The sequence below is a fragment of the Pseudonocardia sp. N23 genome (assembly GCF_002583555.1).
Taxonomy (GTDB): domain Bacteria; phylum Actinomycetota; class Actinomycetes; order Mycobacteriales; family Pseudonocardiaceae; genus Pseudonocardia.
On record NZ_BEGX01000077.1, the window covers coordinates 178,217 to 260,334 of the forward strand.

Here is an 82,118-nt window from a genome sequence, read left to right on the forward strand (position 1 = left end):
GTGCTGATCACCAGAGTTTCCCGGTCGCGATCTCGGCGCCCCGGACCAGCGAGCGCATCTTCTCCCAGGCGAGCTCGACGACGACCCCGCCCCAGCCCGCGAACGTGCCGAACCCGCAGTCCGTGCCGGCCATCACGCGCTCGCGCCCGACGATGTCGGTGTAGCGGAGGATGCGCTCGGCGACGAGCCCCGGGTGCTCGACGAAGTTCGTGGTCGTGTCGATGACCCCGGGACAGAACACCTTGTCGTCAGGGATCTTCGCCGCCGCCCAGCCGGCCCAGTCGTGGCCGTGGCGGGGGTTGGCGGCCTCGCACAGCAGCGTGCCCGGCTTCGCGCTCAGCACGACGTCGGCGATCTTCTCGACCTCGATGTCGAACGTGTGCGGGCCCTCGTAGTTGCCCCAGCACAGGTGCATCCGCACCTTCTCGGCGGGGACGTCGCGCAGGGCGTGGTTGAGCACCTCGACCTGCACCTCGGCGCGCTTGAGGAAGTCGGCGTCGGACAGGTCCTTGAACTTGTTGTGCCGCCCCATGCCGAGGTCGGGGGCGTCGATCTGCAGGTCGAACCCGGCGGCGACGATCGCGTCGTACTCGGTCTTCATCGTCTCGGCGATCGCGTTCAGGTACGAGTCCTCGTCGGGGTAGAACTCGTTGGGCTGGAACAGCGCGACGATCCCCGGCGAGGGTGCGTTCATGAACCCGCCGACGACCCCGGCACCGTCCACGGCGGCGGTGAGGTTCGCCAGGTCGGTGTCGAGCGGCCCGCGGTCGGCGTAGGAGAGCTCGGCGCGGCAGATCGGGCGCAGGTAGGCGACGGTGTCGCCGGAGGCGTGCAGGCGGTCGCGGTAGCCGGGGTACTTGTCCAGATCGGCGGGGGTGGCCCGCGGTGCGTCGCCGATCTCGAAACCGGAGATGCGGTGCCGCAGGTAGGTGGCGTAACCGATCTTGCTCATCTCGCCGTCGGACACGACGTCGATCCCGACCTCGGCCTGCTGCACGACCTGGTCACGAACGGCGTCGCGCACCGCGTCGGCGAGCTGGGTCTGGTCGACGTCCTCGCCGCGGTCGTCGGCGTTGAGCAGGTCGAGCAGATGCTCGGGCCGCGGCAGGCTGCCGACGTGCGTGGTCAGGATCCGATCGGTCTGGGGCATCCTTGCTCCTGTCCTCGATCTGGTTGTGCGGTGGGTCGGACGTGGCGCGCGGGGACCGTGACGACCCCGCCCGCGGTCACCACTGGTGCAGGTTGGCGTCCAGCTGCTGGAGGGCGTCGACGACGCTCATCAGGTGCGCGCGCATGGTCTTCTCCGCGAGGTCGGCGTCGCCGGAGCAGACGCTCTCGATGACCTCGATGTGCTCCCGCATCCCGACCGAGGGCCGGCCGGGCAGCAGCGCGACGGTGTAGTGGTAGCGCACGCTCTGGGTGCGCAGCCGGTCGAGCATGTGGGCCGCGGTCTCGTGCCGGGAGATGTCGCGGATGGCGCGGTGCACCTCCTGGTTCGCGCGCGTGTAGGCCATGACGTCGCCGGCCTCGACGGCCGTGCGCAGCTCGTCGCTCAGCGCGCGCAGGCTCTTCTTCTCCTCGGTGGTGATGCGCTGTGCGGCTTTCGCGGCACACAGCCCCTCGACGACCGCGCGGGCCTCGGTGATCTCGACCGCCTCGTCGAGGGAGATGGGGCGGACGCGGGCGCCGCGGTTGCGTTCGCGCAGCACGATGCCCTCGTTCTCCAGCTGGGCCAGCGCGGTGCGCACGGCGCCGCGGGAGGCCTGGTAGAGCGAGACCAGGTCGGCCTCGGGCAGCCGTTGTCCGGGTGCGTAGCGCCCCTGCATGATGCCGTCGCGGACGGCGGTGACGACCCCGTCGACCGTCGCGGTCGACGGCTCGTCGGACGCCGTCCCATTGCTCACGGCCATGCGGTGCCTCCTGGTCGGACCCGGGGTCGGGCTTCGTTCCGGGCACACGCTACTCGTAACCAAGATTGTTAACAATCTAGTTGCCACTATCGCGAACACGGGGCTATGGTCCGAGCCACACCGAGACGACGCCGAGCCCGTCCGCGACGGGCCCGCACCGGCCGACCACGTGGTCGCGCCGCCCGGTGGAGGGCCGGGCGGCCCACTCGTGGCTGCCCGCCGGAACGGTACGACGGCAGCACAACTGCACGCCGGGGAGAGGACGTCGATGAGGACTTCCGTCGAGAACGGCGGACCGCGGGTCGTGGTCGTGAGCGCCCACGCAGCGGACTTCGTGTGGCGCGCGGGCGGGGCCATCGCCCGATGCGTGGAAGACGGCGGCTCGGCCACCGTCCTGTGCCTGAGCTACGGGGAGCGCGGCGAGTCCGCAGCCCTGTGGCGCGAGCCCGGGGCGACGCTGGAGACCGTCAAGGCCGCCCGGCACCAGGAGGCGACGAGCGCGGCCGAGACACTCGGCGCCGACATCGAGTTCCTCGACGCCGGCGACTACCCGCTGACGGTCACCGACGCGGTGCTCGACGCCGTCGTCGCCCTGTTCCGCAGGGTGCAGCCCGACGTCATCCTGACGCACGCGGCGCGCGACCCCTACAACCTCGACCACGCGCTCACCCACGAGCTCGTGCTGCGGGCACGGATGGTCGCCCAGGCCCACGGCCTGCCCGACCGGGACACCCAGCCGCTCGGCGCGTCGCAGGTGCTGGCCTTCGAGCCCCACCAGCCCGAACAGTGCGACTTCAAGCCCGACCACCTGCTCGACATCACCTCGGTGTTCGAGCGCAAGCACGCGGCGATGAAATGCATGGACGGCGCGCAGGGCCACCTCGTCGACTACTACGTCGACCTCGCCACCCGCCGGGGCGTCCAGGCGGTGCGCAACGGCGCACCCAGGTCGGTCGTCCAGGCCGAGGCCTACATGCGGACCTTCCCGACCGTGGGAAGCAGCATCTGGTGAGCCGCCACGTCGTCGTCCGGTCCTCCGCCGCGCCCGACGCGGCGGCGGTCAAGGAGCTGCGCACCCAGGGCGTCGCCACCGTGCACGAGGCCCAGGGCCGCCGGGGGCTGCTCGACCCGCGCGTCGCACCCCGCCAGCAGGGCGCCGCGATCGCGGGCCGCGCCGTCACGGTGCTCTCGCACCCCGGTGACAACCTCATGATCCACGCCGCCGTCGAGCAGTGCGAACCCGGCGACGTCCTCGTCGTCACCACCACCTCCGACTCCACCGACGGCATGTTCGGCGAGCTGCTCGCGGTCTCGCTGGCCGCCCGGGGCGTCGTCGGACTCGTCACCGGCGCCGGCGTCCGCGACACCGCGGAGCTGCGCGCGATGGGCTTCCCCGTGTGGTCGCGCGCCGTGAGCGCGCAGGGCACCGTCAAGAACAGCCCCGGGTCGGTGAACGTGCCGATCGTCGTCGCCGGCGCCCGCGTCGAGCCCGGCGACGTGATCGTGGCCGACGACGACGGCGTCGTCGTCGTGGCCCGCGAGGAGGCCTCCGAGGTCGCCGCCGCAGGCAACGCCCGGCTGCGCTCGGAGGAGGAGAAGCGGGCCCGGTTCGCCGCGGGCGAGCTCGGCCTGGACATGTACGGGCTGCGTGCCGACCTCGAACGACTCGGCGTGACCTACACCGACGCCCCACCCGGTTCCTGACGTTCGGCCGGCCGGCCGCGACCCGCGGACGACCGGCCCCACCACCGGCCGACCACCGATCCGGAAAGAAGGACGACGATGCTGTCAGCGGAGGACAACGACCTCATGTGCCGGGTCGGCCCCGGCACGCCGATGGGTGACCTTCTGCGCCGCTACTGGACCCCCGCGCTCCTCGCCAGCGAGGCGCCCACCCCCGACGGCGACCCCGTCCGGGTCCGTCTGCTCGGCGAGGACCTGGTCGCGTTCCGCGACACCGACGGGAAGATCGGCCTGATCCAGGAGAACTGCCCGCACCGCGGCGCCTCGCTCTGGTTCGGGCGCAACGAGGAGTGCGGGCTGCGCTGCCCGTACCACGGCTGGAAGTTCGACCGCGACGGCAACTGCGTCGACATGCCCAGCGAGCCGCCGCAGAGCGTCTTCAAGGACAAGGTCAAGATCACCAGCTACCCGACTCACGAGTCCGGTGGCGTCGTGTGGACCTACATGGGCCCGCGCGAGCAGATGACGCCGTTCCGCGACTTCGGCACCGAGACGCTGGCGCCCGAGCACGTCTCGGCCACCAAGCTGCACACCACCTGCAACTGGGTGCAGGCCATGGAGGGCAACCTCGACACCTCGCACATCTCGTGGCTGCACCAGTTCCACTCCGTCCCGGACATCCCCGACGACGGCAGCGACAAGCCCGGCTACCCCTCGAACCCGCAGTCGTGGAAGTTCTGGCTGCACGACCGCGCGCCGCGCCTCGAGATCGAGGACACCTGGTACGGGTTCAAGTACGTCGGCGTCCGGACCACGCCCAACGGGCACAAGCACGTCCGGATGAGTGCGTTCTGCTTCCCGTACATCACGGCGATCGCCACGGTCCCCTGGGGCTGCCGGCTCGGCATCTTCGTCCCCATCGACGACGAGAACTGCTGGCGCTACAGCATCACCACGCGTGAGGTCATCAACCCGCGCGACATCGGTGGCCCGAACCTGTTCTCGGTGAGCCCCTTCAAGTTCGGCCGCGCGGAGGTCAACGGGAACGGGATCATCCCGCGCGAGTACACCGCCGAGAACGACTACGGCATCGACCGCGAGCACCAGCGGGAATTCAGCTTCTCTGGTGTGGCGGAGTTCGTCAGCCAGGACCTCATGGTCACCGAGTCCATGGGCCCGATCTACGACCGCAGCCAGGAACGCCTCGGCACGTCCGACAAGGCGATCATCCGGATGCGCCGCCAGCTGATCGCGGCCGCGAAGAAGGTCCGCGAGGGTGGCGAGGCACCCGCCGTCGCCGGCGACCTCGACTACCGCAGCATCCGGTCGGCCGAGAAGATCCTCGAGACCGACGAGGACTGGCGCATCCTCGGCACCAACGAGGACCCGACAGTGGTCGAGATGGACGTCGACGGGATCCGCGACCGCAACCCGCTGCCCTCGGCAGGCACCTGACCCCCGCGGACGGGGGACCGCCTCGCGCAGCGCGCAGGCGTCCCCCGTTCCGGCACCCGGACCGGACGGCCCCTCGCGGGCCGGGGCTGCCCGGTCGTACCCGCCTCATGCACCACCCGACCCCGCGCGCGGTGCGCGCGACGAACTCGATGGAGAGTCACATGCGGATCCGTCCCGTGCGGACCCGGTCGGCCGGGAGAGTCGTCACGATCCTCGTGGCGCTGCTCGGCCTGCTCGTTGTCGCGGCCTGCGGCGCGGCGCCCGGCGGCAAGCCCAACGACGGTGGCCCGATCGCCGCGGTCGACCCCTACGGCTCCGACCTCGCCGCCGACGGCACGCCGAAGAACGGCGGCACGCTCGTCCTGGGCATGGACCGCGAGATCGTCAGCTACGACCCGACGACGCAGAACTCGAACATGGCCGCGATGGCCGTCTACGACTCGCTGATGAAGCTGACCCCGGACGGCAAGGCCGTGCCGTTCATGGCGAAGTCGATGGACTCGCCCGACAACGGCACGACGTGGAACCTCGCGCTGCGTCCCGAGGTGAGGTTCTCCGACGGCACCCCGCTCGACGCCCAGGCCGTCATCACCAACGTGCAACGCCACATCGACAAGGTCTCGTCGCCCGCGCACGCCTACGCGGCGCAGATCGCGTCGATGACCGCGACCGACCCGTACACCGTGACGTTCACGCTCAAGGCGCCGCTGGGCGTGTTCCCGACCGTGTTCGCCCAGCCGATCACCTACGGCAGCCTCGGGCTCATCGTCTCGCCGGCTGCGCTGCAGCAGTACGGCAACGACATCGGCCGCCACCCCGTCGGCGCGGGGCCGTTCACCTTCGTGGAGTGGGTGCCGGACTCGCACGCGACGTTCCAGAAGAACCCGACCTACTGGCAGCAGGGCCTGCCGCACCTCGACAAGCTCGAGTTCCGGCCCATCCCCGACACCGACTCGCGGCTCGCCTCCATCCAGAACGGTGACGTCGACGTCGCGTTCGGCGGCTACAGCCAGGAGCTCGTCCCGGCGCTGGCCAACCCGAACCTGAAGGTCTACTACGGCCCCGGCAACGCGGGGGAGTACCTGTACTTCAACTTCGCCAAGGCGCCCTTCGACGACCGCCGCATGCGTGAGGCCGTCATCCGCGGCCTCGACCTGAACGCGATGGGCGCGAGCATGTACAACAACCGCCTCGTCAAGGCCAACAGCCTGTTCGAGTCGGCGAGCCCTTACCACACCGACGCCGCCTCCCAGGAGTGGCCGACCTACGACCCGGCCAAGGCGAAGGCGCTCATCGACGAGTACAAGGCCTCCGGCGGCAACCCGGTCTTCACGTTCAAGACGACGACCGCGCGCCGCGCGATGGGCGAGTTCATCCAGGCGCAGATGGCCGCGATCGGCGTCACCATCGACGTCCAGTACTTCGACCTGGCGCAGTTCTCGTCGAAGGTCGTGCAGAGCAACGACTTCCAGCTCACGACGTGGGTCGGCGGCTTCGACTCCGCCTACCCCGGCACCTCCCGGCTGCTGCGCACCGGCGGCAACACCAACTACGGCAAGTACTCGAACCCGCAGGTCGACCAGCTGCTCGACCAGGCGGCCTCGACCAGCGACGACGCGGCCCGCACCCAGGCCTACCAGCAGGTCGAGATGATCGCCGGCAAGGACCTGCCGGTGGCGTTCTTCAGCCGCAGCTACCTGTCCACGATCACCAAGCCGCAGGTCAAGGGCATCGACCGGTACACCTCGCGGGACATGTTCTACGCGAACACCTGGCTCGACCGATGACCGCGGCCCGCACCACCCGACAGCACCGGAGAGGAGTGGCGCCATGACCTACCTCATCGCCGAGCCGTGCGTCGACCTGATGGACCGCAGCTGCGTCGACGTCTGCCCGGTCGACTGCATCTACCAGGGCGGACGCAAGCTCTACATCAACCCGGCCGAGTGCATCGAGTGCGGCGCGTGCGAACCGGAGTGCCCGGTCGACGCCATCGTGCTCGAACAGGAGCTCACCGACGACGAACGCGTGCACCTGACCGACAACGCCACGTTCTTCTACGACACCCTGCCCGGCCGCGACGCCCCCCTGGGCGACCCCGGCGGGGCGAGCACGGTAGGACCCGTCGACATCGACACCCCGCTGGTCGCAGCGTTGCCGCCGCGGGAGAGCTGAGGCCGTCATGGCAGAGATGACCATCGCGACACCACCGACCACGACCGCGCCACCCGGCGAGACGCCGGGCAAGGCGCCACGCGGGGGCAGGCGCAAGGCGGCCGTGCGGCGGATCCGGCGCCGGCTGGTCCACCTGCTCATCGTGCTGATCGCGGTGACGTTCCTGTCGTTCGTCGTGATCGACCTGCTCCCCGGCGACGCCGCGGTCGTCGTCGCCGGTGACAACGCCACCCCCGCGCAGGTCGCGCAGGTGCGCATCGACCTCGGCCTCGACCGGCCGATGATCGTGCGCTACGTCGACTGGCTCGGCGGCGTCGTCACCGGCGACCTCGGCCGCTCGTTCCGGACCGGGCAGCCCGTCACCGAGGCACTCGCGCAGCGCATCCCGGTGACGTTCGAGCTGACGATCATCGCCCAGGTCCTGGCGCTGCTGATCGCGGTGCCGCTGGCCATCTACTCGGCCTACCGGCCGGGCCGCTTCGTCGACCGCACCTCGATGACCATCGGGTTCGGCGCCGCCGCGATGCCGCAGTTCGTGTTCGGCATGGTCCTGATCGTCGTGTTCGCCGGCGGCCTCACCAGCATCCTGCCCGCCACCGGGTACACCAGCTTCTTCACCGACCCGCTGGACAACCTGAGAACGATCATCCTGCCGTGCCTGACGTTGATGATCGCGGAGGCCGCGGTCTACCGACAACTGCTGAGGTCGGACATGATCTCGACGCTGCAGGAGGACTACATCCTGATGGCGCGGTCCAAGGGCCTGGGACCGCGGACGATCCTGCTGCGTCACGCACTGCGGCCCTCGTCGTTCTCGCTGATCACCCTGTCCGGGGTGAACATCGGGCGGCTCCTGGGCGGGACCGTGATCGTGGAGACGCTCTTCGCGATCCCGGGGCTCGGCCAGATGATCGTGCAGGCGGTGTTCAACCGCGACTACATGCTGCTCCAGGGCGGACTGCTGTTCGTCGCGGTGGCCTACGTCGTGATCAACATGATCATCGACCTGCTCTACCTCGTCCTCGACCCACGGGTGCGTCGCGATGCCTGACCTCCGGAAGACGACCACACCGAGCCTCGAGAAGGCGGCCGTCGCCGACCTCGACGCGACCGACTCGGAGATCACCTCCGCCGACCTCGACCTCGTCGAGCCCCTCACCGGGGCGACGCCCACGGAGCCGGCCAAGGGCCGCCGCAGGCGCACGCCGTTCGGCTGGTACCTCGCCTGGTTCTGGATCGCGGCCATCGTGATCTCGGCGATCTTCGCCCCGCTGCTGCCGCTGTGGGACCCCGCCGTCCCCGACTACAACAACGTGTTCGGCGGCATCACCCCGCAGCACTGGCTGGGCGGGGACACCCTCGGCCGCGACAACCTGTCGCGCATCATCTACGGCGCCCGGGCCTCCCTGCTCGTCGGCCTGTGCGCCGTGCTGCTCGGCGCGGTCGCCGGCGGCATCCTCGGCATGGTCGCGGGCTACTTCAGGGGCCGCACCGAGCGCGTCCTCGCCCTCGTCACCGACGTCGTCCTCGCGTTCCCGGGCCTCGTGCTGATCATCGCGATCGTCGCGATCCTCGGCGCGAGCCTGACGAACCTGATCGTCGGACTGGCGATCCTGTCGGTGCCGACGTTCATCCGGCTCGCCCGGGCGACGACGCTCGTCGTCACCCAGCGCGAGTTCGTGCAGGCCGCCCGCGCCTACGGGTGCCGGCCGATGCGGATCATCCTGCGCGAGATCGCGCCCAACGTCGTGATGCCGGTCGCCGCGTACGGCTTCATCATGGTCGGCGTGTTCATCGTCGTGGAGGGCTCGCTGAGCTTCCTCGGCCTGGGCATCCCGCCGCCCACCCCCTCGTGGGGCGGGATGATCGCCGGCGGCCGCACCCAGCTGATCGAGTACCCGCACATCTCGCTGATCCCCGCCGCGGTCATGTTCCTGACCGTGCTGGCCATCAACTACGTCGGCGAGCGGAGCCGCAAGCTGTTCGAGGTCAGGGAGAGCAACCTGTGATGCGCCCGACGACGCCCACGGCCGAGAAGGCCCCCACCACCACGGACACCACCACCGGTCGGCATGCCCGTCGCGAAGGTTTCGAGGACGGCGCACTGCTCACCGTCGACGACGTCCACGTCCGGTTCCACACCCGCAACGGCGTCGTGCACGCCGTCGAGGGCGTCTCGATGGCGCTCAGCGAGGGCGAGGTCCTCGCCGTCGTCGGAGAGTCCGGATCGGGCAAGACCGTCTTCACCCGACGGGTCATGGGCCTGATCTCCGGGAGCCGCGACACCGACGTCGAGGGCACCGTGACCTTCGACGGGATCAGGCTCTCCGAGCTCGACGCCAAGGGCCTGTCCAAGGTGTGGGGCAAGGAGATCGCGCTGGTCCTGCAGGACCCGATGACCTCGCTCAACCCGGTCAAGCGGATCGGCACCCAGATCACCGAGACGCTGCGGCTGCACCAGAACCTCACCAAGCAGGACGCGAACGCCCGCGCCGTCGAGCTGCTCCGCTCGGTCGGGCTGAGCGAGCCCGAACGCCGGGTGCGCCAGTACCCGCACGAGCTCTCCGGCGGCATGCGCCAGCGCGTCACCATCGCGATCGCGCTCTCGTGCAGCCCGCGGCTGCTGCTCGCCGACGAGCCCACCACCGCACTCGACGTCACCGTGCAGGCCCAGATCCTGGACCTGCTCGGCGACCTGCAGTCGCGACTGGGCATGGCGATGCTGCTGGTCACCCACGACCTGCGCGTCGTGCGCAGCCGCAGCGACCGCATCGCCGTCATGTACGCGGGGCGGATCGTGGAGACCGCGGCGACGAAGGACCTGTTCGACGCGCCCCGGATGCCCTACACCGAGGCACTGATGAACGCGGTCCCGCCGATCACCGGGCCCAACCACGTCCGGCTCGCCGTCATCCCGGGCCGCCCGCCGGACCTGCTGGCCCCACCGAAGGGGTGCCGGTTCAGCCCGCGCTGCCCGTACGCGCAGGACCGCTGCCTGACCGAGGAGCCGCCGCTGCGCGACGCCGCCGAGCTCCCCGGTGGGGCGACAGGCGACCACTCGTTCCGCTGCTGGTACCCGGTGGGGACGGCGGAGAACGTCGAGGCCCGCAGGGTCAACGTCGAACGCGGCGAGACCGCGGCCGGGACGCCGGTGACGGGGGAGATGGTGCCCGCATGAGCAGCACGGAGATCACCCGCGAGACGAGCGCGGTCATGGACGAGCCACGCGAACAGCCGGCCACCGACGACGTCGTCCTGCGACTGGAGGACCTCGTCGTCGAGTTCCCCGCGGGCGCGGGCCAGATCGTCCACGCGGTCTCGGGGATCAACCTCGAGGTCCGCCGCGGCGAGACCCTCGGCCTGGTCGGCGAGTCCGGCTGCGGCAAGTCGACGACCGGGCGCGCGATCATGCAGCTGCCCCGGCCGACGAGCGGCTCGGTCCACTTCGACGGCCGCGACCTCGCGTCGCTGTCGGCCGAGGAGGTCCGCAAGCTGCGGCCCAAGCTGCAGATGATCTTCCAGGACCCGATCTCGTCGCTGAACCCGCGACGGCGGATCCCCGACATCGTCGGCGACCCGCTCGTCGTGTGGGGACGTGGCTCGGAGAAGGCGAAGGTCGTCCCCGAGGTGCTGCGCGCCGTCGGGCTCGACCCCGACCAGGTCGCCGACCGGCGCCCGCACCAGTTCTCCGGCGGCCAGTGCCAGCGCGTCTCCATCGCCCGCGCCCTGGTCCTCGAGCCGGAGGTGCTGATCTGCGACGAGCCCGTGTCGGCGCTCGACGTGTCCGTGCAGGCCCAGATCCTCAACCTGCTCGAGGACATGAAGGCCCGCTACGGCCTCACGCTGGTGTTCATCGCCCACGACCTGGGCGTCGTGCGCAACATCAGCGACCGCGTCGCCGTCATGTACCTCGGGCGGATCTGCGAGCTCGGGCCCACCGAGGCGCTGTTCGACGCGCCCGTGCACCCGTACTCACGGCTGCTGGTGTCGTCGATCCCATCGATGGAGGGCGCCCAGCGCGGGGAGGTCGGTACGGGCGAGATGCCGTCGCCGGTCTCGCCGCCCAGCGGCTGCCGGTTCCGCACCCGCTGCCCGCTGGCCACCGAACGGTGCGCCTCCGAGGTGCCCGAGATGCGGGAGGTGGCCCCCGACCGGTTCACCGCCTGCCATCACCCGATCCTCGACACGCCCGTCGAGGCGTCGTTGCCGGTCGCCGGGGCGGCCCCGGCGGGCGCGGGTGACCCGTCGACCAACGGGTCCGCGCCGGCCCCCGCGGACAGCTGAGCACCGCCGGGCGTACCCGGTCCCCCCGGTCGTCGCCGGGAGGACCGGGCCGCGTCGGTGGGCGTGGCAGCGGCTGGGGCGTCGTCGTCGCCGGAGCGGTGCTGCTCACCGTCCAGACCGGGTGCGTGATCAGCGCGTTCGGTGCCTATCTCGTCGCGATCACCGCGGACACCGGATGGACACCCGGGCTCGTCGCCGTCGCGTTCGCGATCATCCAGCTCGGCAACGGCACGATCTCCCCGGTCACCGGCTGGGCCTGCGACCGGTTCGGCACCCGCGCCGTCGCCGCGCTGGGCACCCTGCTCACCGCGGCCGGCTGCGCGATGGTCGCGCAGGCGGGCACCACCGGCGGGTTCATCGGCGCCGTCGTCGTCGTGTCCCTGGGCTGCTCGGCGGCCGGCATCACCCCGCTCACCGTCGCCGTCGTGCAGTCGCTGACCGACCGGCGCACCCTCGCCCTCGGGCTGCTGCCCAGCGGGATCGCGCTCGGCGGGCTGCTGGTCCCGGCCGTCGTCTGGCTGCTGGACGCGGTCGGCTGGCGCACCACGTTCCTCGTCGTCGCGGCGGTGACGCTCGTCGTCGGGCTGGTGGCGACGCTGTGGCTCCCGGGCCCGGTCGCGCGGCCCGCCCGGTCCGGCCAGGGCATGCGCTGGGGACGTCGCCGCGTCGCCGTGGCCGCACCCGAGGCACCCGTCGTCGGACCCGACCCCGGCACCGGGCCCGACATGGACCTGCGCGCCGCGATCCGCACCTCCGCGTTCTGGCTGCTGATCGTCGGGCACGGCTGCGCCCTCGTCGCCGTCGGCGCGATGAACCTGCACCTCGTCCCGCTCATGACCCACGGCCGCGGCTTCGACCTCGCGATCGCGGGGCTCGCCGTCGCAGGCATGTCGGTCACCCAGCTCGTCGGCCAGATCGTCACCGGGGTCGTCGGCGACCGGTTCGACAAACGCCGGCTCGCCGTCGGCTGCATGGTGGTCCAGACCGCGGTGCTCGTCGTCCTCGCGACGGCGTCGAGCCTCGTGCTGGTCGTCGCCGCCGCGCTGGTCCACGGCCTGGCCTGGGGGCTGCGCGGGCCTGCGATGAACGCCATCCGCGCCGACTACTTCGGCACCCGCGCGTTCGGCACCATCACCGGCTGGTCGATGGGGTTCGTGTCGCTGGGCATGGTGGGTGGGCCGCTGCTCGTGTCGGTGTTCGCCGAGGGCTCCGGCGGCTACCCGGCCGGGTTCCTCGCCGCGACGGTGGCGACCGTCGCGGGTCTCGTCGCGTTCCTCGTCGTGCGTCCGCCGCGGCCGCGCGAGCCCGCCGGGACGCGGGCCGCCGCCGGGACGGACCTGGCCGCGACGCAGCGCGACGGCGGCTGCGGCTGCGCGGCCGCGCCCGGGTCGGCGGCGTGACCACCGGGCGTGGGTTCAACGACGGTGCGCACCACGCCGGGGCGCCGCGCGCCGGGCGCCGGGCTTCCTCGTGGGGGCGGGCGTCGCGGGACCCTCGCTGCGGCGGGGGGTGCGCGAGCTGTTGACGGTGCGCCCGCGGACGACCCCGATGAACTCCTCCATCAGCTCCGTGTTCGGCGCGTCCGGCCAGGCGAGCGCGACGTCCGAGCCCGGCGCGTCGGTCAGCGGCCGGTAGGTGAGGTCCTTGCGGTGGTGCAGGCGCGCCAGCGACTGGGGGACGACCAGCAGGCCGACACCGGCGGCGACGTACTCGACCGCCTCGGCCGTCGTCGCGGGGTCGAAGGCCGCCGCCCGCCCCGGCGGGTCGGCGGGCCAGTCGAGCTCGTCGTCCTGTGGGCGCAGGACGACCTCGTCGGCCAGGTCCGCGACCGTGGCCTCCTCGGCCGCGGTGACGACGTGCTCCTTCGGGACGACGGCCACCGTGGTCTCGGTGTAGAGCGGGATGGTGTGGAGGCCGACCCGGTCGATCGGCAGCCGGAGGACGGCGGCGTCGACCGCGCCCGTCCGGATCAGCTCCACGGCCACGTCCGTGGTCGCCGCGACCAGCTCGAGTGGGACGTGCGGACGGCGCTCGGCCCAGATCCGCACCCACTTGCCCGGCGTGACGCCCGGGACGTAACCGAGCCGGAACACTGCGGTCTCGCCCGGTCCTGTCACCCACCCACGATATCGGCTGGTCCGGCCCCGATATCCTCGGCACATGACGCGGCAGAGGTCCACCCAGACGATGAAGCCCGCGACCGCGGCCAAGAAGCTCGGCGTGTACCTCGACGCGACACCCGAGGAGTTCCGGGAGGGGGTGGTCTCGCGCGACGAGCTCGACGCCCTGCAGGCCGATCCGCCCGAGTGGCTGCGCGAGCTGCGACGCAACGGCCCGCATCCGCGCCAGGTCGTCGCCGACCGGCTGGGGGTGTCGATCTCCGGGCTGGCCCGGGCCGAGATCACCGAGCCGCTCACCACCGCCCAGATCACGACGTTGAAGGAGGAGCCGCCGGAGTGGCTGGTCCGTGAGCGGGCCACCCGGGCCGAGGCCCAGCGCGAGGAGGCGCGGGTGCGGGCCCAGCGGACCGAGCAGGCCACACAGCCCGCGCGGACGCCGCAGCCCGAGCGGACCAGGCAGCCCGCGCGGGCCGCGAAGCGTCGAGGTCCTCGGGTCGGGAGCTGACGGGGAGTCCGCTCAGCGTGTTTCGGCGGTCCGGTCGAACCCGTCGGCGAGGTCCTCCATCGCCGGCAGCGCCGCGAGCAGCGCGGCCGTCATCGTCGCCGGCATGTCCGCCAGGACCGCGGTGACCGTCGCCGACCGCTTCTCCCGGATCCGCTGCGTCGCCGCGCGGCCGGCGTCGGTGGCCTCCAGCAGCGCCGCGCGCTGGTCGGTCGGGTGCGGGGTGCGGCGGATCAGTCCCGCCGAGTCGAGCTTCGTGACGATGCGCGACAGCATCGTCGGGTTGATGCCCTCGAAGCGTGCGACCTCGGTGGGCCCGATCGGCCCGCGGAACCCGATGATCGCCAGCACCGACGCCTGGCTCGGCGTCAGGTCCTCGCTGATCGCCGACGCGTTGAGCACACGGGCCAGCCGGACGATCGCCCGCCGCAGGCGCGCGACGGACTCCGGATCGAACGTCACGGGGTCGCTCACGCGGCGCTCCTCTGGGGCTGCATCCGTCATGACTATCAGGGCCGCTCGGCGGGCGTGTCTCCCGGGGCGATCGACCTGCTCATCCGGGCGAGGGGGACCACCACACCGGTCGAGGTGTCGTCGAGCTCCTCGTCGACGGTGTAGCCCGCCGCCGCGTAGAGCGGCCGGCCCGCGACGGTGGCCATCAGCTCGACGCGGGTGAAGCCCTCCGCGGCGGCGGCCGCCTCACACAGCCGCAGCACCAGCGACCCCACACCACGTCGGACGTGGTCGGGATGGGTGTACATCGCCCGGATGCGGGCGGGCTGCGTCGCGGGGTCGAGGAGGGCGTCGTCGCGGCCGGCGGTGTGGTCGCCCCCGTAGAGCGTGGCCCGTCTGCTCCAGCCGCCGCACCCGGCGAGGACGGTCCCGCCCGTGAAGACCACGAAGTAGGTGCCGTCGTCGACCAGCCGGGTGTCGACGCCCATGATCGCCCGGCTCGCCTCGACCTGCGTGGCGTCGAGCCACGGCGAGAGCAGCCTGCCGATCGCGGCGTCGACGAGTGGCGCGAGCGCGGGCAGGTCGGCAGGGGTCGCGAGCCGGCTCGTCAGCGCCATGCCGAGATCATGCCACCGGCCCTCTCGTGCCCACCTCGCGCCGGACCGGCCTGTCCGGCTCGTCACGCGGACGTGCTGCCCGGGCCGGCCGGTGCGCCCGCACGGTCAGGTCGGGACCCGCAGCGCGAACCACAGCTCGGCGCGGACGCCGGGGGAGTCGAGGTCGCGGTCGCCCTGGCCTGGCTGTGAGGTGGTCCGACCGGTCCCCGGGGCCGACGGTGCCGGGGCGGCGGGGTGCGGGAGGATCACCGTCGTGACCACGTCCACGCAGCCGACGGTCCTCGTGCTCAACGGCCCCAACCTGAACCTGCTCGGCACCCGCAACCCGCAGGTCTACGGGTCGGCGACGCTCGACGACGTCGCCGCGCTGTGTCGTGACGAGGCGGCGGCGCACGGCTGGGCCGTGGACCTCCGGCAGACCAACCACGAGGGAGCACTGGTCGACTGGCTCCACGAGGCCGGCGCCACCCGGGGCTGCCCGGGTGTGGTGCTCAATGCGGGCGCCTACACCCACACCTCGGTCGCGCTGCACGACGCGATCGAGGCGATCGACGTCCCTGTCGTCGAGGTGCACATCTCCAACGTGCACCGTCGCGAGACCTTCCGGCACCACTCCTACGTCTCGCCGGTGGCGGCGGGGATCGTCGTCGGCTTCGGCGTCGCCGGGTACGCGCTGGCCGTGCGGGGCCTCGCCACCCGCTGACCGCCCGACACCCCGCCGAGTTCGACCCCTGCCGAGTTCGACCCCTGCCGAGTTCGACCCCTGCCGAGTTCGACGTTCGACTGGTTCCACCCATGATCGAACCAGGTCCCACGTCGACGTCGGCGGAGCGTGGCGTGAGCCCGCGGGACCCACAGGCCGGTGCGACGGTCAGTGCGGCGGGTCGAAACGGCGGGAGAGGCGGGCGAAGGTTGCGGGGACCGCGCCGTGCACCCGGGAGCCCAACGTCAGCCAGCGCGGCACGAACACCTCGGACCTGTTGCGCCCCACGGCGTCGACGACTGCGGCCGCCACCCGGTCGGCGCTCACCGGCCGCGGGAACGAGCGGTGGTAGGCCGTGCCGCGGCGCGCGAAGTAGGGGGTGTCGACGGCGCCGGGGAGGATCGTCGTGACCCGCACCCCGGACTCCAGGCGCACCGCGTCGGCGAACCCGCGCAGCCCGGCCTTCGTCGCCGAGTAGACCGCCTCGCCGCCGACGCCGACCGCAGCGACGGAGGCGATGAACACGACGTGCCCGTCGCGGGTGCGCAGGGTGGGCAGCAGGGCCGTGGTGAGCCGGATCGGGGCGGCGAGGTTCACCGCGAGCATGGCGTCGGCGGTGGGGGCCGGGGTGTCCTGCACCGGACCGGCCCAGCCCAGGCCGGCGCCGTGCACCAGCAGCCGGACCCGGCCGTCGGCGGCGGCGCGGACCGTCCCGACCCCCTCGGCGGAGGCGAGGTCGGCGACGACGGCGCTGCCCCCGCAGGCGGCGGCGACGGCGTCGAGCCGGACCCGGTCACGCCCGCTGACGACGACGTCCCAGCCGGCGTCGGCGAGCCGCAGTGCGACCGCCGCACCGATGCCGGACGAGCCACCCGTGACCAGCGCGGTGCCGCTGCTCACGCGCTCACCCCGGCGCGGGGCCAGCGGGCCGGGCGCCGACGGCCTCCATGGCCTCGAAGCGGTGCAGCAGGTGGGTGCCGCGCGCGGTGATCAGTGCGATCCCGGCGACGACCACCAGCGCGGCGATGCACTCCCCGACGAGCTTGCCGGGGGAGGTGTCGAGCTGCTCGCCCAGCCAGCCGACCCCGATCAGGACGGCGACGACCGGGTCGACGCTGGTGATCACCGCGACCGCGGGCGAGATCAGCCTGCCCTGCTGGAACGTGTTCTGGCTGAGCAGGAACCCGAGCGGCCCGATCACACACACCACGTAGAGCGCCATGTGCCCGAACGGCTCGGTCCAGCCGATGCGCAGCTGCCCGGTGACGACCTTCATCAGCCCCGCGGTGACGCCGTAGAGCACCCCGGTGGCCAGGGCGAGTGCCAGCACCCGCGACGGGTGCGCGACCACCGCCGCGTAGACCAGGCAGCCCACGACGAGCGCGGCGAGCGCGATCCCCAGCGGCAGCCCGTCGGACAGGTCGAGGCTCTCGTGCGTCCCGCCGGGGATCGGCCGGGCCAGCAGCAGGAACGCCGAGAGGCCCGCGGCGCAGCACAGCGCGCCGAGCAGGATCACGACGTCGGGGCGGCGCCGGGCCATCAGCGCGGAGAACCCGGCGGCGAACGCGACGCCGGTGACCAGCAGCGGCTGCACGACGGCGATCGGCCCGAACGCGAGCGCGACGAGCTGCAGCAGCAACGCCGCGATCGTCGCGACGAGACCGAGCAGCCACATCGGCCGGCCGAACAGCTCGACCAGCAGCCGCGGGCTCAACGTCGGGGTGACCTCCACCTCCTTGGTGGCCCGCTGCTGGGCGGCCGTGGCCAGGCCGAACCCCGCGGCCCCCAGGACGGCAGCGGGGACCGCGATGAACATGCCCATCGAGGCGTCCAACGCCACCCCCAGCCACTGCTCCCCGGTGTGCGGTCACCCCCGGCCGCACACGTCACTCATATCGCGCAACGACGCGTGGAGACAATCAGGTATTCCCCCGATCCCGCGGACGATACCGGCGTCCACCGACACTCCCAGCGTCGTCCACCGCCCCCAGTTGAGGGCCCCGACGGCGAGCCCGACGCCCTCGGCCAGCGGCAGGACGGGGTAGACCTCGCTGATCAGGGCGCCGCGCATGTGCAGCGGCCGGCGCGCGCCGGGCATGACCGAGGCGAGCAGATGGAAGAACCGCCGCCCGTACACGCCGCCGACCAGTGGCCCCTGCGCGCGGCCGGGCAGCACACCGAGCAGCCGCAGCACGGCGGCGGCGCCCTCGGGCTGCCCGCTCGTCGTGCCGCGGTCGAGGAGCTCGGCCACCCGGGCGACCCGCGCGGCGGGCGTCATCACCCCCGTCGGGAGGTCGAGCGACACCGCGGCGGTGCGGTTGCCGGCCGACCGGCTGCCGACACCACGGGCGGTGCGTGTGGTGAGCGGCACCATCGCGCGGACGCGGTCCGGGGCCCCGCCGGGGGCGTTCGCGTCGAGATGGCGGTGCAGGAACTCGGCGATGACGGCGAGCACCAGCGCGGTGGTGCCGACGCCGTGGCCACGCGCGGTCTCGCGGACCTGCTTGCCGTCGAGCCGCACCCCGACGCGGTGGTGGCCGGGACCGCCGACCCGTCCGGTGAGCGGGGACCGGCCCGCGGTGCCCGCCGTCGCGAGGCCCGCGACGCCGCGGACGATCCGCGCCGCCGCGCGCACCCGGTCGCGGACGGTCGGCGGGCCGCCCGCGTCACCGGGGCCACGGCCGGAGGGACGACCGGGCAGCGCGGCCTCCTCGTCGGTGAGCAGCCGGATGAGGGCGTCGGTGACCGCGAGCCCGTCACCGAGCGCGTGGTGGACCTTGGCCAGCACCCCGATGCCCTCGCCACCGGTGTGCCGGGCGATCAGGATCTGCCAGCCGGTCCGCTCGGGGTCGACGGGGTCGGTGAAGAACGCGGTCAGCGCGTCGTCCCAGGTCGCGTGGTCGCCGCCGGGGCCGACGGAGACCGTGTCGGGGCGGACGTGGCGGGCGGGGTCGGGTGCGGGGTCGACGACCCAGCGCCGCGCCCGGCCGGGTTCGACCGGCGCGAGGCGGCGGGTGAGCAGCTCGATGCGTCCCGCCCGCTCGGTGACCAGCTGCGCGACGTGGGCTTGCCACGCCGCGGCGACCCCGGGACCGGCGCCGGGCCCGGTGACGTCCTCGACCAGCAACCGGGCCCCGACCTGCTGCGGGACGTCGGCGGTCGCGGCGTGCAGGAACAGGGCGTCCTGGGCCCGGACCCGCTCGCCGGGAACGGTGTCGGGCCGGGCCGGGACGAGCGCGGCGACGTCGGCGGCGAGGTCGGCACCGGCGAGCCGGGCCCGCAGCGTCGCCGCGGTGTCGGCGCGGACGCCGGGGTCGACGAGCGCGGCGACGGCGTCGCGCAGCTCATCCGGACCGGGGCACACGGTCGCCAGGCCCTCGCGGGCGAGCAGCTCGGCGTTGGCGCGGCCGTGCCCGGGGATGGGGGCGAACAGCAGCAGCGGCCGCGCGCACGCCAGCGCCTCCAGCGCGGTGGCCCCGCCGGCGTTGGTGACGACGGCGTCGCAGTCGCGGGTGGTGGCAGCCGGGTCGGACACCCAGTCGACGACGCGCATCCGCACGCCGCGTGGGTGGTGCCCGGCGAGGCGTTCGAGCCGGGTCCGGACCGACGGCACCCGGCCCGCGCTGACCAGCACGTCGCCGCCGCCGTCGAGCACCGCGGCACAGGCCCCGGCGACGTCGCCGAACGCGAGCGACCCGCACGAGACGTACACCAGCGGCCGGGCCCGGACGGGCGCGTCGTCGGCGGGCGGTGCGAACGCGCCCGTCACGGGTAGCGCCGCGACCCGGACGGCGGCGCCGGGCACGGCGCGGCGCAACAGCCGCGCACCGCCGGGAGTGCTCACGAGGTGCAGGTCGAGGGCCTTGTCCCCCCACAGCGGGTGGGGTGCGGGGTCGGCGACGAGCGCGGCGGCCGGCACGGTCAGCCTGCCCGTGCGGCGCAGCCGGCCCAGGCCCAGCACCGCCTCGGGAAAGGTGGCGACGACGAGGTCGGGCTCGTGCGCGGCCAGCGCCGTCGCGATGCCGCGGGCGCTCCAGCGGGACACGACCGCGCGGGTCCCGGCCCGGAACGGCGGCACGTGCCACAGCGCCCGGAAGTACAGCTCGTAGAGCCAGGGCAGGCGGCGCACGCACCCGGCGTAGATCGCGGGGAACAGCGACCCGGCGGCGGGCCCCATGGCGTCGAGTGTCTCGGTCCAGACGACCTCGACGCCGGGCCACAGTGCGCGGGCCTGCTCCTCGACGGCGCGGGCGGCGGCGTGATGGCCCTCGCCGAGGCTGCCGGTGACGAGCAGGACCCGCCGGGGCGCGCCGGGCGGCGGCGCCGGGGGAGCGGGAGGGGACGCGACCGCAGGGCGGGTCCCGGTGCCGGTTCCGACGGACGTGCTCGTGCCGGTGCTCATCCCGCCACCCGTTCCGTGCTCGTGCCTGCGCGGGCGGCACTGCGCGCCGGGCGGGACGTCCCGCCGGACGCCGCGCCGGTGACCGCGCTAGCGTTCGTGTCGTGGAGATGATCGGCCCGCACGACGGGCCGGGCAGGGTCCTGGTGCTCTCCGCACCGGTCGGGGAGGGCCACGTCGCCGCGGCCCGGGCACTGGCGGCGCGGATGCGGGCGTTGTGGCCGCGCACGGTGGTGCGCGAGGTGGAGAGCACCGGCAGCGCGCACCGCGACGCCACCCTGGCCCGCAGCTACGCGGCGACGATGCGCTGGGCGCCAGGCCTCTACGGCGTCGCCTACGACGCGCTGCTGCACGCCCCGCGGGCCGCCGGGCCGTTCAAGGCGGTGACCGCGGCCCGCATCGGCCACGACCTCGCCGGACTCGTCGACGCCGAGCACCCCGACCTCGTCGTGTCGACCTACCCGATGACCAGCGGCGGGCTGGCGTGGCTGCGCCGCCACGGCAGGCTGCCGGGGCGCAGCGTCGCCGTCGTCACCGACATGGCCGTGCACCCGTACTGGGCGTGGCGCGACGTCGACGAGACGTGGACGCTGCTGGAGTCCTCCCGCGACCAGGCACTGGCCGCGGCCCCCGGCGCCGACGTGCGGGTCGCGCCCGCAGCCGTCGACGTCCGGTTCGCCCCGTGCGACCGGGTCGAGGCCCGCGCCGGCCTCGGCTGGCCGGGAGACGGGTTCACCGTGCTCGTGTCCGGGGGGTCCCTCGGCTTCGGGGACGTGACGGAGGTCGTCGACGCGGTGCTCGCCGCGCGGCCCCCCGTGCGGGTCGTCGTGCTCTGCGGGCGCAACGAGCGGCTGCGCACGGAGCTGGCGGCCCGCGGTCTGCCGGAGGCGACGTTGCGCGTCGTCGGCTGGACCGACCGGGTGCCCGACCTCGTCGCGGCGAGCGACGTCGTCCTCACCACCGCGGGCGGAGTCATCGCGACCGAGGCGCTCGCGGTGGGGCGTCCGGTCGTGTTCGCCGCGCCCGTCGCCGGGCACGGCCGCGCCGGGGCGCGGCTGGCCGAGGAGGCGGGCCTCGCACTGGTGTGCCCGCGCCCTGCCGACGTCACCACCACCATCGCCCGGCTGGCTGCCGACCCCGGGGTCACGGCGCCGCTGCGGGCGCGGGCCGCCGAGTTCGGGGCCCGTGACCTCGACGCCGCACTGCGGGACCTGGCCGTGCGGGTCCGTACCCCCGCTGCGCGGGCCTGAGGCGAACCCGCAGGTCAGCCCACGCGGACGGGACCGGCGACGGGCAACCCGACGCGCAGCCGGATGCCCTGCCCGCGCATCGAGCGGCGGAACCACCACAGCGATGTCACGATCCCCAGACCGACCAGCGAGTACGAGCCCGCCGTGGACACCATCAGATAGTTGCCGACGGTCTGGGTCGCGAGCACCGTGAGCGTCGTCGCCCCGTTGATCAGGAACACGATCGCCCACAGCAGTGACACCCGCTTGAAGAACCGCTTCATGTGCGGGTGCGCGGTGAGGCTGTCGGGGAAGGCGCAGAAGTCGTCGGCCAGCTTGGCCAGCAAGGGACGGTCGAAGCCGAGGGTGGCCAGCAGCAGCAGGGCGAAGACGAAGTTCTGCACCGTCGGCTGCAGGAAGTACAGGAACGCGCTTCCCGTCCACAGCCCGATGACGGTGCGCGCCACCAGCAGCACCGTGCTGATGACGAGGATCGCTGGGACGCGGCGTCGCAGGACCAGCCGGCGCCCGATCGCCACCGCCGACCAGGACAGGGCCGCGAGCAGTCCGGCGTCGAAGCCCGCGTGGGTGAACAGCACCCAGAACAGGGCAAGCGGGATGAGCGTCGACTCGAGAAGTGGACGCCCGGCCTGCCGCAGGAGCGACCCGATCGGAGGGAGGTGGATCAGGGTCGTCACGCGGGGGTGGTCCGGCATTCGCGCGGTCCGCCTCTCCTGTCGGGGTCGCCGAAGCATAACGACCCCGGTAACGAGGAGATAACGGGGCCGACGCCCGAATTGTGGCGCCCCGGGTCGCGCGGAACGTGGCGACCCCTCAGCTTCCGGTCGCCGCGCGGAGTGACTCGCGCAGCGACCCCATCGTCGCGAAGACTGCTGACGGCTCGTATCCGCAGTGCGCCATGCAGTTGGCGCACCGTTCGTCCTTGCCCCGGCCGAACGCGTCCCAGTCCGTCTCGTCGATGAGTTCCCTGTACGTGGAGACATACCCGTCGTCGAGCAGATAACACGGCTTCTGCCAACCGAGCAGAGAATATGACGGAATGGCCCAGGCCGTGCAGTTCAGATCGACCTTGCCCTCGAGGAAGTCGAGGAAGACCGGCGAGTGGTTGAGCCGCCACTTCTTCCGCCGCCCGCCGTCGAACGCCTTGCGGAACAGCTCCCGGGTCTGCTCGACGCCGAGCCAGTGCTCCTGGTCGGGCGCCTTCTCGTAGGCGTACCCGGGGGAGATCTGCATGTTGTCGACGCCGAGGTCGTCGTTGAGGAAGTCCAGCACGTCGATGACGTCCTGGGGGGTGTCGGTGTCGAAGAACGTCGTGTTGGTGTTGACGCGGAAACCGAGCTTCTTGGCCTGCTCGATCGCGGCCACCGCCTGGTCGAACACGCCGTCCTTGCTCACCGACGCGTCGTGGCGCTCACGGAGACCGTCGATGTGCACCATCCACGCGAAGTTCTTGTGCGGCGAGAACTTGTGGATGTGCTTGGGCAGCAGCACCGCGTTCGTGCACAGGAACACGATCTTGTTGCGGTCGAGCAGCTCCTGGACGATCTGCTCGATCTGTGGGTGCATCAGCGGCTCGCCACCTGCGATGGAGACCATCGGGGCGCCGGACTCCATGATCGCGCCCACCGCCTGTTCGACGGGCATCCGCTGCTTGAGCAGTGCGGCGGGCTGCTGGATCTTTCCGCAGCCGTTGCACTTCAGGTTGCACGCGAACAGCGGTTCGAGCTCGACGAGCAGCGGGAACTTGTCGACACGCTTGATCTTCTGCTTCATCAGGTACGCGCCCAGCCGCACGGACTGTCGCATCGGCATCGCCATTACCGGCTCACCTCCTTGGGAAGGGTGAATCTGATGTTCTCCGAACCGGTCGAGGTGGCCGTGACGGTCACCGGGCCCAGCCCGGACACACAGGAGACGACCTCGTCGACGAGGTCGTCGGGGGCGGACGCGCCCGCCGACAGCCCGATCCGCCGCACCCCGGCGAACCAGGCCAGGTCGAGCTCGCCGACGTCCTCGACGAGATGGGCGGGCACGCCGTCGCGCGCGGCGACCTCGGCGAGGCGCCGCGAGTTGGACGAGTTCGGCGACCCGACGACCACGACGAGGTCGACGTCGGCCGCGACCGCGCGGACGGCCCGCTGGCGGTTGGTCGTCGCGTAGCAGATGTCGTCCTGGCGGGGGGCGCGGATCGCGGGGAACCGCTCGCGCAGGATCGTCGCGATCCGCATCGCCTCGTCGACCGCGAGGGTCGTCTGCATCGCGTAGGCGACCCGGCTCGCGTCGGGGACCTCGACGGTGCGGGCGTGCTGCTCGTCCTCGACGACCGTGACCTGCGACGGTGCCTCACCGACGGTGCCCTCGACCTCCTCGTGGTCGGAGTGCCCGATGAGCAGGACCGTCTGGCCGCGGCCGGCGTGCCGTCTCACCTCGGTGTGCACCTTGGCCACGAGCGGGCAGGTGGCGTCCACGACGGCGAGGCCGCGGGCGTCGGCGTCGGCGCGGACGGCGGGGGAGACCCCGTGCGCGGCGAGGACGACGTGGGCGCCGCGGGGGACCTCGTCGACCTCCTGGACGAACACCGCGCCGCGCTCGGTGAGCCGCCGCACGACGTGGGCGTTGTGCACGATCTGGCGGCGCACGTAGACGGGTGCGCCGAACTGGTCGAGCGCCCGGTCGACGATCTCGATCGCCCGCTCCACCCCCGCGCAGAACGACCGTGGCTCGGCGAGCGTGACGGTGCGCGGACCGGTGGCGTCGAGCCAGGCGCGCAGCGCGGGTGCCGTCCTGCGCAGTGTCCGCAGTGCGGTGAGGCCGCGGGCGGGGGTGCCGGGCCGCAGCAGCGGCGCACCCGGGGTGTCGACGACGACGCGCACCACCGCGAACGGTCCGCCCGCCGCGGCGGCGGCGAGGACGGCGGACTCCATGTCGACGGCCAGCGCGCCCGTCGTGGCCAGCGCGATCCGGCGGTCGCCGTCGACGACCTGCGCGGTGGTGACGACCGGCCCGACGTGCACCCGCAGCCCCTGCGCGCGCAGCGCGGCGGCGAGCGGGCGGGCCGTCGGGACGGTGACGGGGCCGCGGGCGCCGGTGGCGTCGCGGACCTCGTCGGCGACGACGACGTCACCGGGCCGGACCTGCGGCGCCAGCGCCCCCGCCACGCCCGCGACGAGGACGGGTCGTGGCCCGTCGGCGGCCAGCGCCGCGACGGCACCGCCGGCACGGCGGCCCATCCCGGTCCGCACGACCCGCACCCCGCGCAGCGCGCCGACGTCGAGGGCGCGGCGCTCGACCCCGAGCGGCGCACAGACCACCGGGGGGCCGAGGGTCGCCGGGAGCGGCGTGGTCACGAGGAGTGCCCGTTCACGTAGCGGCCGAGCGCCGAGATCGGGAAGACCATCCGGTACAGGTGGTAGCGGATGTAGAACGCGCCGGGGAAACCGGTCCCGGTGTAGAGCGTCTCCTCCCACGACCCGTCGGGCAGCTGGGTGTCGACGAGGTACCGCACGCCGCGTTCCACGGCGTCGGAGCTCTCCCCGGCCGCCAGCAGCGCGAGCAGTGCCCACGCCGTCTGCGACGGGGTCGAGGCGCCCCGCCCGATCCAGGACGGGTCCTCGTAGGAGCGCAGGTCCTCGCCCCAGCCGCCGTCGTCGTTCTGGTGACGTTCGAGCCAGCCGACGGCCCGGCGGACCGGCGGGGCATCGGCATCGATGCCCGCGGCGACGAGCGCGGGGACGACACCGCCGGTGCCGTAGACGTGGTTGGCGCCCCAGCGGCCGAACCAGGAGCCGTCGCGCTCCTGAGCGGCGAGCAGCCAGTCGACGCCGCGGCGGCACTCCTCGGTGGCGGCCAGCCCCTCGGCGGCCATCATCTCCACGACGTGCGCGGTGACGTCGGCGGACGGCGGGTCGATGACGGCGCCGAAGTCGCAGAACGGCAGCTTGGTGACGAGCACACGGGTGTTGTCGGCGTCGAAGGCGCCCCAGCCACCGTCGCGCGACTGCATGCCGATCGTCCAGGCGACGCCGCGGTCGACCGCCGCCCGGAGCCGCTGCGGGTCGGGGTGGGTGACGCGGCGCAGCGCGAGGACGACCTCGGCGGTGTCGTCGGTGTCGGGGTAGCCGTCGTTGTCGAACTCGAACGCCCAGCCGCCGGGGGCGAGGTCGGGGCGGCGCACGGACCAGTCGCCGCGGACGTCCGGGATCTCCTCGGCGAGCATCCAGTCGGTGGCGGCCAGGACGTCGGGGTCGTCGGCGGGGACACCGGCGTCGAGCAGCGCGGTCACGGCCAGGCACGTGTCCCACACCGGCGACTGGCACGCCTCGAGCCGCCGCACGGTGCCCTCGGGGGTCTCCTCGCGCACCAGGAACCGGTCGAGGCCCCGGATGCCCGCGGCGACGGCGGGGTGGTCGAGCGGGTAGCCCAGCAGGTGCAGGGCCAGCAGCGAGTACACCCACGGCGGCTGGATGCCGCCCCACGAGCCGTCGGCCTCCTGGCGGGCCAGCACCCACTCCGCGGCCCGGCGCATCGCGAGCCTGCGGACGCCCCGCAGAGGGCGCCGCGAGTAGGCGTGCAACACCCGGTCGAGCCGCTGGAACGCCCCCGTCCAGGTCCACGGCTTGGCGAGCGGTTCCGCGGCCGCGCCGGTGCGCAGCTCGTCGACACCGAAGGGCAGCGGGCGGCAGGGCCGCAGCGTTGCGACGACCGTGAGCGGGACGACGGTCTGGCGGGCCCAGCACGCCCAGTCGTAGACGTTGAGCGGGAACCACGTCGGCAGGAAGATCAGCTCGGGGGGCATGTCGGGGAGCTCGTCCCACGACCACGCGCCGAACAGCGCCATCCAGATCCGGGTGAAGACGCGGCTGCGTTCGAGCCCGCCCTCGGCCCGCACGAACGTCTGCGCCGACCGCATGTGCGGGTCCGCGGGGTCGTCGCCGGCAAGCCGCAGCGCCACCCACGCCTCGATGGTCGTCGACAGGTCGGCGGGACCGTCCTGGAAGGTCGCCCAGCTGCCGTCGGCGCGCTGCCGGGACCGGATCCAGCGGGCCGCCTCCAGGGTCTCGGTGTCGGTGCGGATGCCGAGGAACTCGCGCAGGAGGAGGTCCTCGGCGTCCATGGTCACGTTGGTCTCGAGCTCGCCCTGCCACCAGCCGTCGGGGTGGCGGCCGGCGCGCAGGAACGCGACGGCCGCGTCCAGCGAGGCCTGCGGCGTGCGGGTCGCGAGGTGCTCCGGCGCCGTGAGGGTCATCAGAACTCCCTGTCGACGAGGTGGTGGGCCAACGCGACGAGCTCTCCCGTGGGTACGGGTGCGAGCCCGGCGCCGGTCACGGCGCCGAGGGCCAGGTCGCGGCGGCGGCGTGCCTCGGCGGCCGCCCATTCCCGGCCCCCGCCCGCCGCGACCAGCCGCGCCGCGGCGTGCAGCTCGTCCTCCGCGGGTTCGCCCTCCGTCGCCAACCAGCGCGCGAGCTCCCGGCCGGCCTCGCCGCCGTTGCGGATCGCGAACGTCACCGGCAGCGACTTCTTGCGCGACCGGAGATCGGACAGCACAGGCTTGCCGGTGACCGCCGGGTCGCCCCAGATGCCCAGCAGGTCGTCGACCAGCTGGAACGCCGTCCCGACCTCGTGGCCGTAGGTGTGCAGTGCCTCGGTCTGCGCGGCCGGGGCACCGGCCAGCACCGCACCGATCGACGCGCTCGCCGCGAGCAGCGACCCGGTCTTGCCCGACGCCATCGACAGGCACTCGGCCACACCGACGTCGTCGCGGGTCTCGAACGCCAGGTCCTCGGCCTGGCCCCGGATCAGCTCCCGGGTGGTGACGGCCAGCAGTGCCGCGGCGGCCGCGGCATGCGCCGACGGCGCCTCCAGCAGCACCTCCTGCGCGAGCGCGAGCATCGCGTCGCCGCACAGGATCGCCGACGACGCGCCCCACTGCACCCACACCGTGGTGCGGTGCCGCCGCTCGGCGTCGCCGTCCATCAGGTCGTCGTGCAACAGCGAGAAGTTGTGCACCAGCTCGACCGCGACCGCACCCGGGACACCCGTGTCGACGTCGGCGCCCGCCGCGGTGGCCGAGAGCAGCGCCAGCGCAGGCCGCACGGCCTTGCCCCCACCGGCGCCGGGCGAGCCGTCGAGCTCGGTCCAGCCCAGGTGGTAGCGGGCCTGGGTGCGGCTGGCGTCGTCGAGCCGGTCGACGGCGGCCTGCAGGGCCGGGGTGACGACGTCGCGGCCACGGCGCAGCACCTCGGTGGCGACATCGCGGTGGTCGCTCGACCGGCCCAGGGTCGCGGTCATGCCGCCACCCCCGCGGCGACGACGGGCCGGGCGAGTGCGGCCGCGGCGGCCGCATCCCCGCTGCGGACCGCGCCCTCCATCGTCGCGGGCCAGCCGGTGGCGGTCCACGCCCCGGCGACGCTCAGGCCGGGCAGGTTCGTGACCGGCCCGGGTCGCAGCGCGGCCTGCCCGGGCCCGGCGCGGAAGGTGGCGTGCGGCTCACGCGTCACGAAGAAGTCCAGCACCCGTGCGTGTGCCGCGGCCGGGAGGACGGCGGTCAGCGCGGGCAGCATCAGCTCCCGCAGCGCCGCCAGCGGGAGGCCGACGAGATCGTCGGCCGCCGACAGCGACACCGCCACGTACTGGGCGCCCGGCGGGTGCGCGGCGCGTGCCCCCGACGACGCGGTGCGGTCGAACATCCACTGCACCGGGCTGTCGACGGCGGCGGCGAAAGGGTGGTGCAGCACCCGGCGGTCGTAGACGACGTGCACGTCGACGATCGGGGAGCTGCCCAGGCGATCCGCCCACTCCGCGGGGAGACCGAGCGCGCCCTCCGGCAGCAGCCGGGCGGCGACGCTGGGCGGGACGGCGGACACGATCCGGTCGACCACGAGCTCCTCCTCTCCGCCGGGCCCGGGATCGCCGGGTCCGGCCTGCGCGTGTGCGGCCTGCGCGTGGGTGAGGGCGATCCGCCACCCGTCGTGGCCCCTCGTGAGCGTCCGGACCTTCGCCGAGGTCCGGACGTCGACGCCTGCGGTGACCAGGGCCCGGCGGGCGGCGTCGTCGTGGAGCCGGCCCAGCGGGACCCGTGCCCAGCCGACGTCGCCCGCGGCTGCGTCGGTGAGCAGGCCCAGCTGGAACACCGTCGCGGCCAGGGCGAGCGAGGCGTCGGCGGCGCGGGCGTTGAGCGTCGCGACGCCGACGAGGTCCCACAGCGTCTGCACGGCCCGCGGCCGCTGCCCGTGCGCGGCGAGCCAGTCACCGAAGCTGCGGGCGTCGACGGCCGGGTCGTCCGGGTCGACGCGGCCCAGCGCGAGCGCGCCGCGCAGCACCCGCAGCCGGTCGGCGAGCGGCATCGGGCCGTAGCGCGCCAGCGCGGCGCCCAGGTGCAGCGGCGCGGGCAGCCCGGACCGGCGCAGCCGCGCGGGCCGGGCACCCGGGGCGAGGACCGGGATGTCGAGGCGGTCCTGCAGCTCCACGTCGTCGCGGACCCCGAGGCGGTCCAGGAAGGCCAGGTAGGAGGTGCAACAGCGCAGGACGACGTGCTGGCCGGTGTCGACGTCGAGCTCACCGCGACGGAACGACCCGGCGACGCCGCCGAGCCGCGCCCGCGACTCCCACAACGTCACCGCTGCGCCGGCGTCCGCGCAGCGCAGCGCAGCGGCGACCCCGGCTAGCCCGCCTCCGACCACCCCCACGTGCACGGTCACGCCCGCACACCCCCCGGCGCCCGCCCGGCCAGCGCACGCACCGCGACGCCGATCTTCTGCCGGCCCGACAGGGACCGGCGCTGGTGGTAGACCGACGGCGGGTCGGCGGCGATGTCCTCGAGGAGCTGCCGGTAGATCCCGGCCATCGCGGTCGCGCAGGCGGCGCTGCGCCGGTCGAGCAGGGGGACCAGCCGCAGCCCGTCTGCGTACCAGCCGCGGGCCCGTTCGGCGGCGAACCGGACGAGCTCCGCGAGCGCGCCGTCCGGGTCGGTCAGGTTGCCGTGCTCGTCGAGGCGCAGGTCGACGCCGAACCGGGCGAGCTCGCCGGTCGGCAGGTAGATGCGGCCGTTCTGCAGGTCCTCGCGGATGTCGCGCAGGATGTTCGTCTGCTGCAGCGCGATGCCCAGCGCGTCGGCGAACGCGGGTGCCTGCGGGTCCGGCCGGGAGCCGAAGATGCCCAGGCACAGCCGCCCCACCGAGCCCGCCACCTGCCGGCAGTAGCCGGCCATGTCGTCGAAGGTGGCGTAGGGCGCGCTCGCGCCGGGTTCGTCGTCCATCCGCACGTCGGCCTCGACACCGTCGACCAGCTCGTCGAACGCTCCGAGCGGGATCGGGTAGTGCCGGGCCGCGTCGGTGACGGCGACCAGCACCGGGTCGTGCGGGTCGGGGTCGGCCTCACGGGCGTGGCGCACCGAGTCGCGCACCTGCTCCAGGGCAGCGAGCTTCCCCGCGGTCGACGGGTCTCCACCGGCGTCCCCGTCGCCGATGTCGTCGATGCGTCTGGCCAGCGCGTAGACCGCCGAGAGCGCCGCACGCTTACCGGGGGGCAGCAGCCGGATGCCGTAGTAGAAGTTCCGCGCCTGGTCCCGGGTGATCGCCTCGCTCGCCGCGTAGGCGTGGTCGAGGGGGCTGGACGGGCTGCGGCTCATACGGCGCTCCGGTCTCGTCGTGTGTTCCGGTCTCGTCCTGTGCTCCGTGCTACGGCACGTCGTACGGCAGCCGGGGTCACCGTGCCGGCGAGGTCGCGCGCCAGGTGCCGGACGACGTCGCGGCGCTGCGTCTGCGGGCTGCCGGCCAGGACGTCGAAGTCGTTGCGCCGCAATGCATCGGCGGCGGCACGGCCGCCCGCCGCATAGCCTGCGACGGCGACCCGGGCCCAGCCCCGCAGTCCGGCGATCAGCGGCGCGCCGTCGTCGAGCAACGCGCACGCGCGGCCGGTGACCTCGGCCAGCAGGGCCCGCAGCCCCGGGGAGGTGTGCGGGTCGTCCAGATCGGACTCGGCCACGCCGAACGCCTCCAGGTCGGCGACGGGCAGGTAGACCCGGCCCCGGGCACGGTCCTCCGCGACGTCCTGGCAGTGCTCCAGGATCTGCAGGGCCGTGCAGATGCAGTCGGACCAGCGCTGCAGGTCGGACCCGGGAGGCGCGTCCACACCGAACACCGCCAGCACCATGCGCCCGATCGGGTCCGCCGAGAGCACGCAGTACCCGAGCAGGTCGTCCCACGTGCGGTACCGCGTGACGTACTGGTCGGCGAGGTTCGCCGCGACGAGCCGTTCGAACGGTTCCCGCGTCAGCCCGCACGCCCGCGCCGTCGGCACCAGGCGGCGCAGGACCGGCTCCCCGGGGCCCGCACCGTCGTCCCAGACCCGGCGCAGGTCGGTGCAGAACCCGTGCAGCCGGGCCGTCCGGTCGGCGGCCTCCTCCGGCGTGACCGGGCGCGGACCCCCTTGGGCGGAAGGGGATTCGTCGGGTCTGTCGTCGCCGTCGCCGATGTCGTCGATGACCCGGACGACGTCGTAGACCGCTCGCAGATGCGCACGGGTGGCTCCCGGCAGCACCCGCAGTGCCACCGGGAAGTTCTCGGACCGCTCCGCGTGCCGCAGCCGGGCCTCCGACGGCCCGGTCGCGGTCACCGGCGCCGCCCCCGTCCGCCGATCTCCCACGGGTCGAATCCTGCTCCCGTGATCAGTCGATCTCTGCGCACCTGCGGTTAATTCTGGACGTCCGGTCTTGTCACATCCTGATAAATCACGTGAGTGAAGTAGCCCGACAGGCGTACAAAAGATGCGTGGACGTTCAGGACCCGTCCCTGACCGAGTTGCTGCCGGTGCTGGCGGACCGCCTTCCCGTGCTGCTCGCCGAGGTGCGCTCCGCACTCGGCGAGGAGTGGCCCGACTACGCCGATTTCCTCGACGAGCACGAGGTCGAGGTCGCCGTCGCCGCGGACGCCGCGCTGCGCCGCCTCGTCACCATGGCCGAGTCCCCGCCCACCGACGACGGCATCGGTCCCGAGTTGTTCGAGGAGATCGGCCGCATCCAGTGGCGTGAGGGCCGCGACCTGTCCACGCTGCTCGGGGCCTACCAGGTCGGGGCCCGGGTCTGCTGGCACCACGTCTCCGCCGCCGCCGTCGAGATCGGCGTCGAGCCCCGCACGTTGGCCTCGCTGGCCGAGGCCGTGTTCTTCTTCGTCGACAGGCTGTCCTCGTCGTCGGCGCGCGGCTACGTCCTCGAACAGTCCGAGGAGTCCGCCACCCGCGAACGCCAGCGCGACGAGCTGGTCGGGCTGCTGCTGTCCGACCGCGCGGACCAGGCGGCCGTCCGCGCCGCCGCCGCCCGCGCGGGCTGGACGGTGCCGACCGAGGTCGGGGTCGTCCTCATCCAGCGCGACAGCCCGATCGGGCACCGGGTCCTCGCCCGCATGGACGCCTCCTGTCTCGTGTTCAGCCGGCCGCCGCTGCTCGGCGCGATCGTCCCCGACCCGTCGCGACCCGGCCTGCGCCGCCGGCTCGGGCTGCTGCTGCGCGGCGCGGACGCCGTCATCGGCGTGGCCGTGCCGCCCCACCAGCTGCCCGCGAGCCTGCACGTCGCCGAGATCGCCGCCCGGCTGCAGCGCACCGGGCTCCTCACCGACGACCCCGTCTTCACCGACGAGCACCTCGACGCGATCATCGTCCACCGCGAACCCCGGCTCCTCGAGGCGCTGCGCAGGCAGGTGCTGAGCCCGCTGGAGGAGTCGACGCCGTCGTCGCGGGAACGGCTCGTCGAGACCCTCGAGGCGTGGCTGCGGCACATGGGCGACCGCCAGGCCATCGCCGCCGAGCTGCACGTCCACCCGCAGACCGTGCGCTACCGCCTCGCGAAGCTGCACGAGCTGTTCGGCGCCGACCTCGACGACCCAGAGGTGCGCGCCCGGCTGATGCTGGCCCTGTCGTGGGGGGAGCCGCGGTCGGTGCCGTCGCCGGAGCCGGTCACCCCGGCGTGACCTCGCCCGGACGCTGCCCGTAGCCGCGGAGCAGGGCGGCGACCCGGTCGATCTCCTCGGGAGGCAGCAGTCGTGGCGTTCCCGCCAGGCTGGCCTGGTGCCACAGCCGGCACAGCCACTCCAGGTACAGGCTCCGCGTGTACGCCGTCGGCAGGTCGGGGCCGTACGTCGTCGCGCCGTGGTTGCGCAGGATCACCGCGGTGCGCCCGGCCATCGCCACGACGCTCGCCTCCGCCAGCTCGGACGTCCCGTACGTCGCGTACGGCGCCACGCGCACCGGGCCGCCCAGCGCCGCGACCATGTAGTGCACCGCGGGCAGCTCGTCGAGCAGCAGCGACACCGTCGTCGCGTACAGGGGATGGGTGTGGACCACCGCGCCGGCGTCGGTGCCCCGGTAGACCGCGAGGTGCATCGGCAGCTCGCTCGACGCCACCACCCCGGCCGTCGCGGCGTCGGCCGGGTGCCCGTCCATGTCGACGACACACACCCCCGCCGCCGTCAGCGACTCGTAGGCCACACCGCTCGGTGTGACCGCCACCAGGTCGCCCACCCGCACGCTGATGTTCCCCGACGTCGCGACGGTCAGGTCGTCGTCGCGCATCCGCAGGCAGTGCTCGACGACGGCCTCGCGCGCTTCCCGCAGCAGCATGGTCGATATCGTCGCCGCCGTGACGGTGGACGGGGACGGCGGGCCCGTGTGGGTGGGGATCGACCTCGGCACCCAGGGCGTGCGCGCGGTCGCCGTCGACGCGGCGGGGGCCGTCGCCGGGGCGGGCCAGGCGCCGCTGCACCGCGACGTCCGCGACGGCCCGCGCCACGAGCAGGACCCTGCCGAGTGGTGGACGGCCACGTGCGCCGCGGTGCGCGGGGCCGTCGCCGGCCTGCGGGGGCGCGCGGTCGCCGCGGTCGCCGTCGACTCCACGTCCGGCACCCTCGTCGTCCAGGACCGCCGCGGGCTCCCCGCCGGCCCCGCCCTGATGTACGACGACATCCGCGCCGCCGCCCGCGTCCCCGCCGTGCAGGAGGCGGGTGAGGCAGTCTGGACCGCGCTCGGCTACCGGATGCAGGCGGCATGGGCGCTGCCCAAGCTCGTCGAGCTCTGCGCGACCGGCGCCGTCCCCGCCGGGCACACCGTCGTGCACCAGGCCGACCACGTCGTCGCCCGGCTCGCCGGCAGGCCCGTCGCCACCGACACCAGCCACGCCCTCAAGACCGGCTACGACCTGCTCGCCGACCGCTGGCCCACCGACGTCCTCGACCGCCTCGGCGTCGCCTCCGCCGTGCTGCCCGCTGTCGTCATCCCCGGGACCCGCATCGCCACCGTCTCCGCCGCCGCGGCGGGCGAGTGCGCGATCCCCGCCGGGACGCCCGTCGTCGCCGGGATGACCGACGGCTGCGCCGCCCAGGTCGCGACGGGTGCCCTCGCCCCCGGCCGGTGGTGCTCCGCGCTCGGGACGACGCTCGTCCTCAAGGGGGCCACACCCGCGCTCGTGCGCGACCCCGGCGGCGGCGTCTACTGCCACCGCCATCCCGACGGCGGCTGGCTGCCCGGCGGCGCCTCCAACGTCGGCGCCGCGATCCTGTCCCGCGACCTGCCCGGCGCCGACCTGGCCGCGCTCACCCCCGCCGCCGCGGCTCTCGGGGTGCCGCCCGGGGCGACGTACCCGCTGGTCGGGCCGGGGGAGCGGTTCCCGTTCACCGATCCTGCCGCGACCGGGTTCGACGTCGGCGGGCCCGATGCGCCCACCCCCGCCGAGACGTTCGCGCGGGTCGCGCACGGGGTCGCCTACGTCGAGAAGCTGGCGTTCGAGACGCTGGCCGGGCTGGGGGCCGACGTCTCGGGTCCCGTCGTCGCGACGGGTGGGACGAGCCGCAACGACTGGTGGTGCAGACTGCGCGCCGACGTCCTCGGGCGGCCGGTCTCGGTGCCGGAGCAGGCGGGGTCGGCGTTCGGTGCGGCGGTGCTGGCCGCGGCGCCACCCGGTTCTCTGGCCCGCACGGCCGCGGACATGGTCCGGCTGCGCGCGACGTTCGACCCCCGGCCCGGCCGCGCCGCCGAGCTCGCCGACGGATACGCCCGCCTCCGCGCCGAACTGGCCACCCGCGGCCGGCTGCCCGTGTGAGCGACCGGCGCGGGCCGACCCTGCGCCGAGTTCGAGTTGCTCCTGTGTCACGCAGCGGCGGGCTCGGTGATCGTGGTGGCTCGGTCGTGGCGGAGTCGGGTGAACCGCCGCCGGCTGCGCTCCCAGCCATGCGGTGAGCTCGTCGATCACCCGGGCCCGGCCCAGGGTGCGGGCGAGGATGTCGAGCTCGGGGTCGAGCTCGTGCAGGTGCCGGCGGACCCGGTTCTGCGCCCGGGTGCGCTCGGCGACGAGGTCCTCACGGTGATCGACCAGCAGTTTCCGATCCCGCGAGGTCTGGTCGTGGGTCGCGGTGGGCAGGTCGGGCCCACGCTGGGGGGCGCGGGCGATCGCGAGGGCGTCGATCGGATCGGGCTTGCCCCGGGTGCGGGCTGAGGCGCGGATGGCGGCCATCAGTTTCGAGGGGGACCCGCACCACCTGCTCGCCGGCGGTGAGCAGGGCTCGTTGTCGATCCCGAGGGTCACCGTGACCAGGTCTCCTCTTGTCTGGGAGGGACGGCTGGGTCGGCCGGCGGACACATCTCAGTGGGGGCGCAGCCACGCTCCTGTCAACTCACGCCGGTCGGCCTGACCAGCAGCGATCGGCACAACTCGAACAGCCAACCCCGCCAACACGACGGGGCGGCAACAGGACTGCGAGCCAGATCGCCACAGGTCGGGAACCTGACCACCGCGACAGCGGCGACACCACCCTGACACTGACACAGGACTGGTTCCGACGGTGCTCGGACCAGCGTGGTGTCGGGCTCGGCGGCGGTCTGTGCGCCTGACGGCAGGGTCCGGTGTGCGCGGCGGGCGCGGCGGCTGCGGCAGGTCAGGCGCCGGTCCAGCAACCGATGATCGTGCGGGCCACGAGCAGCGCGACCTGCGACGGGGTCAAGGGCGGGGTGCCCAGCCCCGGGGGCAGGGCGGTGTCGTCGACGACGAGGACCTTGAAGTCCTTGCGCACCACGACCGACCCGCCGGTGGTGACGAACGCGCCCTCACCGAGCCCGTCGAGGGTGTGGACCGACCCGAGCCGGCGCGCGGTCTCGTCGAAGAACGCCGTGGTCTCCAGGACCGACGACAGCTCCTTGACCGACAGCGTGAAGGCGCCGTCGGCGAAGCGGTACCGGCACGAGTAGACGTGGTCGGACCAGGTCGGGGTGTCGATGCCCTGCGGCGGCAGCGCGAGGGCCTCGGTGATGTCCTCCTCCGCCTCGTCGGAGCAGACGAGGACCGCGCTGGCCGACGGTGTGTCCCCAGCAGGTTCGGCCGTCGCGGGGGCGAGCGCGGAGGGAAGGGGCTGCGCCGGGGCAGCCGGTGCCGAGCAGCCGGCGAGCACCGTCGCACCGAGGACGGCCGTGAGCACGGCGCGGGGGAGTCGGCCCATGCGGGGAGGCTAGAGGTGGCCGGCGGAGCGAGGCCGCGGGGCCGCCGTGCAGGGCCGCGTCGTCGGCCGCGGATCGTGACGTGCATCGCCTACTCTCGGTTTCGGTAACGATTCAGAAGATCGAGTCGTCGTACAGGGTGAGCGCGACGACGCGCCCCGGCCGAGCCCCGTGACCCGGCCGGAATCCGGAACGCCGACCAGACATCGGAGGAACACCATGGCAGTGATCGACCGCCGCACCGTGTGGGCCGCGATGGTCCGCACCGCACGCCGCTTCGACGAGTGGACCCTCGTGACGTTCAACCCCCGCATCCCCGTGGGGTCGCGCGAAGAGCGCTGACGCGAGACACCCCCCGGCGCACGACCCCGGGGGAGCACGACGAACGGGCCGGTACCGCAGCAGCGGTACCGGCCCGTCCGGTGTTTCCGGGAGTGCCCGTCAGTGCCCGTCAGTGCCCGAGCGGCCGGTCGCCCTCGGCGGCCTCGGCGAGCTGCTCGGGCGTCGGCGGCTTGAGCGGGCGCATCAGCACCCACGCCCCGAACAGCACCGCGACGACGAGCATCCCGATGCCCATGTCGAGGTTGATGTTCGAGCCGCCGGTCTTCATGCGGTCGGCGTCGTCGGTCGACACCAGTCCCATGATCAGCAGCACGATGCCGTAGACCAGGAACAGCACGGCGATGATGGTGCGCAGGTCGAACAGGTTGGCCGCGGCCGACGGCGGTGCGTCGGTCCCGGCCCGTGGCGCGTCGGCAGGGCCCGTCCCGGCATCGTTGCTGCCTTCGGGGGAGTCGGTCATCCGTCTTCCTCCTTCGGTCTCGGGCTCAGAAGAACAGGATGTAGAGGATCACGACGAGGATCAGCACCAGCACGCCCAGGAGCTTCGGCGAGCGGTACCAGCCGGCGTCGTCACCCTCGACGGAGTGCGTCCGGCTCGCGCGCGGTGTCAGGCTCCATACGAGGCCCGTGAGCTCGGCCTCCGGCTTCGGCTGACCCGAGAGCGACACCAGCGCGGCCACACCGACACCGACGATGAACGCCGCGCTCGCACCGACGAAGCTGCCCGCCTGGTTCGACAGCTGCAGCACGTCGAAGCGGACCAGGACGTCGATGGTGACCGCCGCGACCGTGCCCGACAGCAGGCCGATCCACGCCGCCGAGCCCGTCATCCGCTTCCAGAACAGGCCGAGGATGAAGATCGCGAACAGCGGGGCGTTGAAGAAGCTGAACAGGGCCTGGATGTAGTCCATCAGGTTCTGCGAGCCGGACGCGATGAACGCCGTACCGATGGCCAGGATGCAGCCGATGACCGTGACCCAGCGGCCGACCTGCAGGTAGTAGCGGTCGGGCTTGCCGGGCTTGATCCAGTCCTGCCACAGGTCATAGGTGAAGACCGTGTTGAAGGAGCTGATGTTGGCCGCCATGCCCGCCATGAATGCGGCGAGCAGGCCGGCGATCGCGACGCCGAGTATGCCGTTGGGCAGTAGTTCCTTCATCAGCAGCGTCAGCGAGTCGTTGTAGGTGATCCCGTCGACGGAGCCGCCCGCGGCCTTGACCGCCTGGATCTGCGGGAGCAGGACGGCGGCGATCATGCCGGGGATGACGACGACGAGCGGGATGAGCGCCTTGGGGAACGCGCCGATGATCGGCGTGCGCCGGGCGGCGGACATGCTCTTGGCCGACAGCGCGCGCTGCACCTCCGCGAAGTTCGTCGTCCAGTAGCCGAAGGACAGCACGAAGCCGAGGCCGAAGACGATGCCGATGACCGACAGCACCGGGTTGGCGATCTCGGTGAGCTCGGTTCCCGGCCAGGACGACAGCTGCTCCGCTCCGCCGGGGCCCGCGCTGACCTTCTCCTTCAGTCCCTCCCAGCCGCCGATGCGGTTGAGGCCGACCAGCGTGAGCGGGATCAGCAGGGCGAGGATGACGAAGAACTGCAGGACCTCGTTGTAGATCGCGGCCGAGAGGCCGCCGAGGGTGGTGTAGGCGAGCACGACGAGTGCGGCGACCGGGATCGCGACGACCAGCGGCCACCCGAGCAGGGCCTCGATGATCAGGCCGAGGGCGAAGAGGTTGACGCCGGCGATCAGGATCGAGGCGACCGCGAAGATCACGCCCTGGATGCGCTGCGTCGTGCGGTTGAAGCGTTTGGCCAGGAACTCCGGAACGCTCCTGGCCTTGGAACCGTAGTAGAACGGCATCATCACCAGGCCGAGGAACACCATGGCCGGGATGGCGCCGATCCAGTAGTAGTGCACCGTCGCGATGCCGTACTGGGCGCCGTTGGCCATCATGCCGATGAGCTCGAGCGCGCCGAGGTTCGCGGAGATGAACGCGAGGCCGGTGACCCAGGCGGGCATCGAGCGGCCCGACAGCAGGAAGTCGAGGCTGGAGGAGACGGACCGGCGGGCCATGTAGCCGATGCCGAGGACCAGCAGGAAGTAGAAGGCGACGAGCAGGTAGTCGACGAGGTGGGCGTCGAGCCGTACGTCGGCGTTGGCCTGGGCGAGGATGCTGGTCATGCCACCCTCCCCGCGGAATGGCGTGGTCCGTGCCGTCCGCTTCGCATCATCGCGACTCCCACAGTTCGTCGACGTCGGGGCAGAGTTGTTCGCCGTACATCGTTGTGGGGTGCAAGGTACCGGGTTCGGACACAATCCAACAATTGTCGACGTAACGATCCGGCACTGATGCGGCCCCTGTGGCAGGATCGGTGACCGCTACCACATAGAAGCCGTCCGTGCGCGTTGACGGTTGGGTGATCACGTTGCATTCTGTGCGAAGTCGTGCGGAGGAGGTGTCGTGGGCCTGCTCGCGCAGCAACGGCGGGAGCTGATCCTCGAGCAGGTCCGTGCCCGTGGCGCAGTGCGCGTCAGCGACCTGGCCGGGCACTTCGGCGTGTCCGACATGACCGTCCGGCGCGACCTGGATGTCCTTGCGCGCCAACGGCTCGTCGACAAGGTGCACGGTGGGGCCACTGCCGTCGGCGCGCCCAGCACCGAGGAGCCGGGCTTCCTCGTGAAGTCGCAGCGCCAGCTCGTGGAGAAGGAGGCCGTCGCGCGCGCCGCGGCCCGGCTCGTCGAACCGGGCTCCGCGATCGGGCTGTCGGCAGGCACCACCACGTGGGCGCTCGCCCGGCTGCTCGTCGACGTCCCGGGGCTCACGATCGTCACCAACTCGATGGCGGTCGCCGACGTCTTCCGTGCCGCCCCGCGCCCCGACCTCACCGTCATCCTGACCGGCGGGATCCGCACCCCGTCCGAGGCGCTCGTAGGGCCGGTGGCGGTGGCGTCGCTGCGCAGCCTCAACCTCGACGCGGTGTTCCTCGGTGTGCACGGGATGTCGGCCGCCGCCGGGTTCACCACACCCAACCTGACCGAGGCCGAGACCGACCGCGCGCTCGTCGAGGCCGGTCAGCGCCTCGTCGTCGTCGCCGACCACACGAAATGGGGGACAGTGGGCATCTCGACGATCGCGGCGCTCTCCGACGCCGACGTACTCGTCACCGACGACGGGCTGGCCGACGACGCCCGGGCGGTGCTGGCGGGGGAGGTCGACGAGCTGGTCATCGCCCCCGTGGCGGGCACAGCGGGCGAGGCCGGCGCGTGAGACGCACCGACGGGACGCTCGCCGACGGCCGCCACATCATGTGGTTCGACGAGGACGGCACGCCCGCCCGCGACCCCGCGACCCTGGTCGACCACCGCGACCTGCCCCGCACCACCTCGGCGTCCCAGCTTCGCTACGACACCCTCGCCGGGGAGTGGGTGGCCGTCGCCTCGCACCGCCAGGACCGCACCTACCAGCCGCCCGCCGACCAGTGCCCGCTCGACCCGACCCACGGCGAGCACCACACCGAGATCCCGTCACCGGACTACCAGGTCGTCGTGTTCGAGAACCGGTTCCCGTCGTTCGGCGGCAACGCGCCGCTGTCGGGCGGGCCCGGGCCGGACCCGGCGGCCGGGCGCTGCGAGGTCGTCTGCTTCACCAGTGACCACTCGTCGTCGTTCGGCGAGCTGACCCCCGCCCGGGTACGGCTCGTCGTCGACGTGTGGGCCGACCGCACGGCCGAGCTCGGCGCACTCCCCGGTGTGGCGCAGGTGTTCCCCTTCGAGAACCGCGGCGCCGAGATCGGCGTGACGCTGGCCCACCCGCACGGCCAGATCTACGCCTACCCCTACGTGCCGCCGATCCCTGCGCGGATGCTCGACCGCGCCCGCAGCCACCTCGCCGCCACCGGCCGCAACCTGTTCGACGACGTGCTGCGCGCCGAACGGGCGGGCGAACGCGTCGTCGTCGCGGGGGAGCACTGGACGGCCTTCGTACCGGAGGCGGCGCGATACCCGGTGGAGGTGCACCTCTACCCGCACCGGCGGGTCCCCGACATCCCGGCGCTCACCCCCGCCGAACGCGACGAGTTCGCCGGGATCTACCTCGACGTCCTCGGCCGCCTCGACGCGCTCTACGGCGATCCGCTGCCCTACGTCGCCGGCTGGCAGCAGGCGCCCGTGCGGCCCGAGCACGAGGGCGACCGCGAGCTCGCCCACCTGCACCTGCGGGTCTCCTCGATCCGCCGCGCACCGGGCAAGCTCAAGTACCTCGCGGGGTCCGAGACCGGGGCGGGGGCGTTCGTGTCCGACGTGCTCGCCGAGTCCGTGGCCCAGCGGCTCCGGGACGCCCGATGACCTTCCCCGGGGCCTTCGGCGGGGAGCCCGACGTCGTGTGGCGCGCACCGGGCCGGGTCAACCTGATCGGCGAGCACACCGACTACAACGACGGCTTCGTGCTGCCGTGGGCGCTTCCGCTGGGGGTCACCGTGGCGTTGCGGCGCAACGACTCCGGGCTGCTGCGGATGGTGTCGCGCCAGCACGGCGCGGACGTCGTCGAGGCCCGGGTGGCCGACCTGGAACCCGGGTCCGTCGACGGCTGGGCGGGCTACCCGGCGGGCGTCGTGTGGCGGCTGCGGGAGGCCGGTCTGCTCCTGGCCGCGACGGGGTTCGACCTCGTCGTCGACGGTGACGTGCCCGCGGGGGCCGGGCTGTCGTCGTCGGCGGCGCTGGAGTGCGCCGTCGTACGCGCGGTCGACGACGTGCTCGGTCTCGGCCTCTCGGGTCCCGAGGCCGCCGCGCACGCGCGCGGCGCCGAGAACGGCTTCGTCGGCGTGCCCAGCGGTGTGATGGACCAGATGGCCTCGCTGATGTGCGCCGAGGGCAGCGCCCTGTTCCTCGACACCCGCAGCATGGCCACCCGGCAGGTGCCCCTCGACGTCGCCGGGGCCGGGCTCGCGCTGCTGCTCGTCGACACCAACGCGCCGCACACGCTCGTCGACGGCGAGTACGCCGACCGGCAGCGGGCCTGCGCCGCCGGGGCCCGGGCCCTCGGCGTCGCGGCCCTGCGCGACGTCCCCCTCGCCGGCCTCGACGACACGCTCGCCCGGATCGACGGCCTCGACGACGCCGACGTCGTCCGCCGCCGGGTGCGCCACGTCGTCACCGAGAACGCCCGCGTCCTCGACGTCGTCGGCCTGCTCGACGACGGCCGCCCCGACGAGATCGGCCCGCTGCTCACCGCCTCGCACGCCTCGTTGCGCGACGACTTCGACGTGACCGTCCCCGAGCTGGACGTGTGCGTGGACGCCGCACTGGCCGCGGGTGCGCTCGGCGCGCGGATGACCGGCGGTGGGTTCGGCGGCTCCGTCGTCGTGCTGGCCCGGGCGGTCGACTCCGACGCGATCACCGACGCGGTCGCTGCGGCGTTCGCCACGCGCGGGTTCGCCACGCCGCGGCCGGTGCCCGCCACCCCCTCGGCGGGCGCCCGTCGGATCGGCGGGTCCCACGGCTGACCCGAGTGCAACTCCACGGTCGTCGTTGCGGCCCGGGCGAGCAGTCCGGCCCCGATGAGGACCGGGAGGTTGCGCCCGGGTGTGGCGGCTCCTGCGCGGCCGGCGGGCGCACCGGGTCAGCGGCGGCTGAGCGCCCCCGGGCGGGCGTCGAGCAGCCCCGTGTAGATCGACGCCAGCTCGCGTGCCCACCGCCCGGCCTCGAACCGGTCGAGGAACCGGCGCCGCGCGGCCGCACCCAGACGCTCGCGCCGGTCCGGGTCCGCGGCCAGCTCCGCGACGGCCGCGGCGATCCGCGTCGCCTCCAGCGGCACCAGGACCCCGGTGTCGCGGGTGACGATCTCGGGGATGCCGCCCGTCGTGCTCGCGACCGCGGGCACCCCCGCCCCCAGGCCCTCGACCAGCGCGCGCGGCATCGCGTCGTTGCGGGTGGTGTGCACCAGGAGGTCGGCGGCCTTCAGCAGCGCGAGCGGGTCGTCGACGAGATGGAAGACGATACGCGCGGCGAGCTCGTCGTCACGGTCGACGCGGGACTCCAGCCACGGCCGCAGCGGACCGTCACCGCCGAGGACGACGATGACCGGCGCACTGTCGGGCAGCGCGGCCACGGCGTCGAGCAGCAGGTCCTGACCCTTTCCGCGGCGCATCGGCGCGACGGAGGCGACCAGCACCTTCCCGGGGCCGACGCCGAGGCGCCCGCGCAGCCGCTCCCGTTCGCCCGTATCGGCGGGGCCGGGGTCGGTGACCCCGTTGGGCAGCACCACGAGGTCGGCCCCCGCCCCGGCGTACCAGTCACGCTGCAGCTGCGAGATCGCGATCGTGCGGGTGACGAACCGGCGCCGGGCCAGGATCTTCGCGGCCCGCTTCGCCCGGTCGGTGACGTCGGCGGGCTGGTCCTCGATCCGGTGCAACGTCGACACCACCGGAAGCCGCAGCCGGGCACCCGCCGCGCCCCCGACGACGTCGGCGTTCCCGACGTGGGTGTGCACGACCTCGCTGCGGTGCCGGCGCAGCACCTCGATCGCCCGGGTCACCGCCCGTGGGTCCCACGGGGCGCTCCCCAGGTCCTCCACCGGCACCCCGAGGCGGTGCAGCTCGGCCGCGACCGGCGAGCGCGTCGCCGTCGAGATCGCGACGACGACCATCTCCATCCCCGCCGCGGGCGCCGCCCGGGCGAGGTCGACGAGACCGTTCTCGGGTTCGTCGGGATGGAGCGACGCGACGACATGGGCAACGCGCACGGGGCTGACCTCCTGCTCCGGCCGGTCGGCACCCGGGCCGGGGGAGCGTCGCCGCCGGGGGCGGCGTCGCTGTCACCCCGTCGGGTGATGTCCGTGGCGGACCCTACCGAGGTCGCCCCGGTGGGGCAGGGGCAGGCGGGGGCCGGCGCCGGCGCGGGTCCGGCTCAGGCGGAGCGTCGCCGCCGACGGGTCCGTCCGCGCGCGGAGCCGGCCACGACGGTGCACGCGTCGCACGGCTTCCCGTCGGGCGCCACGAGCGACGCCGGCGACACCACATGGCCGCAGATCGCCTGGTAGCGGCCGGTGTCGGCCGCGGTGGACCGGGTGAGCTCGGTGTCGGGGACGGCATGGGAGCGATCGTCGAGCCGGCACGTCACCGCGACCGTCACCACGGGGGACGGGTCGTCGACCGTCATCCCGACGACAGGGTCGGCGCCCTGAGCTCGTCCTGCACGTCCCACTGCCACGTCCTGTCCGTCCCGGCAATCGACCGGACCCGGGTCCGGACGCCGCGCACGCTATCGTTCCCGTCTCGACAGGTGTCTGCAAGGTCGTCTGCACGTGCATCTGCAAGCACGAGTCGCCTGTCCGGCGGATCGGGGGACGAGCATGACGACATCGGACACGGATGTGGACGAGGGCCCGGAGGGGAACGCGGCCTGGCTGCCCGCCGCCGCTCTCGCGGCCGTCACGTGGCGCAAGGCGACCGCCAGCAACCCCAGCGGCGACTGCGTCGAGGTGGCCGTCCTCCCGGACGGGGACGTTGCGGTCCGTAACTCCCGCGCCCCCCACGGCCCGGCGCTCGTCTACACCCGCGCGGAGATCGCCGCCTTCGTCGCCGGTGTCCGCGGCGGCGAGTTCGACGACCTGACCTGCTGATCGCCCGACCTGCCGACAGCCGGAACCGGCGACGCCGTTCGGCGACGACCGCCGCTGCCGCCGCTCCGGAGCGCGCACACGTCGCTATGCTGCGTGACGACCGTGCGTTCCCGGCGTCTGGAGCCCGTCCCGTGACCACACCCGGACCACCGCCCCGGCTGCCCGATCCCGGCCACAGCGGCCCCACGGTCCTGCGCATCGTGCTCGGCACCCAGCTGCGGCGGATGCGGGAGGCCAACGGCGTCACCCGCGAACAGGCCGGAGACCACATCCGGGCCTCGCACGCCAAGATCAGCCGGCTCGAGCTCGGCCGCGTCGGGTTCAAGGAACGCGACATCGTCGACCTCCTCACCCTCTACGGCGTCACCGACGACCGCGAACGGGCCGAGTTCATGGAGCTCGTCACCCAGGCCAACGCTCCCGGCTGGTGGCAGCATTACGGCGACATGCTGCCCAGCTGGTTCGAGATGTACCTGCGGCTCGAACAGGCCGCGTCGGTGATCCGCACCTTCCAGGTCCAGTTCGTCCCCGGCCTGCTGCAGACCGAGGACTACGCCCGCTCGGTCATCGTCGCCGGGCACCAGGGCGAGTCCGTCGAGGACATCGACCGCCGCGTCCAGCTGCGCATGACCCGGCAGAAGCTGCTGACCGAGCCGGGATCCCCGCGGCTGTGGGCGGTCGTCGACGAGGCCGCGCTGCGCAGGCCCTTCGGCCCGCCGCGTGTCATGCGCAGCCAGCTCGACCACCTGCTGCACATGGTCGAGATGCCCAACGTGTCGGTGCAGGTCCTGCCGTTCCGGTTCGGCGGGCACGCCGCCGCGGGCGGACCGTTCACGATCCTTCGCTTCGCCGAGCCGGACCTGCCCGACATCGTCTACCTCGAGCAGCTCACGAGCGCGGTCTACCTGGAGAAGCGCTCCGAGGTGGAGAGCTACCTCGCCGTCATGGAGCGGGTGTGCGTCCAGGCCGAGACCCCGGCCCGCAGCGCCGAGATGGTGATGCGGATCCGCCAGGACCTCTGACGCCTGCCGGGCTCGTCAGCCCGCCCGGCGGCCGATGCCGCCCGCGTAGAGCGTGTGCACCGGGCTGTCGGTCGGCGTGGCCGCGTCGGGACGCCAGTCGTTCGCGTAGACCAGGCCCGGCTCGACCATGTCGAGGCCGTCGAAGAACCGGCGGATCTCGTCCCACGTGCGGAACCGGCCCGTGCCCAGCCCGCCCTGCAGGAAGCCGTTCTCCAGCTTCGCGGCGCGCGGCTCGTCGTCGTCGAGGAAGTGCGACAGCAGCATGTAGCTGCCGACCGGCAGCCGGTCGCGCAGCGTCGCGACGATCCCGTACGGGTCCTCGTCGTCGGCGAGGTGCTGCACGATGCCCGACAGCAGCAGCGCGAACGGCTGCGACAGATCGATCAGGCCGGTCACCGTCGGGTCGGCGAGGATCGCCGCCGGGTTGCGCAGGTCGGCGGTGATGACCTCCGTCGTCGCGTCCTTCGCGAGGAGCGCCCGCCCGTGGGCCAGCACCCCCGGGTCGTTGTCGACGTAGACCACCCTCGTCGCCGGGGCGATCGCGTGCGCCAGCTCGTGGACGTTGCCCTCGGTGGGCAGGCCCGACCCGATGTCGAGGATCTGGCGGACGCCCGCCTCCTCGACCAGGTAGCGGACGCCGCGACGCAGCAGGTTCCGGTTGTCCTTCGCGATGACCGGCGCGTCCGGGAGCGCGTCGATGAAGCCCTGCGCGGCGCGCCGGTCGATCTCGAAGTGCTGCTTACCGCCGAGGACGTAGTCGTACACGCGGGCGATCGACGGCCTGGAGAGGTCGGGCTCGGCGGGGTCGTCCTGCGACGTCCCCGGGCGGCCGGCCGGTCGATCGTTCACCGCGTGTACTCCTCGTGCTGGGTGTCGGCGCCCGGGGCCGAAAAGGCCGGTCCCGGGAGGTGCTGACCCTAGCGAGATCGTCACCGCCGCCTCACCGGCGGGCGGGGCGTGTCGGCGCGCTCAGCCTGTCGGGCCACCCTCGCCGCGCTCGCCGTCGGGATGCTGCGGCAGCCCGAACAGCGGGAACAGGCTGGTGTCGAGGAAGTGGCTGAAGCCGATGATCCGGCCGCCCTCGATGTGCAGCACCTGGATCGAGAACGGCTGATGCAGCCCGCCCGGCCCGCTCGGCCGGTACGACGCGAACGCCGGCTGCCCGTTGGCCTCGAACGGCAGCAGCCGCGACCCGCGGCACTCGGCACCGGGCCGCCCGTCGGCCATCCACGTGATGATGTCGTCGCGGCCACGCATCCACAGCGCGAACGGCGGCATGACCTGCACCGCGTCCTCCGCGATGAGCCCGACGAGCGCTTCCATGTCGAACGCCTCGAAGGCCCTCACGTAGCGGTCGAGCAGGGCCCGCTGCCCGTCGTCCATCGGGTCGGGCCGGTCGTCGGTGGTGTCGCGGGAGCCCATCGTGGCCCGGGCGCGCTGCAGGGCGCTGTTGACCGAAGCGACCGACGTGTCGAGCAGCTCCGCCGTCTCCGCCGCCGACCACGCCAGCACCTCGCGCAGGATCAGCACCGCACGCTGGCGCGGCGGCAGGTACTGCAGGGCCGCGACGAAGGCCAGCCGGATCGACTCCCGCGCCACCGCCGTCTCCGCCGGGTCCGCCGCCGACGGCAGCACCCGCGTGTCGGCCATCGGCTCCACCCACGCCGTCGCGTCGAGCGGCTCGCCCAGCGCCTCGGCGACCGGCCGGCCCGCGGCCGTCAGGTCCATCGGCAGGGCGCGGCGCTTGCGGCCCTTCAGCATGTCGAGGCAGACGTTGGTGGTGATCCGGTACATCCACGAGCGCAGCGACGACCGCCCGTCGAACTTCGCCAGGCCCCGCCATGCCCGGATCATGGCCTCCTGGACCGCGTCCTCGGCCTCGAACGCCGAGCCCAGCATCCGGTAGCTGTAGGCCGTCAGCTCCCGGCGGTGTTCCTCCAGGCGTGGGTCGAAGCCGCCCAGAGCTGCGGCGTCGGCGGCCGCCGGCTGCGTCGCCAGGTCGGTCATGGCTCGAACCCCCAGGGTCGGTCGGACACGGTCGACCCCGGCCGTGAGACGACCCGGGCCCTCGAGGAGCCAGCATAGGGACGGACACCGACGAAAACGCCCGCCCCGATCACCCCGGGCGGCACCCGGGGTCCGGCGCGCGGGCCCTTCAGCCGGGTGGGTCGTGCGAGGTCAGATGGATGGTCGTGCCCGCGCTGCCGTGTTCGATGCGCACCTCGCCGGACAGCTCACGGATCATCGGCAACCCGAACCCGCGGGCCGGGCACCGCCGGGCGATGCCGTTCCAGTCGCCGCAGTCGTGCACCGTGCAGTCGACGCGGCGTGTCCCTCCGGTCGACGAGAGCCGCGCGTCGAGCCGCACCCCGCCGCAACGTTTCGCGCAGCCGTGCTCGACCGCGTTCGAGACGGCCTCGTTGACGGCGAGCACGACGTCGGCGGCGGCCTCCGCGGTCCAGCCGGCCGCCGCGAGCCAGCGACCGAGGTCGCGGCGCATGGGCTCCAGCGCAGCAGGGGTACAGGCGACCGGCCAGGACACCGCCCCCGCTGCACTCATCGCCGCCCCGTCACCGCTTCGACCGTCCCCGGCCCTCGTGGTCGCACGAACTGCGGATACCCGCGGTGGTCGTGAACCCAAACCGGGAGCCCTGCCCGGTCCCGTGGGTGATCACCGGGAGCGGGACCCGTAGCGGCAGGGGTGACGTCCATGCCCGGTGGACGCCGATCACCGATCGGCGCCGCCCGGGCGACGGGGTCAGGCTCGCGCCGAGCGCTCCAGGACTCCGCGCAGGAGGGCGGCCTGGCCGGCGTGCTGGGCGTCGTCGTCGACGACGCTGACGAGCCGGACGCCGAGGGTCACCGGCGGGTCCCAGCGCTCGTCGACGACACGGTCGAGGTCGTCCGGGCCGACCGTGCGCAGGAACGCGAGCGTCCGCTCGGTGACGGCGGCGAGGTAGCCGCGCAGCAGGTCCGCGGACGGGCGGACGGCGGCGACGTCGTCGGGGGTGTGGCCGTAGCCGGTGGCGGCGTCGGCGAGGGGGAGGGCGAACCGGTCGGCCCAGCCGTCGGCGGTCCAGGTCTGCTCACGCCCGGCGACCTCGCAGACGTGGTCGTCCTGCACCCGGATCAGGTGCCACACCAGCCAGGCGATCGTGTTGCCCTCCGGGTCGGGCCGGCCGTACAGCACGGCGTCGCCGATCCCGTCGAGCGTGGCGCCCACGGTGTCGGGGATGCGGCCGAACGCGTCGGCGAGCAGGTCGGCTGGGGTCACGGGGGCGGCCTCCTGTGTGGACGGCCGAGCGGCGGCGAGTCGTGCGGCGCGCCCGGGAAGGAGTGGACGGTCGGCGACGCTACGCACGATCCGGCGCCGCCGCAGCACGTCCCGGGACACCGTGTCCGAGAGCGGCGGCGAGCGGACGGAGGCGGCGACGGCGGCGCGCGCGTCGGCGGCGATCCGGGAGCCCTGCTGCTCGACGCGACGTCCGACGGTTCGGTGTCCGCGGTCGCGGCCGGCAGGGCCGACGCCGTCAGGGTCGAGCCGGTCCGGAGAACCTGCTGGTGCGGCCCGACGGCGTCGTGGCCTGGGGTGGGCCGACGGCCGACGGTCTCGACACGGCGCTGACCCACTGGTTCGGCCCGCCGCGCTCACCGGGGGACACTGGGGGCGTGGGCGACAGCGACCGGACCGGTGACGACGAGCAGCACGACGACGGCACGGACGTCGGGGGCACGGACGTCGGGGGCACGGACGTCGGGGGCACGGACGTCGGGGGCACGGACGTCGGCGGCTCACCCGCATGCTTCGCCCACCTGCTGTGCCCGGAGTGTTCCGCGGTCCCCGAGGACGGCGCGGCGCGGTGCTGGCGCTGCGGGACGACCCTGCCGGCCCGCGACGCCTGAACGGCCCGGTCAGGCGCGGGGCGAGATCCGCACCCCGGCGCGCCGGGCGATGTGTGCCGAGGCGGCGGGGGAGAGGCCGCGGCGGCGGTCGTCCCAGTCACCGCGGTCGGGGACGTCGATCGGCGAGTGGCCGGACCCGGCCGGGGCACACGGCAGGTTGTGCACGTGGGTGTGGTTCCACAGGACCGTGCCGTCGGGCAGGACGCGGTCGATGTGCGCCAGCTCGAGGTGCGCGTCGTGGTCGGCCACGTAGCCGTAGCAGCGTTCGCAGATGCGGATCATCGATCGGTCTCCAGCGGCCGGGCCCGCGCTCCCGCGGACGTGTCGGAGGGGGTGCCGCGTCGACGTCGACGGTGATGCCGGTCCACCCGTGTGGTTGCGGGTCGGGACACCGCAACCGAGTGGAAGTGTCTCATTTCGAGACGAGGTTCGGCTGTTGCCTACGCCACGCGCAAGGATGTCCGGCCGCGACTGGACCGATCCGGACGGCGTCGCGGTTGCCGCGGGGGTCGTGGTCGGCCAGAGTGGTCGTTGCAGGGACGCATCGTGTTGAGCAGGCAGCATGCGCGCCGTTCCACCCCACGACCATCTTTCGGCCGGGAGTGACGATGAGTCCGATGATCAGCCCCGCCCCGGGCGGGTTCGAGGTGCGGGCACACGTGCCCGTCCCGACGGTGGCGGTGCTGCGTCCCGAGGGCGAGCTCGACATGGTCACCTCACCGGAGCTCGTCGTCCGCGTCGAGTTCCATCTCGACCAGGAGCGCCACGTCGTGGTCGACCTGCGCGACGTCGACCTGCTGACGTCCAACGCGCTCCACGCCCTGCTCGCGGTCCACGCGGCCGCTCAGCGCCGGGGGCTGAGGCTCCGGCTCACCGGCACCGACCACACCGCGGTCACGCGGGTGCTCGGCCAGACCGGTCTCGACGCGGTGCTGCCGATCTCGGCGTCGAGCACCGAGGAGGTCGTCGCCGCGCTGGCGCACCCGCGCCCGGTGCAGCGGGACTGACCGGACCGCACGCGGGGCGACCGACCGGGCGTTCCCGGGCTCGCCCGCGCCACGCCGCCCTACGTGGTCCGTCCGGCGCTGACGGGTCGTTGGTCCCTACCGGACGGACGGGTGCCGGGTATGGACTCCGCCCAGGCAGCGACGCCTGGTCCATCGGGGGCCCTCTCCTCACAGGGAGGAAGGCGGACACCAGCGCGCGCCGCCCGTTCCGGGACGTTCCCGGCAGCTCGCCCTGGAGGACCTCGTGCGTTCCCCGCATCCCTTCGCGTCCCGTCCCGCGACGACCGACCGTGCCGGGGCGCCCGTCCGGCCGGACACCGGCCGTGGCGTGGCGGTCACGTTCCACGGTGACGACGACGTGGTGGTGTCGGTCCGGGGGCCGCTCGACGACGCGACCGTGCGGCGCGCGACGCGACTGCTCGCCGTGGTCGACACCGAGGGGGTGCGCCACGTGATCCTCGACGCCGCGACCTCGCCCGAGGCGCCGGCCGCGCTGCGTGGGGTGCTGGACCCGTTGCGGGCGCGGCTGCAGGCCCGGGGCGGCTGGCTGCTCGTGGAGGGCGCTGCGGCGGTGCCGCACGAGCCGAGCCTGCTGGAGGTCTTCGCGGCCTACTCGCAGGCGGTGCGCGGCGCCGGCGGACCCTCGGCCCCCGCGGTCCCGGCCCCTCGCGAGCGGGCGCGAGGTGAGCGGACCGGACCCGGCCTGCTGCCGCGGGAATCGGTCCCGGCGCTCACCGGCTGACCGTCGCGGCCGCCGCAGGGGCACGGCCGCGACGGCGGGTCCGGGCTACTTGTCCGACGCCAGCAACGCGGCCCCGACGATCCCGGCCTCGTTGAGCAGCTCCGCGGGCACCATCTTCGCGTGGACGTCCACCTTGGACATCCACTTCGACGACTTCTTGCTGACGCCACCGCCGACGACGATCAGGTCCGGCCACAGCAGCGACTCCACGACGCCGTAGTAGCGGGTGAGCCGCTCGGCCCAGTCGTCCCACTCGAGGTCCTCGCGCTCGCGGGCGGAGTCGGCGGCACGCTTCTCGGCGTCGTAGCCGTCGATCTCGAGGTGGCCGAGCTCGGTGTTGGGCCACAGCTTCCCGTCGATGACCAGCGCCGACCCGATGCCGGTGCCCAGGGTGCTGACCAGGACGACGCCGGAGTTGCCCTTGGCCGCCCCGAAGCGGACCTCGGCCACCCCGGCGGCGTCGGCGTCGTTGACGACGAGCGCCTTGCGGCCGGTGGCCTTGTTCATCAGCTCGTGGGCGTCGGTGCCGACCCAGCTGTGGTCGATGTTGGCGGCGGTCCGCACGATGCCGTGCTGCACGACCGCGGGCAGGGTGCAGCCGAACTCGCGGTCCCACCCGAAGTGGTCGAGCACCTGGGTGACGACCTCGGCGACGGCGTCGGGCGTCGCGGGCTGCGGGGTGGGGATGCGCAGCCGGTCGTCGGCCAGCTCACCCTTGCGCAGGTCGACGGGCGCGCCCTTGATCCCCGAGCCACCGATGTCGATGCCGAACCCGATGTGCTTGCCGAACTTCTTGTCACCGGACATGGTCACGCCTCTCCGAGTGCCGCGGAGACCACGTCGCGGGCCTCCTCCTGGATGCGCGCCAGGTGCTCCGCGCCGCGGAAGCTCTCCGCGTAGACCTTGTAGACGTCCTCCGTGCCGGACGGGCGGGCGGCGAACCAGCCCGACTCCGTGGTCACCTTGAGGCCGCCGAGCGCCTCGCCGTTGCCGGGGGCGGTGGTGAGGCGGGCGGTGATGGGTTCGCCGGCGAGCTCGGTGGCGGTGACGTCGTCCGCCGCGAGCTTCCCGAGGCGGGCCTTCTGCTCACGGGTGGCGGCGACGTCGGTGCGCGCGTAGGCGGGGTCGCCGAAGCGGTCGGTGAGCTCGCGGTAGTGCTCGGTCGGCGTCGCGCCGGTGACGGCGGTGATCTCGGAGGCGAGCAGCGCCAGGATGATGCCGTCCTTGTCGGTGGACCAGGGCGAGCCGTCGAACCGCAGGAACGACGCGCCCGCGCTCTCCTCGCCGCCGAAGCCGACGGATCCGTCGAGCAGACCGGGCACGAACCACTTGAACCCGACCGGCACCTCCAGCAGCGTGCGGTCGAGGTCGGCGGTGACCCGGTCGATCATCGACGAGCTGACCGCGGTCTTGCCGACGGCCGCGCCGCCCGGCCAGCCGGGCCGGTGCGCGAACAGGTAGCCGATGGCCACCGACAGGTAGTGGTTCGGGTTCATCAGCCCGCCGTCGGCGGTGACGATGCCGTGCCGGTCGGAGTCGGCGTCGTTTCCCGTGGCGATCGTGAACTCGGGGTTCTCCGCCATCCGAGAGACCAGCGACGCCATCGCGTACGGCGACGAGCAGTCCATCCGGATCTTCCCGTCCCAGTCCAGCGTCATGAACGCGAAACGCGGGTCGACGTCCGGGTTGACGACGGTCAGGTCGAGACGGTGCCGGTCGGCGATCGCGGCCCAGTAGTCGACGGCCGCACCGCCGAGGGGGTCGGCGCCGATGCGGACCCCCGCCTGCCGGACGGCCTCGAGGTCGACGACGGCGGGCAGCGCGTCGACGTAGGTGCCCAGGAAGTCGAAGGGGCGGGTCGTGGCCCGCGCGAGCGGGACGCGCTGCACACCTGCGAGCCCGGCCTCCAGCAACTCGTTGGCGCGGTTCGCGATCCAGCCGGTGGCGTCGGTGCCGGCGGGACCGCCGTGGGGCGGGTTGTACTTGAAGCCGCCGTCGGCGGGCGGGTTGTGCGACGGGGTGACGACGACCCCGTCGGCGAGCCCGGACGTGCGGCCCCGGTTGTGGGCCAGGATCGCGAACGACACGGCGGGGGTCGGCGTCCAGCGGTCGTCGGCGTCGACCAGGACGTCGACACCGTTGGCCGAGAACACCTCGACGGCGGTGGCCCAGGCGGGCTCGGACAGCGCGTGGGTGTCGCGTCCCAGGTAGAGCGGGCCGTCGGTGCCCTGGGCGGTGCGGTACTCGACGATGGCCTGGCTGGTGGCGGCGATGTGGTCGTCGTTGAAGGTGGTGACGAGCGACGACCCGCGATGGCCCGACGTCCCGAAGGCGACGCGCTCGGCGACGACCTTCGGGTCGGGATGACGGTCTCGGTATGCGGCGAACAGCTCGTCGAGGTCGACGAGGTCCTCGGGGCGCGCGGGGGTTCCGGCGCGCGGGTGCGGGGCCATGTGGCACAGCCTGCCGCAATAACCCGGGCGCGCAAGGGCTGCGCGGCCCGGTCGCGGGTCTCAGCCGCGGACGAGCCGCGGGAGCAGCGACGACGCGATCGTGATCATGGCGACCGCGGCGAGCACCAGCACCCCGAAGTCGAGCCACAGCCGCGCCGGGGTCCCGATGAGCAGCCCGCGCAACGCCTCCACCTCGTAGCTGAGCGGGTTGACGTGGTTGACCACCTGCAACCACCCCGGCATGAGGTCGACGGGGTAGAGCGCGTTGGAGGCGAAGAACAGCGGCATCGTGATCGCCTGCCCGATGCCCATCAGCCGGTCGCGCGACAGCACGAGCCCGGCGATCGTGATCGACAAGCAGCAGAAGAACGCCGAGCCCAGCAGCAGGGCGGTGACCACGCCGAGCCAGTGCAACGGGTTGGGCGACAACGACACCCCGAGGAGGAGCGCGAGCAGCAGCACGACGACGGCCTGCGCCACGGCTCTGACCCCGGCGGCGAAGGCCTTGGCGGCGACGAGCGCGACCCGCGGCGTCGGCGTCACCAGGAGCTTGGAGAGCACCCCGGCGTCGCGTTCCCAGATGATCTGGATGCCGTAGAAGATCGCGATGAACAGGGCGGACTGGGCGAGGATGCCGGGCGCCAGGTAGTCGAGGTACGGGGTGTTCCCGGTCGGGATCGCGTGGATGCGGGTGAACACCTGGCCGAAGACGAGCAGCCACAGCGCGGGCTGGACGGCGCGGGTGAGCAGCTCGGAGCGGTCGTGGCGCAGGCGTTGCAGCTCCACCAGGCACATCGTCGCGATGCGGCGGACCGCGGTCGCGACGACACCGACCGGGCCGGGGTCCTCAGCCGAGGCGGCCGGCGGTACGACGGGCAGCACGGACATCGCGCAGTCCTCCGGATCGTTCGTCGAGGGTGTCGCCGGTGTGGTGGCGGAAGACGTCGTCGAGTGTGGCGTCGGGCCCGATTGCGCTGCGCAGGTCGGCGGGGGTGCCGAGGGCGCGGACGCGGCCGCGGTGCATCAGCGCGATGCGGTCGCACTGCGCGTCGGCCTCGCCCATCGCGTGCGTGGTGACCAGGACGGTCATGCCGGTGGCCTCGCGGATCGTGGTGATCCGGTCCCACACGCCGTCGCGGGCGACGGGGTCGAGCCCGACGGTCGGCTCGTCGAGGACGAGCACCCGCGGCGCGCTGACGAGGGCCTGCGCGAGCTCGAGGCGGCGCACCATGCCGCCGGAGTAGGTCTTGACCTGCCTGTCGGCGACGTCGAGCAGGTCGACGGCGTCGAGCACCGCGTCGACCTGGGCACGGCGGTCGCGGCGTGGGACGTCGAACAGCCGGGCGAACAGGGCGACGTTCTCCCGGCCGGACAGGGTGCCGTCGGCCGACAGCTGCTGCGGGACGTAGCCGAGCATGCGGCGGACGGCGCTGCGGCGGCGCGCGACGTCGACACCGAACACCTCGATCGCGCCGGGCGGTGCCGGGAGCAGCGTGGTGATCATGCGGATCGTGGTGGTCTTGCCCGCGCCGTTCGGGCCGAGCAGCCCGAACACCTCGCCGGGGCGGACCTCGAGGTCGATCCCGTCGACGGCGACGGTGTCGCCGAACTCCTGGCGCAGGCCGGTGCAACGGATCGCGGGTCCGGGGTCGGTCATCCGGCCTCCTCCTCGTCGGGGACAGCGGGGACAGCGGGGGCAGCGGGGACAGCGGGGTGCGGCTGGTCGGCGAGGAGATCGGTGAGCCGGGCCAGCGCGGGCAGGGCGGCGGCGAGGGCGGCCTGCTCCTCGGAGGTCAGCTCGCCGATGCCCGCGGTGACGAGCGCGCCGCGCGCGGCACGCCAGCGGGCGAGGCGGGCGCGGGCGGCGGCGGTGAGCTGGAGACGGGCCGCGCGGCGGTCGCCCGGGTCGGGCGTGCGCTCCAGCAGGCCGGCGCCCACGAGCTGGTTGACCAGGGTGGACACGGTGTTGGCCGCCAGGTGCAGGCCCCGGGCCGCGGCGGCCACACCGACGCCGGGGTCGGACTCGACGAGCTGCAGCAGCTCCAGCTGGGCGCCGCGCAGCAGGACGGGGTCGGTCGAGGTCTCGCGCACCCGGCGGCGAACGACGCGGCGCAGGCCCATGACGGCTGCCATCAGCTCGTCGCCACGGGGAGGGGTCACATCGGCGACTCTACCTCCGTCACAGAGCTATTACCGATGGCAAGAACCATGCCGGGCTGCTCAGGGCAAGGGCATCCACTCGGGACAGGTGTCGCTGTTCGGGACAGGCGCCGCTGTTCGGGACAGGTGTCGCTGTTCGGGACAGGGGCCGCCGGTCAGGACAGCGATGCGTAGTGCATCTGCATGACGACGCCCATGACGATCGCGCCGACGCCGATGACCAGCGGGACGAGCCAGCGGGTGACCGCACCGCGGCGGCGCGCGAGCAGCGACAGCACGATCGCCGCCAGGCCGAACGCGTAGCCGGCGAGCGGCATGAAGTACCCGGCCACGGCGCCGGAGACAGCGATGACGGTGGCCGCGACGACCTGCGTCGATCCCTCGCCCAGTCCGCGCGGCTCGGTCTCGCCGGCTTTCCCGGTCCCACTCATCGCGATTCGCCCCTGCTCGTCGTCGGTCGTGTGTCCGCCACGGTACCGATGGCGTTCCGGGTGGCGGGGGTCGCCCGAAAAGATGTCACTTGCGAAAGTGGAAAGTATCCACACGGTGGAGGCATGAGCGACTACGTGAGCGTCCGCAAGAGCGGCCGGGGCCGCGGCTCGACCACGACGTTCGCGCTGACCCCGCAGGGCCGCACGGCCTACACCGCACACCGCGACGCGCTGCGTGCCCTGCTCGACGGCCCGCACGTGGTCTGAGTCACGCGTGGTCACGAGGGGGATCGGGCCAGGACCTCGCCGTGCAGGAGGGCGAACCAGCCATCGGGGTCGGCCGCCCATGCGCGCCAGCCGGCGGCCATCTCGTCCAGGTCGCCCCGGTCGGCGATCCCGCGGTCGAGGGCCTGTTCGGCGACCCGCGACGACGTGATCCGCTCCGCCCAGGCGCCGCCCCACCACGATCGTTCCTGCGGCGTCGAGTAGCACCAGACCGACGCCGACGCCGTGACCTCGGCGAACCCGGCGCGCCGGGCCCACGCGTGCAGTCGCCGGCCCGCGTCGGGCTCGGCGCCGTTGGAGTGGGCGACGGCCCGGTAGGTCGCCAGCCAGGCGTCGAGCCGCTCGTCGGCGGGGAACCACGTCATCGCCGCATAGTCGGCGTCCCGGGCAGCGACGACACCGCCGTCGGTCAGCACCGAGCCCATCGCGCGCAGGGCCGCGACCGGGTCGGTGAGGTGCTGGAGGACCTGGTGGGCGTGCACGACGTCGTAGCGGCCCGCTGCCGGGTCGAGTGCATACACGTCGGCGACCTCGAAGCGCAGCGTCGCGATCCCGGCTCCGGTCGCGCGGGCCTCGGCCAGCGGGTCCTCGACCGGTTCGATGCCGACGACGGGTCCCGGCGCGACCGTCCGCGCCAGGTCGGCCGTGATCGTGCCCGGCCCGCAGCCGACGTCGAGCACCGACAGCCCTGGGCTCAGGTGGGGGAGCAGGTAGCCGGCGGAGTTGGCGGCGGTCCGGTTGCGGTGCGAGCGCAGGACGCTGTCGGCGTGGCCGTGGGTGTAGACGTCGGGCGTCTCAGGCACGGGCGCTCACCGCCTCGTCCAGCGCCGCGCGCATCGGTTCGACCGGCCCCGGCAGGCCCGTCATCAGCGTCACCTGTTCGACGGCCTGGTGCAGCAGCATCGACAGCCCGCTCACCACCCGGCAGCCGGCGTCGGCGGCCGACGCGGCGAACGGCGTCGGCCAGCCCGCGTACACGGCGTCGAGCACCGCCGTCGACGGCGACCACGCGGTGCCGACGAGGACGTCCGCGGCGCCGTGCGGCAGCGTCGAGATCACGACGCCCGCACCGGCCAGCGCACGCGTCGCCGTCCCGGGATCGGCGAGGTCGTCGCGGACGTCGGGGGTGACGCCGAGCCGCTCGGCCGCCTCCCGCAGCGCCGCGGCCCGGCCGGTGTCGCGGACCAGCACCCGCGGCGCCGGGTCGCCCAGCTCGCGCAACGCCGCCAGCGCCGCCCGGGCCGTCCCGCCCGCGCCCAGCACGACCGAGTTCCGTGCCGTGGTGACCCCGGCCTCCCGCAGCGCCGCGACGAGCCCGGCGACGTCGGTGTTGTCGGCGAACCGCCCGTCCGCGCCGAACACCAGCGTGTTCGCCGCGCCCGTGGCGGTGGCCAGCGGCGACACCCGGTCGGCGACGTCGATCGCGACCCGCTTGAGCGGCATCGTCAACGACAGACCGGCCCACGACCCGTCGAGACCGTCGACGAAGCCGGGCAGCCCCGCCTCGTCGCACTCGTGCAGGCCGTAGGTCCAGCCGTCGAGCCCCAGCGCGTCGTAGGCGGCGCGGTGCAGGACGGGGGACAGCGAGTGCGCGACGGGGGAGCCGAGCACAGCGGCGCGGCGAGTCGGTTGCGCAGGCATCCCGGCAGTATGCGCACCGCCGCCGACGCGCGTGATCAGTACCCCTGCGGGGGACCCCAGCTGCGGAACCGTTCCAGCGTGACCTTGCCGTCCGCGTCGCTGTCGCCGGCCGCCTCGCGGGCCTTGAACCGCTTCACCCCGTACTCGACGCCCGCGAGCGTCATCGCCGACTCCGAGCAGCCCATGCCGTACTTGGCGCGGACCCGCTCGTCGGCCAGCGTCATGCACTCGCGGGTGCGCGTGACGAAGTCGTCGAGGGTGTACTCGGCACCGGCCTCGAAGTAGTCCTTGACGATCAGCGACGGCGAGTAGAACGACTGCGTCGACCCGTCCGGCCAGCGGACGTCGAACACAACATCGGGCACGGCTCTCCTCGAGGTGCGCGTGGTGAGGGGGATCCGATCGGCGACGTCGGCGATCACCCACAGGTTAATGCCCCGGGGCCCCGGCGGTGCTGCCCACCGCCCGTCACGGGAGACTGCCCCCGTGAGATCGGGATCGACGGTGCTCGTGCTCGGCGGACGCAGTGAGATCGGGGTGGCCGTCGCCGAGCGGCTCTCGGCCGCCGGTGCGGGAACGGTGGTGCTGGCCGCGCGCCGCAGCGACGACCTCGACGACGAGGAGCGCCGCGTCCGTGCGGGCGGCGCCGAGGTGGAGCGGGTCGAGTTCGACGCCGACGACCTCGCCTCCCACCGGCCCCTGCTCGACGAGCTCGTCGCCCGGCACGGCCGGCTCGACACCGTGGTGGTGGCCTTCGGCATCCTCGGGCAGCAGGCCCGCGCCGAGGCCGACGCCGCGCACGCCGTCGAGATCGTGCACACCGACTACGTCGCCCACGTCCACGTGCTGACCCACCTCGCGCAGGTGCTGCGGGAACAGGGCAACGGCACGCTCGTCGTGTACTCCTCGGTCGCGGGGTGGCGGGTACGGCGGGCCAACTACGTCTACGGCTCGGCGAAGGCGGGTCTCGACGGCTTCGCGAGCGGGATGGCCGACGCGCTGCACGGCAGCGGGGTACGGATGCTGTTGGTGCGGCCCGGGTTCGTGGTCGGCCGGATGACCGCGGGCATGACGCCCGCTCCGCTGTCGAGCACGCCCGAGCAGGTGGCCGACGCGACGGTCGCCGCGCTGGCGAAGGAGCGCCGCGAGCTGTGGGTCCCAGCCGTCCTGCGGCCGGTGTTCTTCGCGATGCGGCTGCTGCCTCGCGCCGTGTGGCGGCGCATCCCGCGCTGACCGCCGGCGCACCGGCCCGTGCTGCGGCGGCCCCTCCGCGCCCTGGTCCCCGGGCGCAACGTCACTCTCGTCCGCCCCCTCCGCGGGAGCAATGAGGTTGCGGCCGTGGACGGACTATCCGGCCAGTGGCGTGTCGGCGGCGGACGGCGCAGCGGCGGGCGGCGCCGTGGCGGGTGGCGCAGCGGCGGCAGGCGCGGCGGCCGGGTCGGCGGGGGTGTCCGGGTGGTCGTCGGCGCGCAGTTCCGCCTTGAGGATGCGGGTGGAGCGGCCGAGGCTGCGGGCGGCGTCGGGAAGGCGCTTCGCGCCGAAGAGCAGCACCGCCACCCCGATGACGATCAGCCAGTGCCACCAGCTCAGCTCGCCCATTCCCGTGCCCTCCTCGCAGCCCTGCTTCTCATCTGCTTCTCGCAGCCGGGTTCGTTCTCCCGGCCCGGTGCGGTTCAGTCTGCCGCCCGCTCCGAATCCGCCCGGCACCGGTGTGACAATTCTCAGGCTGCTCTCAGTCTGTTCCGGGTGATTCCCGGAAATCGGTTCGGCGATTTCCGGTGACAGGTCCGGAAGACTGTGCAATGAGGCTGTCGTCCGTTTTCGGAGTTCGGTCCGACACCTGGTCGCGCGGTGACCGTGGCGGGCGTCGTCACATCGTCCCGGCCTGGTAGACACGCACGGGTGAGAGCTCGAAAGGCGCTGGGCAGGCTCGTCGTGATGATCGTCGCGGCAGGCCTCGTGCTCGCCGCGGCGGTGTTCCCCGCCGTCGGCGGAGCGGGGGCGATGGCGGCCGAGGTCGCGCAGTCGGCGGAGGGCTCGACGAGTGATCTCGAGTCCGGTGTGCTGCCGTCGGCGTCGACCGTGACCGATTCGTCGGGAAATCCGATCGCCTATCTCTTCGACCAGTACCGCGTCCCGGTGAATGCGGCACAGATATCACCGGCGATGAAAGCGGCGATCGTCGCGATCGAGGACAAGCGCTTCTATCAGCACGGCGGATTCGACCCGCTGGGCGCGGCCCGGGCGTTGGTCAACAACTCGAACGGCGGCGCGACCCAGGGCGCCTCGACGCTGACCGAGCAGTACGTGAAGAACTACGACCTCTACGTCGCGGCGACCACCGACGCGCAGCGCAAGGCCGCCGTCGCACCCAGCTACGCGCGCAAGCTCAAGGAGGCCGAGCTCGCGATCAGCCTCGACCACCGGGTCGGCAAGGACGACATCCTCGCCGACTACCTCAACGTCGTGTACTTCGGCAACGGCGCGTACGGCATCGGTGCCGCGGCCCGCACCTACTTCGGGACCACCGCCGACCAGCTCACCGTCCCGCAGGCGGCGCTGCTGGCCGGGATGGTGCAGAGCCCGTCGGACTACGACCCCGTCGTGCACCCCGATGCCGCGAAGGGGCGCCGGGATGTCGTGATCGGGCAGCTGCGTGACCAGGGGTCGATCACGCCCGACCAGGCAGGCGCCGCCCTGCAGGCGCCGCTCGGGGTGGTCGGGACCCCGGCCGCCCCCGCGGAGGGGTGCATCGGCGCGGGCGACGCCGGCTTCTTCTGCGCCTACGTGCTGCAGTACCTCCAGCAGGCGGGCATCACGAACGACCAGCTGGTGTCCGGCGGGTACACGATCAGGACGACGCTCGACCGGGGTGCGCTCGACAAGCTCAAGGCGGCCGTCGACGGCCAGGTCCCGCCGACGCAGCCGCACGTCGCCGACGTCATCTCCGTCATCACTCCGGGCGCCGACGGGCACCACGTGCTGGCCATGGCCGCCAACCGCACGTACGGCAACAAGCCCGGCGAGTCCAGCTACGGGCTGCCCTACGTCCCCGAGAACATGGGCGCGGGCTCGGTCTACAAGATCTTCACCGCGGCGACGGCGATGGAACAGGGGAAGCTCGGCATCGACACGATCATCGACGTCCCCGCCAGCGGCTACACCTCGCCGATCTACCGCGGGTCGAGCGGCACGCCGATCCCGGTCCGCAACGACGGAACCTACCCGCCGCAGCTGTCGCTGACCCAGGCGCTGGCCGAGTCGCCGAACACGGCGTTCGTCAAGCTGGAGGAGACGACGGGCATCCCGCCGGTCGTCGACATGGCCGAGCGCCTGGGGCTCACCTCGCTCGCGACGACACCGGCGACGCGGACGCCGGGGTCGCCGTCGATCGGTGACGTCGCGAAGTCGCAGCGGCAGGCGTCGTTCACCCTCGGGGTGTCGCCGACGAGCTCGCTGGAGCTGGCGAACGTGATGGCGACGCTGGCGAGCCACGGCGTGTGGTGCCCGCCGAGCCCGGTGCTGTCGGTGACCGACCGGTCGGGTGCACCGGTCACGGTCACGCAGCCCGCGTGCAAGCAGGTGCTCGACCCGGGGATCGCCGACAGCCTGATGAACGCGCTGAGCAAGGACGACCAGGCGGGTGGGACGTCGGCCGCGGCGGCGGGGGCGCAGGGCTGGGACCGGCCCGTCGCGGCGAAGACGGGGACGACGCAGCAGTACAAGTCGGCGGCGTTCGTCGGGGCGACGCCGCAGATCGCGGGGGCGTCGATCGTGTTCGACGACAGCAGCTCGCCCCGGCCGATCTGCGACGGCAGCCCGCCCTTCAGCTGCGGGTCGGGCAACATCTACGGCGGCAAGGTGCCCGCCCGGACCTGGTACGGCGGGGTCGGCGACATCCTCGCCGGGCAGCCGGTGGCGCCGCTGCCGCCGCCGGACCCGCGTTACGTGACGGGCGCCACGCAGTGACCTGATCCCGGCGCCGGGGGCGGGACGAGGACGACGCAGCACCGGCCCGGTCCCGGGTCGAGGACGGCGCGTTCGGGCGGCTCGCCGCGGGCATCGAGGACGGCGCGGACCAGGTCGAGACTCATTCCGCAGGTCAGGGCCGGGTGATCGGCTGCGAGACGGTGGAACGGGCAGTTGGCCAGTGTGGTCATCGTGGTGCCGGGGCGGGGTTCGAAGCCGAGTCCGGAGAGCGTTGCGAGGAGGTCGCCGCCGATGTCGTGGGCAGCGCGGTCTCCGGCGGCGGCCGCGGCGGCGCGTACGGCGTCGGCCATCGGGGTGTCGTGGGTGAGGTTGTCCTCGGCCGCGGCGGCGAGCACCGCCGCGGCGAGTGCGTAGCGACGTTCGGGCAGGGTGACGTCGAACTCGCGGGGTGAGCGGCGGTAGAGCTTGGCGGGGCGGCCCGCGCCGGGGCCGCGGCGGGTGCCGAGCCGGCGGAACTCGGTGACGAGCAGGCCGTCGTCGACGAGCCGGTCGAGGTGGAACTTCGCGGTGTGCCGGGCGAGCCCGGTCGCGGTGGCGGCCTGGTTGCGGCTGACGGCGTCGGCCTGGGCCACGACGTAGCCGTAGAGGGTGCGGCGTTGCGGCTCGGCGAGCGCGCTGACGCTCTCGATCTGGGCGACCAGGTCGGTCATGCGCGCGACCTCCTTCTAACGGACACTGACATTGACATTAGAGGGAGCGGGCCTCTAGCGTCCAGTGTCGTGTCCGTCGGAAGCCGGACCGCTGCGTGACGACCGGACTCCGGAGGATTCGTGCCGACTCCCGACATCGCCCTGGCCGACGCGGTCGTGCGGCCGCTGCGCGTCACCGCGCCCGAGTCCGGTGTGGACCTCGCGCGCGCCGAGCGCGCCGCCCGTGAGTTCCTCACCGCCCTCGGCGTCCCCACCGACGGGGAGGCCACCGCGGGCACGCCCGGACGGATGGCCCGCGCCTACGCCGAGATGCTCGCCCCGCGTCCGTTCGACCTCACGACCTTCGAGAACGACGAGGGCTACGACGAGCTCGTCCTCGCCCGGCGGATCCCCGTCGCGTCGGTGTGCGAGCACCACATGCTGCCGTTCGTCGGGGTCGCGCACGTCGGCTACCTGCCCGGCGGGCGCATCCTCGGCCTGTCCAAGCTCGCCCGCGTCGTCGAGCTGTTCGCCCGCCGCCCGCAGGTGCAGGAACGGCTCACCAAGCAGGTCGCCGACTGGCTCGACGAGCACCTCGCGCCCCGCGGCGTCGGCGTGGTCGTCGAGGCCGAGCACATGTGCATGTCGCTGCGCGGCGTCCGCAGTGAGGGGACGAGCACGATCACGTCGACGCTGCTCGGGAGCCTGCGGGAGGACCCGCGCTCGCGCGCCGAGTTCCTCGCGCTGACGATGCCGCGACCGGGCGGCGTCGCGGGCTGAGCGGCCGACGCCCCCCCCGCCCGCCGGGTCCGACACGAGCCCGGTTGCGCCATGGTCGAGCCGGGCCGGCGACCGGCTCGGGGGTGGATGGCACCGGGCGCCGTGGTGGCATCGCGCGCGGTCTGTCTACCCTCGCGTGTCCGGACGGGAGGGGGCGCGGTGGCGGAGCGGCACGAGTCCGTCGTCGAGGAACAGATCCGGCTCGCGGCCGAGCGTGGCGCGTTCGACGACCTGCCCGGCAAGGGCAAGCCGCTGCGCCTCGACGGCCCCGACGACGACGCCTGGTGGGTCCGCGGCTGGATCGAGCGCGAGGGTCTGTCCGGCGACGCCCTGCTGCCGACGTCGCTGCTGCTGCGCAAGGAGATCCAGCAGCTGCCCGTCACGGTCGCGGGACTGGGTGAGGAGGCGCAGGTCCGGGCGACCGTGTCCGACCTGAACCGGAGGATCGCCGCGTGGCTGCTCGCGCCGACGCCGCCGCAGGTGCCGTTGGCGCCCGTGCGCGCCGACGACGTCGTCGCGGCCTGGTGGCAGGCGCGGGAGAGATCACAGAACGAAGTTCGACACCCGGTAGAAGGTGTTGGGTCGGCGTCGGGCACAGTGGTGCAGACCGCTGCAGACCCCGAGCCAGGAGCCGCGTCCGTGACCTCCCCGACCTCGCCCTCGATCCTGTCCGGTCCCGCCCGCGCCTTCCGTGCGGTCGCGATCGCGGAGGCCTGTTCCTGGACCGGCCTGCTCATCGGCATGTTCTTCAAGTACGTCGTCGTGTTCGACGACATCGGCGTGAAGATCTTCGGCCCGATCCACGGCGCGCTGTTCGTCGCTTACCTGGTGGTCACGCTCGTCGCGGCCCGCCGCCTCGGCTGGACCCTGCGCACGACGCTGCTCGCGCTCGTCGCGAGCATCCCGCCGCTGTTCACGCTGTGGTTCGAACGCTGGGCGCTGCGCACAGGGCGCCTCCACGGCGCCGGCACCGCGACCACGGGCGGCGCCACGGCCTGAGCCCCGGTCACGGCTGTTCGGCGGCGGGTGCGGCCAGTACCTGGTAGACGGGCCGCAGCAGGTCGACGACCTGTGCGCCGCGGACGGTGATCGCGAACGGCGGGACCTGGTCGAGCAGTGCGTCCGGGGCTGTCGGCACCGGGACGACGCGGCGTGCGTCGTCGAGGCCGGGCCCGGCGGTGAAGAACTCGCCGAGAAGGTCGGTCAGCGGGGGCGCCGACGGCTCCTCGGCGTCGCCCGCGCCCGGACCGGGCCGGGCCTCTGCCGCCACGGCGCGGCGCTCGCGCAGGTTGGCCAGCAGCGTCTCCCGGTCGCGCCCCCGCAGGACGAGGACCTCGAACGGGTCGGCGTCGAAACGCTCGGCGAGCAGGTAGAACACCGCTGCCAGGTGCTTGCACGGCACCGCGTGGTCGGGACACGTGCAGTCCATGACCAGGTCGCGGGCGTCAGCCGGGAACAGTGCCAGGCCGAGCGAGGCGAACAGCCCTTCGATCTCGGGCGGCATCGACCCGGCGAGCAGGGCGGCCGCGTACCAGGCGTCGGCGGCCAGGGCCTCCTCGACGCGGGTCCACTCGGGCTTGCCGTAGGTCGTGATGCCGATCCGTACCCGGTAGGGCTGCTCCCGGCTGCCCTGCACCCTCGCCGTGATCGATCCGGGATCGAGCCGCAGCTCCAGGGTCTGCCCGGCGCGGGCGTAGCTGCGTCCGCGGGCCATCCGCCCGCCGGCCATGACCTGTTCGAGGACCTCCAGGAACCGCGCCGACCACCACGTGCGGGCGACGGCACCACGCGTCGCATGGATCTGGATGCCGCCTGCGACCTTGCGCGGCTTCCCGCCGGACTCGGCGTCGCGCCACCAGAACGGGTCGGGCTCACGCGCCACGGGGCACCTCCCCGGCCGCGTCGGCGGACCCATCGTCGGCCGGTACGTCCTCGGCGAGCGCCTCGCCGCCCAGGGCGAAGACCTCGCGCAGCTGCGCCGTCGAGAGTTCGGCAAGATCGCCGACCCAGTTCTCACCGTCGCCGATCACCTTGCCCGACAACGCCTTCTTCGACGTGATCAGGTCGTCGATGCGTTCCTCGACGGTGCCCCGGCACACCAGCGTGCGGACCTGTACGTTGCGCCGTTGCCCGATGCGGAACGCCCGGTCGGTGGCCTGGTTCTCCACCGCCGGGTTCCACCACCGGTCGAGGTGCACGACGTGTGACGCCGCCGTGAGGGTCAGCCCGGTGCCGCCCGCCTTGAGCGAGAGCAGGAAGATCGACGGCCCGTCGGCGGACTGGAAGCGGGCCACCATCTCGTCGCGGCGCTTCTTCGGGGTGCCACCGTGCAGGTAGAGGATCTCCTGGTCGAACCGTGCCGACAGGTGTGGCACCAGCATCGAGGCGAACTCTGCGTACTGGGTGAAGCACAGCACCTTGTCGCCCTCGGCGACGATCGTCTCGAGGATCTCCTCCAGCCGTGCCACCTTGCCCGAGCGCCTGCCGATGGGGGAGCCGTCGTGCAGCAGCTGCGCCGGGTGGTTGCACACCTGCTTGAGCTTGGCCATCGCGGCGAGGACGTTGCCGCGGCGCGCGATGCCGTCGCTGCCCTCGATGCGTTCCAGCATGTCGTCGACCACCGTGCGGTACAGCGACGCCTGCTCGCGGGTGAGCCGGTAGTACTGGGTGATCTCGATCTTCTCCGGCAGGTCGTCGATGACGCTCGCGTCGGTCTTGACCCGGCGCAGCAGGTACGGGCGCACGATGCGGCGCAACAGCGCGGCGGCCTCGTCGTCGCCGTAGCGCTCGACCGGGATCGCGAAGCGCTGCCGGAAGCGTTCCGGGCTGCCGAGCATGCCGGGGTTGAGGAAGTCCATGACCGACCACAGCTCGGCCAGCCGGTTCTCCATCGGGGTGCCGGTGAGCGCGATCCGGTGCCCCGCCCGGAGCCGGCGGACCGCGCGGGACGACGCGGCGAGGCTGTTCTTGACCATCTGTGCCTCGTCGAGGACGACGCGGTGCCACTCGAAGGGTTCGAGCAGGTCGGCGTCGCGCACGACGGTGCCGTAGGTGGTGACGACGAGATCGGCCCCGGCCGCGGCCGCGGTGAACTCGGCGCCCGACGATCGGTCGGCGCCGTGGTGGACCAGCACCCGCAGCCTGGGCGCGAACCGGGCGGCCTCCCGTTCCCACGTCCCGACCAGCGACATCGGGCAGACGAGCAGCGTCGGCCCGTGGGGATCGTCGTCCCGTTCGGCCGCTTCGAGCGCCAGCAGCTGCACGGTCTTGCCCAGACCCATGTCGTCGGCCAGGCAGGCACCCAGGCCGAGGCGGGCGAGGAACGCGAGCCACGAGACGCCGCGTCGCTGGTAGGGGCGCAGCGTCGCGGTGAACCACGACGGCGGCTCGACGGGGGCGAGGGTGTGCTCGGCCGACCCGTCGAGCAGGTCGCCCAGCCAGCCGGTGGCGTCGACCCCGACGACCGGCAGCGGCACGTCGGCCGGTGGCGCCGCGGCCATCGCGACGACCTCCCCGGCCGTCGGGCGGCGGCGGTTCGCGTTGCGGCGCATGAACTCCAGGCCGGTGCGCAGCTGGTCGGGGTCGATCGTCACCCACTGCCCGCGCAGCCGCACCAGAGGCGCCTTCGCTGCGACGAGCTCGGCGATCTCGTCCTCGTCGAGCACGTCGTCGCCGACGGCGAGGTGCCACCGGAACGCCGCCAGCTCCTCGCGGCCCAGTCCGCCTCGGGTGACGACACCCGGCGCCGCCGTGGAGCTCGCCGACAGCCGCAGCCCGAGCCGCCGTGACCCGTCCCAGCCGGCGGGCAGCTCGACGTCGAACCCCTCGGCCAGCAACCGGCCCGCGACATCGGTGAGGAACTCCGCCGCCCCGTCGACGTCCAGCGGCAGCATCTCCGGGCACGCCGAGCGCAGCGCCCGGGTGAGTCGCGGGTAGACGAGTGCGGCGCGGCCCAGCTCGGCCAGCAGCAGCTCCTGCGGCTCGCCGATCATGCGGGCGAGCCCCGGGCCGGTGCCGTCCCAGATCCGGGTGGCGGACACGAGCAGGCTCGGGTCCTCGGTGGAGCGCAGCGCGAACTGCAGCTCCCAGCGGGTGCCGTCGCCGGTCTGGTCGGCGCTCGGCGAGTCGGGGTCGGCCGGGTCGTCGAGGACCTCGACCTCTGCGAGCCGGAACGACGCCCGCGCGGGTCCGGCCACCTCCGCGCCCACGTCGTCCCAGGCGGCGACGGCGCGGGCCAGCTCGTCGAGCTCCGGGCGCCCCACCCCGGCGGCACCGCCGACGCGGTCGTCGGCCGTGACCAGGGCGGCGAGCCAGGCCTCGGTGGCGGGAGTGACGGCGGGGGCCCGGCCCCGGCGCGGGGGGACCACGTCGACAGGCTCGTCGGCGCGGGCCAGCCGGTCGCGGACCGCGGCGTCGGCCAGGGTGGCCACGGCGTCGGTGACCAGGGCGTGCGGCTCGTGCCCGCGGAAGTCGGGCGGGGCGCCCGGCGCCGACCGGGGCCGGCGTTCGGCGCGGCCCACCGGCGGGACGGCGGCGACCAGGCTGTCGAAGGCCACCGCGTCGAGACCCTGGACGACGGGACGCCAGCGGGCACGCGGCGCGTCGGCGCCGGCATGGACCAGGGCGGGCAGGACCCGGCCACGAGCGGCGAGGCCCTCGGCGAGATCGAGGACCGCGCGCAGATGGGCCACCGACGAGCCGTAGCGCACCGCCGGATCGGGATCGCGCAGCTCCGCCGCGTCCACGAGCAGCGCCGGGACTGTCCAGGCCAGCAGCTCGGGCGCGGTACGCGGCCGGCGGACCGGACCGGTGCGGACGAGCTCGGGGGAGGACAACGGCCCCGTGGGCCGACCGGGTAACAGCAGGACGAGCGGCGCCGCCTTGCCGGGGTGCAGCGCGGCGAGCTCCCCGGAGGGCACCGCGAACGGGTGCGGCCGCGCGGTGCGCAGCGAGCGGGCAGTCGTGGTCGCGGGGCGCTCGCCGTCCTCGGCCCACAGCAGCACGCCCCGGCCGGGGGACCACAGGGCATGGACGACGAGCACCCCGACAGGCTACGACGGACCGCCGACGATCTCCGGTACGAGCCCCGGTCGTGAGTGGCGATGGCCGCTGCAGCGACCATCGCCACTCACAGGAGGTCGGCGTACTCCGGGTGCTTCTCGATCCAGCTCTTGACGAACGGGCAGTCCGGGCTGACCCGCAGGCCGCGGGCCCGGGCGGCGTCCAGGGCGCCGCGGGCCAGCGCCCCGCCGAGGCCGCGGCCGCCGAAGCGGTCCTCGACCTCGGTGTGGGTGAAGACCATGACGCCGTCGTGGAGCCGGTAGTGCGCCCTCCCGGCGACCTCGTCGTCGACCAGGATCTCGAACCGCGAGCGGCCCGGGCGGTCGACGACGACGGGATCGGTCACGAGCTCGCCCCGCCGAGGGCCCCGTGCGGCACGTAGGTCGCGGGGATCACGCCCAGCTTGCCCTTCTGGTAGTCCTCGAACGCGGTCCGCACCTCGGCCTCGGTGTTCATGACGAACGGCCCGGCCCACGCGACGGGCTCCCGGATCGGCAGCCCGCCGAGGACGGCGACGTCGAGGCCCGGGAGCCGCGACTCCTGCTGGTTCGCCCCGTTGACCGTGATGACGTCACCCGGTCCGAGGACGACGAGCTGACCGGTGGTGATCGGCTGCCCGTCGGGCCCGATGCTGCCGGTGCCGGAGAGCACGTAGACGAGCGCGTTGAAGTCGCGCCGCCACGGCAGCCGCAGCTGTGCGCCGGGGCTGATCGTCGCGTGCATCATCGCCATCGGGGTGCGGGTGGACCCGGGTCCGGTGTGTCCGGCCAGGTCACCGGCGATGACGCGGACTAGGGCGCCGCCGTCGGGGGTGGTGAGCAGTGCGGCCTCCGCGGCGCGGAGGTCCTGGTACTTCGGCTCGACCCACTTCTCGGCCCTGGGCAGGTTCACCCACAGCTGCAGGCCGTGGAACAGCCCGCCGCTCGCGACGAGTGCCTCCGGCGGCCGCTCGATGTGCAGCAGCCCGCTGCCGGCGGTCATCCACTGGGTGTCGCCGTCGGCGATCGTCCCGCCGCCGCCGTGGGAGTCCATGTGCTCGAAGGTGCCGTCGATGATGTAGGTGACGGTCTCGAAGCCGCGGTGCGGATGCCACGGCGTGCCCTTGGGCTCGCCGGGTCCGTACTCGACCTCGCCCATCTGGTCCATGTGCAGGAACGGGTCGAGGTCGCGCAGGTCGACGCCCGCGAAGGCGCGCCGGACGGGGAAGCCCTCGCCCTCGTGGCCGACGGGTGCGGTGGTGACCGAGCGGACGCGGCGGTCCAGGTCGGTCGGGCCGGGCTCGGGGATGCGGGCGAGCGTGGTGACGTCGGCGACTGTGATGGCCGGCATGACGACCTCCTAGACGATTGAGCGTGCAACTATCTTGCTGAACCGCGTCGTGGCCGCGTGCATTCCCGCGCCGGTCCCGGCCCGGCGTCCGGTCCCGGCCCCGCGCCCGGGCTCACCGCAGCACCGTGCGCACGTGCGCGGCCAGCGCGGTGCCGTCGTCGACCGCCGGGCCGTGGCTGAACGCCAGCACCGCGTGGTCGACGTCGGCGAGGCGGCGGACCGTCTCCCGGCAGCGTCGGGCGTCGTAGCACAGCGCGGCGGGCGAGACCCGCATCCGGCCGACGTTCATCAGCGCGTCGCCCACGACCAGCACCCCGCTCGGCCCGTGCAGCAGCGCGACGTGGCCCGGGGTGTGCCCGGCCGTCGCGAACACGTGCAGGCCGTCGTCGAGCACCTGGTCGTCGACGAGCTCCTCGGCCACTGCGACCGGCGGGAACGTCGCCTTGCCCAGCCGTGCCACGATCCGCCCGCCGCGGGTCGACGGGTCGAACCGCGGGCCGGCGCCGGCGAGGGCGAACGAGACGTCGTCACCGTGGACCGCGACCGGGGCGCCGGTGGCCGCGGCGAGCGCGGCGGCACCGCCCGCGTGGTCGGGATGGGCGTGGGTGACGACGATGCGCCGCACGTCCGAGGGCTCCCGCCCGATCGACGCGAGCCCGGCCAGTACCCGTCTCGGTGCGCCGGGCAGCCCGGTGTCGACCAGCGTCACGCGCCGGCCGTCGCCGCCGGAGAAGACGAACGTGTTGAGCCACGGCCCGGGGACGGTGGGCAGGCGCCAGGCACCGTCGGCGAGCGGGATCGCGAGGGCGGCCATGTGGGCGGAGCCTAGCCACGGGGGCGGAGGCAGGCCCGTCGGCGGACCCTGGGCCACACTGACGCCATGCCCGCCCTGGACGACGACGAGTGCCGCGCGCGTGCGGCCGCCGCGCCGGTCGCCCGGCTCGCGACCCTGCGAGCCGACGGCACCCCCCGGCTGGTGCCGGTGACGTTCGTGCTCGTCGACGGCCTGGTCTGGATCGCCGTCGACGACGTGAAGCCGAAGTCCGGCAGGCGGCTGGCCCGGCTCGCCGACGTCGACCGCGACCCGCGGGCCGCCTTGCTCGTCGACCACTACGACGACGACTGGGACCGGCTCTGGTGGGTCCGCATCGACGGCGCGGCCGACGTCCGCGACGCGGCGGACTGCGCGCCGGCGGTCGACGCCCTCGTCGGCAAGTACCCGCCCTACCGGCGTTCGCGACCGCCCGGCCCGGTGCTGGTCCTCACGCCCGGGGCGTGGGCGGGGTGGACGGCGTCGCGCTGATCCGGGCCACGAACCCGGCCACGGCGGACAGCGTCTCCTCGCGGCGCTCCAGGTGCGGGGAGTGCCCGCAGTCGAGGAGCACGACCTCGACGGGCCCGGACGACCGCTCGCGCACCGCCTCGACGTGGGCGACGGTGCCGTAGGGGTCGGCGGTGCCCTGCACGGCCAGCACCGGACAGGTGATCGCCGGCAGCTCCGCGGTGATGTCCCACGCCCGGAACGCGGGATCGAGCCACACCCCGGCCCAGTTGCCGAACACGACGTCGGGGTCGTCGTGGTGGCGGGCCATCCGCGCGCGCAGCGTGCCGTCGTCGAACGCGGCGCGTGTCGCGGTGATCGACGTCAGGCCGGCGTCCTCCACGAACACGTGCGGGGCGATCACCACCGCGCCCACGAGCGGCAGGTCCGACGCGGCGGCGAGCAGCGCGATCGAGCCACCGTCGCTGTGCCCCAGCAGCACCGGGCGTTCGACGTGGAGCGCGGCGAGCACCTCGGGCAGCACGTCCCGGGCCTCCGACGACATGAAGCCGGGGCCGCGGCGGTGCCGGGGCGCCGACGAGCGGCCGTGGCCGAGCCGGGAGAACACGATCGTCCGGCGCCCCGTGGCGGCGGCGACGTCGTGGTGGAACCCGCGCCACAGCCCGACGGACCCCAGCCCCTCGTGCAGCAACACGATCGCCGGGTCCGCGCCGGGGACCTCGTCGTACTCGACGCGTCCACCGGCGGCGCCGAGGAATCCGTGCCGCACGGCCGCGATGCTAGCCGAGCTGCACCACCAGCTTCTTCGGCGCGATCTGCCGGTAGGCGTCCACCACGATCTCGCCGATCTCGTCCCAGTCGACGTCGACGTCGAGACGCACCCAGAGCCACCCACGACCCCCGACGTAGGGCGGCCGGAAGAACCGCTCCGGGTCGGCGGCGACCAGCTCGTCCTGCGCGCCGGGCGGTGCGGCGCACCAGAACCCGAGCCGGTCGTCGTGGTGGCGGTCGGCGTAGGAGAGGAACACCCGGCGCACGAACCACGTCGGCTCGCCGTGGCTGACCTTCTCGGTCACCTCGGGCAGCGCCATGCACAGCGCCCGCAGCCGGGGGAGGGGATCGGTGGTCGCGTCCACGCCGACACCCTCCCGCGTGGGTCCGCCGCGCGCCACCCCGGTGACTCGCCCGCGTGCGCGCCGCACCCCTACGATGGGCGCCCGACGCGCCCGGTCGCGCGTCCCGCCGGGGGAGGCGACGCTGCAGGACACGGACGGCCTGACCGCCGCGATGATCGAGGCCGCACCCGTCGGGCTGTTCGCCCTCGACGAGCGCGGCTCCGTCCTCGTCTGGAACCCCGTCGCCGCCGAGCTGACGGGCCTGTCCGCCGACCGTGTGCTGGGGCGCAACGGTTTCGGCGCGAGCCAGGCGGGCGGCGCGACCGTCGACGCCGCCGCGGCCGCCGCGGCGCTCGCCGACCTGCGGGCCGGGCGCCGCGCGGAGGGCCGGTTCCCGGCCGCCGTCCCGTCGGGGCGGGTGCTGTGGTTCCGCGCGGTGCCGCGTCCCGGGCCCGGCCCTGCCTTCGTCGGCGTGCTGCGTGACCTCTCGGAGAGCCGGGTCGGCGACGAGGCGTTCGCGCTGCTCGACGCCCTGTGGGAGACGGCACCCGTCGGCCTGGCCTACTTCGACACCGACCTGCGCTTCCGGCGGGCCAACGGCCACATCGCCGCCATCGACGGCGGCACGGTCGAGGAACGGCTGGGGCTCACCCCCGCCGAGGCCCACGGCGAGACCGGAGCCCGCGTCGCGGCCCTGCTGCGCGAGGTCCTCACCGACGGCCGCCCCCGGAGGGGGACGCGGGTGCGCGGCCGGTTGTGGCACGGCAGCGGCCGCGACCAGTCCTGGACGATGGACGCCTACCCGGTCCGCGACGAGGCGGGGACGATCATCGGGGTCGGGCTCGTCGTCGTCGACCTCACCGAGGCCGAGAACACCCGCGACGAGCTGGCCGCCGTCGCCGCCGAGCGCCAGCGGCTGCTCGTCCGCTACCAGAGCCTCGTCGAGGCGACGAGCGCCGCCGTGTGGATCCGGGCGGCCGACGGCAGCGCCGCCGAGGACTCCCCGAGCATGCGGGCCATCACCGGGCAGACCGCCGAGGAGTACCTCGGCTGGGGCTTCCTCGACGCCATCCACCCCGACGACCGTGCCTCCAAGCGCGCGGCGTGGCTCGACGCCGTCGACACCGGTCGCGGGTTCGCCCACACCGCGCGGCTGCGCAGCGCCCACGGCGGCTGGAAGTGGCACCGGGCCCGCGCGGTCGCCGTCCGCGACGAGACCGGCCGGGTCGTGGAATGGGTCGGTACCGAGAGCGACATCGACGCCGGGGTCCGGGCCCGCCAGCGCCTCGAGGTCCTCGCCCGCGCCACGCAGGCCGTCAACGCCGCGCACGACTCCGAGGCCGAGCTCACCGCGCTCGCCGAGACCGTCGTCCCCGAGTTCGCCGACCTGTGCCGGGTCTACCTCGTCGACACGACCCCCGGGACAGGTGGCGGCGTCACCGGCGCGCGGTCCGTGACCCGGACCGCGCCCGGATTCGAACCGCCCCCACCCGCCGTGGAACGGTTCGTCTTCGGCCCCGCCCACCCCGTCGCGCGCGCGGTCCGGGGCCGCACCGCCGTCCTCGACAGCGGCCCTCAGCCGCCCCGCGAGGAATGGGCGGGCACCGTCGAGATGTGGGACTGGGACCACCGGGCCGGCATGCACTCCGCACTCGCCGCGCCCGTCGTCTCCGCGGGCGAGGTCGTCGCGGCGGTCATGTTCCTGGCCTGCGGCGAACGCCCCGCCTACACCGACGACGACCGGGCGCTCGTCGTGGAGCTCGCGGCCCGGGTCTCGGCCGCCGTCGAGCACACCCGGACCGTGCAGCGCACCCGCGAGGTGTCCTTGGCGCTGCAGACGGCCATGCTCACCGAGCCGCCCCGGTCCGCCGACATCGGCATCGGGGGCCTGGAGGTCCAGGCCCGCTATCTGCCCGCCGCGGCCGAGCTGCAGGTCGGCGGCGACTGGTACGACGCGTTCCGGCTGCCCGGCGGTGACCTCGCGCTCGCCGTCGGCGACGTCTGCGGCCACGACCTCACCGCCGCCGCGACCATGGGCCAGATGCGCAGCATGCTCCGCGCCCTGGCCTACGACACCGAACGCGACCCGTCCGACGTGCTCGACCGGCTCGACCGCGTCGCGTCCCGGCTCGGCGTCACCCGGTTCACCACGCTCGTCTACGGCAGGGTGCTGTGGGCCGGCGGGGGCCCTGCGTTCCGGTGGTCGAACGCCGGGCACCCGACGCCGGTCCTCGTCGGTGCCGACGGGGTGGCCCGGCTCCTCGACGACCCGGTCGACGTCGTCCTCGGCATCGACGGCGGCCTCGGCCGCCACGACCACGAGGTCGCGTTGCCGCCGGGGTCGACGCTGCTCCTCTACACCGACGGCCTGTTCGAGCGCCGCCGCGACCCCGACGACACCGCGACCGGCGACCTGATCAGGCTCGTCGAGTCGGTCGCGGGCCTGCCCCTCGACCGGTTCTGCGACGCGCTGGTGCGCAACACCGCCGCCGACACCGGTGACGACATCGTCGTCCTCGCCGTGCGGGCCGGGTCGCCCGACGGCGCGGATCAGTCGAGCTCGCCCTCGGCGTAGACGCGCATCGCGTCACGCAGATAGACCGCGAGCCCGGGTGCGTCCCTGTCGATCGACGCGCTGAACCGCGGGTCGTCGACGTAGAGCTCGCCCAGCCCGATGTAGGCCTGCCGGTCCGGCTCCCAGAAGTGCCGGATCCATGCGTGGTGCTCGGCCACCGCGGCCTGCACCGCGGCATCGTCGACCGCTGCGCCGGACCGCATCAGCTCCGCGATCCGGCCGTTGACGGCCGTGCCCTCGGCCATGACCGCGCGTTGACGGTCGGCGTCCCAGCCGGCGACCCTGCGTTGCGACTCCGCGGCCGTGTCCCCCCAACGCTCCCGCGCCTCGGCGGCGTACGGGTCGTCGGCGAACCCCTCGAACAGCTCCTCGGCTGCCATCTCCTCACCTCCCTGTCGTTCCTCGATGGTGCGGGCGACGGTGGCGGCCAGCCTTCGCAGTCGCATCGACTCCGACAGCAGACGCTCGTGGTGGCGGCGCAGTGCCGCGACCTCGTCGGTGTCGCCGTCGAGGACCGACCCGATGTCGGGCAGGCCCAGGCCGAGCTCGCGCAGCAGCAGGATGTGCTGGAGCCGCTGCAGCTCGGGCCGGCCGTAGAGCCGGACACCGCCGTGGCCGGTCGCCACGGGCCGCAGCAGACCGGTGTGGTCGTAGTGCCGCAGCGTCCGTGAGCTGACCCGGGCCATCCGGGCCACCTCAGCCGTCGACCATCGCATGCACCGACCGTAGAAGTTGACGCTGCGTCAACCGCAACTCCGGACCGGGCCCGACTCGAACCTTCCGCCGAGCTCGGCACGAGGCTGGTTCTGTCCACGATCGAACCAGCCCGACGTCGAACTCGGTGCGGGGAGTGGGCACGGGGCACAGGCGGGTGCCCGACCGGCGGGCTCAGGCCGGGTGGTGGGCCGCCCGGTGCGCGCCCAGCACGTCATGGCCGAAGTCGGACTCCGGGTCCCGCCACACCGAGTGCGCGTGGTTCACCTGCCGCTGGGTGTTGTCGTACTCGACGAGGAACCGCGGTGCCTGCAGCCGGTAGTAGTGCGGCGCACCGCGATCGGTCGGACCCGCCCACGCGACGTGCACGTCGTCGAGATCCGGCCACACCGCCAGCCCGCCCGGCACCCGGTCCAGATAGGTCGCGAGCAACGCGGTCAGCAGGTCGCGGCCCGCCGGGTCGAGGGCGGCGCCGGGGACCCCGCGCGGCGCACCGAGCGCCAGCGTGTCGTGGTCGACCTCGTCGTAGCCGCTCGCCTGCTCTGCCCCCTCGCTCATCGCACCGAGCCGGTCGGCGAGGCGGGCCTCGCCGAACCGGCCCCGCCAGATCTCGGTGAGCAGCAACATGCGGTCGCCGACCTCGATCCGCGACCTGTTCCCGCCGACGATGTCCGACGGCGCCCGGTCCAGCAGCACCGCGTCGGCGGCGAGATCGGCCGGCAGCGACCGGACCAGCTCGCGTGCGATGTCCTCGGCCCCCGCCAACGGACGCAGCGGCGCCGGCCCCAGCAGCGGTGACGAGGCCGGGTCGGCCCCGAGGAAGCACGGTGTCGTCGACACCACGCGCCCGTCGACCACCAGGTTGTTCAGCGACACGTGATGGCCGCCGAACCGCCACGCCCATGCCCCCGACGAACCCGGCTCCCCGAAGACCCGCAGGTAGTAGCACTGCGGATCACGGCCACGCTCGCGGCCCCAGTCGACGCCGAAGCCCTCGACGCGGTCGAGCACGTTCTCCAGGCCGAGGATCGTCGACACCGTCACGTAGCCCGCGTGCGACAGCCCCGACGACACCAGCCGCATCGCCCGCGACTGCTGCGCCGGGCGCATCTGCCCGAGCGTCAGCCCGCCGTGGTCGGTCGGCGTGTAGTACCAGCGCAGCCGTTCGGAGTCGGCCTCGGCATCGGACCCCGGTGTGCCGCGGACGGCGACGGACCGCTGGTCCGCGTCGAGCGACTCCAGCCATGCCCCGGCGGCCTCGGCCATCTGCGTGGCGACGGTGCGGGCAGTCTCGTCGGCGGTGACGACCATGACGGCGAGCCTACGACGGACCCACCCGTAGAGTCGCGTCCCGATGATATTCGCGGGGACATTCGCGGAGCTCGCCGCGCGCGCCCGGGCCCTGGCCGGCGACGGCACGAGTCGCACCCTGCTCGGCATTGCGGGCGCACCCGGGTCCGGCAAGACGACGCTGGCCCGTGCGCTCGTCGCCTGCCTCGCCGCCGACCCGCCGCCCGGTGCGGCTCCGGGGCAGTGGGTCGCCCACGTGCCGATGGACGGCTTCCATCTCGCCGACGTCGCGCTGCGCCGGCTCGGCCGCGCCGGCCGCAAGGGCGCCCCCGACACGTTCGACGCCGCCGGGTACGCCGCCCTGCTCGGCAGGCTCCGCGCCGACGACGCGGAGGTCACCGTCTGGGCGCCACAGTTCGAGCGCGACCTCGAGCAGCCGCTGGCGGGGGCGGTCGGGGTGGCGCCCGCCGCCCGGCTGGTCGTCACCGAGGGCAACTACCTGCTGCTCGACGACCCCGCCTGGCGGCCCGTCGCGGACGCCCTCGACGAGGTCTGGTTCTGCGCCTCCGACGAACGCGAGCGGCTGCGCCGGCTCGTCGCCCGTCACGTCGAGTTCGGCAAGAGCCCGGCCCACGCCGCCGCGTGGGTCCGCGACGTCGACGGCCCCAACACCGACCTCGTCGCCGCGACCGCCGGCCGGGCCGACCTCGTCGTCCCCGGCGACGTGCTTGCGGGCCTTGGGCCCGCCGGTCAGTCGGCGTAGCCCGCCGGGCCGCCACCGACACCGCCGACACCGCCCGCGCCACCGGCGCCCGCGCGGCCCACCCGGATGTCGCACCGGATCGCCACGGGGTCGATACCGGTCAGGTCCGCGATCAGCCCGCGGGCGGCCTCGTCGGCCTCCGCCATGTCACGCACGCTCGTCGCGGCCTCGAGGTCCGGGACGTAGAGCACCATCCGGCGGTCGGCCATCCAGGCCACCACCTCGAATCGGCGCTCCTCGGCGCTCGGCAGGCCCACCACGTCACGGTATCCGGGCGCGCAATCCGTGGTCACATCCGTGTGAGCATCGGCAACCGTGCTCAGCCGCAGGGATCGGCCAGGGTGCAGGTGCTGGGCGCCGTCGTCGTGACCGGTGGCGTCGACGGGCCCGGCGCGTCACCCGGCGGAACCGGCGCCCCACCCACGGCCCGCGGGTCCGGAGGCACCGTCACGGGCACCCCGGAGACGTCGGTGGGTGGCGGGGTCGTCGGCGGGGGCGTCGGGGTCGTCGTCGCCGGGGTCTCCGGGTCCACGCCCGGCGGCTTGTCCGACGGCGGCTCACCGATCGGGTGGTAGGGCGCGAACGTCTCCGGCGGGTCCTGCTTCGCCGCGCCCGTCATGAAGTCCTTCCACACCGCACCCGGCACCGAGTCACCCGAGATCGGGGTGCCGTCGGCCGTGCGGATCGGTGAGTTCATGTCCGTGCCGATCCACACCGTCGCCGCCACCTGCGGGGTGAAGCCGCTCATCCAGGCGTCGTTGTTCTGGCCGTCGAACCGCGACTGCACCGTGCCCGTCTTCGCCGCGACCTGGCGCACCCCCGGCAGGCTCAGCCCGTCGTTGCCCGCGACGTCGAGCATCGCCTCGGTGACGTTGCGCGCCACCCGCTCCGGGAACCGGCGCTCCCCGTCCGACGGCTGCGCCTCGTACAGCACCCGGCCGTCCGACGTCACCACCTTCGAGATCATGTGCGGCACCCGGTACACCCCGCCGTCGGCGATCGTCGCGTACGCCGACGCCAGCTCCAGCGGGGTGACCTCCTTGTTGCCCAGCGCGATCCGCTCGTCAGGATCGGTCAGCGGCGACGTGATGCCCGCCGAGCGCGCGGCGTCGGCGACCTTCTGCGCGCCGATCTTCCTCGACAGCGTGGTGAACACGACGTTGTTCGAGATCGTCATGGCCTGCTTGACGTCGCAGCGGTCGCAGTCGGCGCCGTCGGAGTTGCGCAGCCCCGGCACCGCCTTCCCGTCGAACACCTCGCCCAGCCCGATCGGCGGGTCCTGCACCAGGCCGGCCAGCACGACGAACGGCTTGAACGTCGACCCCGCCTGCTTGCGGACCTTCGCGTAGTCCAGGCCGACCCCGTTGTCACCGCCGAAGTAGGCCGTGATCCCACCCGTCGACGGGTCGACCGCCACCACCGCCGACCGCAGGTTGTCCGGCTGCCCCGCCAGGCCGGCGTGCGCGGCGTCGACCGCCTCCTGCTGGCGTTCCGGGTCGATCGTCGTCGTGATCCGCAGGCCCTCCTGGCTGAACTCCTGGTCCGTGATCCCCAGCGCGCCGAGCTCGTCGCGCACCGCGTTGACGACGTGCCCGCGGCTGTCGGCCGGCGCACCCCCGCCCACGACCTTGCGTGCCACCGTCTCCGGGAACACCGCCTGCGCCTTCTCCGACGGCGTGACCCAGCCCTGCGAGGACATCCCGTCGATCACGAACTGCCAGCGCTGCAACGCCTTCGCCGGGTCGATCGCCGGGTCCCATCGCGACGGCGACTGGATCACCCCGGCCAGCAGGGCGCCCTCGGCCACCGTCAGCTGGTCGACGTTCTTGGCGAAGTAGGCCTGGCTCGCCGCCTGGATCCCGTAGGCGCCGCGGCCGAAGTAGATGGCGTTGAGATAGTCGCCCAGGATCTCGTCCTTCGACCGCTCCTGGTTGATCTTGACCGAGACGATCATCTCCTTCCACTTCCGGAAGAGCGTCGCCTCGTCGCCGACCAGTGTCGTCTTGACGTACTGCTGGCTGATCGTCGACCCGCCGCCCGTGCCGCCGCGCACCTGGTTCCACGCCGCCCGCAGGATGCCGGTCAGGTCGAAGCCCGGGTTGGAGTAGAAGGTGCGGTCCTCGGCCGCCAGCACCGCCTGGCGCACCTGCACCGGGATGCGGTCGACGGGCACCTTGACCCGGTTGCCCTGCTCCGGGACCAGCCGCGCCAGCTGGGTGCCGTCGTCGTAGGACACCAGCGCCACCTGGTTGTTCACCGCGTCGTCCGGGGTGGGCACCGAGAAGATCAGGTAGCCGACGACGAACAGCAGCACCGGCGCGAGCACCACCGTCGCCACGCCGCCGATGATCGACCACTTGATCCGCCGCCGCCGCTGAGTCCGGCGCTCGTCGGTGGTCAGCGGGCGCAGGTGCTGGGACCGGGAGCGGCGGAACCCGCCGCGCAGGGTCTCCGTCAGGTTGCGGCGGCGACCCGCGCGACGCTTACCGGTGCGGGTGGCAACGGTGTCGGCGCTCCCGGCCGCCTCGTCGGGAATGCGCCGGGGGCCGGTGTCGGTGGCACGGTTCCGCATCGACGGCGGCTGCCACCAGCCGGGGCCCGGCGTCCGTCCACGGCCCGACGCGGGGCCGCGGTTCGCGGCGGCGGCGGGGGTCCGGCGGGTCGCGCTGTCGGCTCCCGGCCTGCTCCGGCGATCGGTGCTGTTCCGGCGGTCGTTGGGGGTCCGGCGGTCGGTGGGGGTCCGGGGGTCGGTCGGGGTCCCGCGGTCCTCGCGGCGGGGCTCCGCGGTGCTGCGGCGGTCGCTGTCGTCGTGACGATCGGGGGTGTTGCCGCGTGCAGGCCTGCTCCCGGAGCGGCGTCGGCGGTCGGTGCCCTCGCCGGACTTGTCCCGGTCGCTCCCGGGACGGTCGGTGCCGGGACGGTCCGTGGTGTCGGGCCGAGCGCGGCGGTCCTCGCCGCCACGGCGGGTGCGGCGCTCGCCCTGATCAGCGCGGCGGTCGGCCGGGTGACGGTCGCTGGGGCGACGGTCGTCGGGTGAGGTGCCGGTCACCCGCGGCGGTCCGTCGGCCCGCGGTGTCCCCGCGCCGCCCGCCGTACTGCCGGCGGGGGAGTCCGGGCGGGCCCGGTCGTTCCGGGAGGCCTCTGCGGTCCCGCGTCCACGGCTGTCGCTGCGGGCAGGGACATCGCGGGCGGGCCGGTCCGCCGGAGACGCAGTGCCACCCGGGCCCGTGCCGCCCGGGCCCGTGCCGTTCGAGGTCGCGCCGTTCGGGGTCGTGCGCCCGCGCCGGTCGGTCCGGCCGGTTGCAGGTCGTCCGGGGACGTCACGGGTGCCGGACACGGTGCCGCGGGAGGCGTCGTCGCTCGTCCGGCCGGCGAACGCCCCGCGGGGGCCTCGTGACGGAGGAGTGTTCGAAGCGGTCGGCACCCGCGGGTTCTCCTCTCGGCGGCACGGTGGGTCCACGACGCGCCGGGCAGGCCCGGTCGCGAACTGTTCGTGACGTCAACGTGACCCTCCGGCGCCGCGGTGCGGCGAGCCCGGAGAGATCACCCGAATGCAGTCACCGGTTCGGCGCCACATCGTCCCCGGACCAGTGATTCGGCAACTCGGAGTAGTCGGGTACGCCCGACCGGACGCATCATCGCGGTCGGCCTGGTCAGCGGCCGGTTTCGCAGTGGGGGAGCACCGCCCGGCGGAACGGGTACTCAGGGACCTCCGGGGTGTGCGAGGGCCTCTGGATCGCCCACGTGGGTGACGTCGGACCTCGCAGACCGCAGCCGGGCGTCGCCCGCCCTGGCGCCGAGCTCGACATCAGCCCGCGTTGATCATGACCTGAGTGGTTCTCGTGTCGAACTCGGGTCGGGCGCGGCGACGGGCCCGGTGGTGGCGCGGACCAGGTGGATCGGCGCGGGTGGACGATCGGTCCGGCGGCGGACGACCCGGCCCGGTCGGGTGCGTCGAGCATCCGGGGCGGCCCTGCGGTGGGGCAGTCCGGGGACGTGACCGGAACATCCGGACGACCCGGTCACACCGGTGCGAACCCGGGGCGTCGTCAGAAGCGACACGACGCCGTCCACGAGTTGCACCCCCGGATACGACCGAACAGCGGAACAGCGATTCTGCCGAAAGGAGCACTGTAATCACCCGTAAGCGGACGGTAATTGCGCTGACAGGGTCGATCTATCGATCTTGGAATGGCTGTGCGAGAATATTGCGTGATCGCTTTCGCGAGCGCCGTACGCGCCCTGATGGACATTCCGGGTGCGACCTGTGCGTGCGTACTCGACGGCGATTCCGGTGAGGTCTTCGGCGCTATTTCGCACGGCATGGGCGACGATGTCGACACGAGCGTCGTCGCAACGCTCGCGGCCGCTGGAATGCGTCTTTCAGGTGTCCCCGGACACGATGGCGACGACCCGGTCGACGACGTCACGGTGACCTCGCGGCGCAGCTTCCACGTGCTGCGCCCGGTCGATGTGGGGGGTCGCCGGGTGATCGTCTACCTGCGGCTGCAGCGGGGGCGGTCGAACCTCGCCGTCGCCCGCCGCGCCCTGGCCGCACCCGAGGTCACGTCGGCGGTCGCGGCGCTCGTCGATCTCACGGCGGCATCGCGCCCGCCCGCCCGCGTGGGCGTTCCGCAGGCTGTGGCGGACCACGTGCCCGACCGCACCCCCGACCGCGCCGCGCCGTCGCCCTACCCGCGCCAGGTGACGTCGATCCCGTTGCAGTCCAACGGCTACCGCCCCGACTCGCGAGAAGGGCCACGCGCAGGCGGGTCCGCGTCGCGGCCCTCGCCGCCGGCGGCGATGGCCGGCCGCGCGACGGTGGAGGCCCCGCGGGGCGCCGGCGCGATGGGCCGGCCGGGCGAACCGGTGCGGGCCGACACGGCCGAACGGGCGGACCACGGCGGCGGTCGGTCGCCCGCCGCAGCGGCACCGGCGGGCGCGGGCGAGATCCCGGCAGT

83 protein-coding genes and 2 pseudogenes are annotated in these 82,118 nt (G+C 73.8%); 34 read left to right on the top strand and 51 right to left on the bottom strand.

The window, feature by feature from the left end; all coding sequences use genetic code 11:
- Positions 1–7: 7 nt before the first annotated feature.
- Together TOK_RS22475 and TOK_RS22480 are read right to left on the bottom strand one after the other, a co-directional pair.
- Positions 8–1,150, bottom strand: a complete 1,143-nt coding sequence (locus tag TOK_RS22475) for a cobalamin-independent methionine synthase II family protein (RefSeq protein WP_098959965.1) — start codon at positions 1,148–1,150, stop codon at positions 8–10.
- Between the two features lie 76 nt (positions 1,151–1,226).
- Positions 1,227–1,910, bottom strand: a complete 684-nt coding sequence (locus tag TOK_RS22480) for a GntR family transcriptional regulator (protein ID WP_098959966.1) — start codon at positions 1,908–1,910, stop codon at positions 1,227–1,229.
- 268 nt (positions 1,911–2,178) lie between these two features.
- Here TOK_RS22480 and TOK_RS22485 point away from each other — a divergent pair, with 268 nt between their 5' ends.
- The 10 genes from TOK_RS22485 (at position 2,179) to TOK_RS22530 (ending at position 12,907) form a co-directional block, all read left to right on the top strand.
- Positions 2,179–2,922 carry a PIG-L deacetylase family protein gene (locus tag TOK_RS22485; protein WP_098959967.1) on the top strand — a complete coding sequence of 248 codons (744 nt, stop codon included), beginning with the start codon at positions 2,179–2,181 and terminating at the stop codon, positions 2,920–2,922.
- Entirely contained in the window at positions 2,916–3,614 is a 699-nt protein-coding gene (locus TOK_RS22490) for a 4-carboxy-4-hydroxy-2-oxoadipate aldolase/oxaloacetate decarboxylase (protein ID WP_098960062.1), read from the top strand. The genes TOK_RS22485 and TOK_RS22490 overlap by 7 nt, the downstream gene beginning before the upstream one ends.
- 78 nt (positions 3,615–3,692) lie before the next feature.
- Positions 3,693–5,048, top strand: a complete 1,356-nt coding sequence (locus TOK_RS22495) for a Rieske 2Fe-2S domain-containing protein (protein WP_098959968.1) — start codon at positions 3,693–3,695, stop codon at positions 5,046–5,048.
- Between the two features lie 161 nt (positions 5,049–5,209).
- On the top strand, positions 5,210–6,835 hold the full coding sequence (locus TOK_RS22500; protein ID WP_098960063.1) for an ABC transporter substrate-binding protein: 1,626 nt from the start codon (positions 5,210–5,212) through the stop codon (positions 6,833–6,835).
- A 43-nt stretch (positions 6,836–6,878) separates the two neighbouring features.
- A complete protein-coding gene (gene fdxA / locus TOK_RS22505; protein ID WP_098959969.1) occupies positions 6,879–7,223 on the top strand; it encodes a ferredoxin in 345 nt (114 codons plus the stop codon).
- A 7-nt stretch (positions 7,224–7,230) separates the two neighbouring features.
- Entirely contained in the window at positions 7,231–8,274 is a 1,044-nt protein-coding gene (locus TOK_RS22510; RefSeq protein ID WP_098959970.1) for an ABC transporter permease, read from the top strand.
- Positions 8,267–9,232: an ABC transporter permease gene (locus TOK_RS22515; RefSeq protein WP_098959971.1), complete on the top strand. Its 966-nt coding sequence runs from the start codon at positions 8,267–8,269 to the stop codon at positions 9,230–9,232. The genes TOK_RS22510 and TOK_RS22515 overlap by 8 nt, the downstream gene beginning before the upstream one ends.
- Positions 9,232–10,401: an ABC transporter ATP-binding protein gene (locus tag TOK_RS22520; protein WP_253258562.1), complete on the top strand. Its 1,170-nt coding sequence runs from the start codon at positions 9,232–9,234 to the stop codon at positions 10,399–10,401. Before TOK_RS22515 ends, TOK_RS22520 begins: the two co-directional genes overlap by 1 nt.
- A 35-nt stretch (positions 10,402–10,436) precedes the next feature.
- Positions 10,437–11,507 (top strand): ABC transporter ATP-binding protein, encoded by a 1,071-nt coding sequence (locus TOK_RS22525; RefSeq protein ID WP_098960065.1) that lies wholly within the window; start codon positions 10,437–10,439, stop codon positions 11,505–11,507.
- Between the two features lie 98 nt (positions 11,508–11,605).
- On the top strand, positions 11,606–12,907 hold the full coding sequence (locus TOK_RS22530) for an MFS transporter (protein ID WP_172457712.1): 1,302 nt from the start codon (positions 11,606–11,608) through the stop codon (positions 12,905–12,907).
- 15 nt (positions 12,908–12,922) lie between these two features.
- On the opposite strand, the gene TOK_RS22535 is transcribed toward TOK_RS22530, so the two are convergent.
- Positions 12,923–13,624, bottom strand: coding sequence for a LysR family substrate-binding domain-containing protein (locus tag TOK_RS22535; protein ID WP_172457713.1), 702 nt, complete (start codon positions 13,622–13,624; stop codon positions 12,923–12,925).
- A gap of 43 nt (positions 13,625–13,667) precedes the next feature.
- On the opposite strand from TOK_RS22535, the pseudogene TOK_RS22540 reads away from it, so the two are divergent.
- Positions 13,668–14,036 (top strand): annotated as a pseudogene (locus TOK_RS22540) (DUF5997 family protein); the annotation flags it as partial.
- Positions 14,037–14,144: 108 nt separating this feature from the next.
- Here the strand turns inward: TOK_RS22540 and TOK_RS22545 are convergent.
- The 3 genes from TOK_RS22545 to TOK_RS32795 form a co-directional block, all read right to left on the bottom strand.
- Positions 14,145–14,603, bottom strand: a complete 459-nt coding sequence (locus tag TOK_RS22545; RefSeq protein ID WP_172457714.1) for a MarR family winged helix-turn-helix transcriptional regulator — start codon at positions 14,601–14,603, stop codon at positions 14,145–14,147.
- A 35-nt stretch (positions 14,604–14,638) separates the two neighbouring features.
- Entirely contained in the window at positions 14,639–15,199 is a 561-nt protein-coding gene (locus TOK_RS22550; RefSeq protein WP_098959974.1) for a GNAT family N-acetyltransferase, read from the bottom strand.
- Between the two features lie 105 nt (positions 15,200–15,304).
- Positions 15,305–15,466 carry a hypothetical protein gene (locus tag TOK_RS32795; protein WP_172457715.1) on the bottom strand — a complete coding sequence of 54 codons (162 nt, stop codon included), beginning with the start codon at positions 15,464–15,466 and terminating at the stop codon, positions 15,305–15,307.
- On the opposite strand from TOK_RS32795, the gene aroQ reads away from it, so the two are divergent.
- On the top strand, positions 15,453–15,902 hold the full coding sequence (gene aroQ, locus TOK_RS22555) for a type II 3-dehydroquinate dehydratase (protein WP_098959975.1): 450 nt from the start codon (positions 15,453–15,455) through the stop codon (positions 15,900–15,902). The genes TOK_RS32795 and aroQ overlap by 14 nt on opposite strands.
- 168 nt (positions 15,903–16,070) lie before the next feature.
- On the opposite strand, the gene TOK_RS22560 is transcribed toward aroQ, so the two are convergent.
- From TOK_RS22560 to TOK_RS22570, 3 genes are read right to left on the bottom strand one after another with little or no spacing between them, the layout of a single operon-like run.
- Positions 16,071–16,802 (bottom strand): SDR family oxidoreductase, encoded by a 732-nt coding sequence (locus TOK_RS22560; RefSeq protein WP_098959976.1) that lies wholly within the window; start codon positions 16,800–16,802, stop codon positions 16,071–16,073.
- Positions 16,803–16,806: 4 nt separating this feature from the next.
- Positions 16,807–17,742 (bottom strand): DMT family transporter, encoded by a 936-nt coding sequence (locus TOK_RS22565; RefSeq protein WP_253258564.1) that lies wholly within the window; start codon positions 17,740–17,742, stop codon positions 16,807–16,809.
- A gap of 27 nt (positions 17,743–17,769) precedes the next feature.
- Positions 17,770–20,304, bottom strand: a complete 2,535-nt coding sequence (locus TOK_RS22570) for a wax ester/triacylglycerol synthase domain-containing protein (protein WP_098959977.1) — start codon at positions 20,302–20,304, stop codon at positions 17,770–17,772.
- A gap of 107 nt (positions 20,305–20,411) precedes the next feature.
- On the opposite strand from TOK_RS22570, the gene TOK_RS22575 reads away from it, so the two are divergent.
- Entirely contained in the window at positions 20,412–21,551 is a 1,140-nt protein-coding gene (locus TOK_RS22575) for a glycosyltransferase (RefSeq protein ID WP_253258573.1), read from the top strand.
- A gap of 14 nt (positions 21,552–21,565) precedes the next feature.
- Here the strand turns inward: TOK_RS22575 and TOK_RS22580 are convergent, their stop codons facing one another.
- From TOK_RS22580 to TOK_RS22615, 8 genes are all read right to left on the bottom strand, one after another.
- Entirely contained in the window at positions 21,566–22,228 is a 663-nt protein-coding gene (locus TOK_RS22580) for a VC0807 family protein (RefSeq protein WP_306305159.1), read from the bottom strand.
- 136 nt (positions 22,229–22,364) lie between these two features.
- The gene (hpnH, locus tag TOK_RS22585; protein ID WP_098959979.1) at positions 22,365–23,369 is read right to left on the bottom strand and encodes an adenosyl-hopene transferase HpnH; all 1,005 of its coding nucleotides are present in this window, start codon (positions 23,367–23,369) and stop codon (positions 22,365–22,367) included.
- On the bottom strand, positions 23,369–24,898 hold the full coding sequence (ispH, locus tag TOK_RS22590) for a 4-hydroxy-3-methylbut-2-enyl diphosphate reductase (protein ID WP_098959980.1): 1,530 nt from the start codon (positions 24,896–24,898) through the stop codon (positions 23,369–23,371). Before ispH ends, hpnH begins: the two co-directional genes overlap by 1 nt.
- A complete protein-coding gene (gene shc, locus TOK_RS22595; protein WP_098959981.1) occupies positions 24,895–26,796 on the bottom strand; it encodes a squalene--hopene cyclase in 1,902 nt (633 codons plus the stop codon). The genes ispH and shc overlap by 4 nt, the downstream gene beginning before the upstream one ends.
- Entirely contained in the window at positions 26,796–27,839 is a 1,044-nt protein-coding gene (locus TOK_RS22600) for a polyprenyl synthetase family protein (protein WP_098959982.1), read from the bottom strand. Before TOK_RS22600 ends, shc begins: the two co-directional genes overlap by 1 nt.
- Positions 27,836–29,248 carry a hydroxysqualene dehydroxylase HpnE gene (gene hpnE / locus TOK_RS22605; protein ID WP_098959983.1) on the bottom strand — a complete coding sequence of 471 codons (1,413 nt, stop codon included), beginning with the start codon at positions 29,246–29,248 and terminating at the stop codon, positions 27,836–27,838. Before hpnE ends, TOK_RS22600 begins: the two co-directional genes overlap by 4 nt.
- Positions 29,245–30,177, bottom strand: a complete 933-nt coding sequence (locus TOK_RS22610; protein ID WP_098959984.1) for a squalene/phytoene synthase family protein — start codon at positions 30,175–30,177, stop codon at positions 29,245–29,247. The genes hpnE and TOK_RS22610 overlap by 4 nt, the downstream gene beginning before the upstream one ends.
- On the bottom strand, positions 30,174–31,163 hold the full coding sequence (locus tag TOK_RS22615) for a squalene/phytoene synthase family protein (protein ID WP_098959985.1): 990 nt from the start codon (positions 31,161–31,163) through the stop codon (positions 30,174–30,176). Before TOK_RS22615 ends, TOK_RS22610 begins: the two co-directional genes overlap by 4 nt.
- A 155-nt stretch (positions 31,164–31,318) precedes the next feature.
- Here TOK_RS22615 and TOK_RS22620 point away from each other — a divergent pair, with 155 nt between their 5' ends.
- Positions 31,319–32,512, top strand: a complete 1,194-nt coding sequence (locus tag TOK_RS22620) for a CdaR family transcriptional regulator (protein ID WP_253258565.1) — start codon at positions 31,319–31,321, stop codon at positions 32,510–32,512.
- On the opposite strand, the gene TOK_RS22625 is transcribed toward TOK_RS22620, so the two are convergent.
- Positions 32,499–33,161, bottom strand: coding sequence for a class II aldolase/adducin family protein (locus TOK_RS22625; RefSeq protein WP_098959987.1), 663 nt, complete (start codon positions 33,159–33,161; stop codon positions 32,499–32,501). The genes TOK_RS22620 and TOK_RS22625 overlap by 14 nt on opposite strands.
- Before the next feature lie 19 nt (positions 33,162–33,180).
- Here TOK_RS22625 and TOK_RS22630 point away from each other — a divergent pair, with 19 nt between their 5' ends.
- Complete coding sequence (locus tag TOK_RS22630) at positions 33,181–34,635, top strand: FGGY-family carbohydrate kinase (protein ID WP_216362059.1); 1,455 nt, start codon at positions 33,181–33,183, stop codon at positions 34,633–34,635.
- Between the two features lie 102 nt (positions 34,636–34,737).
- Here TOK_RS22630 and TOK_RS22635 read toward each other — a convergent pair.
- Together TOK_RS22635 and TOK_RS22640 are read right to left on the bottom strand one after the other, a co-directional pair.
- Positions 34,738–35,101: pseudogene (locus TOK_RS22635) on the bottom strand (transposase); the annotation flags it as partial.
- A 366-nt stretch (positions 35,102–35,467) separates the two neighbouring features.
- A complete protein-coding gene (locus TOK_RS22640) occupies positions 35,468–36,025 on the bottom strand; it encodes a hypothetical protein (protein WP_141566499.1) in 558 nt (185 codons plus the stop codon).
- 217 nt (positions 36,026–36,242) lie between these two features.
- Here TOK_RS22640 and TOK_RS34770 point away from each other — a divergent pair, with 217 nt between their 5' ends.
- Positions 36,243–36,365 carry a hypothetical protein gene (locus TOK_RS34770; RefSeq protein ID WP_256387999.1) on the top strand — a complete coding sequence of 41 codons (123 nt, stop codon included), beginning with the start codon at positions 36,243–36,245 and terminating at the stop codon, positions 36,363–36,365.
- A 109-nt stretch (positions 36,366–36,474) separates the two neighbouring features.
- Here the strand turns inward: TOK_RS34770 and TOK_RS22645 are convergent, their stop codons facing one another.
- Both TOK_RS22645 and TOK_RS22650 read right to left on the bottom strand, forming a co-directional pair.
- Positions 36,475–36,825, bottom strand: a complete 351-nt coding sequence (locus tag TOK_RS22645; RefSeq protein ID WP_098959990.1) for a hypothetical protein — start codon at positions 36,823–36,825, stop codon at positions 36,475–36,477.
- 25 nt (positions 36,826–36,850) lie between these two features.
- Complete coding sequence (locus tag TOK_RS22650) at positions 36,851–38,548, bottom strand: sodium:solute symporter family protein (protein ID WP_098959991.1); 1,698 nt, start codon at positions 38,546–38,548, stop codon at positions 36,851–36,853.
- Between the two features lie 286 nt (positions 38,549–38,834).
- Between TOK_RS22650 and TOK_RS22655 the strand changes: the two genes are divergently transcribed.
- The 3 genes from TOK_RS22655 to galK are packed head-to-tail and all read left to right on the top strand — an operon-like array spanning position 38,835 to position 41,868.
- The gene (locus tag TOK_RS22655) at positions 38,835–39,635 is read left to right on the top strand and encodes a DeoR/GlpR family DNA-binding transcription regulator (protein ID WP_172457723.1); all 801 of its coding nucleotides are present in this window, start codon (positions 38,835–38,837) and stop codon (positions 39,633–39,635) included.
- Positions 39,632–40,711, top strand: coding sequence for a galactose-1-phosphate uridylyltransferase (gene galT / locus TOK_RS22660; RefSeq protein WP_098959993.1), 1,080 nt, complete (start codon positions 39,632–39,634; stop codon positions 40,709–40,711). The genes TOK_RS22655 and galT overlap by 4 nt, the downstream gene beginning before the upstream one ends.
- Positions 40,708–41,868: a galactokinase gene (galK, locus tag TOK_RS22665; protein WP_098959994.1), complete on the top strand. Its 1,161-nt coding sequence runs from the start codon at positions 40,708–40,710 to the stop codon at positions 41,866–41,868. The genes galT and galK overlap by 4 nt, the downstream gene beginning before the upstream one ends.
- A gap of 116 nt (positions 41,869–41,984) precedes the next feature.
- Here the strand turns inward: galK and TOK_RS22670 are convergent, their stop codons facing one another.
- Positions 41,985–43,106, bottom strand: coding sequence for a glycosyltransferase family 4 protein (locus TOK_RS22670; protein ID WP_098959995.1), 1,122 nt, complete (start codon positions 43,104–43,106; stop codon positions 41,985–41,987).
- Positions 43,107–43,270: 164 nt separating this feature from the next.
- Positions 43,271–43,573, bottom strand: coding sequence for a hypothetical protein (locus TOK_RS22675; RefSeq protein ID WP_141566500.1), 303 nt, complete (start codon positions 43,571–43,573; stop codon positions 43,271–43,273).
- A 142-nt stretch (positions 43,574–43,715) separates the two neighbouring features.
- Between TOK_RS22675 and TOK_RS22680 the strand changes: the two genes are divergently transcribed.
- Both TOK_RS22680 and TOK_RS22685 read left to right on the top strand, forming a co-directional pair.
- Positions 43,716–43,985, top strand: a complete 270-nt coding sequence (locus TOK_RS22680; protein ID WP_098959997.1) for a DUF397 domain-containing protein — start codon at positions 43,716–43,718, stop codon at positions 43,983–43,985.
- 131 nt (positions 43,986–44,116) lie between these two features.
- Complete coding sequence (locus TOK_RS22685) at positions 44,117–45,007, top strand: helix-turn-helix transcriptional regulator (protein ID WP_253258566.1); 891 nt, start codon at positions 44,117–44,119, stop codon at positions 45,005–45,007.
- Positions 45,008–45,022: 15 nt separating this feature from the next.
- On the opposite strand, the gene TOK_RS22690 is transcribed toward TOK_RS22685, so the two are convergent.
- The 4 genes from TOK_RS22690 to TOK_RS22705 form a co-directional block, all read right to left on the bottom strand.
- Positions 45,023–45,856: an SAM-dependent methyltransferase gene (locus tag TOK_RS22690; RefSeq protein WP_098959999.1), complete on the bottom strand. Its 834-nt coding sequence runs from the start codon at positions 45,854–45,856 to the stop codon at positions 45,023–45,025.
- Positions 45,857–45,976: 120 nt separating this feature from the next.
- Positions 45,977–47,014 (bottom strand): sigma-70 family RNA polymerase sigma factor, encoded by a 1,038-nt coding sequence (locus TOK_RS22695; protein WP_098960000.1) that lies wholly within the window; start codon positions 47,012–47,014, stop codon positions 45,977–45,979.
- Between the two features lie 148 nt (positions 47,015–47,162).
- The gene (locus tag TOK_RS22700; RefSeq protein WP_098960001.1) at positions 47,163–47,567 is read right to left on the bottom strand and encodes an ATP-binding protein; all 405 of its coding nucleotides are present in this window, start codon (positions 47,565–47,567) and stop codon (positions 47,163–47,165) included.
- A gap of 198 nt (positions 47,568–47,765) precedes the next feature.
- On the bottom strand, positions 47,766–48,281 hold the full coding sequence (locus TOK_RS22705) for a DinB family protein (RefSeq protein ID WP_098960002.1): 516 nt from the start codon (positions 48,279–48,281) through the stop codon (positions 47,766–47,768).
- 62 nt (positions 48,282–48,343) lie between these two features.
- Here TOK_RS22705 and TOK_RS35475 point away from each other — a divergent pair, with 62 nt between their 5' ends.
- A complete protein-coding gene (locus tag TOK_RS35475) occupies positions 48,344–48,910 on the top strand; it encodes a hypothetical protein (protein WP_374754922.1) in 567 nt (188 codons plus the stop codon).
- Positions 48,911–48,919: 9 nt separating this feature from the next.
- Here TOK_RS35475 and TOK_RS32800 read toward each other — a convergent pair whose 3' ends face one another.
- Entirely contained in the window at positions 48,920–49,192 is a 273-nt protein-coding gene (locus TOK_RS32800; RefSeq protein ID WP_098960004.1) for a hypothetical protein, read from the bottom strand.
- A gap of 335 nt (positions 49,193–49,527) precedes the next feature.
- Here TOK_RS32800 and TOK_RS32805 point away from each other — a divergent pair, with 335 nt between their 5' ends.
- The gene (locus tag TOK_RS32805) at positions 49,528–49,917 is read left to right on the top strand and encodes an STAS domain-containing protein (protein ID WP_172457716.1); all 390 of its coding nucleotides are present in this window, start codon (positions 49,528–49,530) and stop codon (positions 49,915–49,917) included.
- 244 nt (positions 49,918–50,161) lie between these two features.
- The gene (locus tag TOK_RS22725) at positions 50,162–50,659 is read left to right on the top strand and encodes a hypothetical protein (RefSeq protein WP_098960006.1); all 498 of its coding nucleotides are present in this window, start codon (positions 50,162–50,164) and stop codon (positions 50,657–50,659) included.
- 45 nt (positions 50,660–50,704) lie between these two features.
- Here TOK_RS22725 and ppgK read toward each other — a convergent pair whose 3' ends face one another.
- From ppgK to TOK_RS22755, 6 genes are all read right to left on the bottom strand, one after another.
- On the bottom strand, positions 50,705–51,466 hold the full coding sequence (ppgK, locus tag TOK_RS22730) for a polyphosphate--glucose phosphotransferase (RefSeq protein ID WP_098960007.1): 762 nt from the start codon (positions 51,464–51,466) through the stop codon (positions 50,705–50,707).
- A 2-nt stretch (positions 51,467–51,468) separates the two neighbouring features.
- Positions 51,469–53,112, bottom strand: a complete 1,644-nt coding sequence (pgm, locus tag TOK_RS22735) for a phosphoglucomutase (alpha-D-glucose-1,6-bisphosphate-dependent) (RefSeq protein WP_098960008.1) — start codon at positions 53,110–53,112, stop codon at positions 51,469–51,471.
- Between the two features lie 60 nt (positions 53,113–53,172).
- Positions 53,173–54,000, bottom strand: a complete 828-nt coding sequence (locus TOK_RS22740; protein ID WP_098960009.1) for an ABC transporter permease — start codon at positions 53,998–54,000, stop codon at positions 53,173–53,175.
- Complete coding sequence (locus TOK_RS22745; protein WP_098960010.1) at positions 53,960–54,769, bottom strand: ABC transporter ATP-binding protein; 810 nt, start codon at positions 54,767–54,769, stop codon at positions 53,960–53,962. Before TOK_RS22745 ends, TOK_RS22740 begins: the two co-directional genes overlap by 41 nt.
- The gene (locus TOK_RS22750) at positions 54,766–55,272 is read right to left on the bottom strand and encodes a MarR family winged helix-turn-helix transcriptional regulator (RefSeq protein ID WP_306305160.1); all 507 of its coding nucleotides are present in this window, start codon (positions 55,270–55,272) and stop codon (positions 54,766–54,768) included. Before TOK_RS22750 ends, TOK_RS22745 begins: the two co-directional genes overlap by 4 nt.
- Positions 55,273–55,427: 155 nt before the next feature.
- A complete protein-coding gene (locus TOK_RS22755; RefSeq protein ID WP_098960011.1) occupies positions 55,428–55,703 on the bottom strand; it encodes a hypothetical protein in 276 nt (91 codons plus the stop codon).
- A gap of 123 nt (positions 55,704–55,826) precedes the next feature.
- Here TOK_RS22755 and TOK_RS32810 point away from each other — a divergent pair, with 123 nt between their 5' ends.
- The gene (locus TOK_RS32810; RefSeq protein WP_172457717.1) at positions 55,827–55,970 is read left to right on the top strand and encodes a transcriptional regulator; all 144 of its coding nucleotides are present in this window, start codon (positions 55,827–55,829) and stop codon (positions 55,968–55,970) included.
- Between the two features lie 11 nt (positions 55,971–55,981).
- Here the strand turns inward: TOK_RS32810 and TOK_RS22760 are convergent, their stop codons facing one another.
- The 3 genes from TOK_RS22760 to TOK_RS22770 are packed head-to-tail and all read right to left on the bottom strand — an operon-like array spanning position 55,982 to position 57,994.
- Positions 55,982–56,791: a methyltransferase domain-containing protein gene (locus tag TOK_RS22760; protein WP_098960012.1), complete on the bottom strand. Its 810-nt coding sequence runs from the start codon at positions 56,789–56,791 to the stop codon at positions 55,982–55,984.
- On the bottom strand, positions 56,784–57,629 hold the full coding sequence (locus tag TOK_RS22765; RefSeq protein WP_098960013.1) for a shikimate dehydrogenase: 846 nt from the start codon (positions 57,627–57,629) through the stop codon (positions 56,784–56,786). Before TOK_RS22765 ends, TOK_RS22760 begins: the two co-directional genes overlap by 8 nt.
- A 35-nt stretch (positions 57,630–57,664) precedes the next feature.
- Positions 57,665–57,994 carry an MSMEG_0570 family nitrogen starvation response protein gene (locus tag TOK_RS22770; RefSeq protein ID WP_098960070.1) on the bottom strand — a complete coding sequence of 110 codons (330 nt, stop codon included), beginning with the start codon at positions 57,992–57,994 and terminating at the stop codon, positions 57,665–57,667.
- A gap of 139 nt (positions 57,995–58,133) precedes the next feature.
- Here TOK_RS22770 and TOK_RS22775 point away from each other — a divergent pair, with 139 nt between their 5' ends.
- On the top strand, positions 58,134–58,862 hold the full coding sequence (locus TOK_RS22775; protein WP_098960014.1) for an SDR family NAD(P)-dependent oxidoreductase: 729 nt from the start codon (positions 58,134–58,136) through the stop codon (positions 58,860–58,862).
- 114 nt (positions 58,863–58,976) lie between these two features.
- Here TOK_RS22775 and tatA read toward each other — a convergent pair whose 3' ends face one another.
- Complete coding sequence (gene tatA, locus TOK_RS22780) at positions 58,977–59,228, bottom strand: Sec-independent protein translocase subunit TatA (RefSeq protein ID WP_098960015.1); 252 nt, start codon at positions 59,226–59,228, stop codon at positions 58,977–58,979.
- A gap of 303 nt (positions 59,229–59,531) precedes the next feature.
- Between tatA and TOK_RS22785 the strand changes: the two genes are divergently transcribed.
- The gene (locus tag TOK_RS22785; protein ID WP_098960016.1) at positions 59,532–61,598 is read left to right on the top strand and encodes a transglycosylase domain-containing protein; all 2,067 of its coding nucleotides are present in this window, start codon (positions 59,532–59,534) and stop codon (positions 61,596–61,598) included.
- Here the strand turns inward: TOK_RS22785 and TOK_RS22790 are convergent.
- On the bottom strand, positions 61,574–62,269 hold the full coding sequence (locus TOK_RS22790) for a metalloregulator ArsR/SmtB family transcription factor (RefSeq protein WP_098960017.1): 696 nt from the start codon (positions 62,267–62,269) through the stop codon (positions 61,574–61,576). The genes TOK_RS22785 and TOK_RS22790 overlap by 25 nt on opposite strands.
- 156 nt (positions 62,270–62,425) lie before the next feature.
- Here TOK_RS22790 and folE point away from each other — a divergent pair, with 156 nt between their 5' ends.
- Complete coding sequence (folE, locus tag TOK_RS22795) at positions 62,426–63,028, top strand: GTP cyclohydrolase I FolE (protein WP_098960071.1); 603 nt, start codon at positions 62,426–62,428, stop codon at positions 63,026–63,028.
- A 159-nt stretch (positions 63,029–63,187) separates the two neighbouring features.
- Positions 63,188–64,027, top strand: coding sequence for a DnaJ family domain-containing protein (locus TOK_RS35480; protein WP_374754923.1), 840 nt, complete (start codon positions 63,188–63,190; stop codon positions 64,025–64,027).
- Positions 64,028–64,034: 7 nt separating this feature from the next.
- On the opposite strand, the gene TOK_RS22810 is transcribed toward TOK_RS35480, so the two are convergent.
- From TOK_RS22810 to TOK_RS22830, 5 genes are all read right to left on the bottom strand, one after another.
- Positions 64,035–64,910, bottom strand: a complete 876-nt coding sequence (locus TOK_RS22810) for an SWIM zinc finger family protein (protein ID WP_253258567.1) — start codon at positions 64,908–64,910, stop codon at positions 64,035–64,037.
- Entirely contained in the window at positions 64,900–68,070 is a 3,171-nt protein-coding gene (locus TOK_RS22815; protein ID WP_098960019.1) for an SNF2-related protein, read from the bottom strand. The genes TOK_RS22810 and TOK_RS22815 overlap by 11 nt, the downstream gene beginning before the upstream one ends.
- Positions 68,071–68,156: 86 nt before the next feature.
- Positions 68,157–68,435 carry a GNAT family N-acetyltransferase gene (locus tag TOK_RS22820; protein WP_098960020.1) on the bottom strand — a complete coding sequence of 93 codons (279 nt, stop codon included), beginning with the start codon at positions 68,433–68,435 and terminating at the stop codon, positions 68,157–68,159.
- Positions 68,432–69,418: a pirin family protein gene (locus TOK_RS22825; protein WP_098960021.1), complete on the bottom strand. Its 987-nt coding sequence runs from the start codon at positions 69,416–69,418 to the stop codon at positions 68,432–68,434. The genes TOK_RS22820 and TOK_RS22825 overlap by 4 nt, the downstream gene beginning before the upstream one ends.
- 112 nt (positions 69,419–69,530) lie before the next feature.
- On the bottom strand, positions 69,531–70,232 hold the full coding sequence (locus TOK_RS22830) for an MBL fold metallo-hydrolase (protein WP_098960022.1): 702 nt from the start codon (positions 70,230–70,232) through the stop codon (positions 69,531–69,533).
- Positions 70,233–70,298: 66 nt separating this feature from the next.
- Here TOK_RS22830 and TOK_RS22835 point away from each other — a divergent pair, with 66 nt between their 5' ends.
- Positions 70,299–70,721 (top strand): TIGR03668 family PPOX class F420-dependent oxidoreductase, encoded by a 423-nt coding sequence (locus TOK_RS22835; protein ID WP_172457718.1) that lies wholly within the window; start codon positions 70,299–70,301, stop codon positions 70,719–70,721.
- On the opposite strand, the gene TOK_RS22840 is transcribed toward TOK_RS22835, so the two are convergent.
- Positions 70,681–71,469, bottom strand: coding sequence for an alpha/beta fold hydrolase (locus TOK_RS22840; protein ID WP_098960023.1), 789 nt, complete (start codon positions 71,467–71,469; stop codon positions 70,681–70,683). The genes TOK_RS22835 and TOK_RS22840 overlap by 41 nt on opposite strands.
- Before the next feature lie 10 nt (positions 71,470–71,479).
- A complete protein-coding gene (locus tag TOK_RS22845) occupies positions 71,480–71,791 on the bottom strand; it encodes an MmcQ/YjbR family DNA-binding protein (protein ID WP_098960024.1) in 312 nt (103 codons plus the stop codon).
- Between the two features lie 118 nt (positions 71,792–71,909).
- Between TOK_RS22845 and TOK_RS22850 the strand changes: the two genes are divergently transcribed.
- Positions 71,910–74,390, top strand: a complete 2,481-nt coding sequence (locus TOK_RS22850; protein WP_172457719.1) for a SpoIIE family protein phosphatase — start codon at positions 71,910–71,912, stop codon at positions 74,388–74,390.
- On the opposite strand, the gene TOK_RS22855 is transcribed toward TOK_RS22850, so the two are convergent.
- Both TOK_RS22855 and TOK_RS22860 read right to left on the bottom strand, forming a co-directional pair.
- Entirely contained in the window at positions 74,366–75,106 is a 741-nt protein-coding gene (locus TOK_RS22855) for a MerR family transcriptional regulator (RefSeq protein ID WP_098960026.1), read from the bottom strand. The genes TOK_RS22850 and TOK_RS22855 overlap by 25 nt on opposite strands.
- Positions 75,107–75,278: 172 nt before the next feature.
- Positions 75,279–76,415 carry a DUF3500 domain-containing protein gene (locus tag TOK_RS22860; protein ID WP_098960027.1) on the bottom strand — a complete coding sequence of 379 codons (1,137 nt, stop codon included), beginning with the start codon at positions 76,413–76,415 and terminating at the stop codon, positions 75,279–75,281.
- A gap of 43 nt (positions 76,416–76,458) precedes the next feature.
- On the opposite strand from TOK_RS22860, the gene TOK_RS22865 reads away from it, so the two are divergent.
- A complete protein-coding gene (locus TOK_RS22865; RefSeq protein WP_098960028.1) occupies positions 76,459–77,157 on the top strand; it encodes a nucleoside/nucleotide kinase family protein in 699 nt (232 codons plus the stop codon).
- On the opposite strand, the gene TOK_RS22870 is transcribed toward TOK_RS22865, so the two are convergent.
- Complete coding sequence (locus TOK_RS22870) at positions 77,145–77,414, bottom strand: hypothetical protein (RefSeq protein WP_141566501.1); 270 nt, start codon at positions 77,412–77,414, stop codon at positions 77,145–77,147. The genes TOK_RS22865 and TOK_RS22870 overlap by 13 nt on opposite strands.
- A 62-nt stretch (positions 77,415–77,476) precedes the next feature.
- Positions 77,477–79,729 carry a transglycosylase domain-containing protein gene (locus TOK_RS22875; RefSeq protein WP_253258568.1) on the bottom strand — a complete coding sequence of 751 codons (2,253 nt, stop codon included), beginning with the start codon at positions 79,727–79,729 and terminating at the stop codon, positions 77,477–77,479.
- Positions 79,730–79,966: 237 nt separating this feature from the next.
- Between TOK_RS22875 and TOK_RS31910 the strand changes: the two genes are divergently transcribed.
- Together TOK_RS31910 and TOK_RS32815 are read left to right on the top strand one after the other, a co-directional pair.
- The gene (locus TOK_RS31910) at positions 79,967–80,194 is read left to right on the top strand and encodes a hypothetical protein (protein ID WP_141566502.1); all 228 of its coding nucleotides are present in this window, start codon (positions 79,967–79,969) and stop codon (positions 80,192–80,194) included.
- 1,175 nt (positions 80,195–81,369) lie between these two features.
- A partial coding sequence (locus tag TOK_RS32815; protein ID WP_172457720.1) for a hypothetical protein occupies positions 81,370–82,118 on the top strand: 749 nt, incomplete at its 3' end.

Coding starts and splice junctions, on each gene's coding strand:
- TOK_RS22475 (WP_098959965.1), bottom strand. CDS start 1,150: ATGCCCCAGACCGATCGGATCCTGACCACGCACGTCGGCAGCCTGCCG.
- TOK_RS22480 (WP_098959966.1), bottom strand. CDS start 1,910: ATGGCCGTGAGCAATGGGACGGCGTCCGACGAGCCGTCGACCGCGACG.
- TOK_RS22485 (WP_098959967.1), top strand. CDS start 2,179: ATGAGGACTTCCGTCGAGAACGGCGGACCGCGGGTCGTGGTCGTGAGC.
- TOK_RS22495 (WP_098959968.1), top strand. CDS start 3,693: ATGCTGTCAGCGGAGGACAACGACCTCATGTGCCGGGTCGGCCCCGGC.
- TOK_RS22500 (WP_098960063.1), top strand. CDS start 5,210: ATGCGGATCCGTCCCGTGCGGACCCGGTCGGCCGGGAGAGTCGTCACG.
- fdxA (WP_098959969.1), top strand. CDS start 6,879: ATGACCTACCTCATCGCCGAGCCGTGCGTCGACCTGATGGACCGCAGC.
- TOK_RS22510 (WP_098959970.1), top strand. CDS start 7,231: ATGGCAGAGATGACCATCGCGACACCACCGACCACGACCGCGCCACCC.
- TOK_RS22515 (WP_098959971.1), top strand. CDS start 8,267: ATGCCTGACCTCCGGAAGACGACCACACCGAGCCTCGAGAAGGCGGCC.
- TOK_RS22520 (WP_253258562.1), top strand. CDS start 9,232: ATGCGCCCGACGACGCCCACGGCCGAGAAGGCCCCCACCACCACGGAC.
- TOK_RS22525 (WP_098960065.1), top strand. CDS start 10,437: ATGGACGAGCCACGCGAACAGCCGGCCACCGACGACGTCGTCCTGCGA.
- TOK_RS22550 (WP_098959974.1), bottom strand. CDS start 15,199: ATGGCGCTGACGAGCCGGCTCGCGACCCCTGCCGACCTGCCCGCGCTC.
- TOK_RS22570 (WP_098959977.1), bottom strand. CDS start 20,304: ATGAGCACCGGCACGAGCACGTCCGTCGGAACCGGCACCGGGACCCGC.
- TOK_RS22575 (WP_253258573.1), top strand. CDS start 20,412: ATGATCGGCCCGCACGACGGGCCGGGCAGGGTCCTGGTGCTCTCCGCA.
- hpnH (WP_098959979.1), bottom strand. CDS start 23,369: ATGGCGATGCCGATGCGACAGTCCGTGCGGCTGGGCGCGTACCTGATG.
- shc (WP_098959981.1), bottom strand. CDS start 26,796: ATGACCCTCACGGCGCCGGAGCACCTCGCGACCCGCACGCCGCAGGCC.
- TOK_RS22600 (WP_098959982.1), bottom strand. CDS start 27,839: ATGACCGCGACCCTGGGCCGGTCGAGCGACCACCGCGATGTCGCCACC.
- TOK_RS22610 (WP_098959984.1), bottom strand. CDS start 30,177: ATGAGCCGCAGCCCGTCCAGCCCCCTCGACCACGCCTACGCGGCGAGC.
- TOK_RS22625 (WP_098959987.1), bottom strand. CDS start 33,161: ATGCTGCTGCGGGAAGCGCGCGAGGCCGTCGTCGAGCACTGCCTGCGG.
- TOK_RS22640 (WP_141566499.1), bottom strand. CDS start 36,025: ATGGGCCGACTCCCCCGCGCCGTGCTCACGGCCGTCCTCGGTGCGACG.
- TOK_RS34770 (WP_256387999.1), top strand. CDS start 36,243: ATGGCAGTGATCGACCGCCGCACCGTGTGGGCCGCGATGGTCCGCACC.
- TOK_RS22645 (WP_098959990.1), bottom strand. CDS start 36,825: ATGACCGACTCCCCCGAAGGCAGCAACGATGCCGGGACGGGCCCTGCC.
- TOK_RS22650 (WP_098959991.1), bottom strand. CDS start 38,548: ATGACCAGCATCCTCGCCCAGGCCAACGCCGACGTACGGCTCGACGCC.
- galK (WP_098959994.1), top strand. CDS start 40,708: ATGACCTTCCCCGGGGCCTTCGGCGGGGAGCCCGACGTCGTGTGGCGC.
- TOK_RS22680 (WP_098959997.1), top strand. CDS start 43,716: ATGACGACATCGGACACGGATGTGGACGAGGGCCCGGAGGGGAACGCG.
- TOK_RS22695 (WP_098960000.1), bottom strand. CDS start 47,014: ATGACCGACCTGGCGACGCAGCCGGCGGCCGCCGACGCCGCAGCTCTG.
- TOK_RS22700 (WP_098960001.1), bottom strand. CDS start 47,567: ATGAGTGCAGCGGGGGCGGTGTCCTGGCCGGTCGCCTGTACCCCTGCT.
- TOK_RS32800 (WP_098960004.1), bottom strand. CDS start 49,192: ATGATCCGCATCTGCGAACGCTGCTACGGCTACGTGGCCGACCACGAC.
- TOK_RS32805 (WP_172457716.1), top strand. CDS start 49,528: ATGATCAGCCCCGCCCCGGGCGGGTTCGAGGTGCGGGCACACGTGCCC.
- ppgK (WP_098960007.1), bottom strand. CDS start 51,466: ATGTCCGGTGACAAGAAGTTCGGCAAGCACATCGGGTTCGGCATCGAC.
- pgm (WP_098960008.1), bottom strand. CDS start 53,112: ATGGCCCCGCACCCGCGCGCCGGAACCCCCGCGCGCCCCGAGGACCTC.
- TOK_RS22740 (WP_098960009.1), bottom strand. CDS start 54,000: ATGTCCGTGCTGCCCGTCGTACCGCCGGCCGCCTCGGCTGAGGACCCC.
- TOK_RS22745 (WP_098960010.1), bottom strand. CDS start 54,769: ATGACCGACCCCGGACCCGCGATCCGTTGCACCGGCCTGCGCCAGGAG.
- TOK_RS22755 (WP_098960011.1), bottom strand. CDS start 55,703: ATGAGTGGGACCGGGAAAGCCGGCGAGACCGAGCCGCGCGGACTGGGC.
- TOK_RS32810 (WP_172457717.1), top strand. CDS start 55,827: ATGAGCGACTACGTGAGCGTCCGCAAGAGCGGCCGGGGCCGCGGCTCG.
- TOK_RS22765 (WP_098960013.1), bottom strand. CDS start 57,629: ATGCCTGCGCAACCGACTCGCCGCGCCGCTGTGCTCGGCTCCCCCGTC.
- tatA (WP_098960015.1), bottom strand. CDS start 59,228: ATGGGCGAGCTGAGCTGGTGGCACTGGCTGATCGTCATCGGGGTGGCG.
- TOK_RS22790 (WP_098960017.1), bottom strand. CDS start 62,269: ATGACCGACCTGGTCGCCCAGATCGAGAGCGTCAGCGCGCTCGCCGAG.
- TOK_RS22825 (WP_098960021.1), bottom strand. CDS start 69,418: ATGCCGGCCATCACAGTCGCCGACGTCACCACGCTCGCCCGCATCCCC.
- TOK_RS22830 (WP_098960022.1), bottom strand. CDS start 70,232: ATGGCCGCCCTCGCGATCCCGCTCGCCGACGGTGCCTGGCGCCTGCCC.
- TOK_RS22835 (WP_172457718.1), top strand. CDS start 70,299: ATGCCCGCCCTGGACGACGACGAGTGCCGCGCGCGTGCGGCCGCCGCG.
- TOK_RS22845 (WP_098960024.1), bottom strand. CDS start 71,791: ATGGCGCTGCCCGAGGTGACCGAGAAGGTCAGCCACGGCGAGCCGACG.
- TOK_RS22850 (WP_172457719.1), top strand. CDS start 71,910: ATGGGCGCCCGACGCGCCCGGTCGCGCGTCCCGCCGGGGGAGGCGACG.
- TOK_RS22855 (WP_098960026.1), bottom strand. CDS start 75,106: ATGCGATGGTCGACGGCTGAGGTGGCCCGGATGGCCCGGGTCAGCTCA.
- TOK_RS22860 (WP_098960027.1), bottom strand. CDS start 76,415: ATGGTCGTCACCGCCGACGAGACTGCCCGCACCGTCGCCACGCAGATG.
- TOK_RS22865 (WP_098960028.1), top strand. CDS start 76,459: ATGATATTCGCGGGGACATTCGCGGAGCTCGCCGCGCGCGCCCGGGCC.
- TOK_RS22875 (WP_253258568.1), bottom strand. CDS start 79,729: ATGCGGAACCGTGCCACCGACACCGGCCCCCGGCGCATTCCCGACGAG.